Annotated in this window: 110 protein-coding genes and 1 tRNA gene (2 of these 111 only partly in view); 65 read left to right on the top strand and 46 right to left on the bottom strand. The window is 70.0% G+C overall.

Annotated features, from left to right (window positions below; translation table 11 throughout):
• The 7 genes from ABD736_RS06835 to ABD736_RS06805 form a co-directional block, all read right to left on the bottom strand.
• Positions 1–159, bottom strand: the 5' end (the start) of a protein-coding gene (locus tag ABD736_RS06835) for an efflux RND transporter periplasmic adaptor subunit (protein WP_344790990.1). It extends 1,791 nt beyond the left edge of the window; only the first 159 of its 1,950 coding nucleotides appear in the window; its start codon is at positions 157–159; its stop codon lies off the left edge, out of view.
• Positions 152–1,102 (bottom strand): DUF5666 domain-containing protein, encoded by a 951-nt coding sequence (locus ABD736_RS06830; protein WP_344790989.1) that lies wholly within the window; start codon positions 1,100–1,102, stop codon positions 152–154. The genes ABD736_RS06835 and ABD736_RS06830 overlap by 8 nt, the downstream gene beginning before the upstream one ends.
• Before the next feature lie 36 nt (positions 1,103–1,138).
• Entirely contained in the window at positions 1,139–2,371 is a 1,233-nt protein-coding gene (locus ABD736_RS06825) for an ABC transporter permease (RefSeq protein ID WP_344790988.1), read from the bottom strand.
• A complete protein-coding gene (locus ABD736_RS06820) occupies positions 2,368–3,099 on the bottom strand; it encodes an ABC transporter ATP-binding protein (RefSeq protein ID WP_344790987.1) in 732 nt (243 codons plus the stop codon). The genes ABD736_RS06825 and ABD736_RS06820 overlap by 4 nt, the downstream gene beginning before the upstream one ends.
• Complete coding sequence (locus ABD736_RS06815) at positions 3,099–4,475, bottom strand: efflux RND transporter periplasmic adaptor subunit (RefSeq protein ID WP_344790986.1); 1,377 nt, start codon at positions 4,473–4,475, stop codon at positions 3,099–3,101. Before ABD736_RS06815 ends, ABD736_RS06820 begins: the two co-directional genes overlap by 1 nt.
• A gap of 238 nt (positions 4,476–4,713) precedes the next feature.
• Complete coding sequence (locus tag ABD736_RS06810; protein WP_344790985.1) at positions 4,714–5,247, bottom strand: hypothetical protein; 534 nt, start codon at positions 5,245–5,247, stop codon at positions 4,714–4,716.
• A gap of 270 nt (positions 5,248–5,517) precedes the next feature.
• Positions 5,518–5,868: a hypothetical protein gene (locus ABD736_RS06805; RefSeq protein ID WP_344790984.1), complete on the bottom strand. Its 351-nt coding sequence runs from the start codon at positions 5,866–5,868 to the stop codon at positions 5,518–5,520.
• Positions 5,869–6,020: 152 nt separating this feature from the next.
• Here ABD736_RS06805 and ABD736_RS06800 point away from each other — a divergent pair, with 152 nt between their 5' ends.
• On the top strand, positions 6,021–6,476 hold the full coding sequence (locus tag ABD736_RS06800; protein WP_344790983.1) for a VOC family protein: 456 nt from the start codon (positions 6,021–6,023) through the stop codon (positions 6,474–6,476).
• On the opposite strand, the gene ABD736_RS06795 is transcribed toward ABD736_RS06800, so the two are convergent.
• Together ABD736_RS06795 and ABD736_RS06790 are read right to left on the bottom strand one after the other, a co-directional pair.
• A complete protein-coding gene (locus ABD736_RS06795; RefSeq protein WP_344792226.1) occupies positions 6,473–7,207 on the bottom strand; it encodes a putative protein N(5)-glutamine methyltransferase in 735 nt (244 codons plus the stop codon). The genes ABD736_RS06800 and ABD736_RS06795 overlap by 4 nt on opposite strands.
• 37 nt (positions 7,208–7,244) lie before the next feature.
• Entirely contained in the window at positions 7,245–7,532 is a 288-nt protein-coding gene (locus ABD736_RS06790) for a GNAT family N-acetyltransferase (RefSeq protein WP_344790982.1), read from the bottom strand.
• A gap of 117 nt (positions 7,533–7,649) precedes the next feature.
• Here ABD736_RS06790 and ABD736_RS06785 point away from each other — a divergent pair, with 117 nt between their 5' ends.
• Positions 7,650–7,919, top strand: coding sequence for a hypothetical protein (locus tag ABD736_RS06785; RefSeq protein WP_344790981.1), 270 nt, complete (start codon positions 7,650–7,652; stop codon positions 7,917–7,919).
• Positions 7,920–7,923: 4 nt separating this feature from the next.
• On the opposite strand, the gene ABD736_RS06780 is transcribed toward ABD736_RS06785, so the two are convergent.
• A complete protein-coding gene (locus ABD736_RS06780; protein WP_344790980.1) occupies positions 7,924–10,542 on the bottom strand; it encodes an MGH1-like glycoside hydrolase domain-containing protein in 2,619 nt (872 codons plus the stop codon).
• A gap of 35 nt (positions 10,543–10,577) precedes the next feature.
• Here ABD736_RS06780 and ABD736_RS06775 point away from each other — a divergent pair, with 35 nt between their 5' ends.
• A complete protein-coding gene (locus tag ABD736_RS06775; RefSeq protein WP_344790979.1) occupies positions 10,578–11,063 on the top strand; it encodes a GyrI-like domain-containing protein in 486 nt (161 codons plus the stop codon).
• A 42-nt stretch (positions 11,064–11,105) separates the two neighbouring features.
• Here ABD736_RS06775 and ABD736_RS06770 read toward each other — a convergent pair whose 3' ends face one another.
• Together ABD736_RS06770 and ABD736_RS06765 are read right to left on the bottom strand one after the other, a co-directional pair.
• On the bottom strand, positions 11,106–12,368 hold the full coding sequence (locus ABD736_RS06770) for an alpha-amylase family glycosyl hydrolase (RefSeq protein WP_344790978.1): 1,263 nt from the start codon (positions 12,366–12,368) through the stop codon (positions 11,106–11,108).
• On the bottom strand, positions 12,368–12,811 hold the full coding sequence (locus ABD736_RS06765; RefSeq protein ID WP_344790977.1) for a MarR family winged helix-turn-helix transcriptional regulator: 444 nt from the start codon (positions 12,809–12,811) through the stop codon (positions 12,368–12,370). The genes ABD736_RS06770 and ABD736_RS06765 overlap by 1 nt, the downstream gene beginning before the upstream one ends.
• 66 nt (positions 12,812–12,877) lie before the next feature.
• Between ABD736_RS06765 and ABD736_RS06760 the strand changes: the two genes are divergently transcribed.
• The 3 genes from ABD736_RS06760 to ABD736_RS06750 are packed head-to-tail and all read left to right on the top strand — an operon-like array spanning position 12,878 to position 15,631.
• Complete coding sequence (locus ABD736_RS06760; protein WP_344790976.1) at positions 12,878–14,320, top strand: FUSC family protein; 1,443 nt, start codon at positions 12,878–12,880, stop codon at positions 14,318–14,320.
• A complete protein-coding gene (locus ABD736_RS06755; protein WP_344790975.1) occupies positions 14,313–15,233 on the top strand; it encodes a ribokinase in 921 nt (306 codons plus the stop codon). The genes ABD736_RS06760 and ABD736_RS06755 overlap by 8 nt, the downstream gene beginning before the upstream one ends.
• Positions 15,233–15,631, top strand: coding sequence for an RNA-binding S4 domain-containing protein (locus tag ABD736_RS06750; RefSeq protein WP_425554997.1), 399 nt, complete (start codon positions 15,233–15,235; stop codon positions 15,629–15,631). Before ABD736_RS06755 ends, ABD736_RS06750 begins: the two co-directional genes overlap by 1 nt.
• An 85-nt stretch (positions 15,632–15,716) precedes the next feature.
• Here the strand turns inward: ABD736_RS06750 and ABD736_RS06745 are convergent, their stop codons facing one another.
• Positions 15,717–16,889, bottom strand: a complete 1,173-nt coding sequence (locus ABD736_RS06745; protein WP_344790973.1) for an acyl-CoA dehydrogenase family protein — start codon at positions 16,887–16,889, stop codon at positions 15,717–15,719.
• Between the two features lie 57 nt (positions 16,890–16,946).
• On the opposite strand from ABD736_RS06745, the gene ABD736_RS06740 reads away from it, so the two are divergent.
• Positions 16,947–17,963, top strand: a complete 1,017-nt coding sequence (locus ABD736_RS06740; protein WP_344790972.1) for an aldo/keto reductase — start codon at positions 16,947–16,949, stop codon at positions 17,961–17,963.
• A 13-nt stretch (positions 17,964–17,976) separates the two neighbouring features.
• On the opposite strand, the gene ABD736_RS06735 is transcribed toward ABD736_RS06740, so the two are convergent.
• Positions 17,977–18,201: a hypothetical protein gene (locus ABD736_RS06735; protein ID WP_344790971.1), complete on the bottom strand. Its 225-nt coding sequence runs from the start codon at positions 18,199–18,201 to the stop codon at positions 17,977–17,979.
• Between the two features lie 48 nt (positions 18,202–18,249).
• Here ABD736_RS06735 and ABD736_RS06730 point away from each other — a divergent pair, with 48 nt between their 5' ends.
• Positions 18,250–18,723, top strand: coding sequence for a MarR family winged helix-turn-helix transcriptional regulator (locus ABD736_RS06730; protein ID WP_344790970.1), 474 nt, complete (start codon positions 18,250–18,252; stop codon positions 18,721–18,723).
• 227 nt (positions 18,724–18,950) lie between these two features.
• Positions 18,951–19,949, top strand: a complete 999-nt coding sequence (locus ABD736_RS06725) for a type IV toxin-antitoxin system AbiEi family antitoxin domain-containing protein (RefSeq protein WP_344790969.1) — start codon at positions 18,951–18,953, stop codon at positions 19,947–19,949.
• A 152-nt stretch (positions 19,950–20,101) separates the two neighbouring features.
• On the opposite strand, the gene ABD736_RS06720 is transcribed toward ABD736_RS06725, so the two are convergent.
• Positions 20,102–21,331 (bottom strand): MFS transporter, encoded by a 1,230-nt coding sequence (locus ABD736_RS06720; RefSeq protein WP_344790968.1) that lies wholly within the window; start codon positions 21,329–21,331, stop codon positions 20,102–20,104.
• A 220-nt stretch (positions 21,332–21,551) separates the two neighbouring features.
• Between ABD736_RS06720 and ABD736_RS06715 the strand changes: the two genes are divergently transcribed.
• On the top strand, positions 21,552–24,047 hold the full coding sequence (locus ABD736_RS06715) for a ribonucleoside-diphosphate reductase subunit alpha (RefSeq protein ID WP_344790967.1): 2,496 nt from the start codon (positions 21,552–21,554) through the stop codon (positions 24,045–24,047).
• Positions 24,048–24,053: 6 nt separating this feature from the next.
• Positions 24,054–25,037, top strand: a complete 984-nt coding sequence (locus ABD736_RS06710; protein ID WP_344790966.1) for a ribonucleotide-diphosphate reductase subunit beta — start codon at positions 24,054–24,056, stop codon at positions 25,035–25,037.
• 111 nt (positions 25,038–25,148) lie between these two features.
• Here the strand turns inward: ABD736_RS06710 and ABD736_RS06705 are convergent, their stop codons facing one another.
• Positions 25,149–25,493, bottom strand: coding sequence for a DUF4190 domain-containing protein (locus ABD736_RS06705; protein ID WP_344790965.1), 345 nt, complete (start codon positions 25,491–25,493; stop codon positions 25,149–25,151).
• Between the two features lie 125 nt (positions 25,494–25,618).
• Here ABD736_RS06705 and ABD736_RS06700 point away from each other — a divergent pair, with 125 nt between their 5' ends.
• Complete coding sequence (locus tag ABD736_RS06700; protein ID WP_425554996.1) at positions 25,619–26,506, top strand: sulfurtransferase; 888 nt, start codon at positions 25,619–25,621, stop codon at positions 26,504–26,506.
• Between the two features lie 158 nt (positions 26,507–26,664).
• The gene (locus tag ABD736_RS06695; RefSeq protein ID WP_344790964.1) at positions 26,665–27,276 is read left to right on the top strand and encodes a hypothetical protein; all 612 of its coding nucleotides are present in this window, start codon (positions 26,665–26,667) and stop codon (positions 27,274–27,276) included.
• An 87-nt stretch (positions 27,277–27,363) separates the two neighbouring features.
• On the opposite strand, the gene ABD736_RS06690 is transcribed toward ABD736_RS06695, so the two are convergent.
• Positions 27,364–30,033, bottom strand: coding sequence for a phosphoenolpyruvate carboxylase (locus ABD736_RS06690; protein WP_425554995.1), 2,670 nt, complete (start codon positions 30,031–30,033; stop codon positions 27,364–27,366).
• A gap of 71 nt (positions 30,034–30,104) precedes the next feature.
• On the bottom strand, positions 30,105–34,025 hold the full coding sequence (gene hrpA / locus ABD736_RS06685; RefSeq protein WP_344790963.1) for an ATP-dependent RNA helicase HrpA: 3,921 nt from the start codon (positions 34,023–34,025) through the stop codon (positions 30,105–30,107).
• Positions 34,026–34,176: 151 nt separating this feature from the next.
• On the opposite strand from hrpA, the gene ABD736_RS06680 reads away from it, so the two are divergent.
• On the top strand, positions 34,177–35,571 hold the full coding sequence (locus tag ABD736_RS06680) for an HNH endonuclease signature motif containing protein (RefSeq protein WP_344790962.1): 1,395 nt from the start codon (positions 34,177–34,179) through the stop codon (positions 35,569–35,571).
• A 124-nt stretch (positions 35,572–35,695) separates the two neighbouring features.
• Complete coding sequence (locus tag ABD736_RS06675; RefSeq protein ID WP_344790961.1) at positions 35,696–36,193, top strand: SRPBCC domain-containing protein; 498 nt, start codon at positions 35,696–35,698, stop codon at positions 36,191–36,193.
• A gap of 4 nt (positions 36,194–36,197) precedes the next feature.
• Here ABD736_RS06675 and ABD736_RS06670 read toward each other — a convergent pair whose 3' ends face one another.
• The gene (locus ABD736_RS06670) at positions 36,198–37,076 is read right to left on the bottom strand and encodes an alpha/beta hydrolase family protein (RefSeq protein WP_344790960.1); all 879 of its coding nucleotides are present in this window, start codon (positions 37,074–37,076) and stop codon (positions 36,198–36,200) included.
• 93 nt (positions 37,077–37,169) lie between these two features.
• Between ABD736_RS06670 and ABD736_RS06665 the strand changes: the two genes are divergently transcribed.
• Positions 37,170–38,450: an O-acetylhomoserine aminocarboxypropyltransferase/cysteine synthase family protein gene (locus tag ABD736_RS06665; RefSeq protein ID WP_344790959.1), complete on the top strand. Its 1,281-nt coding sequence runs from the start codon at positions 37,170–37,172 to the stop codon at positions 38,448–38,450.
• 93 nt (positions 38,451–38,543) lie between these two features.
• Here the strand turns inward: ABD736_RS06665 and ABD736_RS06660 are convergent, their stop codons facing one another.
• The 4 genes from ABD736_RS06660 to ABD736_RS06645 all read right to left on the bottom strand — a co-directional run bounded on the left by ABD736_RS06660 (position 38,544) and on the right by ABD736_RS06645 (position 42,416).
• Positions 38,544–39,728 (bottom strand): MalY/PatB family protein, encoded by a 1,185-nt coding sequence (locus tag ABD736_RS06660; RefSeq protein ID WP_344790958.1) that lies wholly within the window; start codon positions 39,726–39,728, stop codon positions 38,544–38,546.
• A gap of 40 nt (positions 39,729–39,768) precedes the next feature.
• Entirely contained in the window at positions 39,769–40,617 is an 849-nt protein-coding gene (locus ABD736_RS06655) for a PPK2 family polyphosphate kinase (protein ID WP_344790957.1), read from the bottom strand.
• Positions 40,618–40,700: 83 nt separating this feature from the next.
• Entirely contained in the window at positions 40,701–41,030 is a 330-nt protein-coding gene (locus ABD736_RS06650) for a hypothetical protein (RefSeq protein WP_344790956.1), read from the bottom strand.
• A gap of 75 nt (positions 41,031–41,105) precedes the next feature.
• Positions 41,106–42,416: a citrate/2-methylcitrate synthase gene (locus ABD736_RS06645; protein WP_344790955.1), complete on the bottom strand. Its 1,311-nt coding sequence runs from the start codon at positions 42,414–42,416 to the stop codon at positions 41,106–41,108.
• Between the two features lie 52 nt (positions 42,417–42,468).
• Between ABD736_RS06645 and ABD736_RS06640 the strand changes: the two genes are divergently transcribed.
• The 3 genes from ABD736_RS06640 (at position 42,469) to ABD736_RS06630 (ending at position 45,457) form a co-directional block, all read left to right on the top strand.
• On the top strand, positions 42,469–43,614 hold the full coding sequence (locus ABD736_RS06640; protein ID WP_344790954.1) for a citrate synthase: 1,146 nt from the start codon (positions 42,469–42,471) through the stop codon (positions 43,612–43,614).
• Between the two features lie 102 nt (positions 43,615–43,716).
• On the top strand, positions 43,717–44,148 hold the full coding sequence (locus tag ABD736_RS06635) for a hypothetical protein (protein ID WP_344790953.1): 432 nt from the start codon (positions 43,717–43,719) through the stop codon (positions 44,146–44,148).
• A gap of 10 nt (positions 44,149–44,158) precedes the next feature.
• Positions 44,159–45,457 (top strand): M18 family aminopeptidase, encoded by a 1,299-nt coding sequence (locus ABD736_RS06630; RefSeq protein ID WP_344790952.1) that lies wholly within the window; start codon positions 44,159–44,161, stop codon positions 45,455–45,457.
• Positions 45,458–45,601: 144 nt separating this feature from the next.
• Here the strand turns inward: ABD736_RS06630 and ABD736_RS06625 are convergent, their stop codons facing one another.
• Positions 45,602–45,970, bottom strand: a complete 369-nt coding sequence (locus ABD736_RS06625; RefSeq protein ID WP_344792223.1) for a DUF5997 family protein — start codon at positions 45,968–45,970, stop codon at positions 45,602–45,604.
• 80 nt (positions 45,971–46,050) lie between these two features.
• Here ABD736_RS06625 and ABD736_RS06620 point away from each other — a divergent pair, with 80 nt between their 5' ends.
• A complete protein-coding gene (locus tag ABD736_RS06620; protein WP_344790951.1) occupies positions 46,051–46,782 on the top strand; it encodes a LysR family transcriptional regulator substrate-binding protein in 732 nt (243 codons plus the stop codon).
• Here ABD736_RS06620 and ABD736_RS06615 read toward each other — a convergent pair.
• Complete coding sequence (locus tag ABD736_RS06615) at positions 46,685–47,620, bottom strand: sulfurtransferase (protein ID WP_344790950.1); 936 nt, start codon at positions 47,618–47,620, stop codon at positions 46,685–46,687. The two genes, ABD736_RS06620 and ABD736_RS06615, sit on opposite strands and share 98 nt — an antisense overlap.
• A 123-nt stretch (positions 47,621–47,743) precedes the next feature.
• Between ABD736_RS06615 and ABD736_RS06610 the strand changes: the two genes are divergently transcribed.
• The 4 genes from ABD736_RS06610 (at position 47,744) to ABD736_RS06595 (ending at position 50,417) form a co-directional block, all read left to right on the top strand.
• Positions 47,744–47,992, top strand: coding sequence for a helix-turn-helix domain-containing protein (locus ABD736_RS06610; protein WP_344790949.1), 249 nt, complete (start codon positions 47,744–47,746; stop codon positions 47,990–47,992).
• Complete coding sequence (locus ABD736_RS06605) at positions 47,973–48,509, top strand: Clp protease N-terminal domain-containing protein (protein ID WP_344790948.1); 537 nt, start codon at positions 47,973–47,975, stop codon at positions 48,507–48,509. Before ABD736_RS06610 ends, ABD736_RS06605 begins: the two co-directional genes overlap by 20 nt.
• Before the next feature lie 79 nt (positions 48,510–48,588).
• A complete protein-coding gene (locus ABD736_RS06600) occupies positions 48,589–49,587 on the top strand; it encodes an ATP-binding cassette domain-containing protein (protein WP_344790947.1) in 999 nt (332 codons plus the stop codon).
• Positions 49,584–50,417 (top strand): ABC transporter permease, encoded by an 834-nt coding sequence (locus ABD736_RS06595; protein WP_344790946.1) that lies wholly within the window; start codon positions 49,584–49,586, stop codon positions 50,415–50,417. The genes ABD736_RS06600 and ABD736_RS06595 overlap by 4 nt, the downstream gene beginning before the upstream one ends.
• 67 nt (positions 50,418–50,484) lie before the next feature.
• Here ABD736_RS06595 and ABD736_RS06590 read toward each other — a convergent pair whose 3' ends face one another.
• Positions 50,485–53,883, bottom strand: coding sequence for an AfsR/SARP family transcriptional regulator (locus tag ABD736_RS06590; RefSeq protein WP_344790945.1), 3,399 nt, complete (start codon positions 53,881–53,883; stop codon positions 50,485–50,487).
• Positions 53,884–53,892: 9 nt separating this feature from the next.
• A complete protein-coding gene (locus ABD736_RS06585; RefSeq protein ID WP_344790944.1) occupies positions 53,893–54,852 on the bottom strand; it encodes a nucleoside hydrolase in 960 nt (319 codons plus the stop codon).
• Positions 54,853–54,985: 133 nt separating this feature from the next.
• Here ABD736_RS06585 and ABD736_RS06580 point away from each other — a divergent pair, with 133 nt between their 5' ends.
• From ABD736_RS06580 to ABD736_RS06570, 3 genes are all read left to right on the top strand, one after another.
• Positions 54,986–55,729, top strand: a complete 744-nt coding sequence (locus tag ABD736_RS06580) for a hypothetical protein (RefSeq protein ID WP_344790943.1) — start codon at positions 54,986–54,988, stop codon at positions 55,727–55,729.
• A 10-nt stretch (positions 55,730–55,739) separates the two neighbouring features.
• The gene (locus ABD736_RS06575) at positions 55,740–56,600 is read left to right on the top strand and encodes an MBL fold metallo-hydrolase (RefSeq protein WP_344790942.1); all 861 of its coding nucleotides are present in this window, start codon (positions 55,740–55,742) and stop codon (positions 56,598–56,600) included.
• Between the two features lie 68 nt (positions 56,601–56,668).
• Positions 56,669–57,529, top strand: a complete 861-nt coding sequence (locus ABD736_RS06570) for a fructosamine kinase family protein (RefSeq protein ID WP_344790941.1) — start codon at positions 56,669–56,671, stop codon at positions 57,527–57,529.
• Here the strand turns inward: ABD736_RS06570 and ABD736_RS06565 are convergent.
• Positions 57,510–58,043, bottom strand: coding sequence for a helix-turn-helix domain-containing protein (locus tag ABD736_RS06565; protein WP_344790940.1), 534 nt, complete (start codon positions 58,041–58,043; stop codon positions 57,510–57,512). The two genes, ABD736_RS06570 and ABD736_RS06565, sit on opposite strands and share 20 nt — an antisense overlap.
• Before the next feature lie 70 nt (positions 58,044–58,113).
• A complete protein-coding gene (locus ABD736_RS06560; protein WP_344790939.1) occupies positions 58,114–58,899 on the bottom strand; it encodes a nucleotidyltransferase domain-containing protein in 786 nt (261 codons plus the stop codon).
• 41 nt (positions 58,900–58,940) lie between these two features.
• On the opposite strand from ABD736_RS06560, the gene ABD736_RS06555 reads away from it, so the two are divergent.
• From ABD736_RS06555 to ABD736_RS06535, 5 genes are all read left to right on the top strand, one after another.
• Complete coding sequence (locus tag ABD736_RS06555) at positions 58,941–59,183, top strand: ribbon-helix-helix protein (RefSeq protein WP_344790938.1); 243 nt, start codon at positions 58,941–58,943, stop codon at positions 59,181–59,183.
• On the top strand, positions 59,180–59,524 hold the full coding sequence (locus ABD736_RS06550) for a type II toxin-antitoxin system PemK/MazF family toxin (RefSeq protein ID WP_344790937.1): 345 nt from the start codon (positions 59,180–59,182) through the stop codon (positions 59,522–59,524). Before ABD736_RS06555 ends, ABD736_RS06550 begins: the two co-directional genes overlap by 4 nt.
• Positions 59,525–59,592: 68 nt before the next feature.
• The gene (locus ABD736_RS06545; protein WP_344790936.1) at positions 59,593–59,919 is read left to right on the top strand and encodes a nucleoside triphosphate pyrophosphohydrolase family protein; all 327 of its coding nucleotides are present in this window, start codon (positions 59,593–59,595) and stop codon (positions 59,917–59,919) included.
• A 71-nt stretch (positions 59,920–59,990) separates the two neighbouring features.
• Entirely contained in the window at positions 59,991–60,560 is a 570-nt protein-coding gene (locus ABD736_RS06540) for an RNA polymerase sigma factor (protein ID WP_344792222.1), read from the top strand.
• Positions 60,557–61,384 (top strand): hypothetical protein, encoded by an 828-nt coding sequence (locus tag ABD736_RS06535; RefSeq protein ID WP_344790935.1) that lies wholly within the window; start codon positions 60,557–60,559, stop codon positions 61,382–61,384. The genes ABD736_RS06540 and ABD736_RS06535 overlap by 4 nt, the downstream gene beginning before the upstream one ends.
• Before the next feature lie 170 nt (positions 61,385–61,554).
• Here the strand turns inward: ABD736_RS06535 and ABD736_RS06530 are convergent, their stop codons facing one another.
• Complete coding sequence (locus tag ABD736_RS06530; RefSeq protein ID WP_344790934.1) at positions 61,555–62,091, bottom strand: GNAT family N-acetyltransferase; 537 nt, start codon at positions 62,089–62,091, stop codon at positions 61,555–61,557.
• Between the two features lie 14 nt (positions 62,092–62,105).
• Positions 62,106–63,737: a dolichyl-phosphate-mannose--protein mannosyltransferase gene (locus ABD736_RS06525; protein WP_425554994.1), complete on the bottom strand. Its 1,632-nt coding sequence runs from the start codon at positions 63,735–63,737 to the stop codon at positions 62,106–62,108.
• Between the two features lie 50 nt (positions 63,738–63,787).
• Here ABD736_RS06525 and rsmI point away from each other — a divergent pair, with 50 nt between their 5' ends.
• A complete protein-coding gene (gene rsmI / locus ABD736_RS06520) occupies positions 63,788–64,603 on the top strand; it encodes a 16S rRNA (cytidine(1402)-2'-O)-methyltransferase (RefSeq protein ID WP_344790932.1) in 816 nt (271 codons plus the stop codon).
• Here the strand turns inward: rsmI and ABD736_RS06515 are convergent.
• Positions 64,600–65,145 (bottom strand): DUF4190 domain-containing protein, encoded by a 546-nt coding sequence (locus tag ABD736_RS06515; RefSeq protein ID WP_344790931.1) that lies wholly within the window; start codon positions 65,143–65,145, stop codon positions 64,600–64,602. The two genes, rsmI and ABD736_RS06515, sit on opposite strands and share 4 nt — an antisense overlap.
• A gap of 89 nt (positions 65,146–65,234) precedes the next feature.
• On the opposite strand from ABD736_RS06515, the gene metG reads away from it, so the two are divergent.
• The 4 genes from metG (at position 65,235) to ABD736_RS06495 (ending at position 69,686) form a co-directional block, all read left to right on the top strand.
• Positions 65,235–66,809, top strand: a complete 1,575-nt coding sequence (metG, locus tag ABD736_RS06510) for a methionine--tRNA ligase (protein WP_344790930.1) — start codon at positions 65,235–65,237, stop codon at positions 66,807–66,809.
• A 185-nt stretch (positions 66,810–66,994) separates the two neighbouring features.
• Positions 66,995–67,870 carry a TatD family hydrolase gene (locus tag ABD736_RS06505; protein WP_344790929.1) on the top strand — a complete coding sequence of 292 codons (876 nt, stop codon included), beginning with the start codon at positions 66,995–66,997 and terminating at the stop codon, positions 67,868–67,870.
• On the top strand, positions 67,867–68,751 hold the full coding sequence (gene rsmA / locus ABD736_RS06500; RefSeq protein WP_344790928.1) for a 16S rRNA (adenine(1518)-N(6)/adenine(1519)-N(6))-dimethyltransferase RsmA: 885 nt from the start codon (positions 67,867–67,869) through the stop codon (positions 68,749–68,751). Before ABD736_RS06505 ends, rsmA begins: the two co-directional genes overlap by 4 nt.
• A complete protein-coding gene (locus ABD736_RS06495) occupies positions 68,748–69,686 on the top strand; it encodes a 4-(cytidine 5'-diphospho)-2-C-methyl-D-erythritol kinase (RefSeq protein ID WP_344790927.1) in 939 nt (312 codons plus the stop codon). The genes rsmA and ABD736_RS06495 overlap by 4 nt, the downstream gene beginning before the upstream one ends.
• 187 nt (positions 69,687–69,873) lie before the next feature.
• Here ABD736_RS06495 and ABD736_RS06490 read toward each other — a convergent pair whose 3' ends face one another.
• A complete protein-coding gene (locus ABD736_RS06490) occupies positions 69,874–72,771 on the bottom strand; it encodes a helix-turn-helix transcriptional regulator (RefSeq protein ID WP_344790926.1) in 2,898 nt (965 codons plus the stop codon).
• A gap of 148 nt (positions 72,772–72,919) precedes the next feature.
• Here ABD736_RS06490 and ABD736_RS06485 point away from each other — a divergent pair, with 148 nt between their 5' ends.
• Positions 72,920–74,770 carry an ABC-F family ATP-binding cassette domain-containing protein gene (locus ABD736_RS06485; RefSeq protein ID WP_344790925.1) on the top strand — a complete coding sequence of 617 codons (1,851 nt, stop codon included), beginning with the start codon at positions 72,920–72,922 and terminating at the stop codon, positions 74,768–74,770.
• On the opposite strand, the gene ABD736_RS06480 is transcribed toward ABD736_RS06485, so the two are convergent.
• The 3 genes from ABD736_RS06480 to ABD736_RS06470 are packed head-to-tail and all read right to left on the bottom strand — an operon-like array spanning position 74,767 to position 77,747.
• Positions 74,767–75,516, bottom strand: a complete 750-nt coding sequence (locus ABD736_RS06480) for a GNAT family N-acetyltransferase (protein WP_344790924.1) — start codon at positions 75,514–75,516, stop codon at positions 74,767–74,769. The genes ABD736_RS06485 and ABD736_RS06480 overlap by 4 nt on opposite strands.
• Positions 75,513–76,895: an MFS transporter gene (locus ABD736_RS06475; protein WP_344790923.1), complete on the bottom strand. Its 1,383-nt coding sequence runs from the start codon at positions 76,893–76,895 to the stop codon at positions 75,513–75,515. Before ABD736_RS06475 ends, ABD736_RS06480 begins: the two co-directional genes overlap by 4 nt.
• Positions 76,896–77,747 (bottom strand): class I SAM-dependent methyltransferase, encoded by an 852-nt coding sequence (locus tag ABD736_RS06470; protein ID WP_344790922.1) that lies wholly within the window; start codon positions 77,745–77,747, stop codon positions 76,896–76,898.
• Positions 77,748–77,995: 248 nt separating this feature from the next.
• On the opposite strand from ABD736_RS06470, the gene ABD736_RS06465 reads away from it, so the two are divergent.
• The gene (locus ABD736_RS06465) at positions 77,996–79,063 is read left to right on the top strand and encodes a 3-deoxy-7-phosphoheptulonate synthase (protein ID WP_344790921.1); all 1,068 of its coding nucleotides are present in this window, start codon (positions 77,996–77,998) and stop codon (positions 79,061–79,063) included.
• A 98-nt stretch (positions 79,064–79,161) separates the two neighbouring features.
• On the opposite strand, the gene ABD736_RS06460 is transcribed toward ABD736_RS06465, so the two are convergent.
• Both ABD736_RS06460 and ABD736_RS06455 read right to left on the bottom strand, forming a co-directional pair.
• Complete coding sequence (locus tag ABD736_RS06460) at positions 79,162–80,544, bottom strand: HNH endonuclease signature motif containing protein (protein ID WP_344790920.1); 1,383 nt, start codon at positions 80,542–80,544, stop codon at positions 79,162–79,164.
• A gap of 122 nt (positions 80,545–80,666) precedes the next feature.
• Positions 80,667–81,167, bottom strand: a complete 501-nt coding sequence (locus ABD736_RS06455) for a MarR family winged helix-turn-helix transcriptional regulator (RefSeq protein ID WP_344790919.1) — start codon at positions 81,165–81,167, stop codon at positions 80,667–80,669.
• Between the two features lie 43 nt (positions 81,168–81,210).
• Between ABD736_RS06455 and ABD736_RS06450 the strand changes: the two genes are divergently transcribed.
• Positions 81,211–81,285 (top strand) — tRNA-Gln (locus ABD736_RS06450).
• 68 nt (positions 81,286–81,353) lie between these two features.
• Here ABD736_RS06450 and ABD736_RS06445 read toward each other — a convergent pair.
• Positions 81,354–82,697: a PP2C family protein-serine/threonine phosphatase gene (locus ABD736_RS06445; protein WP_344790918.1), complete on the bottom strand. Its 1,344-nt coding sequence runs from the start codon at positions 82,695–82,697 to the stop codon at positions 81,354–81,356.
• Between the two features lie 206 nt (positions 82,698–82,903).
• On the opposite strand from ABD736_RS06445, the gene ABD736_RS06440 reads away from it, so the two are divergent.
• Positions 82,904–83,110, top strand: coding sequence for a hypothetical protein (locus ABD736_RS06440; RefSeq protein WP_344790917.1), 207 nt, complete (start codon positions 82,904–82,906; stop codon positions 83,108–83,110).
• A gap of 25 nt (positions 83,111–83,135) precedes the next feature.
• On the opposite strand, the gene ABD736_RS06435 is transcribed toward ABD736_RS06440, so the two are convergent.
• Positions 83,136–83,546: an ATP-binding protein gene (locus ABD736_RS06435; protein WP_344790916.1), complete on the bottom strand. Its 411-nt coding sequence runs from the start codon at positions 83,544–83,546 to the stop codon at positions 83,136–83,138.
• A gap of 4 nt (positions 83,547–83,550) precedes the next feature.
• Positions 83,551–83,883: an STAS domain-containing protein gene (locus ABD736_RS06430; RefSeq protein ID WP_344790915.1), complete on the bottom strand. Its 333-nt coding sequence runs from the start codon at positions 83,881–83,883 to the stop codon at positions 83,551–83,553.
• A 103-nt stretch (positions 83,884–83,986) separates the two neighbouring features.
• Between ABD736_RS06430 and ABD736_RS06425 the strand changes: the two genes are divergently transcribed.
• The 11 genes from ABD736_RS06425 (at position 83,987) to ABD736_RS06375 (ending at position 94,641) form a co-directional block, all read left to right on the top strand.
• Positions 83,987–85,246 (top strand): PP2C family protein-serine/threonine phosphatase, encoded by a 1,260-nt coding sequence (locus ABD736_RS06425; protein WP_344790914.1) that lies wholly within the window; start codon positions 83,987–83,989, stop codon positions 85,244–85,246.
• 79 nt (positions 85,247–85,325) lie between these two features.
• Entirely contained in the window at positions 85,326–86,789 is a 1,464-nt protein-coding gene (locus ABD736_RS06420; protein WP_344790913.1) for an MFS transporter, read from the top strand.
• 49 nt (positions 86,790–86,838) lie between these two features.
• Positions 86,839–87,309, top strand: a complete 471-nt coding sequence (locus tag ABD736_RS06415) for an S-ribosylhomocysteine lyase (protein WP_344790912.1) — start codon at positions 86,839–86,841, stop codon at positions 87,307–87,309.
• Positions 87,306–88,004, top strand: coding sequence for a 5'-methylthioadenosine/S-adenosylhomocysteine nucleosidase (mtnN, locus tag ABD736_RS06410; protein ID WP_344790911.1), 699 nt, complete (start codon positions 87,306–87,308; stop codon positions 88,002–88,004). Before ABD736_RS06415 ends, mtnN begins: the two co-directional genes overlap by 4 nt.
• 91 nt (positions 88,005–88,095) lie before the next feature.
• On the top strand, positions 88,096–88,599 hold the full coding sequence (locus ABD736_RS06405; RefSeq protein WP_344790910.1) for a hypothetical protein: 504 nt from the start codon (positions 88,096–88,098) through the stop codon (positions 88,597–88,599).
• A 22-nt stretch (positions 88,600–88,621) separates the two neighbouring features.
• On the top strand, positions 88,622–90,082 hold the full coding sequence (glmU, locus tag ABD736_RS06400; RefSeq protein WP_344790909.1) for a bifunctional UDP-N-acetylglucosamine diphosphorylase/glucosamine-1-phosphate N-acetyltransferase GlmU: 1,461 nt from the start codon (positions 88,622–88,624) through the stop codon (positions 90,080–90,082).
• Complete coding sequence (locus ABD736_RS06395) at positions 90,079–91,074, top strand: ribose-phosphate diphosphokinase (RefSeq protein ID WP_344790908.1); 996 nt, start codon at positions 90,079–90,081, stop codon at positions 91,072–91,074. Before glmU ends, ABD736_RS06395 begins: the two co-directional genes overlap by 4 nt.
• A 4-nt stretch (positions 91,075–91,078) precedes the next feature.
• Positions 91,079–92,401: a methyltransferase domain-containing protein gene (locus ABD736_RS06390; RefSeq protein ID WP_344790906.1), complete on the top strand. Its 1,323-nt coding sequence runs from the start codon at positions 91,079–91,081 to the stop codon at positions 92,399–92,401.
• 12 nt (positions 92,402–92,413) lie between these two features.
• Positions 92,414–92,776: a hypothetical protein gene (locus tag ABD736_RS06385; protein ID WP_344790904.1), complete on the top strand. Its 363-nt coding sequence runs from the start codon at positions 92,414–92,416 to the stop codon at positions 92,774–92,776.
• Between the two features lie 76 nt (positions 92,777–92,852).
• Positions 92,853–93,374 carry a hypothetical protein gene (locus tag ABD736_RS06380; RefSeq protein WP_344790903.1) on the top strand — a complete coding sequence of 174 codons (522 nt, stop codon included), beginning with the start codon at positions 92,853–92,855 and terminating at the stop codon, positions 93,372–93,374.
• 10 nt (positions 93,375–93,384) lie between these two features.
• Positions 93,385–94,641 (top strand): chloride channel protein, encoded by a 1,257-nt coding sequence (locus ABD736_RS06375; protein WP_344790902.1) that lies wholly within the window; start codon positions 93,385–93,387, stop codon positions 94,639–94,641.
• Between the two features lie 76 nt (positions 94,642–94,717).
• On the opposite strand, the gene gndA is transcribed toward ABD736_RS06375, so the two are convergent.
• Complete coding sequence (gene gndA / locus ABD736_RS06370) at positions 94,718–96,181, bottom strand: NADP-dependent phosphogluconate dehydrogenase (protein ID WP_344790901.1); 1,464 nt, start codon at positions 96,179–96,181, stop codon at positions 94,718–94,720.
• A 27-nt stretch (positions 96,182–96,208) separates the two neighbouring features.
• Here gndA and ABD736_RS06365 point away from each other — a divergent pair, with 27 nt between their 5' ends.
• From ABD736_RS06365 to ABD736_RS06350, 4 genes are all read left to right on the top strand, one after another.
• A complete protein-coding gene (locus ABD736_RS06365; protein ID WP_344790900.1) occupies positions 96,209–96,769 on the top strand; it encodes a gluconokinase in 561 nt (186 codons plus the stop codon).
• A gap of 65 nt (positions 96,770–96,834) precedes the next feature.
• Positions 96,835–97,440, top strand: coding sequence for a TetR/AcrR family transcriptional regulator (locus ABD736_RS06360; RefSeq protein ID WP_344790899.1), 606 nt, complete (start codon positions 96,835–96,837; stop codon positions 97,438–97,440).
• A 274-nt stretch (positions 97,441–97,714) separates the two neighbouring features.
• A complete protein-coding gene (locus ABD736_RS06355) occupies positions 97,715–98,320 on the top strand; it encodes a DUF6230 family protein (protein WP_344790898.1) in 606 nt (201 codons plus the stop codon).
• A gap of 12 nt (positions 98,321–98,332) precedes the next feature.
• Positions 98,333–99,679 carry a DUF6114 domain-containing protein gene (locus tag ABD736_RS06350; protein WP_344790896.1) on the top strand — a complete coding sequence of 449 codons (1,347 nt, stop codon included), beginning with the start codon at positions 98,333–98,335 and terminating at the stop codon, positions 99,677–99,679.
• Positions 99,680–99,709: 30 nt separating this feature from the next.
• On the opposite strand, the gene uxaC is transcribed toward ABD736_RS06350, so the two are convergent.
• Positions 99,710–101,116, bottom strand: a complete 1,407-nt coding sequence (uxaC, locus tag ABD736_RS06345) for a glucuronate isomerase (RefSeq protein ID WP_344790895.1) — start codon at positions 101,114–101,116, stop codon at positions 99,710–99,712.
• Positions 101,117–101,212: 96 nt separating this feature from the next.
• Between uxaC and ABD736_RS06340 the strand changes: the two genes are divergently transcribed.
• The 7 genes from ABD736_RS06340 (at position 101,213) to ABD736_RS06310 (ending at position 108,071) form a co-directional block, all read left to right on the top strand.
• Positions 101,213–101,626 (top strand): DUF3054 domain-containing protein, encoded by a 414-nt coding sequence (locus ABD736_RS06340; protein ID WP_344790894.1) that lies wholly within the window; start codon positions 101,213–101,215, stop codon positions 101,624–101,626.
• Between the two features lie 139 nt (positions 101,627–101,765).
• A complete protein-coding gene (locus ABD736_RS06335; RefSeq protein ID WP_344790893.1) occupies positions 101,766–102,608 on the top strand; it encodes a sugar phosphate isomerase/epimerase family protein in 843 nt (280 codons plus the stop codon).
• A complete protein-coding gene (locus ABD736_RS06330) occupies positions 102,605–103,798 on the top strand; it encodes a Gfo/Idh/MocA family protein (RefSeq protein WP_344790892.1) in 1,194 nt (397 codons plus the stop codon). Before ABD736_RS06335 ends, ABD736_RS06330 begins: the two co-directional genes overlap by 4 nt.
• On the top strand, positions 103,798–104,736 hold the full coding sequence (locus ABD736_RS06325; RefSeq protein ID WP_344790891.1) for a sugar phosphate isomerase/epimerase family protein: 939 nt from the start codon (positions 103,798–103,800) through the stop codon (positions 104,734–104,736). Before ABD736_RS06330 ends, ABD736_RS06325 begins: the two co-directional genes overlap by 1 nt.
• Positions 104,733–105,818, top strand: a complete 1,086-nt coding sequence (locus ABD736_RS06320; protein WP_344790890.1) for a mannitol dehydrogenase family protein — start codon at positions 104,733–104,735, stop codon at positions 105,816–105,818. Before ABD736_RS06325 ends, ABD736_RS06320 begins: the two co-directional genes overlap by 4 nt.
• Before the next feature lie 15 nt (positions 105,819–105,833).
• Positions 105,834–107,084, top strand: a complete 1,251-nt coding sequence (manD, locus tag ABD736_RS06315; protein WP_344790889.1) for a D-mannonate dehydratase ManD — start codon at positions 105,834–105,836, stop codon at positions 107,082–107,084.
• Positions 107,085–107,222: 138 nt separating this feature from the next.
• Positions 107,223–108,071, top strand: coding sequence for a serine protein kinase RIO (locus ABD736_RS06310; RefSeq protein ID WP_344790888.1), 849 nt, complete (start codon positions 107,223–107,225; stop codon positions 108,069–108,071).
• A 360-nt stretch (positions 108,072–108,431) separates the two neighbouring features.
• On the opposite strand, the gene ABD736_RS06305 is transcribed toward ABD736_RS06310, so the two are convergent.
• From ABD736_RS06305 to ABD736_RS06295, 3 genes are all read right to left on the bottom strand, one after another.
• Positions 108,432–108,734, bottom strand: coding sequence for an SHOCT domain-containing protein (locus tag ABD736_RS06305; RefSeq protein WP_344790887.1), 303 nt, complete (start codon positions 108,732–108,734; stop codon positions 108,432–108,434).
• Positions 108,735–108,859: 125 nt separating this feature from the next.
• On the bottom strand, positions 108,860–109,507 hold the full coding sequence (locus ABD736_RS06300; protein WP_344790886.1) for a response regulator: 648 nt from the start codon (positions 109,505–109,507) through the stop codon (positions 108,860–108,862).
• Positions 109,504–110,715, bottom strand: coding sequence for a sensor histidine kinase (locus ABD736_RS06295; RefSeq protein WP_344790885.1), 1,212 nt, complete (start codon positions 110,713–110,715; stop codon positions 109,504–109,506). Before ABD736_RS06295 ends, ABD736_RS06300 begins: the two co-directional genes overlap by 4 nt.
• A 265-nt stretch (positions 110,716–110,980) precedes the next feature.
• On the opposite strand from ABD736_RS06295, the gene ABD736_RS06290 reads away from it, so the two are divergent.
• Positions 110,981–111,601, top strand: a complete 621-nt coding sequence (locus ABD736_RS06290; protein ID WP_344790884.1) for a 50S ribosomal protein L25/general stress protein Ctc — start codon at positions 110,981–110,983, stop codon at positions 111,599–111,601.
• Between the two features lie 65 nt (positions 111,602–111,666).
• Positions 111,667–112,105 carry the 5' portion of an aminoacyl-tRNA hydrolase gene (pth, locus tag ABD736_RS06285; protein WP_344790883.1) on the top strand. 155 nt of this gene lie beyond the right edge of the window, so the window shows 439 of its 594 coding nt (coding positions 1–439); the start codon lies at positions 111,667–111,669; the stop codon falls past the right edge of the window.

The following is a 112,105-nucleotide window of genomic DNA, read 5'->3' as shown; positions in this document are numbered from 1 at the left end:
GACGTCCGCCTTGGTCGCCTTCGCGAGTCGATAGCTCGGCTGGTGGGGAGCGAGAGATGCCCACGCCACGCCCGCGCCGCCGACCACGACGACGGCCCCGATGGCGATTCCGAGGATCACCCGGCCCCGGCGCCGGCTCCTGCGACGAGCCTCAGCCATTGGTGGTTCCGCTCTGCGATCCGCTGCCGCTTCCGTTGCCGCCGCGCTGTCCGCCGCCGAAGCCGCGCCCGCCGAAGCCGGTGGTGCAGCTGCCGTTCACGGGCGCGGAGACCGTCAGCGAGGTGGCGGCGACGGTGCCGGAGTCGTCCGCCTTGCCACGTGCCAGCACGCACTGGCCGACGACGAGATCGGATGCCGCACCCTTCTGCGTCTCGGAGTACTTGGTCGACCCGTCGACGGTCACCTTCTTCGACGTCGTCTTCTGGGTCTGGAAGTCCAGTGCGTCGACCGTGATGGTCGAGCCGCTGACGGCCGTCACCTTGCCGCTCGTCGGCATCGCGAAGCCGCCGCCGCCGAAGCCGCCGGTCGGCGCGCCGGAGGGGCGGTTGCTCGGTCGGTTGGTCGGCCGGTCGGTCGGCCGGGTGCCCCCCTGGCCGGTGCGGCCGGCGCCACCCTGGCCGCCGAACCCGGCCGTGCAGCTGCCATTGGTCGGCTGCGAGATCGAGACGCTGGTGACCGCAGCGCTCGCCGAGGTCGACGACGAAGAGGACGACGAGCCCGACGAGCCCGAGCCGGCCCCGCTCGCCGGCAGCGTCGACGCGGTGATGCACTCGCCGACCTTGACCGCCGCGAGGCTCACGCTCACGGTCTTCGTGATCGCCGTCGACGACGAATACGTCACTGCGGTCTGCGACGACGAATCCTGCACCTGCAGCGTCGTGCCCTCGATGTCGGCGATCTGACCGGAGGTGCCGCCGCCACCGAATCCGCCCTGGCCGCCCTGACCTGGCTGGCCCGAGCCGCCCTGGCCGCTCTGCGACTGGCCGCTGCCCGACGACGTCGACGACGCCTTGGCAGAGTGCGACGCGCAGCCGGTCAGCACCAGCGCGGCGCCGACCACGAGGGCCGCCGAGGCAGTGACGATGTGGAGCTTGCTGTTCATGTTCTGATTCCTCATAAGTCCGTGCGGAAGCCGCGCCTACTCCGTGCGCAGCGCGTCGATGGGGGCGAGCCGTGCGGCTCGCGTCGCGGGGTAGACGCCGAAGACGAGCCCGATGCCGATCGCGACCACGAGTGACAGCCCGATCGCGAGACCGGAGACCTCGATCGACGAGCCGATCACGCCGGGCAGGGTGAGCGCCGCCACGATGCCGAGCGCCGCACCGATGATGCCGCCGGTGAGCCCCAGCGTTCCGGCCTCGACCAGGAACTGATTCCGAATCGCCCCTGGGGGCGCGCCGAGCGCCTTGCGCAGGCCGATCTCGCGGGTTCGCTCGGTGACCGAGACGAGCATGATGTTCATCACCCCGATGCCGCCGACCAGCAGCGACAGCGCGGCGATGCCCGTGAGCAGGATCGTCAGCGTGCGCGCCACCGAGGTCGCGGTCGACACCAGCGAGTCCTGACTCGAGACCGTGAAGTCGGCCGTGCCGCCCGTGGCGATGTTGTGGCGGTTCAGCAGCACGGACTTCGCCTCTTGATAGGCCGCAGGCAGGGCATCCGCCGACTTCGCCTTCAGATAGACGGTCGAGACGGAATTCGCCTGCGATCCGCCGACCAGGTTCCCGGCCATCGTCGACAGCGGCACGATCGCCGTGTCGTCGAGGTTGCTGGTCGAGTTCGAGCCTGAGGAAGCCAGCACGCCGACCACCTGGAAGTCCTGCGAGTCGATCGTCACCGTCTGCCCGACCACATTGGTGAAGCCGAACAGCTCGGTCGCAGTCTCAGAGCCGAGCACCACGACGGATGCCTGATCCGAATCCTGCTTCGCCGTGATGAAGGTGCCGCTCTGCAGCGACCGCCCGCGCACGCTGAGATAGGAGGGCGTCGCGCCCACGACGGTCGTCGTCCAGTTCGTCGACCCGGCGGTGAGCTCCTGCGACGAAGACTTCTCGGCGTCGACGCCCGCGATGTCGGGCGCGTTCACCTTCGAGCCGAGCGCCTCGGCATCCGCCTGCGTCAGGGTCGACCCCGTGCCGAAGCCGCCGCGCACCCCGCTCGACGAGGTCGACGAGCCGGGGGAGACGATCAGCAGGTTCGAGCCGAGGGCCGAGATCTGGCTCGAGACGTCTTTCTGCGTGCCGAGGCCGAGCCCGACGGTGAGGATCACCGCGGCGATGCCGATCAGGATGCCGAGCACCGTGAGGGCCGAGCGCATCTTGTGGCTGGCGATCGCGAACCACGAGGTGCGCAGCGTCTCGATCCAGTTCATGCGCGCACCTCTTCCGACTGGATGAGCCCGTCGCGCACGTGCACGATCCGGCGCGCTCGCGCCGCCACCTCGTGCTCGTGGGTGATCAGCACGATGGTGCGACCACTCGTGTGCAGCTCGTCGAAGAGACCGAGCACCTCTTCCGTCGAGTGGGAGTCGAGGTTTCCCGTCGGCTCGTCGGCCAGGATCATCGTCGGCTCGGTGACGAGCGCGCGCGCCACGGCGACGCGCTGCTGCTGGCCGCCCGAGAGCTGCCCCGGCTTGTTGTCGAGCCGGTCGCCGAGGCCGACGCGCTCGAGCGCGGCCACGGCCCGCTCGCGCCGCTCGTCGCGGGGGACCCCGGCGTACATCATCGGCAGTTCGACGTTCCGCCACGCCGAGAGGCTCGCCAGCAGGTGGAACTGCTGGAACACGAACCCGATGCGGCGGTTGCGCACCGCGGCCAGATCTGCTTCGTCGAGCTCTTCGACGTTCTCGCCGGCGAGCAGGTACGACCCGCTGGTGAGGGTGTCGAGGCAGCCCAGGATGTTCATGATCGTCGACTTGCCGCTGCCGGACGGGCCGACGACGGCCACGTACTCGCCGTCGTCGATGTCGAGGTCGACGCCGCGCAGCGCCTCGAACTCGATCGACCCGGTCTTGTAGGTCTTTCGCGCCTCGGCGAGGCGGATGACGGGCTCGCCGTTTCCGGGCGCGCGAAAGACGGGCAGAACGGATGCCTGAGCCATCAGTTCCCCGCCCCCGAGCCGCGCTGGAAGCTGCCGGTCGTTCCGGAGTTGCCGCCGGTGGTGCCGCCGAAGCCGCCACGGCCGCCGAACCCGGTGCCCCCGCCGAAGCCCGACCCGCCGCCGGGGAATCCGCCGCCGCCGAACCCGCCGGTGCCGCCCGTGCCGCTGTTGCGGCCCGTACCCGTGCCGCCAGTGCTGCCGGTACCGGGCGTGCGCCGGGCGATCTTCAGCACGATCTGGTCGCCTGACTTCAGCCCGTCGGTGATCTGGATGTACTGGCCCTCTTCGATGCCGGTCGTCACCTTCTGCTGCACCTGCTTGCCGTCCACGAGCTTGGTCACGGTCGATGCGCCGTTCGACTGCGTCACGGCGAGGCTCGGCACGGCGACGGCATCCGTCACCTTCTTGTAGATCACGGCGGCGGTCACCGACACGCCGTCGTACAGGTTCTGCGGGGTGCCCGTCACCTTCACGCTGACCGGGTAGGTCGCAGCGCCAGAGGTGGTCGACGGCAGCAGCCCGATCGAGCTCACGGTGCCGAAGAACGAGGGGTTCTCGGTGGTCGACAGCGTCACCTGGTCGCCGACCTTGAGGTTCTTCACCTGCGCTGCGGCGACGCTGATCTGCGTCGTCCACGAGTCGGTGCCGGTGATCTCGAACGCGCCGCTCGAGCTCGTCGAGCTGCTCGACGATCCGCTCGAACCGGAGGACGACGAGGCAGAGGGCGTCGACCCGGAGCCGGTGCGCGAGCTGCCGGAAGCGCCAGAGCCGCTTGAGCTGCCGCCTGAACCGCTCGACGAGCCCGACGAGCTCGACCCGGTGACGGCATCCCCCACGGCGACGTTCACCGCGGTCACGAGACCCGCGACGGGCGCGGTGAGCGTCGTGCCCTTGAGCGCGTTCTGAGCAGAGGTGACGGATGCCTGCGCGACCGTCACCGCCGCCTGGTCGGCGCTGATCTGGGCGGTCGCCGAGCTCGACCCGTCGCTGCTCGCCTCGTCAGAGGCCAGCTTCGCCTGGTCGCTCGCGAGCGTCGCCTTCGCTTCGGCGAGATCTGCGTTCGCCTGCGCCGTCGTGATGGTGCCGAGCACGTCGCCGGCCTTCACGGTCTGCCCCTCTTTCACCTTGACTGCGGTGACAGTGCCGGAGGCGGCGAACGACACCTGCTGATCGACGGTGGGCGTGAGGGTCCCGGTTCCAGAAACCGACTGCTGCAGAGTGCGCGTCGACACGGTCAGGGTCGTCGAGGTCGCGGTCGCCGCGTTGGCGTCGGTCTTGTGCGCGAATCCGAACCACCAGACGGAGGCCCCCGCGACGACGACAACGACGACGGCCGTAATGATCCACGTTCGTGGACGCGTGAGGAGGGCCATCATGTCGCTCACCCTGCTCGAGTCGGCTAGGGCGACGTCATCTCCTGCCTATGCGCAGGATAAGAAGCCGATGCACGCCGCGTCGGTCGCCGCACCTTACGCCGCATAGGCTTCACAGCATGCTGATCATCCGCGTGGCCGAGCTGATCGCGATCGCCGCGCTTGCCGCCGCGGTCTGGGCGGTCGTCCGCGCGACGCGCGAGACCCTGCGTGGCCGGCGCCGCCGCCGCTGACCCCCGGCTCAGGCCGTGGGTTGACGCTCGACGATCTCGCGCAGCGCCGCGATGAACTGCTCGCGGTAGCGCCCCCGGGGGAACGGCACCGGCGCATCGTGCAGCACCCGAAGCCCGGCCTGCTCGAGCCCCGGGCCGAGTGCGCGGTACCCCGAGTTGAACGCGATCACGACACCCTCCGGCTCGAGGGCAGCGGCCCGCTCGATCGTGGCGCGCGCGAACCGCGCCGTCAGATGTGGGCGCTCGCCCCGGCTGTACCCGTCGACAGGGAATGGGATCGTCTCGATCACATAGACGCCTTGGTCTCGCAGCTTCTCGAGGTAGGGACTCTTGTCGGCGCCGGCGGGCGGGAACTCGCCGTCGAAGTACACGTCGACGACGGCACGGAACAGCGGATCCCAGCTGACGACTGTCGGCGAATAGAAGAACTCATGCTTCGAGTCGGCAGCCAGCTCAGGCGCAGCCTCGTCGATGATCAGAAGCCGCACCCGCTCGGGGCGCCACTGCTCGCGCAGCCGCTCGTACCAGGGTTCCTCACTCATGCAAGAACCGTATCGAGCGCCGCCGACATTGGGGCGCGTTCCCTCGAAGATGTGTACAACAGGCTGAACGGATGCCTGTGCAGGCCAAGACGCGCGCACTCCCAAGCGCGAAGCGCCTGGGCATGAAAGAACCCCGCTGGTCCGACCACCAGCGGGGCACTGCAATAAGCCTCCCACTTCGGGGGCCAGGTGAGCGCCAGATGGTGGGGTCTTTACCGAACTGTAAGGGAACGCCGGGTGACCGCATGGGGCCACAGGAGCCGGCGGCCGCTACACGATGGTCCAGTCCGAATCCGCGGAGTCCGCGAGGGCGGCCGACGGCTCAGTGTGCGCCAGTCGCACGGCCACGAGCTCCTCGTCCAGAGCGAACCGCCTGGCCCGCTCATCGGCGCGAGCGGCCTCGCCGGCGCACCGATCCGCCTCGGCCTCCAGCCGCCGGGCATCCGCCTCGCGCATCTTCGCGATCTGCGCCGAGCGTGCGGACGCCGCCTGCGCACGCATCCTGCCCGCCTCGTCGCGCTTGTCACGCTCGGTGGCGCGGAAATCCGCCGCCTTGCGCTCTTCGGCGAGGCGGTTCTTCCGCTTCAGCATCAGTTCGACTTCGGTGGTCGGGGCAGCCATCAGGCCGACGGTACCGAGGGATGCCGCGAACCGCGTGACCCTCGCGGGTGCGTCCTGAAAATGCGCTATTGCCGCCGTGCATCGCGAGCGGGATCATGACCGCGACAGCACGTCATCAGGTCACGCAAATCACGAATTTCAGGAGGCCACCGATGTCCGTCAGCTTCACTCCCTACCTTCAGTTCCGCGGTCAGGCCAAAGAGGCCATGACCTTCTATCAGTCCGTCTTCGGCGGCGAGCTCAGCGTCATGACGTTCGGTGACAGCGGCATGACCGAGGGCGTCGACCCCAGTCAGGTCATGCACTCGCAGCTCGACGGGCCCGTCAACCTGATGGGCTCCGACGTGCCAGAGAGCATGCCGCTCAGCTCGGGCTCGAGCATCTCGCTGTGCTTCTCGGGCGACGCCGAGGGACTCGACACCGGCCGCAGCTACTACGAGAAGCTCGGCGAGGGCGGCAGCAACGTCATGCCGCTCGACCTGGCGCCGTGGGGCGACTACTACGGCTCGGTCACCGACAAGTACGGGTTCAGCTGGATGTTCGACTTCAGCTCGCCCGAGGTGCCGAGCGACGCGAGCTCGCTCGGCTCGCACGAGCAGTCGGTCTAGGCCGGCAGCACCGCACGCACGGCCGTCGCGTCGAGCTCGTCGTCGGGGACGAGCTCGACGCGCCAGCCGCGCGCCTCGAAGATCTCGCGGTCGAGGGGCGCCTGCCGCCTGCTCGTCTCGACCAGCACGGTGCCGCCCGGGGCCAGCCAGCGGGCCGCTTCTGCCGCGATCCGCCGATGCAGGGCGAGGCCGTCATCGCCGCCGTCGAGGGCGAGCGGGTGCTCGAACTCCCGCGCTTCGCGTGGCATGTTCACCAGCTCCGCACTCGGCACGTACGGCGCATTCGCCGCGATCACGTCGAAGCGCGCGGTCGCCGGCAGCGACGCGAACAGGTCGCCCTCGACGACGCTGCCGTCGAGCGGCTCGAGATTCGCGCGCGCGACGGCGACCGCGGCCGGGTCGAGATCAGAGGCGATGACGGATGCCTCGGGCCGCCGTGCCTTGACGGCGGTCGCGACCGGCGCGACCCCGCAGCAGAGCTCGAGCAGAGAGGGCCTGGAGATCGCGTCCAGCGCAAGGCGCAGCAGCAGCTCGGTGCGGCGCCTCGGCACGAACACTCCCGGCGCGACCGCGAGCCGCAGGCCGGCGAATTCCGCCCAGCCGAGCACGTACTCGAGGGGCTCGCCCGCGACCCGTCTCGCGACGAGGGACTCGAGCTGCGAGGCATCCCTCGCTTCATCGAGAAGAAGGCGCGCCTCGTCCTCCGCGAACACGCAGCCGGCCGCGCGCAGCCGCGCGACCAGCGCGCGCGAAGTCGGTGACGAGGTCTCAGCCAGCGAGCAGCCCCGACTTCTCGGGGTGCTCGTCGAACCACTTGGCGGCGTACCAGCACATCGGCACGATCTTGAGCTGTGGTGAGTTCTTCTCGATGTCGTCGACGGCGAACGTCACGACCTGGCCGGCGTAGCCGTGGCCGCGCTGCATCGGGTCGGTGAAGGTGTGGGTGATCGCGAGGCGGTCGGCGTTGACGGTGTAGTCCGCGGCGCTCACGAGCTTCCCGTCGACCTTCATCACGTAGCGGTGCGCTTCGGTGTCATGAATGAACTCGGTGCTCACCCGTCGAGCCTAAGCCCGGTGCCGCGCACACGGTTTGGCGCAATTCGCACGATTCGGCACGCGCTCGAGGCTGATCAGCGTGCCGAATCGTGCGTTCTGCGCCGCTAACCTGAGCGCGTGCACACTCCGGCCCGACGTCGCCTCGCGCTCGTCGCGATCGCCGTCGCGGCGGTCTTTCTCGGCATCGAGGCCGTCGAGGCGGTGCTGGCAGACCAGACGCTGCCCGCCGCGCTGCGGTTCGCCGCGCTGCACTCGGTGGGGGCGGTGGTGTTCGGCGCCCTGTCGATCCTGTCCGTCATCGCGGCGGTGGTGCTCTCGCCCCGCTGGCTGATGGTGCTGATCGCCGCGGTCGTCGCGGCGGCTGCGGTCGCGCTGCTGCTGGTGTGAGCCGTCAGCTCCGCTTGCGCAGCAGCAGGTGCGCGACCAGCGCGGTCCAGCCGGTCTGGTGCGAGGCGCCGAGGCCCTGGCCCGTGTCGCCGTGGAAGTACTCGTAGAAGAACAGCTGGTCGCGCCACTTCGGGTCAGTCGACAGCAGCGGGTAACGCGCGTCAGACGGTCGCGGTGCGCCCCCAGGCCCCGGCGTGAACAGAGACACGAGCCGGTCGGCGAGGTCGTCGGCGATCTCACCGAGCCCGAGGCGCGTGCCCGACCCGGCCGGGTACTCGACGGTGTGCGACTCGCCGAGGTTCTCTTCGTAGTCACGAAGCGCGTCGATGATCAGCACGTTCAGCGGGAACCACACCGGCCCGCGCCAGTTCGAATTGCCGCCGAACAGGTGGCTCGTCGACTCGCCGGGCTCGTAGTCCACCACCTGCTCCACGCCGCCGACCGAGATCGCGAACGGGTGGTCTCGGTGCCAGGCCGAGATCGAGCGGATGCCGTGCGGCGACAGCATCCCCTGCTCATCGAAAACCTGCGCGAGCACGCGCGTGAGCCGCTCGGGGCTCACCAGCGCGAGCAGCGTCGCGCCGCCGCCGCGCGGGTGCAGGTGCAGGTTGTCGGCGGCCTCGGGCTGGTGCCGGAGAAAACTGCGAACGGATGCCTGGAACTCCGGCAACCCGTCGGCGAGACCCCGCATCGCGAGCGACGCGGTGACGGGTACGAGCCCGACCAGCGAGCGCACTTTGAGCGGGTGCTTCGAGCCGTCGGGCAGAGTCAGCACGTCGTAATAGAACGAGTCCTCGTCGCTCCACAGCCCCTCGTCGTTCGCGGCGTCGGCGATGCGGGCGAAGTGTTCGAAGAACTTGACGGCGACGTCTTCATAGGCGGGGTCGTGCTGGGCGAGGGTGAGTGCCATCTCGAGCAGGTCGAGGGCGTAGACGGCCATCCACGCGGTCGAATCGGCCTGCTCGATGCGGCCCTCGCCGACCGGCAGCGTCGAGCGGTTCACCGGCGCGATGTTGTCGAGGCCCATGAAGCCGCCCTCGAACAGGTCGTTCTGCCCGGCATCCTTGGTGTTGGTCCACCAGGTGAAGTTCATGAGCAGCTTGTGGAACACGCGCGCCAGGAATCGGAAGTCGGTGCCGCCGTCGAGGGCGAAGACCTCGAGCGCGGCACGCGCCTGCGTCGGCGGGTTCACGTCGCCGAAGTCCCACTCGTAGGCGGGCAGCTGGCCGCTCGCGTGGGTGTACCACTCGCGCAGCAGCAGGATCAGCTGGCTCTTCGCGAACTCCGGGTCGAGGTGCGCGTAGGTGATGCAGTGGAAGGCGAGGTCCCAGGCGGCGAACCACGGGTACTCCCAGGCGTCTGGCATCAGGATGACGTCTTTCGCCGCGAGGTGCTGCCAGGCGCCGTTGCGAATGGCGCCTCGTCCCGGCGGGGGCGGCGGATACGCCGGGTCGCCCTCGAGCCAGCGCCGCACGTCGTAGTGGAAGAACTGCTTCGACCAGGTGAGCCCCGCGAGCGCCTGGCGCAGCACGCGCTTTCGGTCGTCGTCGAGCCCCGCCGGCGCGAGCTCGTCGTGGAACCGGTCGGCTTCGGCTTCGCGAGCGCGCATCACCTCGTCGAAGTCGGCGAACGTCGCGCTTCCTTCAGTGAGACGCAGCCGGATGACCTTGGACTCGCCAGGGCCGAGCGTCACCGTATAGCGAACGGATGCCTTGGTGCCGGTGCCTTCGGGGTTGACCGTCTCGGCCCCGTGCACCACGTGGTCGTTGATGCCGTCCTTCGGGAAGGGGGATCGGTTCTCAGCGCCGTCGCCGAAGAGCTTCGTGGCGTTGGTCTCGTTGTCGCAGAAGAGCACAGCCGAGGCACCTGTGTTGAGCTCCGTCGAAGCATCCGCCTGCTCATAGAAAAGGGAGAGCGGGCCGGCGACCAGCGCGCCCTCACCGTGCGTGATGACGGGCTTCTCGCCCTCTGGGACGTCCCAGCTCCAGGTGTTGCGGAACCAGAAGGTGGGCAGCACGTCGAGGGTCGCGGGCTCGGGACCCGCGTTCTCGATGGTCAGGCGCAGCAGCAGGTCGTGCGGGCCGGCCTTCGCGTAGTCCGCGGTGACGACCCAGTAGCGGCCGTCGTCGAAGACGCCGGTGTCGACGAGCTCGTACTCCGGGTCCGCAGGGCCTCGGCGGGCGTTCTCGGCGCGCAACTCGTCGTAGGGGAATGCGCGCTGCGGGTAGTGGTAGCGCCAGCGCTGCCAGCTGTGGCTCGGGGTGCCGTCGAGGTACCACCAGTAGTCCTTGGCGTCCTCGCCGTGGTTGCCCTCCGGCCCAGCGAGGCCGAACATGCGCTCTTTGAGGTGCGTGTCGTGCCCGTTCCAGAGGGACAGCGCGAGCACCCACGTCTGGTCGAGATCGCAGAAGCCGGCCATGCCGTCTTCGTTCCAGCGGTAGGCACGGCTGCGGGCGTGCTCATAGGGGAAGAACCGCCAGGCGTCGCCGTCGGCGCTGTAGTCCTCACGCACGGTTCCCCAGGCCCGCTCGGCGACATACGGGCCCCAATCGCGCCATGCCTCTTGCCCCGAATCGGCCGCTTCGACACGCTGGTGTTCAGGGGAGCGCTCGTCAGCCGCCATAGCTGCCGATGATAGGCGCAGGAAGAAGGCGGCAGATGGACATCAGGGAGTCGCGAGTCGAGGCGCTGCACGTCTATGCCATCTCGTCGGGGCCGGCGCCGATTCCGCGCGATGAGGTGCCCCCGGTCGTCTATCGGCTGTTCGAGCAGCTGCGCGAGCGGCTGGCCGACATCGAGATCGAGGTGTCCGGGCGCGCGATCGCCTGGTACGAGCGGGTCACCGGCGAGTTCGGTGAGAGCAGCCAGCGCGCCTGGGTCGGATACGTCGCCTCCGTCGGGGAGGCCGGCGGCGAGATCTCACCCGTGGTGCTCGACGGCGCCGAGCACGTCGCGATCGGCATCCACTACGGGCCGATGTCGACGATCCGCCAGTCCTGGAACGAGCTCTTCGACTGGGTGCACGCGCACGGCGGCCACTCGGCCGGCTACGCGCGCGAGGTGCACCTGACGGCGTGGCCCGAGCCTGAGGAGAAGTGGGTGACGCGCCTCGAGCTGCCGTTTGATACCGACCAGGCGCCCTGACACAGGCAGGAGCCCCTCGCGCCGGTCACTTCGCTTCGCCGATCAGCCGAGCACGGCCCAGCCGTGCGGTGGGACGGTGGCGCGCTCGGCGTCGTAAATGGCCGCCCCGTCGAGCAGTCTCGTGCGGCCGCCGGTGGGCAGTTCGGCCGTGGCGTCGCTGAGATTCAGCAGCACGCTGAGCCCCTGCGCGGAGTCGGCCGCACTGACCGACTCATAGGCGAGCGCCGTCGTCGCGACGCTGAGTGGTTCGGTGCGCGCGTCGTGCAGCCAGGGATTCCGCCGCCGCAGACCGATGAGCCGCTGATGCAGCCGATACGGCTCGGTACCTGCCGGGTCGAGCTCGGCGGGGTGGTCGGGATAGGCCGGCCGCACCGCGTCATCGCCGCCCTCGCGGTTCTCCTTGACGCCGAGCAGACCGCGTTCGTCGCCGTAGTACACCGCCGGCGTACCCGCCACCGTGAACAGCACGACGATCGCGTGCGCGAGATGTCGCGGGTCCCCGATGCGGGTCGCAACGCGGCTCACGTCGTGGTTGCCGAGGAACGTGAAAGGCACGAAGTCGGCGAGGAACTGCTGGTGACGTTTGAGGCTCCACGCGAGTTCGAAGAAGTTGCGATCGTGGATGCTGCTGCCGATCGCCTTCCACAGCTCGTACTGCGTCACGGAGTCGATGCCGCCGCCCTGCACGAGACCCGCGTAGTCGCCGGCGATCTGCTCGCCCCAGATGTACGTCTCGGGGTGGCTCGCCCGTACCCGGGGGAGCACCCGCGCCCAGAACTCGCGCGGCACCGAGTACGCGGCGTCCAGCCGCCAGGCCGAGGCGCCCCGGTCGAGCCAGTGGGTCATGACCCCGGCCACATAATCGGCGACCGCCGGCGAATCGTGGTTGAGGGTGACGAGTCGTCGGTGTCCCTCCCAGACGTGGAAGTCGCCGCCCGCAGGCCGGAACCACTCGTTCGCGACGGCGGTGTCTTCGAGCGCTTGCAGAAAGAGGGGGTGCGAGCGGCCGACGTGATTGAAGACGCCGTCGAGCGCGACGCGCAGGCCGCGTTCATGCGCGGCGGTGACAAGAGCGTCGAAATCGGATTCCTGACCGAGTCGAGGATCGATGCGGAAGTGGTCGACCGTGTCGTAGCCGTGGGTCTCCGACGCGAACACCGGGCCGAGGGCCACGCCCGACGCTCCGAGCTCACGGGCGTAGTCGAGGTAACGCTCGATACGGCGCAAGCCACCGCCGAAGCCGAGTGGATAGACGTGCCACCAGATAGCGCTGCGCACCCAGGCCGGTGCTGCGACCTCGGCCATCAGCGCGACTCCGCGAGCCGGGTCATGAGATCGGCGGCGACGCGCAGCACCGCGAGCTCCGCCGGCGTCAGGTCCGCAAGTGCGCCGGCAAGCCAGGCATCGCGCCGGGCGGCGTCCGAGCCGACTGCAGTGGTGCCGGCATCGGTCACCTCGAGCAGCGACTGGCGCGCGTCATCGGGGTCGGGCCGACGGGCGATCAGACCGGCGGCCTCGAGCTCGGCGAACACTCGGCTGAGGGCCTGGGGGCTCACGCGCTCCGCGGCTGCGATGCGGCTGGGCGTGCTCGGCCCATCACGCACGAGGCGGCTCAGCACCAGCAGCTTGTTACCGGAGAGGCCGCTCTCTTCACCTCGCTCAATGCGCAGCCGATGCCCGAGATGCACCGTGCCGAAGCGCAGCCGACCGGCGAGATCGCGCAGTTCGGGCGAGAACGAAGAGGTCACGGTACTACGATACCGCGTAACAAACAGGCACAAGACACCCGGAACAAGACCGATGGTATTCAACGGATGCTTAGTAAATTAGGACGGCTGTCGCTCGTGCGGCTTCGCGGCGGCGCGCGCTTCGCTGTGGCATCCGTCATCGCTGCGCTGCTGTCGTTCTGGACGATCGCGTACTTCGCGCGCCACCAGCCGCTCGTCGTGCAGTTGTGCATCTCGGGCGTGATCATCGCGCTGTCGATCGTGCGGTCGGACGAGCGGCAGGCGGGTGCTGCCGGCGGTGCGCCCCTTCCCACCTGGGTGAGTTGGGTGGCGCGCTTCGTGCTGATTCCGCTCGTGGCTCTGCTCGGCTCGGCGATCGGGCGGGTCGTGCATGCCCACGCCGCTCTCGGCTTCGCGCTCATCGCGGTGCCTCTCGTCGCCGCGATCTGGGTGCGCCGCTTCGGGCCGGTGTGGGCGCGGCTCGGCTCGCTGTGGTCGTTCCCCTTCGTCGCCTCACTCGTGACGCCGGCCGCCGCGCTCGCCGCGGGAGCCGGCGTCTGGTGGGGCGCCCTGGCTGCCGTGATCGCGGTCGCGTGGGGCTCAGTGCTCGGGTGGCTGGCCGGTTCCGCCGCTGCCGCCGGTCGGCTGGGCGAAGCCGAATGGAGGCCGAGGGATGCCTCGCAGGGTTCCCCTGCTGCGGCGACCCCACCGACTGCGACGGGCGAACGGAAGCTCGCGGCATCCTCACGCATGGCCGTGCACCTCGCCCTCTCGTTCGCCGCCGCGATCCTGCTCGGCTGGTGGCTGCTTCCCGATCATCTGGGCTGGTTTGTGCTGACCGCCTTCGTGGTCAACAGCGGCAACCGCGGCCGCGGCGACGTGGTCTACAAGGGAATCCAGCGGCTGGTCGGGGCGGCCGCGGGCACGGTCGTCGCGACGCTGCTCGGCACGGCGTTCGCCCCGGGCGACTCGAGCGCCCTGGTCGCGCTCTTCGTGATCCTCGGGCTGGGCGCCGTGCTGCGCACGATCAGCTACGCCTGGTGGGCGGCGGCGATGACCGGCGGTCTCGCGCTGCTCTATGACTTCCTCGGCCAGGGCGGCACGGACGTGCTGGGTCAGCGCCTGCTCGCCATCCTGCTCGGTGGTCTCATCGCCATCGCCGCGAGCTGCTTCGTCGCACCGGTGCGCTCGATCGACGTCGTGCGCCGCCGCACCGCGGATCTGCTCGGCCTCGGGCGCGAGGCGCTGACCGGCGACCGGGGCGCGCCCGAATACGCCAGGCTCGCCCCGCAGTTGCACGAGGCGACCGCGCGCATCGAGCAACTCGCGCCGCCGTTCCACGCGCTGCGCATGGTCACGCTGGGGCGGGTCGGGCCTGCGCGCCGCACCGCCGATCTCATCGACCGTGCCGGAGCCCTCGGCGCCGGTCTCGAGAGCTTTGTGACCAGGCACTCGCGCGAGCGGGGCGCACAGCTCGGCGCCGAGCTGCGCGCGGTGCGCGAAGTTTTGGTTGCATTGAGACGTGACTGAGCACATCGTCATGGTCGGAGCGCTGAATGCCGACCTCGGCATCCGCGTCGACCGACTGCCCGCGCCCGGCGAGACCGTGGCGGGGCGGGACGTGCACGTACTGCCCGGGGGCAAGGCATCGAACCAGGCGGTCGCCGCCGCCCGCCTGGGCGGCAGCGTGCGGCTGGTCGGCGCGGTGGGTGACGACGAGAACGGGCGGATGCTTCGCGAGCACTCCGCGGCCGCAGGGGTCGACGTCTCGTTCGTCGCCGTGCTTCCGGAAGTGCCCACCGGTCAGGCGATCATCCCCGTCGATGACGACGGTGAGAACGCCATCATCCTCGTGCCGGGGGCGAACGGCGCGATCACGCCTGCCGGCATTCCCGCAGAGGCATATGTCGACGCGGCGGTCGTCTGCCTGTCGCTCGAGGTCCCCATGGCCGTGGTGCAGCGCGCGGCGGCACGAGCGCTGATGGCGGGTGCACGCGTGGTGCTCAACCCCTCGCCCTTCCAGCCGCTGCCGCCGTCGCTGCTCGACGCCACCGATGTCCTGATCGTGAACGAGCTCGAGGCCGGCCAGCTGCTCGGCGTTCCCGTCGACCTCGACAGCGGGGGCGTAGAGGCACTTTGCTCAGCGCTCGCCCCGCACGGCATCACCCGGCTCGTCGTGACCCGCGGGGCGGCGGGCGCGGTCGTCATCGACGGCGATGAGGTCACGCAGCTCGCGGCGACTCGCGTCGACGCGGTCGACACCACAGGCGCCGGGGATGCCTTCACCGGCGCCGTCGCCGTGGGGCTGGCCGAGGGCCGATCTCTGGCCGAGGCCGCCGCCGAGGCATCCGTCGTCGCCGCGTTCAGCGCCACGCGCCGCGGTGCCCAGCCGTCCTACCCGACGGCCGCCGAGCTCGCGGAGTTCCGCGCGGAGCGCGCCTGATGGCAGCGGGCGCCGTGACGAGGACCCCGGTGAACGCCCCGACGAGCGTGCGGGTCGATGTGTGGGCGTGGTCGGTGCGGCTCTACAAGACACGATCGGCGGCGACCGAGGCGGCGAAGGCGGGGCACATCCGCGTCAACGGCGATCGGGCCAAACCGGCCCAGCCGGTCAAGATCGGCGACGAGGTGCGTGCCTTCACCGATCGCGAGCACATCGTCATCGTCACGCAGCTGCTCGTGAAGCGCGTGGGCGCCGCCGTCGCCGCGGCGGCGTTCGAAGACCGCACGCCCGCGCTGCCGCCGAAGGAGGAGCGCGCCGCTCCGGTCGTCCGCGAGCGCGGCTCCGGCCGCCCGACGAAGCGCGACCGCCGCGCCCTCGAGCGCCTGCGCGGGCACTAGTTCCCGTTCGGCGCACTGATGTGCCCAGTTGGCGCAGTTGCGTCCGCCACAGCGGGCGCGCGTGCGCCGCATGGCGACAGTCGCGCTAGTCGACGGGCCCGAGCAGCGCGTTCGCCACGGTGTTGTGCGCCGACTCGTCGTCGGAGGGGTGGAAGATGCCGGCGAGCACGTCGCGGTACAGCCGCCCGAGCTCAGACGAGCTGAAATACGACGAGCCGCCCGAGACGCGGATCGCCTTGTCGACCACTTCGCGCGCCGTCTCCGTCGCTCGGATCTTCACGCCGACGAGCTTCGGGAACCACTGCCCGCCGTGGTTCACGAGGTTGTCGACATCGCTCGCGACGGCCTGGATCTGCGGCGCGAGCCCCTCTTGCGCGATCGCCGCCGAGGCGAGGCGGAAGCGGATGTCGGGGTCCTGCGCGTACGGCTTCCCCGTCTTGAGCGAAGTGCGCTTCTTCACCGTCTCGACCGCGAGCTCGAGGGCCCGCGCCCCGATGCCGGTGTAGACCGAGGCGAGCAGCACCTCGAAGTTCGCGAAGATGCCGAACACCAGGCTGTCGGGGTTCGGCCCCGGCGCGAGCCGCCGCACGATGCGATCGGCTGGGGCGACGGCGCCCTTCAGCACCGTGGTGCGCGACTGAGAGGCGCGCATTCCCACGGTGTCCCAGTCGTCTTTGATCTCGACGGTTCCCTCGTCGACGGCGCTGCGGTCGATGAATCCGTAAACCACACGCGGCCCGTCTTCGCTCACCGAGTCGAGCCCGGTCACCCCGAGCCGCGTCCACGCGGGCGAGAGCGAGGTGAAGATCTTGGTTCCCGTGAAGCGGTAGCCGCCGTCTTCCTGCGGCGCGGCCTCGGTCGTCGAGCCGAACAGCACGAGGTCGTTTCCGGCCTCGCTGATGCCGAAGCCGAAGATCTCGTCGGCGCCGGCCTCGCGCAGCACGAAGTCGAGCGAGTCGTCGCCGCGGTCGCGCAGCACCTTCGCCACGCCCGTCCACACGAGGTGCATGTTCACGGCCAGCGCCGTGGCCGGCGCGGCGCCCGCGAGCCGCTGCTGCTCTCTGGCCACCTCGGCGAGAGTCATGCCGAGGCCGCCGTAGCCCGCGGGCACGAAGGCCTTCAGATAGCCGGCGGCCTTCAGCTCAGCCAGATCTTCCGTGAAGAATCCGTTCTCACGGTCGTAATCGGCCGCGCGCGAGCGGATGCGCGCCAGCAGCTCATCGGAAAGAACGGACACACCCGGGATCGACTCAGCCACAGCGCGAGCCTATTCCGAGCCCCCGACATCGCGGGTGACCCACTTAGAGTGGAACGCATGCAGCAACGGACGCTCGGCAGGACGGGACGGGAAGTCTCGGTCATCGGACTCGGAACGTGGCAGCTCGGGGGCGACTGGGGGAGCGTGAGCGAAGTCGACGCGCTGGCGGTGCTCGAGGCATCCGCCGAGGCGGGCGTCACGTTCTTCGACACGGCCGACGTCTACGGCGACGGGCGCAGCGAGTCTCTCGTCGGGCGATTCAAGGCGGCGCATCCGGATGCCGGGATCACGGTGGCGACGAAGATGGGCCGTCGCGTCGACCAGGTCCCCGAGAACTACAACCTGCAGAACTTCCGCGCGTGGCTCGACCGCTCGCGCACCAATCTGCGCGTCGACACCATCGACCTGGTGCAGCTGCACTGCCCGCCGACGCCGGTGTACTCGAACGACGAGGTGTTCGACGCCCTCGACCAGCTCGTCGACGAGGGCGCGATCGCGAACTACGGCGTCAGCGTCGAGACGGCGGCAGAGGCGCTGACGGCCATCGCGCGGCCCAACGTGGCGACGGTGCAGATCATCCTCAACGCCTTCCGCCTCAAGCCGCTCGACGAGGTGCTGCCCGCCGCCCGTGAGGCTGGGGTCGGCATCATCGCGCGCGTCCCGCTCGCCTCTGGCCTGCTCACGGGGCGCTACACGAAGGACACGACCTTCCCCGAGAACGACCACCGCAACTACAACCGCCACGGCGAGGCGTTCGACGTCGGCGAGACGTTCTCAGGCGTCGACTTCGAGACCGGCATCGCCGCCGCTCAGGAGTTCGCCGACGCCGTCGCCCAGCTGCGCGAGGAGTGGAAGATCGAGAACCACGCCCTGCTGACGCCAGCCAAGGCCGCACTCGCCTGGGTCACGCAGCAGCAGGCGGTGTCGACCGTGATCCCCGGCGCGCGCAACGCCGATCAGGCGCTCGGCAACGCCGCCGCGTCGTCCGTGCCCGAGCTCGGGCCGGAGTTCAACGCCCGCGTGCGCGACATCTACGACCGCTACCTGCGGGCGCAGATCCACGACAAGTGGTGAGGTCGCCCGCCGCCTACGCCGCGACCGGGCACACGAGCCGCGTCGGCTCGCGCTGATCGTCGGCGCGCAGCACGGTGTGCGCCGACATCGGGTTCCCGCAGATCGGGCATTTGGCCGCCGCACTGCGCACCTCGGGGGCCTCCGGATGCCCCGCGCCGATATCGGCCGGCCCCGTGAAGGTGCGCACGATGCGGTTCGCCTTCTGATAGAAGCCCCAGAACCCCTTGCGCTCGGCCACGCCGTGTCTCGCTTTCGTTAGTGCACTAATCGTTTGTACACTGATCATATGCCGGATGCCTCGACGAGTGCCAACCCCGACGCCGATCTGCTCGCCCTCGAAAATCAGGTGTGCTTCGCCCTGGCGGTCGCCTCGCGCAGCGTCATCGGCATGTACCGGCCCCTGCTCGAGCCGATGGGGCTCACGCATCCGCAATACCTTGTGATGCTCGCGCTGTGGGAACGCGGGCCGCATTCGGTGCGCGCGCTCGGCGACGCCCTGCGCCTCGAGCCGGCGACGCTGTCGCCGCTGCTGAAGCGCCTTGAGGCGCTCGGCTACGTCCGGCGCGGGCGCTCGCCTGAGGACGAGCGCGCGTTGCGCGTCGAGCTGACGGATGCCGGGCGAGAGCTGCGTGCGGAAGCGCTGAAGGTGCCCCCGGCCGTGATGCGTCTGCTCGGTATGGACGTCGCGGAGCTCGCCGCCCTGCGAGACACCCTGCACACACTGATCGCGGCGGTCGAGGCGGCCCCCGCCCGCGCGTAGTCGTGCCGCCCGGCCCACCTCGCGTCCCGCCCGCCAAGTGTGCCCGATTGGCGCAATGGTGGCCGCTCTGGCGGCCACAATCGCGCCGTCTGGCCGCGGACCCACGCCGTTTGGGCGCACTCGGGCGAACCACCGGTTGCGCGGCACTTGCCCAGCACGGGTTGCGATGGCCCTGAGTTTTGAAGCATCGCGGGATGCCTGCCCGATGAGCCTCTAGAACGGAGTGCATGCATGCGCCTCAGCCGGATTTGACGAGACTGATTCGAGCAAGCCGCGATCCGGCCGCCCTCGTCTCGCATCAAGAGTTCTCCCGTCGGGTGCGTTCGGGTGACTACGAGCGACTCCGCCGCGGGGTCGCGCGCGAGGCGCCCGTTCCGCTCAGCTCCGTCGATCGATTCGATCGCGTGGCGCATGCGCGGTTGCGCTACCTCGATGTCGTCGCGGCCGTGGGAGAGACTCGCCGCGGCCAGGTCGTATTCGCCGGACAGGCCGCGCTGGCGATCTGGGATCTGGCGACCATCGGGTCTCGACCCACGTCTGTCGAGATCCTGGAGCCGCCGGGCTCGGCTCGACGAAGCAAGCGCGGCGTCATCGTTCACCGCATGCCTTTCATGGACGACGAGATTCTGCCGTGGGGGGATCACTTCGTGACATCGCCCGCGCGTACGATCGCCGATCTGGCTCGTTCCGGCGACTTCACGGCGACCGTGGTGGCGCTCGACCATGCTCTTTCGCGTCGGGCGACGAGCGAGCAACGTGTCAGCAAAGATGAGGTTTACGAGTTGCTTGACCGGTATGCGAGCACTCGCGGACTGGCCCGTGCCCGGGCTGCGGTCGAGTTCGCCGACGGGCGTTCGGGCAGCGGGGGCGAGTCGTTGAGCCGCGTGGACATCTACCAGCTCGGTTTCGAGCTGCCCGAACTTCAGGTCAGGCACTCGCATCCGGGTGGGTACTACGACGCAGACTTCGAGTGGCCGGCCACTGCGCAGCGACCACCGACCATTGGCGAGTTCGACGGCCTCATGAAGTACCTGGACGCACGGCTACGCAACGGCGCCGACGCGGCACAGGTGGTTGTGGCTGAGAAAGTCCGTGAGGACTTCCTTCGCGCTGAAGGCAATGGATTCCTGCGTTGGGGCTGGGAAGAGGCGCGGAAGCCGGTCCTGCTCCTGCGTCCCAGACTGCTTCGGGCTGGCATCCGTATCGTTCGACGCCCGATGATCTGAACGTGATGGGCCCATTCGGCCACGACGAGTGCCCGCTTGGCGCAATAGTGCCCGCTGTAGCGGCCACTATTGCGCCAGACGGGCACAGTTCCGGATGGCGCCCGGCACGGGGCGCCGGGCGGGAGCGTAGCGCGCGGGGGCCGGGCGGGCCGTCAGCTCGGCTGGACCGTGATCGGCTCGGTGTCGGGAATGGGGGAGGAGTCCCGGCCGCGCAGATCGGGAAGGTAGCGCACCCCGACCGCGGCCACCACGGTGCCCAGCAGCGCGAAGCCCGCCGAGATGAAGAACGCCGCCTGCGCTCCGTGCGCGTCGATGACGACACCCGCGACCGCCGAGCCGAAGCCGGCGCCGATGAGCTGGCCCGTGCCGATCCACCCGAAGGCCTCTGCCGTGTCGCTGAACTTCACCGACGACGAGGTCATGGCGAACATCGCGGCCAGTGCGGGCGCGATGCCGGCACCTGACACGAGCAGCGCCGGCACCATCCACCACACGTTCAGCCAGATGCTCGCGAGCGCGACGCCGGCGAACATCAGGAGCATGCGCCGCGCGAGCGACCACGGTGACAGCGGCAGGTGCCCGAACGCGAAGCCGCCGACGAGCGAGCCCATCGACCAGATGGCGAGCACCACGCCCGACTCGTAGCCGTGGGCTGAGGCATCCGTACCGGTCCCCTGGAAATTCGCGACGACGGCCGCCTCGACGGCCGAGCACGCGCCGATCAGCAGCAGTCCCACGATCGTCGACAGCAGCACGGTGGGGCGCGTCAGCACCACGCCGAAGCGGCGCTTCGAGCGCGGGATGCGCACGCGGCCGAGCTCGGGCGACAGGATGAACCACAGGCCGCCGAAAACCATGAACGCCGCGCACAGCAGCAGCCCCAGCACAGTCGAGACCTGCGTCGACACGAAGGTGACGACGACCGGGCCCGCGACCCAGATGATCTCTTGCGCCGACGCATCGAGTGAGAACAGGGGCGTCAGCAGCTGGCTCGTCACGAGCTTCGGGTAGATCGTGCGCACGGCCGGCTGGATCGGCGGCGTGGCGAGCCCTGCGACGAACGTCACGAGGACGGTGAGCGGGATCGAGAGGGTGAAGAACGCGATGATCAGGATGCCTGCCGCGCACACCGCGGTCGTCGCGGCGAGCACCGGGCGGATGCCCAGCCGGCCCATCAGCCGACTGGTCAGCGGCCCGGCAACGGCCTGCCCCGCGGCCCCGCCCGCGAGCACCAGCCCGGCGGCCGCGTAGCTGTGATGCACCTGCTCTATGTGCAGGAGCATGCCGAGCGAGAGCATGCCGGAGGGGAAGCGGGCGGTGAGCTGCGCGGCGATGATCCGGGCGACGCCCGGCGTCTTCAGGACACTCGAATACGCGCTCACGGTCTCGCCAGTCTAGCCAGCGGATTCGGCCGCTTTCGGCCTCGCACGCCAATGTCGGGGGTGGCGTCTAGCCTGTGGAGAACGGGCGGAAGTTATGCACAGTTGTGGACGACACGCCCACTAGATGTGGGGGCGAAGGAGATGGGCGGCCCCGCTATATAGTGATCAAGCTGTTTCGGGGAAGTGCAGCGAATCCAAGGGGATAGAAGGAGAAATTGCCGTGGCAATCACCGTTGTCAAGCGTGATGGAACGCGCGAGCCGTACGACGCGAACAAGATCAACCTCGCCATCGAGAAGGCCGCTGAGGGCCTCGACGAGAACATCACGTGGGTGACTCAGATCGCGAGCGAGCTCGAGCTCACTCTCTTCGACGGAATCACCACGCAGCAGCTCGATGAGGCGGTCATCCAGGTCGCGCTGCAGAACGTCAAGGACGACCCTGCCTTCGACACCGTCGCCGCCCGCCTGTTGCTCAAGACCATCTACAAGCGCGTCCTCGGCGACTACGCGACGGACGCCGAGCTGAAGCAGAAGCACCAGGACCAGTTCCGCGCATACGTCGAGCGCGGTGTCGCCGAGCAGCTGCTCGACCCCCGCTTCCCCCAGCTCTTCGACCTGGACCGCCTCGCCCAGGCGATCGAGCCGGTGAACGACCAGCTGCTGCGCTACATCGGCCTGGTCACGCTCAACAACCGCTACAGCATCAAGGCGCGCAACGGTGAGCCGCTCGAGACCCCGCAGTACTTCTGGATGCGCATCGCGATGGGCCTCTCTCTCAACGAGACAGACCCGACCGCCATCGCGCTGGAGTTCTACGAGACGATGTCGCGCCTCGACTACCTCGCCGCGGGCTCGACGCTGGTGAACGCCGGCACCAAGTTCCCGCAGCTCTCCAACTGCTTCGTGATGGAGATGCACGACGACATCGAGCACATCGCGAAGTCGGTGCGCGACGTGATGTGGATCACGAAGGGCACCGGCGGCATCGGCCTCTCGGTGACGAAGCTGCGCTCGCAGGGCTCGCCGATCCGCTCGAACAACACCGTCTCGACCGGCCCGATCCCCTTCATGCACACGATCGACTCGGTGCTGCGCGCGGTCAGCCGCGGCGGCAAGAAGTTCGGCGCCCTCGCCTTCTACATGGAGAACTGGCACCTCGACTTCCCCGACTTCCTCGACCTGCGCCAGAACTCGGGTGACCCGTACCGCCGCACCCGCACCGCCAACACCGCCGTCTGGATCTCCGACGAGTTCATGAAGCGCGTGCAGAACGACGAGCCCTGGTACCTGTTCGACCCGCTCGAGGTGAGCGACCTCAACGAGCTCTACGGCAAGGCGTTCTCCGAGCGCTACGCGTTCTACGCGGCAGAGGCCGAGGCCGGCCACATGCGCATGTTCAAGAAGCTGCCGGCGCGCCAGCAGTTCAAGGACATCCTGATGAGCCTGCAGACCACGGCACACCCGTGGCTGACCTGGAAGGACACGATCAACAACCGTGCCCTCAACAACAACACCGGCACGATCCACCTCTCGAACCTGTGCACCGAGATCTGCCTTCCGCAGGACATCGACAACATCGCGGTCTGCAACCTCGCGTCGATCAACCTGCCGCGCCACCTGCGTGCAGACGGCACCTTCGACTGGGATTCGATCAAGCGCTCGGTGCGTCTCGCGGTTCGCCAGCTCGACAACCTGATCGACATCACCATGTCGTCGGTGCCCGAGGCTGACAACGCGAACCTCAACAACCGCGCCATCGGCCTCGGCATGATGGGCTACACCGACGTCGTCGAGAAGCTCGGCCTGCCCTACGACTCGGAAGAGGCGTACGAGCTCATCGACGAGGTGGCCGAGCGCATCTCCTACTACGCGATCGAGGAGTCCGTCGACCTCGCCGCCGAGCGCGGGGCGTATCCGAACTTCGCCGGGTCGCGGTGGAGCCAGGGCCTCGTGCCGTTCGACACCCTCGACATCACCGAGAAGGACCGCGGTGTGCCGATCGAGGTCAGCCGCCGCACCACGCTCGACTGGGACTCGCTGCGCCAGCGGGTCAAGGGCGGCGTGCGCAACGCGACCCTGATGGCGGTCGCGCCGACCGCGTCGATCGGTCTCGTCGCAGGCACCACCCCCGGTTTCGACCCGCAGTTCTCGCAGATCTTCAGCCGCGCCACCTCGAACGGCAAGTTCCTCGAGGTGAACCGCAACCTGGTCGCCGCTCTGCAGGAGCGCGGGCTGTGGGAGCAGGTGCGCGAGCAGGTGCTGCGCAGCCAGGGCGACATCCAGGGCATCGCCGCGATCCCCGATGAGATCAAGCGCGTCTACAAGACGAGCTTCCAGCTCTCGCCGATCGCGTTCCTCGAGGTCGCGGCGCGCGCCCAGAAGTGGATCGACCAGGCGATCAGCCGCAACATGTACCTCGAGACGCGCGACCTCACCGACATGGTCGACATCTACACCGAGGCGTGGAAGCGCGGCGTGAAGACGACCTACTACCTGCACATGAAGCCGCGTCACCAGGCCGAGCAGTCGACCGTTCGCGTCAACAAGAGCGAAGAGATCGGCGGGGCACGCAAAGGCTTCGGCGCAGCGAGCGCCGGCCAGGCATCCCCGGCATCGCCCGCCGCTGAGCCCGCGGCAGCAGGCGCGCCCGCGCGTCGCGGCTTCGGCTTCGGCGGCCTGACCTCCTCCTCCAACTCCGACTCGGAAGGCAAGTAAGCACCAATGGGAATCCTGGGCACAGGCGTCAAGGACGGACTGCTCCTCAAGCCGATCACCTACAAGTGGGCGATGGACCTCTACGACCAGGCGGTCGCGAACACGTGGTTCCCGAACGAGATCCAGCTCGGTGAGGACCTCGCCGACTTCAAGCGGATGACGGACGAAGAGCGCCACGCCGTCACCTTCCTGATCTCGTACTTCAACCCGAACGAGCTGCTCGTCAACAAGGCCCTGGCCTTCGGCGTCTACCCGTACGTGAACGCGCCTGAGGCGCACCTCTATCTCGCGAAGCAGATGTGGGAAGAGGCCAACCACTGCATGTCGTTCGAGTACGTGCTCGAGACGTTCCCCATCGACCGCGACGAGGCGTACAACGCGCACGTCGACATCCCGTCGATGGCCCGCAAAGAGGAGTTCGAGGTCAAATTCATCCGTCGCATGACGGAGGAGACCCTCGACATCACGACGACGCAGGGGAAGCAGGACTTCATCCGCAACCTCGTCGCCTACAACATCATCCTCGAGGGCATCTGGTTCTACTCGGGCTTCATGGTGGCGCTCTCGTTCCGCCAGCGGAACCTGCTGCGCAACTTCGGCTCGCTCGTCGACTGGATCGTGCGCGACGAGTCGCTGCACCTGAAGTTCGGCATGAACCTGATCCTCACGGTGCTCGACGAGAACCCCGACCTGCAGACGCCCGAGTTCGCGAACGAGATCAAGCAGATGATCCTCGACGCGGTCGAGATGGAAGAGCAGTACAACCGCGACCTGCTGCCCGGCGGCATCCTCGGCCTCAACGCGAACTACATCAACCAGTACGTGCGCTACCTGGCCGACCGCCGCCTCGAAGAGCTCGGCTTCGAGCCCGAGTACAAGGTGAGCAACCCCGCCAAGTGGATGGCCACTGCGAACGACACGCTCGAGCTGGTCAACTTCTTCGAGTCGACCAACACCTCGTACGAGTCGAACGCGAAGGCGTCGAGCTAAGCGCCGAGCGCGCCAGGCGCGCATCGAGTCGCGCGCAACGCGCAACGAGCAATGCGCAAGGGGAAAGCCCCGAGGCTGTGAGGCCTCGGGGCTTCCCGCTGTCGATGCGACTCAGTATGTGGTGCCGCTGTTGACGAGAGCGGCCGCCGCTGCGAACGAGATGATCGCGACGACGACGCTGAGCACGAGGAAGACGATGCCCAGGATCAGTCCCCACAGTGCGAGGCCGTGACCGCGCTCGCCGGTCTTCTTGATCTGGTTGAGCGCAATGGCCGAGACGATGATCCCGGCGATCGAGACGATGAAGGAAAGGATGAAGCCCACGATCGCGAGCGTGTTGTAGCGCGGCTGGGCCGGAGCGTAGCCGCCATACTGCCCGGCGGGCGCCGCGGGTGCGGCAGGTGCGGGCGGCGCGGTCGGTGCGGCGCTCGGGTCTTGCGACTGGAAGTCGGACATGGTCGTTCCTTTCGAAGCGGACACGGGTGGTTCCCCGAGGCTGAGATTAGCCTGTGAATCGCGGCCGGCGGCGCATTGTTTCGTGACGTTTTTGCGAAGCATCCGTTCGTCGTAGCGTCGAGTGCGTGACCCACAGCGAACGCCCGATCCTGACCGACCCAGCCGAGCTCGAAACCGCACTGCGCGACGGGCGCTACCCAGACGGAGGCCCCGTGCGCGTGCTCGATGTGCGCTGGGGCGGCGTCGCGCGGCCGGCTGACAAGCCGGACGGTCGCGAGGCCTTCGAGCTCGGGCACATCCCCGGCGCGGTCTACGTCGACCTCGAGACAGAGCTCGCACTGCCGCCCGAGCGGCGCACCCCGCAGGATGGCAGGCACCCGCTGCCCGAGCTCGACGAGCTGCAGCAGGCCGCGCGCAGCTGGGGCATCGACCCGGGCGACACCGTCGTCGTCTACGACGACCTCAAGAACCTGTCGAGCGCGCGGGCGTGGTGGCTGCTGCGCTACGCGGGCGTTGCCGACGTGCGGCTGCTCGACGGCAGCCTGCGCGCGTGGACGGCCGCCGGGCACCCGCTCGAGACGGGCACCGGAGACGCGCCGATTCCCGGAACGGTGACGCTCGAATACGGCGCGCTGCCGGTGATCCCGCTCGATGAGGTCGCCGCGTTCGCGGCATCCGGTGTTCTGCTCGATGCCCGCGCAGGTGACCGCTTCCGCGGCGAGGTCGAACCGATCGACCCGCGTGCCGGCCACATCCCGGGCGCGGTGAGCGCTCCGACGACCGCGAACGTCGATGCGAACGGCCGGTTCCTGACGCCGGGCGAGCTGCGTGCGCGATTCGAAGAACTGGGGGTGACGGATGCCTCACCCGTCGGTGCCTACTGCGGAAGCGGCGTCACGGCGGCGCACGAGGCGGTGGCGCTGACGCTGGCCGGCTTCGCGCCCGCGGTGTACCCCGGGTCTTTCAGCCAGTGGTCGAACCACCCGGAACTTCCGGTCAAGACCGGCGAATAGCACCAGGCTACCCCCTTGCCGCGCACGAGCCGCAGAGTGATGATCTAGGGATCATCGACACGAGCGAGGTCGCAATGAGTTCACGCATTTCGACACCGGATTACCTTCCGCGGCTCGGCGCGGGGCGGCACCGTACGCCGCGCCGTGGAGCCTGCTTCATGGAATTCGCCTCGTACCTGGCGGGGGAGCGCTGGAGCGACCACCCCGGGTGCACCGATCCTGTGCTGGCGGCGCTGGCGCGGGCCGTCAACGATCTGATCAGCGACGTTCGCCGGCAGGAGCTTCTGCAGGACGTGCCGCGCGTCATCGGCCTCACCGGCTCGACCGTAGGCATGCTGCGGGTCGCCGCGAGCGCCGCGGCGTCGGCACTTCCGGTTTCGAGCATGCACCGGCAGCACGCGCTGGCGGTCGGCCTGCGCGCAGCCCTCGGGGCGCTCGATCAGCTCGGCGTCGAGGCGCCCGAACTGCGGGCGCGCGCTGAGGCGGCGTTCGCGGCGGCGCCGGGTGCGGTGGACTGGGTCGCCCGGCACGCCGAGTTCAACGCGAGCATCCCGATCGGGCGTCAGGAGCGCGCCGGGCTTGAGATCGTGCGCGTCGCCGCGTGCGGTATCGCCGAAGCGTGCGTGTGGGACGCCGACGACCGGCTGATCGACATGCTGCGCACGGCGATCGCCGAGCTAGAGAAGACCAAGAAGCCGACGAAGCGCACGGCGGTGCAGGTCGCGCTTCCTCGCGAAGAAGCGCGGCCTGAGGCATCCGTCATCGCATAGACGACGTTGCGCCACCAGGTTCCGCTTTGCGCTACTCGGATCCGAGTGGCGCAAAGCGGAAGCCGGTGGCGCACGCAGCGCGGTGAATCAGCCCGTGTTCTGCAGGCCCGCGGCCACGCCGTTGACTGCGAGCAGCATGAGCCGGTGCGGCCGGTCCTCGGCGTCAGCCGAGCCGGTCGCGCGGATCTCGCGCAGCGCACGCAGCTGCAGCAGCGACAGCGCGTCGACGTAGGGCGAACGCAGCTGCACGGCGCGCTGCAGCACGGCGCGGCCCTCGAGCAGCTCGGTGTGGCCTGACGTCAGCAGCACCTGCTCGCGCGTCAGCGCCATCTCGTCGAGCACGAGCTGGGCCAGATCCTCACGGCTGTCGAGCGCGAGGTAGCGGCGGGCGAGGCGCTCGTCGGTCTTTGCGAGCGACATCTGCACGTTGTCGATCATGGTGCCGAACAGCGGCCACTCGTTGTACGCCTTGTGCAGCAGCTCTGCGTCGCCGATCGAGGCGAGCGCCGTGCCGAGGCCGAACCAGCCGGTGAGGTTGACGCGGGCCTGTGACCACGCGAACACCCACGGAATGGCGCGCAGGTCCTCGAGCGACTCGAGCGAGAGGCCACGGCGGGCGGGGCGCGAGCCGAGCGAGAGCAGGCCGACCTCTTCCTGCGGCGTCACACGCCCGAACCACTGGGCGAAGCCGTCGGCCTTGACCAGCTCGAAGAACCGCGCGCGGCTCGCCTCGTCGAGGCGTGTCGCGAGAGCCGAGTAGGTGACGGATGCCTGCTCGTTGCGCGCCTGGTTGGAGGGCGCCTCGGCCAGCAGCGTGGCGCTGGCCATCTGCTCGAGGTGGCGGGCGGCGATGGTCTGGTCGCCGTACTGGGCGAAGATGACCTCGCCCTGCTCGGTGAGCTTGAAACGGCCCTCGACCGAGTGCGGCGGCTGCGCCAGCACGGCCTCGTTGGCCGGGCCGCCGCCGCGGCCGAGAGCGCCGCCGCGGCCGTGGAAGAGGGTCAGCTCGATGTCGTTGCGCTTGGCCCACGCGGCGATGCGGCTCTGTGCGTCGTAGAGCGCGAGGGTGGCGGAGACCGGCCCGACGTCCTTCGACGAGTCGGAGTAGCCGAGCATCACCTCGAGGCGGCGGCCGGTCGCGGCCAGGCGTGCCTTGACAGGCTCGAGCTCGATCAGCCCGTCGAGGATGTCGGTCGAGTTGTTGAGGTCGGCGAACGTCTCGAAGAGCGGAATGACGTCGAGCACCGGGGCGGCTTCGGCCGAGCCGAGTGCACGCTTCGCAAGCTCGTAGACGTTCGCCAGGTCTTCGGCGGACTGAGTGAACGACACGATGTAGCGGCGCGCGGCGTCGACGCCGAAGCGCTTCTGCAGTGCGGAGATCGTGTGGAAGACCTCGAGCACCTCGTCGGCGAGCTCCGAGCGCGGGCTTCCGGAACGCAGCTCTTCGAGCACCTGGCGGTGCACCTTCGAGTGCTGCCGTACTTCGAGGTCGGCGAGGTGGAACCCGAAGGTCTCGACCTGCCAGATGAGGTGCTGCAGCTCGCCGGAGGCGGCGCGATCTGCACCGCCCTCGCGCAGTGATGACTGGATGATCCGCAGCTCGCCGAGCAGCTCTTCGGGGCTCTCGTAGGCCAGGTCGGCGTCGCGGGTGCGGGTCGCGATGATGCGGCGCGTCACGAAGAGCAGCGCGCGGCGGTGCGGCTCGGTGTGCGAGCGCTGCTCGAGCTCGTCGGCGGCGAAGCCGGCGAGGGCGCGCTGGCGGGCCCACAGGTCGGTGAGGGCGGCCGACGGCGGCGTGTCCTCAGCGGAGATGGTCAGGGTGCGCCCGATGCGGGTCGCGGCGTGCTCGTAGCCGAGCAGCACGTGCTCGCTCGCGATCTGCGCGGCCTGGCGGGTGACCTTGGCGGTGACGAACGGGTTGCCGTCACGGTCGGCGCCGATCCACGAGCCGTAGCGCACGAACGCCTTGGCAACGGCGGGCGCCTTGCCGGCCTCATCGCCGAGCAGCCAGTCGTCGAGCGCGCGGTAGACGCGCGGCACGACCTGGAACAGCGAGGTGTCGAACACATTCATCGCCGTGCGCACCTCGTCGACCGGGGTCGGCTTCTGGGCGCGCAGCGGGCTCGTGCGCCAGAGCGTGTCGATCTCTTCGAGCAGGCGGCGCTCATTCTCGAGGCCGGCCGCATAGCCGAGGCGCGGGTCGTCGCGCTCGGCCAGCAGCTCGGCGATGCGGCGGATCGCGCCCGAGATCGCGGGGCGACGCGCCTCGGTCGGGTGGGCGGTGAGCACCGGGTGGAAGCGCAGGGCGGCGACGCGACGCGCGGTCTCTTCTGCGCCGACCTCGCTGGTCAGCTGAGTGATCGCGCCGGCGAAGGTATCGGTGCGCGTCTCGGCGCGGCCCGGCACGTCGCGCTCGCGCAGGCGACGGATGCGGTGCTGCTCCTCGGCGAGGTTCACGAGGTGGAAGTAGGCGGTGAAGGCGCGGGCGACCTGCTCGGCGCGCTCAGGGGTGAAGCTCTCGACGAGGGCTTCCGCTTCCTCGAAGCGCTGCTGGTCGTCGTCCTCGTACGCGGCAATGGTCAGCGCGCGAAGGTGCTCGACGTCGTCGAGCAGGCTCGGGTCGACCGCAGAGAGCACACGCCCGAGCAGACCGCCCAGGGTGCGCACGCTGGCGCGGAGGGATTCGTCGACCTCGGCACGGACGGAGTCGCGGCGGCGAGAGGGCGACGGTGCGATGGTTGGCTGAAGGTCGCTCACGTGCGTCAGGTTACGTGACGCGCAGGCGCTCAGGCGAATTGGCCGGTTACACGGGCGTTACGGTATGCGCCTCACTCAGCCAGCACCTTGACGATCCGCTGCAGTGACACGCTCTCTGCCGTGCCCAGCGGCTGGGCGAACAGGCTGATGCGCAGCTCCTCAAGCATCCAGCGAGCATGACGGATGCCTGGGCGCGCACCCGGCTGCAAGGGAAGCGTGCCCCCGGCATCCGTGTACCTCGCTGTCGCGTTCTGCACCTCGGTGAGCCACACGCGGTCGCGCCCCGGGTTGTCGGGCAGCTTCTCGACGCGCCAGGTGATGCCGTTCAGGTAGCGCGGCAAGTGGCGAAGCTGCGCCCGGCCCGTCGCCGAGATGAAGCCGGGGTAGACGAGGTTCGCGAGCTGCTGCTTGGCGTCGGCGAGCGGCGCGAGCAGGGCCATGCTGCTCGTCTGCGACAGCGCCTTCTCTGCCTTGCGGGCCGCCGTGAGCGTCGCGGCGACCTGCTTCACGGTGTCGAACATGGCGTCGAGGACGACGGCGGATGCCTGATCGCGCACGCGCTCGTAGTCGGTGCGCGTGAAGACCATGCCCCGGGTCTCATCCGTCTCGAGCACCTCGTCGACCACTGCCGCGAGGCAGTCGGCGAACAGCGCGGGGGTGCTCGCGTAGGGCCCGGTCGCGAGCGCCAGCTTCTCGGGGGCGGTCAGGTGCTCCTGCACATATGAGGCGGGCGAGGGGATCTCGTTCAGCAGCAGGCGTCGTACTCCGCGCGGGTGCTGCCTGGCCTGCTCGGCCGGGGTCGCGAGGATCCGCAGCGCGACCGTGCCGCGCTCGTCGACGAGGGCCGGGTAGCCACGCACGGTGTTCTGCAGACCGCCGACCTTGGTGTCGACCTGGCGCGGCAGCTCGCGCATGTCCCACTCGGGCACGCTCGCGCGCTCCAGCGCGTCGGGGATGCGCGCGCCCGCGACGGCGGCCACCGAGTCGCGGGCCTTGGTCGCGAAGCGCTGCTGCAGTGCCTTCAGGTCCTTCGAGCGGCCGAGGCGCTTGCCACGCTGGTCGATCACGGCGAAGGTCGGGCGCAGGTGCGAGGGGATGCGCCCCAAGTCGAAGTCGTTCGCGTCGACCGGGGCGTAGGTGAGCTTCTTGATCGCGGCCGCCACCACCTCCGCGAAGGAGCGGCCGTCGGGCTCGCTCGGCAGCTCGGCGACGATCTTCGCCGCCCAGTCGGCCGCGGGAACGACGGAGCGCCGCAGCACCTTCGGCAGCGAGCGGATCATCGCGGTCACGAGCTCGGCGCGCAGCCCGGGCACCTGCCAGTCGAAGCCGGCAGGGGTGAGCCGAGCGAGCAGCGGAAGCGGAACCGTGACCGTGACGCCGTCGTCCTCGGCGCCCGGCTCGAATCGGTACGACAGCGCGAACCGCTGGTCGCCCTGTCGCCAGATGCTCGGGAAGGCGGCCTGGTCGACGAGCTCTTCCGGCGAGTCGTCGCCGAGAAGCATCCGCTCGGTCATCGTCAGGAAATCGGGGTTCTTGGCACGCTCGTCGCGCCACCAGCGCTCGAAGCTGCGGGTGTCGACGACGTCGCGCGGCACGCGCTCGTCGTAGAACGCGAAGACCGCCTCATCGCCGTCCAGGATGTCGCGGCGGCGCGCCTTCTCTTCGAGCTGCGCGATGCGCTTCACCAGCGCGCGGTTGGCGCGGTCGAAGGCGAACAGCTGGCCCTTGCGCTCGCCCGGCCACTCGCCGTCGACGAGCCCGTGGCGCAGGAACAGCGTGCGCGCATAGGCCTGATCGATGCGGGCGAACTGCACGCGGCGGCGCTCGATGATCGGAACGCCGAAGAGCGTGACGCGCTCGTAGGCGACGGCCGCGCCCTGGTTCTTCTCCCAGTGGGGCTCTGAATAGGTGCGCTTGAGCAGGGCGTCGCCCGCGATCGGCTCGGCCCACGCGGGGTCGATCGCGGCGTTGACCCGCGCGAACAGGCGGCTGGTCTCGACGAGCTCGGCGCTCATCAGGGCGGTCGGCTGCTTCTTCGCGAGGGCAGAGCCGGGGAAGATCACGAAGCGCGTGCCCCGTGCACCGGCGTAGTCCTTCTTCTGCAGGTCGCGCAGGCCGAGGTGGCTGAGCAGGCCTGCGAGCAGTGACTTGTGGATGCCGTCGGGGTTCACGGCCGGCTCGCCGACAGTCAGGTGCAGTTCCTTCGCCATGCGGCGCAGCTGGCGATAGACGTCCTGCCACTCGCGCACGCGCAGATAGTTGAGAAACTCGGCCTTGCAGAGTCGCCGGAACGCGCTGGAGCTCAGTTCGCGCTGCTTCTCTTCGAGGTGGTTCCAGAGGTTGAGCAGGGTGAGGAAGTCGCTGGTCGGGTCGACGAAGCGCGCGTGCAACTGATCGGCGGTGCCGCGGCGCTCAACGGGGCGCTCGCGGGGGTCCTGGATCGTGAGGCCGGCGACGATCGCCATGACCTCACGGGTCGTGCCGTGGCGCCGGCTCTCGAGCACCATGCGAGCGAAGCGCGGGTCGATGGGGAGACGCGAGAGTTCGCGGCCGGTGCGGGTGAGCCGCAGCTCGGCGCCTCGGCCCTGTAAGGCGCTTCGCTCTTTGTTCGCGTCCTTCGGCCGCGAGTGCGCTGCCGCGCTGATCGCCCCGAGCTCCGTCAGCAGATCGAGCCCGTCCTTCACGCCGCGCGGATCGGGCATGGTGAGGAACGGGAAGCTCTCGATGGCGCCGAGGCCGAGCGAGATCATCTGCAGGATGACGGCGGCAAGGTTCGTGCGCAGGATCTCGGGCTCGGTGAACGCGGGGCGTTTGCTGAAGTCGTCTTCCGAGTACAGGCGGATCGCGATGCCGTCGCTCGTGCGCCCCGCGCGGCCGCTGCGCTGCGTGGCGGAGGCCTGGCTGATCGCCTCGATCGGCAGGCGCTGCACCTTGGCGCGCGTCGAGTAGCGCGAGATGCGCGCCGTGCCGGTGTCGATCACGTACTTGATCCCCGGCACCGTCAGGCTGGTCTCGGCCACGTTGGTGGCCAGCACGATGCGGCGACGGATTCCTGGCCGGGCGCTCGTCTCGAAGACCTTGTGTTGCTCGGCGGCGCTCAGGCGGCCGTAGAGGGGGAGCACTTCCGTGCTGTCGGCCTTGCCCTGCCGGGTGAGGTGGCCGCGGATCGCGTCTGCGGCATCCTTGATCTCGTTCTCACCGGAGAAGAAGACGAGCACGTCGCCGGGTTTCTCGCGGGCGAGCTCGTCGAGGGCGTCGAGGATGCCCTGGTTCATGTCGCGGTCGACGGCGGGGGAGCCGCTGGCCGCTGGCCGACTCTGCGAAGCCGAATGGAGACCCGGCTCGGCATCCACATCGTCGTCTTCAACGTCCTCAGCCACGAGCGGCCGGTACCTGATCTCGACGGGATAGGTGCGCCCCGAGACCTCGATGATCGGCGCCGGTGTGCCGTCCGGTTTCGCGAAGTGTTTCGCGAACGACTCCGGGTCGATCGTCGCCGAGGTGATGATGACCTTGAGGTCGGGGCGGCGGGGCAGGAGTCGGGCCAGGTAGCCCAGCAGGAAGTCGATGTTGAGGCTGCGTTCGTGGGCCTCGTCGATGATGATCGTGTCGTAGGCCGTGAGGTCGCGATCGCGGTGCATCTCGTTGAGCAGGATGCCGTCGGTCATCAGCTTGATGCGGGTGCTGCTGCTGACCTGGTCGGTGAAGCGCACCTTGTAGCCGACGGTCTGCCCGACGGTCTCGCCGAGCTCGTCGGCGATGCGCTCGGCGATGGTGCGTGCGGCGAGGCGTCGCGGCTGGGTGTGGCCGATGCGCTCACGGCCGATGCTGAGGGCGATCTTCGGCAGCTGCGTCGTCTTCCCGGAGCCGGTCTCGCCCGCCACGATGACGACCTGGTGGTCGCGGATCGCCGCCGCGATCTCATCGCGCTTCGCGCTGACCGGCAGTTCGGCAGGGAAGCGGATTTCGAGAGGGGGAGCGGTGTCGGACATGCCTCGTAGAGTCTCGCATGAGTGCGCACAAGGGCGGGCGGATGTCTTGGCCGGGCGGGCTTGTGGAGAAGTCGGCGCGCTGGGGTCGCATGTGAATAAGTATTCGTAACTACGTCTTCCAATTCGAAGTTGTGTTCGGTAGACTCGGGGCATGTCGAAGGTCGGGTCTGCCGCATGCGGGGCGCTTGCGCGCCTGGCGGGTGTGCTGCCGGTGGACCCTGCGGTTTTGACGGATGGGCAGTTGGTGCGGTTCGTGGAGCAGGTCGAGGAGGCGGGCCGGCAGATCGACGCCTTGCGGCTGGCGGCGGCCGCTGCCGTGCAGGAGCGCTCCGAGGACGGGGCGCCAGATTCTCTGGCCAGGCGGTTGGGATTCAAGACCGCCGCCGGGGCGATTCAGGGTTTGACCAAGAGTTCGGGCAAGGAAGCTCAGAAGCTCGTCGCGCAGGCGACCGAGTTGAAGAAGCTGCCGGCGGTCGAGGCCGCGGTGCTGGACGGGCGGATCGGGCGGGAGGCGGCGGCGGCGATCAGCTCGGAGCTCACGAAGGCCGCCGGGAAGGATCTCGGCCGTGCGGATGCCGTTCAGGTGGCCCAGGTCGAGGCGGAACTCGTCGAACTGGCAGTGACCGCGGGCGCGGATGAGGTGAAGGCCAAGGCGGCGGAGAAAGCCGCCCTGCTGGATGTTCGGGTCGTCGAGGACACGGCGGCGAAGGCGATGGCGGAGCGGTTCTTCGCGGTCGGCCCCACCATCGACGGCGCCGCGAAGGTGTCCGGCCTGCTGCCAGCCGGGCACGCCGCCGTCATCCGCGGGGTCTTCGACGCGTTCATCAACCCGAAAGGGAAGAAGACCGTCACCTTCACTCCCGCCGACGAGCAGCTGCCTTCTGATGGGCGCACGGCCGGGCAGAAGCGGGCGGACCTGTTCCGGGATATCTGCGCCGCCCAGGCGCGCTCGGCCGAGGTGCCGGAGATGGGTGGGGACCACCCCACCGTGTGGATCTCCACCACCGTCAAAGAGCTGCAGTCGGGTGAGGGGTTGGCGTTCTACGCCGGCACCCCCGAACCCGTGCCTGTGGCTGAGGCCGAGCAGGCCGCCTGCGCGGGCGGGATCCAGACGGTGATCTTCGGCGACGACGGGCAGGTGCTGCGCCTGGGCCGCAGCGTGCGCGGGTTCACCCGCCGCCAAAGGCGCGCGATCGCCCTGCGGGACGGGGGCACCTGCCTGATCCCGGGGTGCACGGTGCCCGCGCAGTGGTGCGAGGTGCACCACGTGATCAGCTTCAAGGACGGCGGCAACACCGACCTCGACAACGGCGTCCTGCTGTGCTGGTTCCACCACCACGAAATCGACACCGGACCCTGGCACATCCGCATGATCAACGGCACCCCCGAAGTCCGCTACACGCACGGCGGGCGGGTCATCGACTGGACAACCGCCGGAGATGGCACAGCCGCACGACTCAAACAGCACGCCGGAGCACCACCCGGAGTGCCACCCGGAGCACCACCAGGGACACCGCCCGGAGCACCAGAACCACGCGGCGAATAGCCCGGAGCGGAGCCGCTGGAAAGTGTCGTCCGGGCCATCGAGACGGCGCGCGGCAGGCGAGTACCGCTGTGAAGCTGAGGCGCCCGGACTAGTGCGCCCGCCGCGACCGGCGGAACATGGGGGCATGTCGGTGCCTGAGTACAGCTACGTGACCTACATCCGTGCGACCGCCGAGCAGGTGTGGCGTGCTCTCACCGATGCCGACGTCACGGCCAGGTTCTGGGGCCATGCGCAGGTGTCTGACTGGAACGTCGGCAGCCGAGTCGAGCATGTGCGTGTCGACGGCTCGGGAGTCGTCGATGCCGCAGGCGTCGTGCTCGCCGTCGAAGCGCCTACCCGGCTCTCGTTCACCTTCGGCGAGCCGAGGGAGGTCGATGACCCGACCATCCAGCAGAGCGTGGTCACGTTCGACATCGACGAGTTCCGCGACATCGTCCGCGCCTCGGTCACCCACAGTGGCTTCGCCACCACGGCGGATCGCGACGCCATCAGCGAGGGCTGGCCGACGGTGTTCGCCAACCTCAAGACGCTGCTCGAGACCGGCGAGGTGCTGCCGACACCGCCGTGGGAGTTCCACGCCGTGAGACGTGCCGCCCAGATGGCGCGGCACGATCCGAATTGACGCCCTACGACTGCTCGGTCGCGACCGGGTGCTTTCTCGCCCAGTCCTGCATCACATCGAGCACGGCGTCCGAGTTCTGGCGAGGCCAGCGCACGTGATCCCAGGGGCGGCCGGCATTGGCATCCGTACCCAGATGAACGTGCTCGGGCGTGGCGGGGCCGACCCGCGAACCCAGCATGTCCACCGCACGCGGCGAGACCAGCGTGTCGCCCGCGAACGACAGCTGGAGCACCGGAACGTCGATGTGACGCAGCGCCTCTTCATAGTCCGTGTCGGTGTTCGCGAAGATGAAGCGGCCGGTGCGTGCCTCGCGATGCCAGTCGCGCATCATCGTCTTCGGCTGCCGGTCGCCGAACCCCAGCTTGTCGCCGGGAAAATAGCCCCAGACCTGCGTGATCGTGCGCGCCCACGGGGTCACGAGCCGGCGCTGCGTGCGGGCGACGAAGCCGTCGCGCGTGCTGTGGTGGCCTGCACCGCTCGCGGCCGTCATGATGCGCTCGGGGCGCAGGATGCCGGCCCCCGTCGCCGTCAGCGCGAGCAGCCCGCCCAGGCTGTGCCCGACGACCGTGAGGTGCTCGACCTCGCCGAGGGGCGACTGCCGGAACGCCGCGGGAATGTCCTGCTCGATGAGCGTCGCGTAGCCCCAGTCGTGCTTGCGCATGTCCGTCGTCGAGGTGCGCGGGCGGCCGCGCATCTCCAGGCCGAAGATATGGATGCCTCGGGCGGCAGCCTTTTCGAAGAGCGGCGTGTAGTACCCGATCGGAACGCCGAGCGCCGGCAGGAAGAGGACCGCGGCCGAGGAATCCTCTCGCCCCTGCGCCGCGTACTCGTCGACGACGGTCCGCGTGCCATCGGGCGCGGTGATCGGGTGCTCCGTTGCCATTCGCCCACGCTAACCGCGGGCCGCGGCGCTCTCGTTGCGCCTTGTGAACTGCCCACAATCGACGGCCCGAAGCGAGCCAATACAGTTGTCCGCATGCCCCTCGACTTCGAAACGCGCCAGATTCACGCGGGTGCGGTCATCGACGCCCACGCTCAGGCACGTGTCACGCCGATCTATCAGACGGCCGGCTACGTCTTCGATGATTTCGACGACGGCGAGGCGCGGTTCGCCGGTCGCGGCGGCCGTGCGTATTCGCGCAACGAGAACCCGACCAACTATGTCGCAGGTCAGCGCCTCGCCGACCTCGAGGGCGGCGTCGACGGCATCGTGGTCGCGAGCGGGCAGGCCGCGATCCTGGTCGCGGTGTCTGCGCTTGCCGGTGCGGGCGACCACGTGCTGATCACCAGGTCGCTCTACGAGGGCACCAACGAGATGTTCCGGGGCGTGCTGAAGCGCCAGGGCATCGAGGCCGAGTACGTTCCTGACGAGGCGAGCGATGAGGAGTGGGCTACCCGCTTCCGCCCCAACACGAAGGCGCTGTACACCGAGAGCCTCACCAACCCGCTCGGCCAGGTCACCGACCTCGCGCGGCTCGCCGCGATCGCACACGCGCACGGCGTTCCGCTCGTCGTCGACAACACCGTACCGACGCCGTACCTCGAGCGGCCGATCGAGTTCGGCGCCGACGTCGTGATCCATTCGACCTCGAAGTGGCTCGCCGGCCACGGCGCGGTCATCGGCGGTGCGGTGGTGGACGGCGGCCGCTTCGACTGGGCCGCGAGCGGGCGTTTCCCGCAGCTCACCGAGTCGCCTCGCCGCGGCGTCGGCTCGTTCGTCGAGCGCTTCGGTGCCGGAGCGCTCGGCGCCTATCTGCGCACCGTCGTCGTGCTGGAATACGGCCCGACCGTGCCGCCGACGAGCACCTTCCTGCTGCTGCACGGCATCGAGACGCTGTCGCTGCGCATGGACCGTCACGTCTCCAACGCGCAGGCCGTGGCCGAGTTCCTCGAGGGGCGGCCCGAGGTGGCATCCGTTCTCTACCCCGGGCTCGCCTCGAGCCCGTACCACGCGCTCGCACAGCGCTATCTGCCGCTCGGGCCGGGGTCGGTGGTCTCTGTCGACCTCGGCACGCGCGACGCCGCTCGCCGGTTCATCGACGCGCTCGAGCTGATCACGCCGATGACGCACATCGGCGACGTGCGCACGCTGGCGATCCACCTGGGGTCGACGATCCACCTGAAGCTCAACGAGCAGCAGCAGGCGGATGCCGGCATCACGCCCGGCCTCATCAGGCTGTCGGTCGGCATCGAGAGCCCGCGAGACATCCTCGCCGACCTCGAGCGCGGCCTGCAGGCGGCAGGCCCGCTCGCCTAGCGGGTGCGGTTGCGCCACTAGGTTCCGCCGTGCGCCACTCGGATCCGAGTAGCGCACCGCGGAAGGTGGTGGCGCACGTGGCCCAGGCCAGCGTCAGCGTGCGCTGGCGGCCGCCGCGTTCGCGGTGACCGCGGCCAGCGTGCGGGCGATGCGCTGCACCGCCTCGACGACGGTCGACGCCTCGCACGCCAGGTTCGCCCGGGCGAAACCGCGGCCGATGCTTCCGAAGCTCGGCCCCGAGTTGAAGGCGACGCGACCCACCTCGCGCAGCACGGCGGCCGGGTCATCCCCGAGTTCGGTGTCGCGGAAATCGAGCCAGACGAGATAGCCGGCATTCGGGCGCACGAGCTTAACCGACGGCGCATGCTTGGCCAGCTCGGCTTCGAGCAGCGCGACGTTCGCGACGATGCGGTCGCGCGCGGCATCCCGCCAGTACGTGTTCGCGAACGCCGTGACGTTCGCATTCAGCCCGAGCAGGCTGGTGCGGGCGGCGAGCTCCTCAGGAAGTCCCTCGAGAAGAGCGGCCGTCGCGGCATCGTTCGCGACCGCGACCGCGCACTTGACCGCGGCGAGGTTCCACCCCTTGCTCGCACTCGTCACCGTGACGCTGCGCGCGCCCGTCTCTGCAGCCACGACGGCGAACGGAACGAACTCGGTGCCGGGGTGGGTGAGCGGCGCGTGCACCTCGTCGCTGACGATCAGCACGTCGTGCTCGGCGGCGATGCGCGCGAGCTCGGCGAGCGATTCGCGCGTGTGCACGCGGCCGGTCGGGTTCTGCGGGTGGCACAGGATCATCGCCTGCGCGCCCGAGCGGAAGGCGGCGTCGATGCCGGCCAGGTCGAGGGACCAGTCGGATGCCTCGACCAGCGGCACCTCGACGGCTTCGGAGTTCGTCTCGCCGACCATCTCGTAGAAGGGGTTGTACACCGGCGGCGTGATGACGACGCGACCGCCGACCGGCGGCAGCTCGAGCCGCAGCGTCTCGACGATTCCCACGGTCACGTCGGTGGCCAGGTGCACGCGCGCGGGGTCGACCTGCCACCCCCATGAGGCCAGTGCGAAGTCGGCGAAGGCAGGAGCCAGAGGGCCGGGGTTGTCGAGATATCCGGTATTGCCCTTGGCCAAGACATCCGTCAGCTCAGCGGTGATCTCGGGCGCGATGCCCCAGTCCATCTCGGCGACGAAGAGGGGGAGGACGCCTTCCGGATACCGCCGCCACTTGATGCTCGAACGCGTGCGGCGCAGTTCCGGAAGCGGCAGGGCTGGCTCGAACGTCATGGACCCAGGATGCCGCGCCGCCCGCGCCCGCAGGAAATCCCTATGACTTCTTGAGTCGCTTCCGCTCGGCGGCGAGGTCGAAGCTCGGCAGCGGCCACTTGAGATCGAAGCCCTCGAGCACGCCGTCGAGCAGGCGCTGCACCGCGATGCGGGCGAACCACTTCTTGTCGGCGGGGACGACGTACCACGGTGCGGCGTCGGTCGAGGTGCGCTCGATGGCGATCTGGTAGGCCTCCTGGTACTCCTTCCAGAAGCCGCGCTCGGTGACATCGCCCGGGTTGTACTTCCAGTACTTGTCCGGCCGGTCGAGGCGCTCTTGCAGTCGCTTCTTCTGCTCCTCGGGCGAGATGTGCAGCATCACCTTGAGCACCGAGATGCCGCGGTCAGCGAGACCGGCCTCGAAGTCGTTGATGGCGCCGTAGCGCCGCTCGATCTCCTCGGGCCGCGCCATCTGGTGCACGCGCTGGATCAGGACGTCTTCGTAGTGCGAGCGGTTGAAGACGCCGAGCATGCCGGGCGCCGGCACCTGTCGAGCGACGCGCCAGAGGAAGTCGTGACGCCGCTCCCAGGCGGTCGGCGCCTTGAACGACTTGAGGTGCACGCCCTCGGGGTGCGTCGCGCCGATGACGTGGCGCACGATGCCGTCCTTCCCTGCCGTGTCCATGCCCTGCAGGATGAGCAGCACGCGCCGCTCGTCGCCCTCGACGCCGCGGGCGTAGAGCCGCTGCTGCAGCTCGGCGAGGTCGGCGGCGTCGGCCGCGAGCACCTCTTCTCCGGTCTTCTTGTCGCCCTTGAAGCCGGGCGTTGAAGCCGGGTCGACGTCGGCGAGCGTGAATCCAGGGCCGGCCTTGAGCGACTTCGCGGGGTCGGTCTTCCATGCCTTGTGCATGGGGTGACTCTATTGCGGTGGAGCAGGGGGCGCGCTAGGGGGCACGCGGAGGCGTGCGTCGTCGCGGACCGCGCGGTGCAGGGTCACGCCGCGTCGTGCAGGCGGCCGAGCAGCCCCCACACCGCGCGGGTCAGCGCCGGGTGGTCGAGCGCGATGCCGCGCAGCACGCCGTATTCGAAGCGCTCGGCCGCGTCGTGCGCGGCCGTCGGGTGATAGGCGCGGGCCCGGTCGTCTTCGAGGCCGGATGCTGCGATCCGCTCGAGCCGCATCGTGAGCACGACCTGCTCGTCGACGCTCGGCAGGTCGGGCAGGAACTCCCACGGGTCGTCGCCAAGGCGGCACTTCATCTCGATGATCGCGGAGAGCTCGTCGCGCGCCTCACGGCGCCGCGTCTCGAGGTCTTCGCTGCTCATGCGCGCCACGATACGCCGCCGTCGTCGCCGGATCTTCCTGGTGTTCCGGAGTGCCGCGTGGTAGAACCCGTCCCGCTACGGCCCGACATAGCGGCCTCGCGGCCGCAGGCGCAGCGGCCTCTCCTCGTATTCGGCGAGCGCGTGGGCGATCCAGCCGACGGTGCGGCCGACGGCGAAGATCGCGACGCCGGCGTCAGGGCGCATGCCGGCCGCGAGTGCCAGTGCGGCGAGCGCGAGATCGACGTTGGGGTGCAGCTGCGCGGCACGGGTGTGCACCTCTGCCACGACCGCGTCGACGGCGGCGAGCACCGCCGGGCCGCCGTCGAGTTCCCCGATCAGGGGGAGAAGGGCCGCGGCGCGGGCATCCGTGCCGGAGTACAGGGGCTGGCCGAGACCCGGCACGCCCCCGCCATCGCGGATCGCCGCGGCGAGCGCGGCGGCGGGCGCGGCGCCCGCGACCACCTGCGCCAGCATGGCGGCGGCGGCGCGGCTCGCGTTGCCGTGCAGGGGCGAGTCGAACGCGCCGAGCGCGGCCGTCACGGTCGCGTAGCCCGACGCCCGCGCCGAGGCCGCCACACGAGCCGCCAGGGTCGATACCGCGAGATCGTGGTCGATGAGCAGGACGAGGGCGGCATTGAGGGCACGGATGCCTGCCGCCGACGGCTCGTCGTCGGTGAGCGCCGGCCACAGCAGCTCGGCGGTCGATGCGGTCGCCAGAGCGTCTGGGCGCGCGGGCGACAGCGCCCGGGGGATTCCTGCGAGCAGCCGCGCGCCCACGCGGCGCAGCCCCTCACCCGAGGCGTCGTAGCGCAGCGGGTCGGCCGCCGCGAGGCTGAGCACCGCGACGTGGATGCGGTCGAGCACAGCGGCATCCGCGGGCAGCGTCGCGATCGCCGCGCGAGCCGCGGCCAGCTCGTCGGAGGTGAGCAGTTGGGCGCCGGTCTGAGCCGCATCGCCCAGCGGCCGGCTGCTCGTGGCGCTCGCGGCGCGCGCGGCGCTCGCCTCGGCGGCATCCCCGGCGCTCTGCCAGAGCCATGCGGCGACCTCGCCGAGGGGTCGGTCGAGGAGTTCGGTGACCGGGCGGCCGCGATAGAACAGCTCGTCGTCGGCGATCTCGGCGACGTCGGTGTCGAGAACCATCAGTGGGCTGCCGGCCGGCCGGGCTGCGTGGCCGGCAGCAGGCGCTTCCGTGCGCGGTTCGCTCCTGCGCGTGCGCGCTCGGGCGAACCCTTCGATCTCGAGCGGGTCAAAGCTCGAGCCCGACGCGGTGCGTTCGCGCGCGAGCAGCCCGCGCGAGACATACGCATAGAGCGTCGCCTGCTTGACCCCGAGTCGCGCGGCGGCCTGGGCGGCGGTGAGGCGGGGGAGCGGCTGGGGGTCGGTCATGTTGATCCGATCAAGATTGACTAGTAGTGAATCACGTTCGCACACTGATGGCATGGACGACAAGCTCAGGGCCGGCAGCCTCATCGACGTGCCGCGCGGACTCGCGGGGGTCGCCGTGGCCGAGACCGCGATCAGTCGCGTTGACGGCGACGCGGGGTTCTATCAATACGGGCCGTATTCGGCCGTCGAACTTGCGCGGTCGGCGAGCTTCGAAGAGGTCTGGCACCTGCTCCTGACCGGGCGGCTGCCCTCCGCCGAAGAGCTCGAGGCCTTCCGCGCGCGCGTGCGGGCCGCGCAGGAATCGCCCGAGCTCGGCCGAGTGGTCGCCTCTCTGGTGCGCGGCTCGGGCGAAGCATCCGTATCGCCGCTCGCCGGGCTCAAGGCGGCGTGGCCGCTGCTCTCGTCTGCGCGCGGTCTGCGGCCGGTGTTCGACGGCGCTGAGGGCGAGCGGCTCGCCGACGCGATCGAGCTCGCGGCCGCCGCACCGGTCGTGCTCGCCGCGCTGCATCGAGGTGACGCGACGCCGCTGCCGCCGCTGCCCGGGCGCGGGGTGGTGGCGAACTACCTGCATCAGGTGACGGGCGAGGTGCCGGATGCCGCGCACGAGCGCGCGCTGAGCGCCTACCTCATCGCGGCCATGGACCACGGCTTCAACGCGTCGACGTTCACTGCTCGCGTGATCGCGTCGACGGGGGCGGATGTCGCCTCATGCCTGGCCGGCGCGCTGGGGGCGCTCTCGGGCCCGTTGCACGGGGGCGCTCCCGCCCGCGCGCTCGACAGCCTCGACGAGGTCGGCACGCCCGATCGCATCGAGCCGTGGCTGCGCGATCAGCTGGCCGCTGGCCGCCGGATCATGGGCTTCGGCCACGCGGTGTATCGCACGGTCGACCCGCGATCGGTGCTGCTGCGAAGTGTCGCCGAGAGCTTCGGCGGCCCGCACGTCGAGTTCGCGATGGCGTTCGAGGCCGCCGCCGAGCGGGTGCTCGCCGAGCACAAGCCCGGCCGCCCGCTGCACGCGAACGTCGAGTTCTACGCCGCGATCGTGATGGAGCTGTGCGGGGTGCCGCGCGAGATGCTGACGCCGACCTTCGCCGTCGCGCGCACGGTCGGCTGGACGGCCCACGTGCTCGAGCAGGCGCGCGACGCGAAGATCATCCGTCCGTCGGCGAGATATGTGGGGCCGAAGCTGGCGGCCTGAGGTGCCGATCTTGGACAGCACAGGGGCGGGTTGCGTCCGCCTTCCCACATTTCGACGGTGCAACCGGATACCTCGTCGGCGGTGCCCGGGACGATGGGCCGCATGGACACGATCGACAAAGACGAACCCCTCATCACCGATACCGCCATCAACGACCGCGTGGCGCGGCTCATCGGGCGTGCCTGTCGCGCGCAGCTCTGGCTGCTGTTCCTCGACGAGCGCTCGGTGATGCTGCCGACGCTCATGCCGAATGACGAGCTACCCTCGCCGCTCGACGCCGAGCTCGCCGAGGGCATCGCGTCGATGCTGCGGCAGGCGATCGCCGGCACTCCGATCGAGTCGGTGATCCTCGTGTGGGAGCGCCCGGGCGGCCCGATCGCGACGACCGAGGACAAGCAGTCGGCCGCGGCGCTCGCCTGGGCGTGTGCTGACGAGGGCGTGCCTGTGCGTGCTCAGCTCATCAGCCACGACTTCGGCGTGCGCACCCTCGGCGCCGAGGAGTTCACGGACGTGCTCGACGTTCCTGTCCTCTAGCGTTGGAGGGGTGACCGACAGTGCAATCGACGGGTACATCACCGACCTCGCCGCCTTCATCGAGGCGTCGCCCAGTTCGTATCACGCGGCGGCCGAGGTCGCGCGCCGAGTCGAGAACGCGGGCTTCGCCCGGCTCGCCGAAACCGATGCCTGGCCGGCCGGTCCCGGCCGCTACGTCGTCGTTCGCGACGGGGCGGTCATCGCCTGGGTCGTGCCGGAGGGCGCCGGCGCGACGACGCCGTTCCACATCCTCGGGGCGCACACCGACTCGCCGGCGTTCAAGCTCAAGCCGAAGCCGACCGTCGAGAGCTCCGGCTGGCTGCAGGCCGGCGTCGAGGTCTACGGCGGGCCGCTGCTGAACTCGTGGCTCGACCGCGAACTCGAGCTCGCCGGCCGTCTCGTCACCCGCGACGGGCGCGAGCACCTCGTGCGCACGGGGCCGCTGCTGCGCATTCCGCAGCTTGCGGTGCACCTCGACCGCGGCGTCAACGCCGACGGGCTCGTGCTCGACAAGCAGCGGCACACGCAGCCGGTGTTCGGGCTCGCCTCCGATGCACCGCTCGGGGGCGCGGACGTCATCGGTCTGCTTGCGGATGTGGCCGGCGTGCAGGCATCCGACGTGCTCGGCTACGACGTGCTGACGGCAGACACCCAGCCGCCCGCGCGCTTCGGGCTCGAGAACTCGCTGTTCGCCAGCCGGCGTCTCGACAACCTGAGCTCGGTGCACGCCGGGGTCACCGCGCTGATCGCGGCCGTCGACGCGGCAGCCGAGGCCGGGCAGATCCCGGTGCTCGCGGCGTTCGATCACGAAGAGCTCGGGTCGGAGTCGCGCTCAGGCGCCTCTGGGCCGTTCCTGTCCGACGTGCTGACGCGGATCTCCGAGGGCCTGGGTGCGAGCGACAGCGATCGGCTGCGGGCATACGCGGGAAGCTGGGTGATCTCGGCGGATGCCGGGCACTCGGTGCACCCGAACTACGCAGACCGGCATGACCCGGCGAACCGTCCGCTCGCCGGCGGCGGCCCGCTGCTCAAGATCAACGCGAACCAGCGCTACACGACCGACGCCGCGGGGGCTGCGCTCTGGGCGCGGCTGTGCGAGACGGCCGGCGTCGAGTACCAGGAGTTCGTGTCGCACAACTCGATGCCGTGCGGCTCGACGATCGGGCCGCTGACGGCCACACGCCTCGGCATCGCGACGGTCGACGTCGGGGTGCCGCTGCTGTCGATGCACTCGGCGCGCGAGCTGTGCCACGTGGGCGACCCGGTCGCCCTCGGCGGCGCGCTCGCCGCGTTCTTCGCGCTGGGGTAGAGCGGCGTGCCGCGTGGTTCGGCACCAGACGCACGATTCGTCACCCGCATCGGGCGGCGCGATGTGACACATCGTGCGTCATGTCGCCCGGCGTCGGGCGGACGATCGTTTCGAGACGCGCGCTACGCAAGCTCCGCGCGCTCCTCAACGATCGGAGCGCGCGGCCTTCTCGGCGCGGGCCTGATTGACCCGCGCGTTCTCGGCGCGCACCGCCGCCTGGGTCGCGCGCTCGCGCACGAGCCACTCGGGCGGGCTCCCCAGCAGCGCCGAGATCTCGCCCGTGGTCAGAGCCTCGGTGACGCCGGCGCGGGCGAGCCCGGAGGCAGAGACACCGAGCTTCCGGGCGACGACATCGCGCGGGTGCGGCCCGTTCAGGCGCAGCTCGACGAGCCACTCGGGCGGGTTCGACTGCAGCTCCTGGAACTCGGCGCGCGTCAGCGCGTTCTGCTGGAACGACTCGGGCGCGGCCGGCAGGTAGATGCCGAGCTTCTTCGCGGCCGTGGCCGGCTTCATCGCATCGGGGCCGGCGGGGCGGGGCGCGTTGTCGCTCATATGCCCAGGCTAGCGGGCGGGCACCCGGCTAGCCTGGGCCTGTGCCCGACAGCCTGCGCATCGCCTACGCCCGCGGCGTCACGCCCGGCAAGTGGGCGCGCATCTGGGGCGAGAGATTCCCGAGGCATCCTCTTGAACTCATCCAGCTCACTGCCGTGACGGATGCCTCGGCCGAACTCGCGTCGGTGCGTGATGGCGCGGCCGATGCCGCCTTCATCCGGCTCGCGCCGGGGGAGACACAGCCCGACGACTTCCACCTGATCGCCCTCTATGACGAGCGCCCCTTCGTGGTCGCCCCCAAGGGCCACGTCATCGAGGCGGCGGAGGAAGTGGTGCTCGCCGACCTCGAAGGCGAGGTCAGGCATCCGTTCGACGACACCATCGACACGAGCATCGAGGTAGTCGCCGCGAATGTGGGCGTGGCGGTCGTGCCGCAGTCGATCGCGCGGCTGTACGCCCGCAAAGACGTGGTCGCCCGGCCGGTCGTCGACGCCGACGGCTGGCGCGTCGGACTCGCCTGGGCGAAGGGCGCCCCGCCCGAGCTTCAGCCGCGACTCGACGACTTCATCGGCGTCGTGCGCGGCCGCACCGCGAACTCGTCGCGCGGCGCAGCGGCGCCGGGTGCGCAGGCTCGGGGCGATGCCGACTCGAAGTCGGGCAAGAGGGGGAAGTCTGCTACTCCGGCTTCGTCAGGTGGCGACCGCCGCCGGAAGCCACCAGCGCCGGGGCGCTCGTCTCGAGCGGGGCGGTCGGGTCGGCGACCCACTCGTTGAGCGACCCGTCGTAGACCCGCACCTCGTCATGGCCGAGGAGCGTGAGCGCGAGGGCCGCGCCGCTCGAGGCGATGCCGGCCTGGCAGTACGCGATGACCGGCCGTGGGGAGGTCGCCGCCTCACCCAGCACGTCCCGCAGACGCTCGGGAGGCAGGTAGGTGTTGGTCGCTGGGTCGATGAGCCGGGTCGCGGGGGCGCTCACCGACCCCGGGATGTGGCCGGCGCGCGGCTTGCCCGCGGATTCACCCTCGAACTCGCTCGTCGAGAGCGCGCAGAGCAGAACGTCGTCTGACTGGCCGGCGAGAACGGCTTCGACATCGTCCTTCTCGGCCCAGGCGTCGCTGTGCTCGTAGGCGGAGAACTCGCCGGCGCGCCGGGGGCGAACGTCGCCGGTCGCGATCGGGCGTCCCTCTGCTTTCCACTTCACGAGGCCGCCGTCGAGGACGCGGGCTTCCAGTCCGAAGGAGTGGAACAGCCACCACAGTCGGGCCGCCCAGTAGCCGGTGCCGGTGTCGTACACGACGACGGCGGTGTCGTTGTCGACGCCGTGAGCCTGCGCCGCCCGCTCGAAGTACTTCGCGCTCGGTCTGCTGAAGGCGTATTCGCCTTCCGGATCGCTGAAGTCCTCGAAGAGGTCGGCGAAGACCGCGCCCGGAATATGTCCATTGACCAGGTACTGCTCTTCGCCGCTGACATAGGCGTCGGCGCCGTTGAACCCCTTCACCTGCAGCACGGTCGCGTCGAGCACGACAAGGCCGTCTGCGCCGAGATGATCCGCCAGCCAGGCCGTGGAGACCAATGGACCGTTGCGCAGACCGTCGAAGAGGGGGTGGGACACAAGCGCAATGCTAGGCGGATGTTCAACCGGTGTTAAGGGGGTTGCCCGGCCCCTCGCGCCCGGCATCCGAAATCAAGCAACTCCTGTTGACAATGCCCCAGTAAGCAATCTAAGTTGCTAACCGTGGACACCGTGATTCCAGATCCGCTCGGCGGCCCCGCCGACGAGCTGGCCGCCGTCGTCGCCCTGCGCGAGCTCGCCGACCGCCTCGAAGACGCCGCCGTCGAACGTGCCCTGCGCGCCGGCTGGTCGTGGTCGCAGGTCGCCGAGGCGCTCGGCGTCACGCGCCAGGCGGTGCACAAGAAGCACCTGCGCCGGCTCGCCGGCACCGACATCGATTTGAGGAGGCGCAATGCCCGCGTCGTCAGATAGGAAGAGCACAGCTTCCCACCAGGGCGGCTCGCTGCCCGAGCAGCGGCTGCGCGCCGACGTGCGCGGCCTCGTGCAGCTCGCGATCGTCGAGGCGAGCAATCGAGGTGCAGGCGCCGTCGAGGCCGAGCACCTGCTGCTCGCGCTGCTCTTCGACCGCCGCAACAGGGCGGCGACCGCGCTCGCCGCCGCCGGCCTCGACTACGACGCCTTCGCCGCGGCGCTTCTCACCGAGCGCGAGAACAGCCTGCGCGCCGCCGGCGTCGAGCCGATCGCGGCCGAGCGGCTCGCGAGCGCCGGTCAGCGCAGCCGCACCACCTTCAGCGCCTCGGCCAAGCAGGCACTGGCCGCGGGCCATCGCGTGTCGACCAGCAGGCGCAGTCACACGATGCGGCATACGGATGTCGCGGCCGGCGTCCTCTCGTCGCAGGTCGGCACCGTTCCGCGCGCGCTGGCCTACGCCGGCTTCGACCGCTCGGAACTGCTGAAAGCGGTTGTAAGCGCCACGCAAGAGGGCTGAAAGCGCGGCATCCCATCATCGAAATCACCAGGCACGCAACCCACGCGCCCAACGCTCTCTAGAAAGAAGAGACAGACTCATGACTTCCACCGAACTCGCCGTCGAGGCCGAGGGCCTCGTCAAGGTGTTCGGGTCGAACCGGGCGGTCGACGGCGTCGACCTGCAGGTGAAGGCGGGCACCGTCTACGGTGTGCTCGGCCCGAACGGCGCCGGCAAGACCACGACCATCTCCATGCTCGCGACGCTGCTGAAGCCGGACGGCGGCAGCGCGCGCGTCTTCGGCCACGACGTGATGCGCGAGGCGAACATCGTCCGCCAGCTCATCGGCGTGACCGGCCAGTACGCCTCGGTCGACGAGAAGCTCTCCGCGAACGAGAACCTCTACATCTTCGGCCGCCTGCTCGGGCTGTCGAGCAAGCAGGCCAAAGCCAAGGGCGCAGAGCTTCTCGCGGCCTTCGGGCTCACCGAGGCGGCGAAGCGCCCGCTCGCCAACTTCTCGGGCGGCATGCGCCGACGCCTCGACCTGGCCGCGAGCCTCATCGCCCAGCCGCCGCTCATCTTCCTCGACGAGCCGACCACGGGTCTCGACCCCCGCACCCGCGGGCAGATGTGGGACACGATCCGCAGCCTGGTCGCCACCGGCTCGACGGTGCTGCTCACCACGCAGTATCTCGATGAGGCAGACCAGCTCGCCGACCGCATCGCCGTCATCGACACCGGCAAGGTGGTGGCCGAGGGCACGGCAGATGAGCTCAAGGCATCCGTCGGCACGTCGTCTCTGATCATGCGCCTCGCGGACCGCAACGAGACGGGCGAGGCGCTACGCCTCATCGCCGAGGTCTTCGGCGTGCAGGGCACGCCGAGCCCCGAGGCAGCGCGCATCACCGCGCCGATGTCGAACCCCGACGCGGTCACCGACCTGCTGATCCGGTTCCGCGAGGCCGGCATCCGCCTCGACGAGTTCTCGGTGCAGAAGCCGACGCTCGACGAGGTGTTCCTGACCATCACCGGCCACGGTGTCGCCGCCGACGGCGACACCCCGGATTATGAAGACACCGCGCAGGAGGTGCGCGCATGACCACCATCTCGACGACGCAGATCGTCCCCGCCTCGCAGCGCAACCTGAAGAACCACACGAGCCTGCGCCAGACCGTCGCCAACTCGATCACCATGGCCTACCGCGGCCTGGTCAAGTTCCGCCGCACGCCGGAGCAGTTCTTCGACGTGACGCTGCAGCCGATCCTGTTCACCGTCATGTTCACGTTCCTGTTCGGCGGCGCGATCACCGGCACGCACGGCGACATCTCCGGATACCTGCCCACGATCATCCCCGGGGTGCTCGCCCAGACCGTGATCACGGCCTCGGTCACCACCGGCGTGCAGTTGCGGGAAGACATGGACAAGGGCGTGTTCGACCGCTTCCGCTCACTGCCGATCGCCCGCATCGCGCCGCTCGCAGGCGCGCTCACGGCCGACACGCTGCGCTACGCGATCGCGACGACCATCACCTTCCTCACCGGAATCGTGATCGGCTGGCGGCCTGAGGGCGGCTTCCTCGGGCTCGTGCTCGCCGGCCTGCTGATCGTGGCCGTCGCCTGGGCGATCAGCTGGATCTTCGCCTTCTTCGGCGTGATCGCGCGCACCGCCAGCTCAGTGCAGGGCATCTCGTTCATGGTGCTGTTCCCGCTGACGTTCCTCTCGAACGCCTACGTGCCCACCGGCACCCTGCCGGCCTGGCTGCGTGCATTCGCCGACGTGAACCCGGTCTCGCACGTCATCACCGCCATGCGCAACATCGTCGCCGCCCAGCCCGTCGGCGCCGATGTGTGGTGGACGCTGCTCGGCGCCGCCGTGCTCGTGATCGTGTTCGCGCCGCTCACGGTGCGGGCGTACATGCGGAAGGCGTAACCGCGGCGAACGCACGGTAGGGCGCACGTTCTCTCAGGAAACGTGCGCCCTACCGTCGATTCACCGCTCAGAACCGCGTGACGCGCAGCAGCTCGTCGAGGGCGCTGGTCGCGGCGGCGAGGTTGGCGTGCGCGGCGACGCGAGCACGCGCGGCGGCGACGGCGGATGCCCCGACCACACGCTCTGCGAGGGCGAACGCCCGCGCCCGCACCAGAGTCGGCTGATCCTGCCGAGAGTGCAGGCGCTCGCCGAAGGCGAGCAGCTCGGCGGCGGCGTCTCGTGAAGCATCCGTCGCTCCCGGCCAGCCCAGCAGCCAGATGGCCACGCCGATCGCCGCCGTGGCGAGCACGGGGCGGTCGACCATCGCCGGGCCGCCGCGCCCGCGGCCGCGGGCCGCGACCCGCGCGTACACCCGCAGCCTGCGCGCGATCGCGAGCGCTTCGTCGTCCAGGCGGTCGTAGTAGACGGATGCCGCGAGCGCGCCGGCCTGGCTGATGAGGTACCACGCGCCCAGCGCGAGCGGGCCGGGCTTCGGGCCGTAGAGATTCACGGCGGTGCGCGAGAGCTCGACGGCCCGGTCGACGTCGCCGTCGATGGCGGCGAGCTCGGCGAGACAGGCCCAGCCGATCGCCCGGGCGTCGGGGCCGTCGAAGCCCTCGCGCGGCCCCTCGTCGTCGCTCACGAAGCGCTCGAACGCCTCGGCGACGCCGTCGCGGCGGCCGAGCTTGAGCTTGTTGATCGAGGTGATCCAGTCGTTCTGGCCGATCTCCTCGATGGCTCCGATCCTGGTGAGCTTCTCGCGCGAGAGCTCAGCCCACGTGAGCGTGTCCGCCGGCCGGTCGTCCTGGCTGGCGAGGTTCGCGAGACCCTGCGCGGCCTGGCCGGCGATCCAGTCGAGACCGAGGCGCTCGGCGCCCTCCCACGCGGCCGTCACGTACTCGATCGACCGCTCGAGCTCGCCGGTGTTCTCGGTGAGCAGCCCGCTGAACAGATTCCCGATGACCCTGATCACCTCGTCGTCGGATTCGCGCAGCGACTCGAGCTGCCACAGCCCCCACTTCGACTGGTGCTTCAGGGCTGCCGCCAGAACCTGGGTGATGGCGCCGAGCCAGGGTGAGACCGCGCCGGAGCGCACCAGCCGCCGCAGCTTGACGCCCGCGCGCAGCCCGGCCCGCAGCAGCTCGGTCGGCGGCACGGCCGAGTACTCCTCCAGCTCGGGCGGCAGCTGCGGCCGCTGCTCGTGGCCGCGCTGGCCTGGGCTGGGCGCCTGTGACCCCGCGATGCCCATGACGGCCGTGAATGTCAGGGCGATGGCGGCCGCGTCGGGCGCGTCGGCCGGCAGTTCGGGTCCCGCGACGGCGCGCGCGACGGTCGGGGCGAACGACAGCACCTCGCGGAATTGATTGCGGACCATCCAGTGGAACACCAGCGCCGCGAAGACCGGAATGACGACCTCGGGCTCATCGTCGTGCGCGCGCAGCACCGCGACGAGGTTGTCGCGCTCCGCCTCGATCGCGAGCAGGGTGTCGCTCTGCCGTGACGTTGCGAGCGCCGCGAGCGCCTCGGTGCTGAAGCGCCGCGCCCAGCGCGCCTGCGCCGTCGCCACGATCTCGTCCTCGCCGGCGTCGACGAGCGCCATGTCGCCGAACTCGCGCACCGTCTCGAGCATGCGGTAGCGCAGGCCGGCGGGTGTCTCGGTGACCGAGACGAGCGACTGCAAGACGAGGGCGTCGAGGTCGTCGGATGCCGCGAGCCGCGCCTCTTCCTCGCGGGCAGGGTCTGCGTCGACGATGGCCACGGCCGTCGCGGCGTGCACCGAGAAGCCGTCGGGGAAGCGGGACAGGCGGCGAAGCATCCGTCGCTCGCTCTCACTGAGCAGGTTCCAGCTCCAGTCGATCACCGCGAGCAGCGTGCGGTGCCGTTCGGGGGCGGTGCGGTCGCCGCCGCGCAGCAGCGCGAAGCGGTTCGAGAGCCGGCGCTCGATCTCGTCGACCGACATCGAGCGGATGCGCGCGGCGGCCAGCTCGATCGCCAGCGGCAGTCCGTCGAGGTGCTCGCACAGCCGCGCGACGGCGTCGATCGGCAGCGCGGCGCCCGGGCGGGCGGCACGGGCGCGCTCGAGGAAGAGCTGCACGGCGGGGCCGTGGGCGTCGGCAGGCAGCGACCCGAGCGGGTAGACGCTCTCGGCGCCGAGCTGCAGCGGCGAGCGGCTCGTCGCGAGCACCCGCACGGTCGGGATCTCGGAGAGCACCTGATCGACCAGGTAGGCCGCCCCCTCGATCACGTGCTCGCAGTTGTCGAGCACGAGCAGCGTCTCGCGCTCGGCGAGCGCGGTGCGGATGCGCGTGCGCACCTCGAGCAGCACGATCGGGTCGCGCAGGCTGAGGCGCCCGGCGCCGACTTCGCTGATGCCGAGCGTGGCGGCGATCGCGAGCGGCACGTCGTCGGACTCACGGATGCCGGCGAGCTCGACGACCACGACCCCGGGGGTCGTCCGCGCGGCTCGATTGGCCAGCTCTTGCGCGAGGCGGGTCTTGCCGAGTCCGCCGGGGCCGAGGATCGTCGTCAGCCGCGAGCTGGCCATCAGCTTCTCGAGCGCGGCGATGTCGGCGTCGCGGCCGATGAGCTCGTTCGGCGCCGCGCGCAGGCCGATGGCGAGGCGCTTCGGCCCCGCTTCAGCGCCTGCCCCGCCCTCCGCGTGCGCCACTACCTTCCGCTGTGCGCTACTCGGATCCGAGGCGCGCATGGCGGAAGCCAGTGGCGCAACCGAGGAGTCGTCGGCAGAGGGGGCGCCGTCCCCACGCAGCAGCTGCGCGTTCAGCGCGACCAGCTCCGGCCCGGGCCGTGCGCCCAGCTCGTCGTCGAGGCGCCGCCGGAAGTCCGCGAACGCGCGCAGCGCCTCGCCACGACGGCCGTCGGCGGCCAGAGCCGTCATGAGCGTCAGCTGCGCGCGCTCGTCGTAGGGGGTGGCGTCGGCGAGGGCGCGGGCGGCGGCGACCGCCTCGTGCGTCGCGCCGGAGCTCACGGCATCCGTCACCCGCTCTTCAAGGGCGCGCACGCGCACGCCCTCTGCGGTCTCACGCAACCGCGCGGCCAACTCGGTCTCGCCGAGGTCGGCGCCGGGTTCGCCGCGGCGCGCAGCGTCGGGTGACCACAGGTCGACCGCGTCGGCGGGCGCACCGAGCCGGTAACCGCCCGCCGACGATTCGATCAGCTCGTCGCCGGCGACGGCGCGCACGCGCGAGACCAGGGTCTGCAGGGCGGCGCGGGCGTTGCGGGGCGGGTCGTCCTGCCAGATGTCGTCGACGAGCGACGACACGGAGACCACGGCTCCGCGGGCGAGCACGAGCGAGACGATCAGCGCCTTGCCGTTCACCCCAGGCACGTCGACCCAGCCGTGGGGGCCGGCGACGCGCACGGGCCCGAGCACCTGCACGCGCGGCTCGGTCACGCCCGTCTCTGCCACTCGCCCAGTCTAGGGAGCGGGGGATGCCGCGACGGCGTCGACGACGAGGTCCCAGAACCAGTCGGCGTCCAGCCCGAGCGCCACCGAGGTCGGCACCTCGCGCGACACCCAGGGGCGCAGGTCGACGACGGTCATGCCGGTCGTGTGGCGCCCGGTCGTCTCGATGGCGATCGGCGCGCGCACGAGGTCGAAGTGGCTCGGGGCACCTCCGCTGAGCTCTTCGTCGATGACGATCGCCACGGCCACCGGGTCGTGCACCGGCGGTGCCTCGAACCCCTGCACGTCGGCGTAGCGGCGGCCGTACTCGGCGAGCAGGTCGCGCATGAACTCGGCTTTCGGGCCGCCGGCTGCGGCGATGCGCGCGGCGATGTGCGGCCTCGCGAGCGCCTGGTGCGTCACGTCGAGCCCGGCCATGACGACCGGCCAGCCCGCCTCGAACACCTCAGCGGCAGCCTCGGGGTCGAACGCGATGTTGAACTCGGCGACCGGGGTCAGATTCCCCGAGCGCGCCGAGCCGCCCATCAGCACCACCTCGCGTACGCGGTCGACGATGCGCGGCTCGCGCCGCACGGCGAGCGCGATGTTGGTGAGCGGGCCGGTGGGCACGAGCGTGATCTCGCCCGGCTCATGCGACATGACGAGGTCGATGATCAGGTCGACCGCGCCGCGCGCGTCGAGGGTGACGGATGCCTCGGGCAGCACCACCCCGTCGAGGCCGGAGTCGCCGTGGATGTCCGCCGCGAACTCGGCCGAGCGCACGAGCGGCCCCTCGGCACCCGCGGCGACCGGTGCCGTGATTCCGGCCAGCGTGGCCACGCCGAGCGCGTTGTGCGTGACCTTCGGCAGGCTCTGGTTGCCCGCGACGGTGGTGACGGCCAGCAGTTCGATCGCCGGGTGCGCCTGCGCGAGAAGCAGAGCGACCGCGTCGTCGTGGCCCGGGTCGCAGTCGAGGATGATCTTGCGCGGCATCCCTCAACTCTCGCGTATCTCGCCGTCGCCTCGCCAGCGCTGCCTGCGTGGCGACCGGGGATGCCGCAAATCGTGCCCCCCGAATGGGGTAGTCTCCTGGGCACCCCACCCCCCCCATCGAGGAGCGTGCCCCGTGAGCGACGCCTATCAGTTCAGAACCCTCGACCGCAGCGCTGACACCGACGTCATCGACCGCGCCGAGCCCCGCCCCACCGAGCTCTTCCGCCCGACGCCGCAGTGGATTCCCTCGGGCGCTTCGGGTGCGGAGGCGCGTGAGAAGGCCGAGCCTGCCACCCGTCGCGACACGGTCGCGCGCAGAGAGGCGATCGCACACCGCCAGGCGACCGAGTTCGGCCGCATCAGGTGGGGCTCGGCGTTCTTCGGCTGGGTAGCCGCGAGCGGTGTCGCGGTGCTGCTCGCCGCGGCGGTCGGGGCGGTGGCCGCCGCGATCGGGCTCGCATTCAACGGCGGTAGTGCTGGGGCTGCGTCGCGCGCCGCCTCGGGCGACGCCGCGGTCGTCGGCCTGGCCGGCGCGATCGGCCTCGGAGCCATCCTGTTCGTCGCCTATGTCAGCGGCGGGTACGTGGCCGGCCGCATGGCGCGCTTCGCCGGGGTGAAGCAGGGCTTCGCGGTGTGGCTCTGGGCGGTCGCCTTCGCGATCGTCGGCGCCGCCGTCGCGTATCTCGCAGGCGCCGTCGATCCTCTCGGCTTCGCACAGCAGCTTCCCGGCGTTTCCGACGACCGGAGCGCCGTAGCTCTCGGCGGCGTCATCGGCGCGCTGGCAGTCGCGGCACTCACCGCCCTTGGTGCGCTGCTCGGCGGTCGGCTCGGCATGCGCTACCACCGCAGAGTGGACGTGGCGGGCATCGACGACTAGGCCTGGGCCCATGTCTCTCATCGCTGTCGAACCGGAACTGATCAGCTGCGCCACGTGCGGTGTCGAATACGGCGCCGACCGCGAAGCGCTTCCCGAGGTATGCCCCATCTGCGCCGACGAGCGGCAGTACGTGCCGCAGAGCGGTCAGGCGTGGGTCACGCAGGGCGAACTCGCGGAGCGGGCAGGGCAGGGCGGCGGCGTCAGCGTCGACGTCGTGGAGCTGGGGCCCGACCAGTGGGGAGTGACCGCGCATGGCGTCGGCATCGCCCAGACGATGCAGGTGGTGCGAACCACCGCCGGAGTGCTGCTGTGGGACCCGACCGGACTGGCTGACCAGGGCACGGTCGAGTTCGTGCGCTCGCTCGGCCCGGTGCTGGCGATCGTCGCGAGCCACCCGCACATGTACGGCGCGCAGCTCGCCTGGTCGCGGGCGCTCGGTGACGCGCCGGTGCTCGTCAGCGAGGCCGACCGCGAGTGGCTGCAGCGCGACGGCGCGGCGGTCGAGCTCTGGTCGGGAAGCCGCGGACTCGCCGAAGGTCTCACCCTGCACACCCTCGGCGGCCACTTCCCGGGCAGCGCCGTCGCGCACTGGGCGCGCGGCGCCGGGGGAGCGGGCGTGCTGCTGGCCGGAGACACGATCATGGTCAACAGCGACCACCGCACGGTGAGCTTCCTGCGCAGCTACCCGAACCGGCTGCCGCTGTCCGGTGCGGTCGTCGCGCGCATCGCGGCGAGTGTCGAGCGGATGCCTTTCCAGCAGATCTGGTCCAACTTCAGCAACGCCATCACGGCCGATGCCGATCGCCGCGTGCAGGAGTCGGCCGAGCGCCACATCGGCTGGGTGCGCGGCGACTTCGACGATCTCACTTGACACACGCCGCTTGACCAGGCATCCGCCCCGTTTGTAGTTTCGTACAACAAATACGACAAAGGGGCGGAATGGACGCGGACGGCTGGACGCCGGACTACCTCCCGGCGGGACGCCGGGCTCGGCACATCACTCCGCTGCCCGGCGGCTTCGCAAACCCGGTGTGGCTGTGTGAGCTCGATGACGGACAGCGGGTCGTGGTGAAGGCATCCACCGATGCGGCCCCGGGGATGTTCGCGAGCGAGGCTGCCGGGCTCGAGGTGCTCGCCGAGTGCGGCGGTCTGGCCACCCCGCGGGTGCTCGCGCTCGGCCCGAACTCGATCGTGCTCGAGGCGCTCGACCCGCGGCTGCCCGACACCGAGGCGTTCTGGGAAGAGGCGGGCCGCGCCGCCGCTCGCCTGCACAGCACGACGGCGCACGACCGCTTCGGCTGGGAATCGGACGGGTGGCTCGGGCTCCTCCCGCAGCGCAACGAATGGGACGACGACGGCCATCGCTTCTTCGCCGAGAAGCGCGTGCTGCGCTATCTCGGTGAGCCGTTGGTCGAGGCCGCGCTCGACGCCGCCGACCGTGCAGGCATCGAGCGCATCTGCGCCCGCCTGCCCGAGCTCGTCCCCGACACGGGCGCCTGCCTGACCCACGGCGACATGTGGCGCAACAACGTGATCGCCGACGGCACGGGGCGCCCGGCGTTCCTCGACCCGGCGGTGAGCTATGTGTGGGCCGAGGTCGACGTCGCGCACATGCTCTGCTCGGGCGGGGTGCCAGAGGCCTTCTTCGCGGCCTATGCGGAGGTGCGGCCCCTTCACCCCGAGTGGCGGAAGCACGCAGGCATCCTCAATCTGCGCCAGCTTCTCGCCATGCTCGCGGCAGCCGTGCCGATCCCGACGATCGTGTCGTCGATCCGCGAGCTCATCGGGGCGTACGCGTGACGACGGGTTCCCGGGCCACGGTGCTCGAGCGCCGTGTCGGAAGCGAGAGCGGGTAACGCTCGTCAAGGCGCGGATCGATGACGATGCGGAAGAACGCGCGGAAGAGGTAGCGCCCCGCCGCCCAGTAAGCGGGAATGATCAGCCACACGAGCCAGCCCATGGTGCCGTGGGTGACGTAGGCGAGTGCGAGCGTGCCGAAGACGACGAGGATGCCGATGCCCGTGAAGAGCCTGCTTGCTGCCTCGGTGGTGGCGTCGCGGCGCTCCTGCTGCGCGCGCCGGCGCGCCTCGAGACCGTCGACGGTGGCGCCGAAGTCGTCGGTGCCGACCCGGGCGAAGAGGTCGCCGACCGGAACGTCGAGGGCGTTCGCGATCAGGGTGAGGGTCTCGGCGCTGGCATCCGTGCCGGATTCAAGTCGCTGAATCGTGCGCACCGCCACGCCGCTCGCCGATGACAGCTGCTCCTGCGTCCAGCCGCGCGCCCTGCGCAGTTCGGCGATGCGAGATGCGTTCATGCCGCTCACGCTACGAAGTTCGGGCCGCCAGCACCACGACACGGGCCCGCCAGTTTCCCGCCAGCCGAGTTCAGGGCAGTTGCGCCGCCCGCGCTCTGGCGAGCTCCGCGGCGCAGAACTCGCGCACCCGGTCGACCAGGTCGCCGAGCCTCGCCGGGTCGAGGGTCTCGGTGGCAAGCATCCGATCGACCTCACCCAGGTTCGCGCGCGCGAACAGCTGCTTCTCATTCGTGACCCAGACGCCGCGTGCGGCGACGATCGCGTGAGCCGCGCACGTCGCGGCGCGCGCGACCAACCCGAGGCACTGCGTGACGCGACCGGATGCTGCGTGATAGCGCGCGGCGTAGTCGAACTCGGCCTGCGCCTGCTCCCACCAGATGTCGGGCGCGTGCTCGCGCAGGGCGGCGGGGTAGGTGATGTCGGGCAGTTCGCCGACGAGCACGCGCTTGGACGCGAGCTCGGCCAGCACGAGGTAGGACGGCAGTCCGGCGACGTGGAACCAGAGCGGCTCAGTCGTGAACCGGCCCTCGGCGGTCTCGGCGATCACGCGGTCGACGACGTCGAGGTCGCGGTAGTGCACGTCGCTCGCGCGGCCCTCGATCGTCAGCCAGGCGCCGCCGTTGAACACGGTGTTCGGCACAGAGCTCCAGCTGCCGAGCTCGCCGACGGTGCCCGGCCAGCCGAGGTCGCGCAACGACTGCGGGTTGAAGTGGCCGCGGTAGTAGACCGAGAAGTCCCAGTCGCTGTCGGGCCGGTTCGTGCCCTCGGCGCGCGAGCCCCCGAGCGTCACGGCCTCGACGCCGGGCAGCGACCCGAGGCGTTCGCCGACGTGAGTGAGGAAGGCATCGTCGTCCATGAGCCACAAGCTATCGGTGCGGTGCTCGGTATACTCAAAGTATGACCACGACGATCAAGGTGAGCGATGAGCTGCGTGACCGTCTGAAGGCGCAGGCGGCTCTCGACGGCGTGACGCTCGGCGCCCATCTGGCCCGCCTTGCCGACGCAGAGGACCGTCGGCTGCGGTTGCGCGAGCTGAAGATCGCGGTCTCGCGCACGAGCCTGGCCGACATCCAGTCCCATGCGGCTGAATCCGCCGAGTGGGAGCGCGCTGAACTCGCCGACGCCGACGCCGATTCGTGAGTGGGCCGGATCTCGCCCCCGGAGTCGTGGCGTGGGCCGCTCTCGAGCCGGTGCGCGGCCGAGAGCAGGGCGGCCATCGCCCGGTGCTGATCGTCGCCTCGAGTGGCTACCTCGACGCGGTCACGTCGCTCGTCATCGCGCTTCTGATCACCACAGTCGACCGGGGCTGGCCCAACCACGTGCGCGTTGACGGGCTGAGTGGGCTCGAGCGGCCGTCATGGGTTATGACGGAGCAGCCGCGCACGCTCTCGCGCGACCGGCTGACCGGCGTCGCGGGCCACGTCTCCGACGAGTGCCTCGCCTCGGTCAAGATGTGGCTCGGGGACTTCCTCGATCTGTAGCGCGCGACGACAGTCGATCGTCTGGCTCGTTCGCAGCGCCCATAGATCGCGACTGGGAGACTGCGGTCATGGAGTTGGAGAAGCTGCGCGCCGAGGTCGAATCGGTGTCCGAGTTCTATGCCGAGCGACACGACATCGCCCGCACGGACGACTGGTTCATGTTGAAGCTCAATGAAGAAGTCGGCGAGCTGACCCAGGCTTACCTTGCTCGCGCCGGCCAGGCGCGCGATAAAGGGCGCACCGCGAACCAACTCGATGAGGACTTTCGGGCCGAGCTGGCCGATGTGTTCGCCCAGGTCCTGCTGCTTGCGGAACGCTTCGATGTCGATCTGTCGGCCGAAGTGGAGCGGAAATGGCTCGTCTGGAAGCCGGGGCGCCGACGGAGCGCCGACTGAGGCTGATGTCGCGGGGCGTGGCTTGCGATCCGCTGTAACGAATGGGGCGGGATCGGACACTCTTAGCTGTGATGGATGATCCGGCCGAACTCCAGCTGTGGAACCGAGCGCTTCGCGATGACGGTGAGGCGTTCGGTCGACTGTTCGACCTGCACCGCGCGCGCGTTTATCGGCGCGCCCTCGGGCTCACGGAGGATCGGCACAATGCCGAAGATGTGACGGCCACGGCGTTCTTCGAACTGTGGCGCAAGCGCCGTTCGGTGACGCCCGTGAATGGCTCCGTGCTGCCGTGGCTGCTCGTGACGGTCGTGAACGTGTCACGCAACCTGCGGCGATCAACCTCGCGCTACGAGAAGTTCCTGCGCACCGCGCCACGCCAACCGGCGGGCGGCGAGCCGGATGCCGAGACCGTGGAGACCCGCCAGCGTCTCGCCATGGCGCTCAAGGCGTTGGCACCGATCGACGGCGCACTGCTTGTCCTGGTTGTCCTCGAGGATGTGCCGATCGCCGAGGCGGCCGAGGCAGTCGGGATCAAACCGGTCACCGCACGCGTCCGGCTGCACAGGGCTCGAGCACGGTTGCGCGAGAACCTGCATGACCTCGACCCACGACCCCGCCCTGCGGAAGGAATGAGCTGTTGAGCAGCACTGGAATGGACACCGACTTCGCCGCCGCGGTTCGTGCCGAACTCGTTGCCATCGGCACGAAGGAGAGCCGCCTGCAGCGGCACCAGCGGCGCAGCAGACTCGCACTGGCAGGCATCCTCGCCCTCGGCATCGCCGCCGCCACGACCGGAGCCGCCTTGGTGGCGACGCACTTCCCGGGGTCGACCGTCGTCACCCCGGTCGGCGCGCTTCACTCGGCCACGCACACGGGCACGGGCCTGCTCGACCTCGGACCCGCACCGAAGGGCGCCAAACGTGTGATCGTCACCATTCGATGCCTGAGCCCGCAGGGCTCGGTCTCGGTCACCACTGTGCAATCGAGCCCGATCGATTCGGGCGGTGCCGGAACGCTCTACTGCTCGACGGACTCGATGAACGCGGCGTTGAATGCCCTTGCCCCAGGGTCCGGCACCGCGACGCCGGCGCCCGGCACGACCGGGAGTTCGATCACCAATCACCCATTGCGGGCAGACGACGCGGCTCTGCCCCCCGAAGGCAGTACCGCGATCACCATCACAGCCGGCCCGGACACGAGGTGGGCGGCCACCGCGCAGTACGCGGATTCGTCGGTCACACCATGGGGCAAGAACGAACGCGGGCAGACCTACGGCGTATGCAATGTCAAGGGATGCCCGACGTTGATCAGGGCACAGGCCATGAACGGGAAGATCGGATTCGTCTACAACGCTCAGGAAACCGCCGAACTCGGCAAGCGGCACATCCCGGTGTACGAGTCCGACGGGACAACTGTCATCGGCGCGTACATCAACGGCTTGTCCCAGGACGAAGGCTCGAAGTAGCGAACGACGGATGAACGCCCTGGTATGAAGCGGCGGCGTGAGGCCATAGCGTCAAGTCACCCGGAATCCTTGTGGAGAGTTGTGACCGCACCCAGCCCCGTGATGCGCCGCCGCGCCGCTCTGATCGTCCGCCGGCAGGCAAGCAGTGGGGAGTCGGCGGCTGAGCGCCGCTATGCGCGACGCGAGGCCCACTCCGACCGAAGCAGGCCCATGACGATGTTGTCCTCGTAGTGCCCGCGCACCCACGCGTGCTCGCGCTGACGCCCCTCGACCACGAAGCCCACCTTCTCGTAGGCGCGCAGAGCGCCCGCGTTCGACGCGATGAGCTCGAGGTGCAGCCGGCGCAGGTTGCAGCGCAGAAAGCCGAACTCCACGATCTGCGCGAGAGCCGCCGTGCCGATGCCTTTGCCGCGGGCCTCGGCGATCAATGCGATTCCGACCTCGGCCTGGCGTGCGAGGTCGTCGAAGTCGAACAGTCCGACGGTGCCGACCGCGGCGCCGTCGGCGTCGATCACGAAGTTCACCGCGCGGTCGGCGCTGTCGCCGTCGCGCGCGGCAAGTCGCGCCTCGTAGGCGCTGCGCGTGAGCGGCGCGGGCATCGCCGGGCTGCGCTCCTCCCAGGTCTCGAGATCGGCGGCCAGGTGGTACAGCACCTCGGCGTCATCGTCGGTTCGTGCGCGAAGCGTGACGGTGGGGGAGTCGGACACGCTCAGCACACTAGCTAGATCCAGCTGCGCAACCACATGTGGGCGCGCCAGAACTCATACGAGGTCTGCACCCCTGACCACAGCGGCCAGAAGAACGCCGTCGCCGCGAGCACGACGAAGAGATATGCAGAGACGGCCGCGATTCCGCGGGTGCGGCGGTACGTGGCATCCGTCGCCCGCCCCAGCGTCTTCGCAATGAAATAGACGATCGCGAGCACGAGATACGGCTCGAACGCGATCGAGTAGAACGTGAAGATCGTGCGCCCGTGATACAGGATCACCCACGGCAGCCAGCCCGCACCCACCGCCGTCAGCAGCAGCCCGGCCCGCCAGTCGCGGTTCCTGATCAGCACGTAGACGAGCCCGAGCAGCGCCAGCGTTCCCGCCCACCAGATGAACGGGTTGCCGAGATCCGTGATCGCCCGCGCGCACCCGAACTGCGCCGCGGTGCAGCCGTTCTGCCCCGTAGGCACCGACTGGTAGAACATGCTCGTCGGCCGCAGCATCAGCGTCCAGAACAGCGAGTTCGACTGATACGGATGCGTCGCGTGCAGGTTGATCGAATAGCCGTAGAGCTCTGTGTTGTAGTGCCAGAGGTTCTGCGCCCAATACGGCACCCACGACAGCAGCCCATGCCAGGCGTTCTGGCCTGGGTTCGCCTCGACCCAGTGGCGGTCCCACCCGCCGCTCGTGAACAGCCACCCTGACCACGCGGCGACGTACGCCGCGAGCGCGATCGGCACCATCGTGACGAAGCTCACGAACGCCTGCGCGATGCCCTCGGTAGGCGCGAGGAACCCGGCCTTCCGATAGGCGACGAAGTCCGCGAGCACCGCGTAGACGCCGAACACCGCGAGGAAGTAGAACCCCGACCACTTCACGCCGGCGCAGAGCCCGAAGGCGAGCCCGGCGGCCAGCAGCCAGGGGCGCCACAGCACGGGTCCCTTGAGGCGGGGGATCCGTAGGTCGCGATACGAGCGATCCATCAGCACCGCGCCCACGCCGAGCAGGGCGAAGAACATGACGAAGTTGTCGAGCAGCGCGACGCGGCTCATCACGATCGCGCTGCCGTCGACCGCCAGCAGCAGGCCGGCGATGCAGCCGAGCAGGGTCGAGCCGCCGAATAGGCGCTTGGCGATCACGATGATGAGAACGACGGCCATGATGCCGACCACGGCGGTCGACAGCCTCCAGCCGACCGAGCTCTGGATGCCGGTGAGGTGCTCGCCGAGCGAGATGATCCACTTGCCGAGCGGCGGGTGGGCAACGAACTCGGGCTTCGATGACCAGCCGCTCGCATTGCCCGCGTTGAAGTCCCTGTCGGCGTTCGCGACCCAGGCGCCCTCGTAGCCGAGGTGCGAGAGCGTCCACGCGTCCTTGACGTAGTAGGTCTCGTCGAAGACGAGAGAGTTCGGGAAGCCGAGGTGCCACAGGCGCAGCACGGCGGCGAGCAGCGTGACCGCGATGGGGCCGCCCCAGTCCCACAGCCGGCGATTCAGCGGCGTGGCCAGCCGCGCCGCCCACCACGCATCGAGCCGGGTGCCGGTGGGCTCGGGCTCCGGCTCGTCGGGCAGCCCGCCGTGACCCGGCTCGACGATCTCGTCGAAGGCGGGGTCGACGGGCTTCGGCTGGTTCACCCGCGTCATGGTACCTGGGCCTTCGATGCCGAAACTCGGCGGGTCATAGGCTCGTCCTCATGCTCATCCTCGCCGCGACGCCCATCGGAAACCTCGGCGACGCGACCAGGCGCCTCGTCGACACGCTGAGCACCGTCGAGCTCGTCGCCGCAGAGGACACCCGGGTCGCACAGCGCCTGCTGCAGGGCCTCGGCATCGAGCACCGCCCGCGGCTCATCGCGCTGCACGACCACAATGAGCGCGACCGGTCCGCAGAACTGGCGCAGCTCGCGCGCGAGAGCGACATTCTCTTGGTGTCGGATGCCGGCATGCCGACCGTCAGCGACCCGGGGTACCACCTGGTGCAGGCCGCGATCGCGGCGGGCGTCACCGTGACGGCACTGCCCGGTCCGTCGGCGGTACTCACCGCGCTCGCGCTCTCCGGCCTGCCGACCGACCGCTTCGCCTTCGAGGGCTTCCTGCCGAGGAAGGAGGGCGAGCGCGGCAAGCTGCTCGCCTCGCTCGCCGCCGAGCGCCGCACGCTCGTGTTCTTCGAGTCCCCGAACCGGCTTGCGGCATCCCTCGCCGACATCGCGCGCTACTTCGGCGACGATCGCCGTGTGGCGGTCGCGCGTGAGCTGACCAAGCTGCACGAAGAGGTGCGCCGGGGCACCGCCGCCGAGCTGGTGGCGTGGGCCGAGGGCGGCGTGCGTGGCGAGATCGTCATCGTGACCGAGGGCGCGGCCGAGAAGGTCGTCTCGCTCGAGACGGCGGTCGCGGCGGTTCTCGAGCTGGTCGCGTCTGGCACGAGATTGAAGGATGCCGCGACCGAGGTCGCCGCCGACACGGGCCTCTCGCGCCGAGACCTCTACGAGGCGGCGCTGCGTGCGCGTTAGTTGCCCGTTCCGCCGTTCGGCGTGACGCGCGGCGACGGGATCGGGAAGCCGTGACCGCCCTGGCCGCCGCCGAAGCCGTTGCCGCTGCCGAAGCCGTTGCCGCCACGGCCGCCGACGGGCTGCGCGCTGCCGAAGCCGTGGGTGAAGAGGAAGACGATCCAGAGGATCGCGAGCACGACCCAGATCGCGGTGAAGATGTAGCCGAGAATCAGGCCGGCCTTGGCGTACTCGCGGCCGCGCTCGGGCAGCCCCTTGCGGTACTCGGCGAGCGTGATGTGGCCGCACACGATGCCCACCACCGGAATGATGAAGGCGCCGATGAACGCGATGAGCGCCATGACGTTGAACGGCGGCAGCTGCGTGCGGTCGACGACCGGCTGGTACTCGGGCGCGGGCTCCCAGATGGATCCTGGCGCCGGTCGAGTCGGCTGCGGCTGCGGCTGCGGCTGCGGCTGTTGCTGCGCGTGCTCGCCGGGCTCAGCCGGCTGCTGCGGCGTGGTCACGGGCTCGTTCTGGTTCTCGGGTTCGTTCGTCGTGCTCACGCGGTCGACGATAAGTCGGGGTCCGTCAGCGCCAGGCGCATGACGGCGGTGAATCCGATAAGGATCGGCGCGCCCATAGGATTGAAACCATGCCCGACGGCCGCCCGTTCTACCTGACCACGCCCATCTTCTACGTGAATGACGTGCCGCACATCGGCCATGCCTACACCGAGGTCGCGGCCGACGTTCTGACTCGCTGGCACCGCCAGGCGGGCGACGACACCTGGCTGCTGACGGGCACCGACGAGCACGGGCAGAAGATCCTGCGGACCGCGACGGCGAACGGCGCGAGCCCTAAGGAATGGACCGACCGCCTCGTCGAGTCGGCGTGGAAGCCGCTGCTCGAGACGATCGACATCGCGAACGACGACTTCATCCGCACCACCGACGACCGTCATGAGCGCCGCGTGAAGCTCTTCATCGAGAAGCTGCGCGAGGCGGGGCACATCTACGAGGCCGAGTACGAGGGCCTGTACTGCGTCGGCTGCGAGGAGTTCAAGCCGGAATCCGAGATCGTCGACGGAACGGGCGAGTACGCCGGCCAGAAGGTCTGCGCGATCCACGGCCGCCCGCTCGAGCTGCTGCAAGAGAAGAACTACTTCTTCCGCATGAGCGCGTTCCAGCAGCAGCTGCTCGACCTCTACAAGTCACAGCCCGACTTCGTGCAGCCCGAGAGTGCCCGCAACGAGGTCGTCGCCTTCGTCTCGCAGGGCCTCAACGACCTGTCGATCTCGCGGTCGACCTTCGACTGGGGCATCCCGATCCCGTGGGACGAGAAGCACGTTCTCTACGTGTGGGTCGACGCGCTGCTCAACTACGCGACCGCGGTCGGCTACGGCGAAGACGACGAGCAGTTCGCGCGCCGCTGGCCGGCACGCCACATCGTCGGCAAGGACATCCTGCGCTTCCACGCGGTGATCTGGCCCGCCATGCTGCTCGCGGCCGGGCTGCCCGTCCCCGCGGGCGTGTTCGGCCACGGCTGGCTGCTCGTGGGCGGCGAGAAGATGTCGAAGTCGAAGCTGACCGGTATCGCGCCGAACGAGATCACGGACACGTTCGGGTCGGATGCCTTCCGCTACTACTTCATGCGCGCGATCTCCTTCGGGCAGGACGGCTCGTTCTCGTGGGAAGACCTGTCGGCGCGCTACCAGGCCGAGCTCGCGAACGGATTCGGCAACCTCGCCTCGCGCGTGATCGCGATGGTGAAGCGCTACTTCGACGGCGTGGTGCCGCAGGCGGTCGTCGACGAGGCGGCCGATCTGGCGGTGCAGACGACGGTCGCAGCGGCCGCGCTCGAGGCGGATGCCGCGATCGAGCGCTTCGCGATCCACGACGCACTCGCCGCGATCTGGAAGATCGTCGACGCACTGAACGGCTACATCACCGAGCAGGAGCCGTGGAGCCTCGCCAAGGACGAGGCGAACCGCGACCGCCTCGCGACGGTGCTGTACACGGCGTCCGAGGGCCTGCGCGCGCTCGCCGTGCTGCTGTCGCCGGTGCTGACGAAGGCGGCACCCAAGCTGTGGGCGGCGCTCGGCGTCGAGGATTCCCTCGGCGCGCTCGCGGACCAGCCGCTGCGCTCGGCAGGGGAGTGGGGCCAGCTGAAGGCGGGCACCGTCGTCGGCGACCTCGAGCCGCTCTTCCCCCGCATCGAGGCTGTCTAGCTGTCGCATCGAGACGTGCCGAAATGCGTGTTGCGCCGGGTCGAGAGCCCCTTTCGGAACGTCTCGGTGCGTGGCGTTCGGTGCAGGCAGAGGCACGCCGCGAACAGCGCGCACCTGCCCGAATGGATGTCTGACGGAGAGTGTCCCGGGAAGAACGCCAGACGCCTCCCGATACGCTGATTCCGATGGCCTCCGACCGCTCTTACCCGCCGCTTCCCGACGCGCTCGCCGTGCCGGTGTACGACGACCACACCCACCTCGACCCGGCGATCCACCGCGATGAGCCGGGCCTCGAGCCGATCGGGTGGCGCGAGCAGCTCGATCGGGCCGAAGCCGTGGGTGTGCGCGGGGTCGTGCAGGTGGGCGTCGATGTCGAGACGTCGATCTGGAGCGCGGAGCACGCCATGAAGGACCGGCGGATGCTTGCCGCCGTGGCGCTTCACCCGAACGAGGCGCCTGAGCTCGCGGCATCCGGCACCCTCGAATCGGCCATCGAGACGATCGCCGAGCTCGCGACCCGGCCACGCGTGCGCGCGATCGGCGAAACCGGCCTCGATTTCTTCCGCACTGACGAGTCGGGTCGCGCCGCGCAGTTCCAGAGCTTCGAGGCGCACATCGACATCGCGAAGCGCAACGGACTGGCGCTGCAGATCCACGACCGCGATGCGCACAACGAGGTCGTCGAGACGCTGCTGCGCGTCGGGGCTCCCGAGCGCACGGTCTTCCACTGCTTCTCGGGCGACGCGGCGCTCGCGCGCCTCGCCGCTGAGCACGGCTGGTACCTCTCGTTCGCGGGCACGGTCACGTTCAAGAACGCGCCCGCGCTGCGCGAGGCGCTCGCCGTCGTGCCGCGCCACCTGATCACGGTCGAGACGGATGCCCCGTACCTGACGCCGATGCCACACCGCGGCCGCCCCAATGCGCCCTACCTGGTGCCTCACACGGTGCGCTTCATGGCTGAGACGCTCGACGTGCCGCTCGACGAGCTCGCGGCGCAGATGGCCGCGAACACCGAGGCCGTCTACGGCTCGTGGGACTCCGAGCTCGAGGGGCTGCAGTGAGCGCCGGCCTGCTCGGCCCGGCCGAGGTGCGCGACCTCGCCGAGCTGCTCGACGTCACGCCGACGAAGAAGCTCGGCCAGAACTTCGTGCACGACGCGAACACGGTGCGGCGCATCGTGCGAGTCGGCGAGGTGCGGCCCGGCGACACCGTCGTCGAGGTCGGCCCGGGCCTCGGCTCACTGACGCTGGGGCTGCTTGAGGCCGGCGCGCGGGTTGTCGCCATCGAGATCGACGGCCGGCTGGCGGCGCAGCTGCCCGTGACGGTCGAGGCGCAGCTCGGGGCGGAGGCCGCTGCGCGGCTCACGGTCCTTCACCAGGACGCACTGACCGTCGAGGCACTGCCCGGCGAACCGACCCGGCTCGTCGCGAACCTGCCGTACAACGTCTCGGTGCCGGTGCTGCTGCACCTGCTCGAGCGAGTGCCGTCGCTGCGCTCGGGCGTCGTGATGGTGCAGGCCGAGGTCGGCGAGCGCATCGCGGCCGCCCCCGGCTCGAAGGTCTACGGCGCGCCGAGTGTGAAGGCCACCTGGTACGGGCACTTCCGCACCGCGGGCAGCGTCAGCCGCCAGGTGTTCTGGCCGGTGCCGAACGTCGACTCGATCCTGGTCGGGTTCGAGAAGGGCGAGGCGCCGGGCGATGAGGCGCTGCGCCGCAGCACCTTCGCCGTCGTCGATGCCGCGTTCCAGCAGCGGCGGAAGATGCTGCGGCAGTCGCTCTCCGGCTTGTTCGGCGGTTCAGCCGAGGCATCCGCGGCCCTGGAATCTGCGGGTGCGGCGCCGACCGCGCGCGGCGAGGAGCTCGACGTCGCCGCCTTCGTCGCGGTCGCCAGACAGCTGGGCATCCGACAGCCGGCCACCCGGCAGTCGGGGGAGCGCGCATGACCGAGGCGACGGAGACCGGCCGCGACAGCCGCGTTCACGTGCGGGCGCCCGGGAAGATCAACGTCTACCTCGGCGTCGGCGAGGTGATGGCCGACGGCTACCACGAGGTCGCGACGGCCTATCAGGCGGTCAGCCTCTATGAAGAGGTCTACGCGAGCGAGTCCTCCGACTTCAGCGTCTCGTTCCGCGGCCCGATTGACTGCTCGGGCCTGCCGACCGGCGAGACCAACCTCGCCGTGCGCGCGGCCCGGCTGCTCGCGACCCACACGGGCTATGCGGGCGGCGTGCGACTCGAGATCGAGAAGCACGTTCCGATCGCGGGCGGCATGGGCGGTGGGTCGGCGGATGCCGCGGCCGCACTCGTGGCCTGCGACGCGCTCTGGGGCACCGGTGTCGCACGCGACGAGCTGCACGAGCTCGCCGCGCTGCTCGGGGCCGACGTTCCGTTCGCCCTCGCCGGCGGCACCGCGATCGGCACGGGCCGGGGCGAAGAGCTCTCACCCGCGCTCGCGCGCGGCACCTTCCACTGGGTGCTCGCGCTTCCCGACGCGCAGCTCTCGACGCCCGCCGTCTACGGCGAGCTCGACCGGCATCGCGAGCGACACCGCGCCGAGCTCGCCACGAAGGCCGCCCCCGTCGTCGAACCGGCGGTGCTGCAGGCGCTGCGCGCGGGGGACCCGCGGCAGCTCGCTGAGGTGCTGGCCAACGATCTGCAGGCGGCGGCGATCCACCTCGCCCCCGAGCTCGCCGGGGTGCTCGAGACAGGGGAGCGCGCGGGCGCGCTCGCCGGCATCGTCTCGGGCTCGGGCCCGACCGTCGCGTTCCTCGCTGAAGACGGCGACCAGGCGCTCGAACTGCAGGTCGAGCTCTCGGCGGCGGGGCTCATGGCCGTCCGTGTGACGGGGCCGGTGCACGGCGCTCGCGTCGTTGGCTGACGGTGCCCGGCCGCCGGGTCGCTGAACCGGTTCAGGCCTGCGCCGGCGGGGGACCGTTCGGATCTCGAAAGTCCACGGGGTTGGGAGATTGGGGGAGGGTGGGGTTCTCTCTCGAGACGACCCCCCGCCTGGCTAGCCCCAGAGTATCGAGCACCTCGGCCGCGTGAGCTCGGTGCTCGTCAAACCGTCAAGACCTGACTGGCCCTTCACCTGCGTGAACGATCGAGCGCAGCTCGCGGCGTGACCGCAGTGCCAATTTGGCGAGGATGTTGCGCACGTGGAAGTTCACGGTCGTCACCGAGACGAACAGCCGCTCGGCCACTTCGCGGTTCGTGAGGCCGCTGGCAACCGCCACGGCGACCTCGCGCTCGCGCGTCGTCAGCTCGGCCAGCGCCGCGCTGTCCGCGTCAGCTGCCGTGACGGGGATCATCGGCGCCGACGGCTGCGCGCCCCCGGTCGACAGCTCTTCGATGCGCTCGAGAACCCGCATGAGGTACGTGCCGGCCTTGAGGCCGCGGAACGTCGCCGCCGCGAGCTCGAGCTGTTCAAGGGCGCTCGCGGTCTGGCCGTCGGCGTGCAGTGCCTCGGCGTAGTCGAGGCGGTCGCGCGCGAGGGTGAACGGCAGGCCCGCGGCGGTCTGGCTGTGCACGACGCCCGCGTACAGCGCGCCCGCCGTTTCGAGATCGCCGGATGCCAGCGCGATGCGCGCCCGCAGGCGGCTGACGGCCAGCGGCGAGCGGTTCCACGGTGTCGTCCCCGAGAGTGCCTCGTTCGCGATCGCCATGGCCTCGGCGGTGCGCCGCAGCCGCAGCAGAGCGTCGACGTGCAGCGGCAGCCAGCTCCACGGCGAGCCGCGACGGCTCGCGATGCGGGCGGTTTCGGTGGCCCGCAGCTGTGCGAGGTGGTCGCCGATCGCGGCGGCGAGCTCGGCCCGCATCAGGTCGGGCAGGTCGGGGTCGTAAGGAATGGCTCCACCGGCCGACGGCGGCAGCATGCTGAGCAGCTGGTCGATGCGGTGCACCTCTTCGGTGTCGCCGCGGGCGGCCGCCACCATGCCCGAGGCGGCATATGCCGTCGGCAGCGCGTCACGGTACGGGTCGTCGAACGCGCTGTCGAGCGCGATCCGCCCCGCGAGCACCGCCTTCTCCCACTCGCCGGTGAGGAACAGCACGTGCGCCTGCATGGTCAGTGCGGTGTGCCGCATCCAGGAATCCAGGAAGCCGCCGGCCACTCGGGTGACGCGGTGCAATCTGCTGGCGGCATCCGTCACCCGACCCGCGTAGACGAGCGTGCGCGCCTGGTAGACGAGGGCATCGACGGCGGCGGGCGAGTCGGGCGTTCCGCGCAGCAGCTGGTCGATGCGGTTCATGCGGTCGGCGAGCCGCTCCGAGTCGCGCAGCCGCGCGGCGGCGACGAGCTCCCAGGCGGTGAGCCAGAGCTCGTACTCCGTCGGCCGCACGAGCCAGCGCAGTTCGGGGGCGACGTCGCGCGGGTTGGTGGGAGCATTCGCGACCACGCGGCGCGCCTCGGCGACGTTGCGCGCCATCGCCTCGTGACGCTCGTTGATCGCGTCGTAGAGCGGAACCATGACGGCCGCGTGCGCGGCGAGGGCGCGCGCCGTCGGCGAGCGGTCGGCATGGTGCACGACACTCTGGGCACGCTCGGTGCCTGCGTCGCGGCTGCCCGTGAGGACCTCGAGGTCGGCGAGAATCGCGTCGCGCAGCTGGGATGCCGGCAGCGCGGCGAGCTCGCCCGTGAGCTGGAAGATGCGCTGGTGCTCGTGCAGGCGCAGTGCGAGCGTGCCCGTGACGAGCACGGCTCGCTCGTACTCGGCGCCGGGCGCCGCCAGCTGCACGGCCCACAGCGCGAGCGACATCGCGTTCTCCGCATCGCCCACGGCGGCACGCGTGTTCGCGGCCTCCAGCAGGTCGGCGACCAGCGTGACGTCTTCGACGTCCATCGCGCCGATGCGGTGGCGCAGCACGGCGATGCCCGTCAGCACGTCGGCCGCGGCCGAGTGGATCTGTCGCCGCCGCTCGATGGCGATCCCCGCGGCGATGCGGTCGCCCGCGACGCGGGTCGGGGGAGCGACGGTCGGAATCGCTGCATCGTCGACGAAACGGACCAGGCCGGCGCGTTCGGCCGCGTCCAGATCGAAGGCGCCGAACGTCTCGGTGATGCCGAGCCAGGTGGCGACGCGGTTGACCGTGGCGATGGCGGTCGGCTCGCGCAGCACCGCCACCACCTCGGCGGCGGCGCGCGCGCCGAGGGACGCCGCCTCGAGCGCCTGCTGCTGGCGGGGAAGAAGTGGGACGAGCCGCCCCCTGTCCAGGTCGATCGCCGCCGGGTGCAGAGCGCTCGCGATGTCGTCGCGGTAGGCCTCGAGCAGTGCGGCGATCAGGGTGGGGTTGCCGTCGGTGTCGGAGACGAAGCGCCGCGCGACGCGACCCGCGAGCGGGCGGCCGAGTACCTCGACCGCGATCTCCTGCACGTCGGTCGCCGACAGTGGCGGCACGCGCAGGGTCGCCTTGTGCTCGGGCCGCACCTGCCCTGAGCCGTCGAGCGGCTGGCCGCCCGGGAGGGTCTGCGCCTCGGTCGACATCAGCAGGAGCTGCGGCTGGTCGCCGTGACGACGCATGCCGTGACGCAGCGCATCGACCGACTTGTCGTCGGCGAAGTGCACGTTCTCGACCATGACGCACACGGGGCCTTCGATCGCGGCCAGCGCCCGTGCGACGCTGCGCCCCACGACGGCGACGTCGTCCGCGGTCCCCGGCGCAGATCGCGGTGTGTCGACCCGCACCTCGAAGCGCGCGAGCGACGCGTTCAGCACGTCGAGGAGCGCCCAGTCAGACATCCGATCGCGTGCATCGGCGACGCCCGCGACGAGCGTCCAGTTCTCGAGATACGGAATCGCCTCGCGCAGCAGCGCGGCCGACTGGTAGCCCTCCGGTCCGTGCACGACGAGCAAGCCGGGCCGTGCGTGCGGCTCGAGGCTCAGCGCCGAGACGTGGGCGACCGCGGCCCGCAGCCGCTCGCGCGTTTCGGCAGTCGCCACCGCGCGCGGCATCGGGTATGCGCTCATGCCGTCCCCCCGGGCTGAAAACAGCGACCAGGCACTGAGATCGGGTTCAGAGCAGGTCGAGTGACAGGTTGCCACAATATGGCGCACCGGTACCCGGCTGCGCTCCCCCCAATTCAGAGGTAGGACGCGCTCGCCTAAGCTGGAAGGAATGGCCCATCTGCTCGGCGCCGAGTCGCTGCACCTCGAGTTTCCGACCCGCGTCGTCTTCGATTCCGTGACCCTCGGCTTGCAAGAGGGTGACCGCGTCGGCATCGTCGGCCGGAACGGCGACGGCAAGTCGACGCTGCTGCGGCTGCTCGCCGGCCGCATGGATCCGGACTCGGGCCGCGTCACGCGACGCCGCGATCTGCGCCTCGGTGTGCTCGACCAGGCGGACACGCTCGACCCGGAGCGCACGGTCGCCGAGACCATCGTCGGTGACGCGGCACACCACGAGTGGGCCGGTGACGCGCGCACGCGCGACGTGATCGCGGGGCTGGTCGGCGATATCGCGTGGGATGCCGCGATCTCGACGCTCTCGGGTGGGCAGCGCCGCCGCGTGGCGCTCGCCGCCCTGCTCGTCGGCGACTGGGACGTCATCTTCCTCGACGAGCCCACCAACCACCTCGATGTCGAGGGCATCGCCTGGCTCGCCGGCCACCTCAAGACGCGCTGGGCGGCCGGCGCAGGGGCTCTCGTCGTCGTGACGCACGACCGCTGGTTCCTCGACGAGGTGTGCACGATGACGTGGGAGGTGCACGACCGCATCGTCGAGCCCTTCGAGGGCGGCTACGCGGCCTACATCCTGCAGCGGGTCGAGCGCGACCGCATGGCTGCGGCCACCGAGGCGCGGCGCCAGAACCTCGCCCGCAAGGAGCTCGCCTGGCTGCGTCGCGGAGCACCGGCTCGCACGTCGAAGCCGAAGTTCCGCATCGACGCGGCGAACGCGCTCATCGCCGACGTGCCCGAGGTGCGCGACCCCGTCTCGCTGCAGCGGCTCGCGGTGTCGCGTCTCGGGAAGGACGTCGTCGACCTGCTCGACGTGTCGGTCGAATTCGACCGGCCCGTCCTGCGCGACATCACCTGGCGCATCGCCCCGGGCGAGCGCACCGGGATCCTCGGTGTCAACGGCGCGGGTAAGTCGACGCTGCTCGGGCTCGTCGCCGGCACCGTCGCCCCGACGTCGGGCCGCGTCAAGCGCGGCAAGACGGTCAAGGTGGCGACGCTCACGCAGCGCCTCGACGAGCTCGACGAGGTGCTCGACCAGCCGGTGCGTACGGTGATCGCGGGCCTGCGCACCAGCTACACCATCGGCTCGGGGTCGAAGGCGCAGGAGCTGACTCCCGGTCAGCTGCTCGAGCGCCTCGGCTTCTCGAGCGCGCAGCTGTCGACGCCTGTCAAAGATCTCTCGGGTGGCCAGAAGCGCCGCCTGCAGCTGCTGCTGATCCTGCTCGACGAGCCGAACGTGCTGATCCTCGACGAGCCGACGAACGATCTCGACACCGACATGCTCGCCGCGATCGAGGACCTGCTCGACTCGTGGCCGGGCACCCTGATCGTCGTCTCGCACGACCGCTATCTGCTCGAGCGGGTGACCGACCAGCAGTTCGCGATCCTGAACGGTCACCTGCGCCAGCTGCCCCGTGGCGTGGACGAGTACCTCGAACTGCGCAGGGCACAGCAGGCGACGGATGCCTCGGCCGCGGCGCGGGGCAGCACGCCGGTCGCCGCTTCCGTGGGTCGACTCGAGCGCGGCGAGAATGGAGACCGCGCCCCGCAGGCGGCTCCCGGCCTCACCGGCGCCGAGCGCCGCAACGCCGAGAAAGAGGTCGCCTCGATCGACCGTCGCATCGGGCGACTGCAGGGCGAGATCGCCGCGGCGCACGATCGGCTCGCGGCGCACGACCAGTCCGACTACGTGGGTCTCGGCGCCCTGACCGACGAGCTGCGCGCGCTCGAGACCGAGCTCGCCGACCTCGAGACCCGCTGGCTCGAGCTCTCAGAGCAGCTCGAGGGCTAGGCGCCCACGAGGTACTCGTAGCGATCGACCTCGGCGAAGCCGAGCCGCGAGTACAGGGCGAGAGCGCCGTCGTTGCGGGCGACGACCTGCAGCCAGGCATCCGTCACGCCTCGCTCGGCGCCGGCCGCGAGCAGCGCGCGCGTGACCCGCTCGCCGTAGCCGCGGCGCCGGAACTCGGGCAGCGTCGCGACGCAGTACAGGCCGCCCCAGGTGTCGACCAGCGCGAGTCGCGCGACTGACGCGACGGCCCCGTCGACGCGCAGCGACGCGTAGAGGGCGGGAACGCCGGTGACGATCTGCCGCGCGATCTCGAGCTCGGCGGCACCACCGCGCCCGTCGACCGCCCACCATGCGCCGAGCCAGTCGTCGTCGGGCGCTCTCGTGATCGCGATGTCGATGTCGCGTGGCTGATCGGCGAGCGATGCGAGGGATGCCGCGAGCACCAGCGTCTCGTCGACGAGGCGGTACCCGCGCCCGACCAGCGCGGCCCTCACGGCGGCCTCGGCCCCGGCGAGCTGGAAGATCGGCGGCAGAGCACGCTCGCGATAGGCACGCTCGACGGCCGCGAGGGCGTCGGGTGAGGCATCCGCTGCGCACCCCGCCGACCATGCGGAGTTCGCGCGCTTCGTCACACCGCCGGCCGTGCGCACCTGCCAACCCGCGACGCCCGCGCGCTCGAGCGTGGGCCACCCCGTGTCGGCGAGCGCGGCGAAGTCGATGGCGGAGAGTTCGGTGACCGGGTTCACGACTCCACTCTTCCAGGCCGCAGCGAGCCCACGGTGAGCCAGGTGACGACCACGGCGAGGCCGGCGAGCACCGCGAAGCCGACGGCGAGCGTCGGGACGGCGTGCGCGCCCGACGAGGTGGCGAGCGAGTAACTGCCGCCGGTGAGCAGTGACCCGACGGTGACCGACCCGGTCTCGGCGAACGCTACGGCGCTGGCGATGACGGCGACGCGCGTCGGCTCCAAGGCGTTGAAGTTCGCGGCCGACTGCACGGTGTAGGCCATGCCCATGCCGATACCGACCAGTGCGCCCGCGCCGAGGGCGAGCGGCACCCCGACGCGCGCCGACCCCGACAGCACCGCGGCCGCCATCGCGACCATTCCAAGCCCGACCAGCACGACGCCGATCGGCGCCCGCCCGAACACCCGCGAGCTCTCGCGCACCGGAACCAGCCCGAGCAGCGACCAGCAGACGCCCGCGACCCCGACGACCAGGCCGCCCGCGAGCACCGAGCCGCCGAGCCCGGTCACGACCGACAGCGGCATGACCGACTCCGCGGCGAAGTAGATGACGCACGACCCGAAGAAGGCCGCGATCGTCACGACCCGGCGCCGAGAGCCGCCCGACGCGTGCACGATCAGCACGAACGAGAGCGCGATCGCGCCGCCCAGGCCGATGGCGTAGCCCGCCCACGCGAGTGCGCCGTGCCCCGACGATGCCCACGAGGCGAGCGCGAAGGCGACGACCGCGCCGAAGCCGATCAGCGGACTGAGCCGTGCGCCCCCCTCCTGCCGCGGGATGATCGCGACCGAGCGCCACATCAGCAGCCGGCCGCCGATCACGAGCGCGGCCGGCCAGACCATCGCCCAGCGCCACCCCGCCGCAGACGCGATGCCGGCGTTCACCAGCGGCCCGACGAGCGACGGCACGAGCCACATGAAGGCGAACAGCCCGAACACGCGCGGCCGCAGCGCGTCTTCGTACAGCGAGCCGAGAGCGGCGTACCCCAGTCCGGCGATGATGCCGGTGCTGAGACCCCTGATGACGTTCGCGACGAGCACCCACACCATCGCGGGTGCCAGCGCGGACAGCGCCGCTCCGATCACGAACAGCACCGTGGCGACGCCGATGGCGTTCGAGAAGCCGAGGCGCACCGTGAGGCCCGGGCCGAGCGCGAGAACGAAGAGCGATGAGAGCGTGGCGGCCGCGAGCGTTGCGCCATAGAGTGCGGAGCCGCCCAGATCGGATGCCGCGAGCGGCAGCACCGTCGAATAGGCGATGCCCTGCACCGCGCCGCCGAACTCGCTGATCAGCAGGGCGATGAGCAGCCGCCCACGCGGCCCGGCGAACACGGTGCGCAGCGTCGCGGTGGGCGGCTGTGCGGCCGAGGTATCACTCACTCAGTCGAGGCTACTGGCAGCCGGGTCAGGCGCTGCGGCGCGCGTCGGTGCCGGGCTCGACCGTCGGGACCTCGCGCGTCTGGTCGAAGAGGTGTGAGAGCTCGTCGATGTCGTCGCGGTCGAGCACAGGGGCGTCGTCCGCGTGCTCGAAGGATGCCCGGCTGCCGTCGCCCTCCCCGAAGTCGCCGCCGTCATCGCGGCGAGGTCGACCTCGCCGGCGGCGACCTCGACCGGCTTCGACCACCTGAGGCGGTACCGCCGGAGCAGCCCGCGATGCAGTTCCGCCCCTGGCAGCAGCTCGGCGGCGGCATCCATCACGTCTGCGTACGAATAGGTGGGTGCGACGGATTGCTCCGAGACGAACTCGGGGCGATACATGCCGCGCCAGGTATAGAAAGTCTGGAGTGCCCAGGCGTACGGCACCGAGATCAGCTCGAGCGCGCGGTCGATCAGCGTGGTCGGCTCGGCCTCGCCGACGACGATCAGGGTGCCGCCTGGCTTCAGCAGCTCGACCACGCGTTCGAGGGTGGGAAGGAGCGGCAGCTCGTGCAGCACCGACACCATCGTGATGACGTCGTAACTGTCGGGCGTGAGGCCCCACTCGGTGCCGAACTCTGACACCGCGACATCCGTATTAGCGACCATGCGCAGCCGTTTGTGCGCCTCCGCGATCGCGGCGGCATCGCGGTCGATGCCGACCACCGAACGGGAGACCGCCGCGAGGCGCAGTGCGAGCAGCCCGTCACCACAGCCGACGTCGAGCACATCGCCGGCGTGTTCGGCGGCGATGCGTTGGATCCAGGGATGGTAGGCGGCGTCGCGGTTCCATTCGCCACCGACGTCAGCGGGCATGACCCCCATAGTGGTCACCCCGGCATGCAGAAACCAGGGGACACGCCGCAGACTCTGCGCGCGCCCTGCGTGATACTCTCAGCGGCATGAACCGTTTCTGGTACGTCTATGAGACCCCGGCTGAGGTGCCGGCGCTCTGACGAGACCAGAACCCCACCTTCAGCCAGGCAGAGACTTCGTTCTCTGCCATTCGTCTTTCTAGGCGTCGGGCTGAGGGCCTTCCGCCCGGAAGGAGAAGAGGAACGAGTATGTCGAACGACCTCGGTGCAGCCACCTTCGAGCCGCTGCCCACCCCCAACGAGCTCAAGGCAGAGCTGCCGATCAGTGCGGAGGCCTCCGCGCGCATCGCTCGGCACCGCGCCGAGATCGACGCGATCATGCAGGAGCAGGACGACCGCCTGCTCGTGGTCGTCGGCCCGTGCAGCGTGCACGACCCGGCGGCAGCGCTCGACTACGCGCGCAGACTGGCCCCGATCGCCGAGAAGCTCAAGGACGACATCCTCGTCGTCATGCGCGTGTACTTCGAGAAGCCGCGCTCGACCGGCGGGTGGAAGGGCCTCATCAACGACCCGCATCTGAACGGTACTCACGACATCGCGACGGGCTTGCGCATCGCGCGCAAGCTGCTGCTCGACATCGTCGAGCTGGGGATGCCTGTCGGCACCGAGTTCTTGGAGCCGGTCAGCCCCTCGTACATCTCCGACCTCGTCAGCTGGGGTGCGATCGGCGCGCGCACGACCGAGAGCCAGATCCATCGCCAGATGGCCTCTGGTCTCGGCATGCCGATCGGATTCAAGAATGCGACCGATGGCGACGTTCAGGTCGCGATCGACGGCGTGACTGTCGCTGCTCAGCAGCACACGACCTTCGGTATCGACGACGAGGGCCGCGCCGCCATCGTCACGACCCGTGGCAACAACGCGGGCCACATCATCCTGCGCGGTGGCCGGTTCGGGCCGAACTACGGAACGCACAACGTCATCTACTCGGCAAGGCTGCTCGCGCGTGCGGGTCTCAGTCCGCGCATCATCGTGGATGCGAGCCACGCGAACAGCGGCAAGAGCCACATCCGGCAGCTGGAAGTGGCGCACGAGCTCGCGGCGCAGATCGCGGATGGCGAGCCGATCGCGGGTGTCATGATCGAGAGCTTCATCGAGCCGGGTGCGCAGAAGCTGACCGATGCGGGTCTCGAGGGTCTCGAATACGGCAAGTCCATTACGGATGCCTGCATCGGGTGGGATGACACCGCGACGCTCCTCGGCGACCTGGCCGAGGCTGCGCGTCGTGCCGCTCGCCTCGAGCCGGTCGACGTGTAGCGGTCAGCCGCCGTCGCCACGGGCATCGCAGCTGACGTCACACCTGACCTCGGGCGGCGCCACCGGCCCGATTGTCCAGCTGTCGTCTCGGGGTGGGGCTAAGCGCCCGGTGCTGCCCCGGGTGGCGCCCCGGGTGATGCCGCGGCCCCGGGTGGCGCTCCCGCCTGGGCTCTGAGTCGTGCGGCGGTTCCGTTTCCGGCTGATGCCCAGTCGATGACCCGCCCGCCGTGGGCGTAACGCACCTCGGGGGTGCCGGTGATGATCCGGATGTGCCAGGGTCCGTGGTCGATTTCGTGGTGGTGGAACCAGCACAGGAGCACCCCGTTGTCGAGGTCGGTGTTGCCGCCGTCTTTGTAGCTGACGACGTGGTGGACCTCGCACCACTGCGCCGGGACCGTGCACCCCGGGATCAGGCACGTGCCCCCGTCCCGCAGGGCGATCGCGCGCCTTTGGCGGCGGGTGAACCCGCGCACGCTGCGCCCGAGCCGCAGGACTTCGCCGTCGTCGTCGAAGATCACCGTCTGGATCCCGCCCGCGCAGGCAGCCAGCTCGGCCTCAGCCACAGGCACGGGTTCGGGGGTGCCGGCGTAGAACGCCAACCCCTCACCCGAATGAAGCTCCTTCACCGTGGTGGAGATCCACACGGTGGGGTGGTCCCCGCCCATGTCCGGCGCCTCGGCCGAGCGGGCCTGGGCGGCGCAGATGTCCCGGAACAGGTCCGCCCGCTTCTGCCCGGCCGTGCGCGAGTCCTCTGGTGTGACCTCGTCGGCGGGGGTGAAGGTGACGGTCTTCTTCCCTTTCGGGTTGACGAACGCGTCGAAGACCCCGCGGATGACGGCGGCGTGCCCGGCTGGCAGCAGGCCGGACACCTTCGCCACCCCATCCACCGTGGGGCTGATCCAGAAGAACCGCTCCGCCATCGCCTTCGCCGCCTGGTCTTCGACGACCCGAACGTCCAACAGCGCGGCCTTCTCCGCCGCCTTGGCCTTCACCTCGTCGGCACCGGCCGTGGTGGCCAGCTCGACGAGCTCGGCCTCGACCTGGGCCACCTGAACGGCGTCGGCACGGCCGAGATCCTTCCCGGCGGCCTTCTGCAGCTCCGAGCTGATCGCCGCCGCCGCCTCCCGGCCGATCCGCCCGTCTAGAACCGCCTGCTCGACCGTGGGCAGCTTCTTGAGCTCGGTCGCCTGGGCGACCAGCTTCTGAGCCTCTTTGCCCGAGCTCTTCGTCAGACCCTGGATCGCCCCGGCGGCGGTCTTGAACCCCAACCGCCGCGCCAGAGAATCCGGCGACTCGGGGTCCGAGCGGTGCTGCACCTCCCCGGCCACAGCCAGCTCCACCGCATCAAGGTGACGGTGCACCGCGGCAAGATCCTCCGCCAGCCGCACCAGCTGCCCATCCGTCAAAGCCGAAGGGTCCACAGGCAGCACACCCGCCAGGCGCGCAAGCGCCCCGCACGCGGCAGACCCGACCTTCGACATAGAACAAGACTACGCCAAGCATCCGAAAATGGCTAGGAAACAATAGAATACTTATTCACAAGTGCAGGAAGCCCAGCGACTTCTCCACACCCAGCCGCACAGCCCCGGCATCCGTGCCCAGCTCACGGCCCGTCGAAATCGACCGTCAGCTTCCGCAACAGCGTGCCGAGCCGCGTCTGATCGTTCGCGCTGAGCCCCTTGAGGATGCCGGCCTCGGCGTCGACGAGACGCGTGATCGCGGCATCCACGTGGGTCAATCCCGATCGCGTCATCCGCACGAGAACGCCTCGGCCGTCGGCCGGGTCGCTCGAACGCTGCACGAAGCCGCGCTCGACGAGCCGGTCGATGCGGTTCGTCATCGTGCCGGACGAGACCAGGGTCTGCTGCAGCAGCGCCTTGGGGGAGAGCTGATAGGGGGCGCCTGCGCGGCGCAAGGCGGCGAGCACGTCGAACTCCCACGACTGCAGGCCGGAGCGGCTGAACGCCGCGCGCCGAGCCGTCTCGAGGTGGCGCGACAGCCGGTCGACGCGCGAGAGCACCTGCAGAGGTGTGAAGTCGAGATCGGGGCGCTCGCGCAGCCAGGCGTCGACGATGCGGTCGACTTCATCCTGGGGTGCGGGCATGCGGTCAGCCTACCCAGCCCGGGAATGCCAGACTGGTAACCGATCCGCGATGGTGTAACGGCAGCACGACGGCCTTTGGAGCCGTTAAGTCCTGGTTCGAATCCAGGTCGCGGAGCCACTCAGCGCTCACGCCGCCGACCGCGCCGCCCGCCGCCCCGGCGCCGCCGCTCGCGCGGCCCCCGCCGCCTACGCCGCGACGGCTGCCGCCCCGGCATCCCCGGCTGCCGCAGCCGGCTCGCGCTCGGCATCCAGCGGCTTGCGCTCGGCATCCAGCGGCTCGCGGTCGGCATCCAGCGGCTCGCGCCGCACGGCGACGACCGTGATGTCGTCATCGTGCGGAATCTGCGCGGCGAGCGCTGAGAACTTCGCCACGATCGCGTTCGGGTCCGAGTCCTCACGGCTGATCGCGTTCATTCCCTCGATCGCCTCGTCGACGCCGCTCCACAGGTCGAGCACGCCGTCGCTGACCGACACGAGTACGTCGCCGGGGTCGAGCCGGGTTGTCTTGGTGTGCCAGCGCTCGACCACCTGCAATCCGAGCGGAAGGTTCTGCGACGCGAGTCGGTCGACGGTGCCGTCCGCACGGAAGATGGCGCTCAGCCCGTGCCCCGCGTCGGCCCAGTGCAGCACCCCGTCGGTCGACAGCCGCGCATGGAAAAGCGTCGTGAACGTGATGTCGGAGACATCGCTGGCCACCTCGAGCCCGTCCGACGCGCGCTGCAGCGCCTCGGCAGGGTCGTCAACGGAATACGCGCTGCGCACCGACGCCCGCACGGCCGCGGCGATCAGGCCGGCACCGACGCCCTTGCCCATCACGTCGCCCAGCGTGATCGCGACGCCGCTTCCCGTGTCGTACCAGTCGAAGAAGTCGCCGCCGACGCTCGTGGCCGGCTGGCAGGTGCCGGCGACCGAGATGTCGTCGCCGATGGTCAGGTTCGCATCGGGCAGCAGCGAACGCTGCACGGCGGCCGCTCGCCCGATCTCTTCGAGCACCTGTCCCTCGTTCTGCTGCGCCAAGCGCACCCTGAGTCGCGAGCGAGCGGTGAGCGCGTTGACGGCCCCGCTCACGGTGCTGAACACGATCAGATACACGACAACCCGGGTGAGATCGGCGCTCGACAGGCCGCTGCCCGGGTCGAGCGCAAGCGGGGCGAGAATCACGAACATGCTGCCGACGACGCCGAAAACGACGTAGCGGCGCCCTTCTGAACCTGACACCCAGAACACCGGCAGCACGACGAGCGCGGTGAACACCGAGGCGGAGTCGCCGGTCGTCGTCCGCAGCAGAGCGATCGCGATGAAGTCGATGCCCGGCACGATGGTGAACAGCGCCGTCCCGAGGCGCGAGTGCACGGGGACGAACGCGAGTCCCGTCGCCACGGCCGCGATGGCCATGCCCACGACGAACGTCGGCATGCTCGTCACCGGGATCTCGGGGATCACCAGCCCGAATACCGCCGCGAGGGCGAAGATCACCGCGATCGGAGTCTGCCGCACGAGCGTGTTGCCGAGGAACGATGCGCGGTTCATATTGCATCGACAATACGGGCGCAGAGAGCGGGATGTCTGCCCCTTGCAGCACCGACGGGGGTGGCGCCCCCGCCGACCTCAGCGAAGGTTGAGCCGGTCTTGAGGATGCGTTGCGGACTCGGCGCGGATTGATGCCCGAAGCTGATGTCAGGCGAAGAAGAACCCCACCGCCTGATCGCTCAACGGGACCCGACCCCAGGAGAGACATGTGTTACCCGGTTAAGTGCGCCGAGTGCGCCAAGACGACGTGGGCCGGTGACGGCCAGCACATCGAGATGGTCCGTTCCAACGTCGAGGCTGGCCAGTGGTGCCCCGGCCACGCAAAGACCGAGAAGCCGCAGACCCGCCTGTTCGCACGCTTCTTCTCATCGTCGAAGCAGGCAGAGGCCCGCGCGGGCGAGCGCGTCGCGTAAGCGGGGGAGGGCCGCCCGGTGACGCTCAGGCGGCGGCGCGTGCCTTGCGGATCGTCCACAGGTTCGACGACCCCACGCGCTGATAGCCGAGCTCGTCCACTACGAGCTGCACGAGGGCGAGGCCCCGGCCGCTCTCGCTGAGCTCGTCCGGCATCTCGCACGCGGCCAGGTCGATGTCGCCGGCGCGGCCCGTGTCGCTGAGCAGAGCGCTGACGGATGCCTCGTCGACGATCATGCGCAGGCGGCAGGCGACGCCGGCCCCGGTGTCGGCGTGTTGCATGACGTTCGCGGCGAGTTCGACGAGCGCAAGTTCGAAGGCCAGACGCTCGTCGGCGGTGAGCGACGCGTCCCTGCTCCAGACGCCGTCGAGGAACTCGTGGACGATGTTCACGTCGGCCGGCGGCGCGGCGAAGTCGATGTGGTGCTCGGTCGTCATGCGCTCACGCCTCCAGCGCGGCGTGCGCCGAGGGGTACGGGCGCAGCAGCTGGATGAGGTTCGACACCTCGAGCACGGCGAGGATGTGCTTCGTCGGGCGCGAGATGCGCAGGTCTCCGTTCGCCCGGCGCGCGGCATTGAGGCATCCGATCAGCGAACCCAAGGCCGACGAGTCGATGAACTCGACCGCGTCGAGATCGACGGCGATGCGCACGCGGCCGGCCGAGATGATGCCCGTGATGAGCTCGCGCACGGCCGGCGCCGTCACCATGTTCACGCGACCCGCGAGCGTGATGACCGCCGCATCGTCGCCCACTTCTTCGACCGTGTGATCCACCCGCTGCTGCTCCTTCTGGCGCGCATCAGGCGCCCAACTGCCTATCGGCAGGCGTGGCGGAAGCGTCAGTGCCCGCGCAGAATCGCTCTATTCTCGCTGTGAGATGAAACTCAGCGTGGGCCTCCTCAACAACGCGGTCGTCAGGCAGCTGCCGATCGCCGTGATCTTCCTGATCGCCGCGTTCGTGGGCCTCGGGTTGCACGGGGTTCCGGTCACGAGCATGCCGCTGTTCGGGTGGAGCATGGTGCTGATGGCGGCCGCCACGGCACTCGCGGTGGTCGCGGCGCTGCGGCAGTCGATCAGGCCGCTGTTCGCGATCGTGCCGGCTATCGACTTCGTCGCGATCGCCTTCCTGCGCTCGGCGACGGGGCAGGGTGCGTCGGCGTTCACCGCGCTCATGGTGCTCGCGGTTCTCTGGCTGGGCAGCCTTTCCGGTCGGCGGCACATCTACTACGCCGTCATCGGCATCGTCATCATCCTTCTCGCGCCGCTGGTGCTCGTGCCCGGCACCACGCTGGACGCCCCCGCGCTCGTCCGGCTCGCGGTCACGATGATCGTCTACAGCGCGGCCGCCGTGGTGGTCAACGTCCTCGCCGAAGACGCCCGCCTCAGCGTGCAGCTCGCGCGCCGCGAGGAAGACGTCGTCCAGAGCGAGCTCGATCGTGCCGCCGACGTGCAGCGCTCGCTGCTGCCGACGAACACTGCCGTCGCCGATGGGGTCGACGTGGCCGGCGCGTGCCTGCCCGCGAAATCGGTCGGCGGTGATTTCTTCGACTGGTACGCCACCGACGACGGCATGGCGCTCACCCTGGGCGACGTCATGGGCAAGGGCGTCGGTGCCGGACTCATCGCCGCGGCCGTGCGGGCCGCGGTGCGCAGCGCGCACTCCGTCGACGACCCGTCCGAGGCGCTGCTGCGCGCGGCCGACGGCCTCGAGGTCGCCCGCGCCGCGAGCGATGTCACGTTCACGACGCTGTTCCACGCGCGGCTGTCGAACGACGGCGTGCTGCGCTGGGCCGACGCGGGGCACGGGCTGACGGCGATTCTGCGCGTCGACGGCACGGTCGAACGACTCGTCTCGCAGGACCTTCCGCTCGGCATCCAGGTCACCGACACGTGGAAGACGCGCACGACCCGGCTCGAGCCCTCAGAAGTGCTGGTGACGGTGAGCGACGGGGTGCTCGATCTGTTCGACGACACCGAGTCGACCATCGAGCGCGTGAGCGAGATCGCCCGCGGGAACACCGAGCCGGCGGCGATCGTCGCGGCGCTCACGGCGCTCGCGGAGCAGGTTCCGCACGACGATGACGTCACCATCGTCGCGGTGCGCCGCGAGCCGGTGCGCGAGCCGATTCCCGCCTGACCACCCACCGCGACGAGCGGATGCCCCGGCATCCGTCAACCCGGTTTAGGCCGTGCGCGCCGCAACCTAGCCTCGTTGCGTGGCTCTTCCCAAGAGAAATCCCGCGACGGAGTCCGAGCCCGACGAGCTGCCGAACAACCTGCGGTGGCGCGCGTTCTGGGTGTGCATCGCGGCCGGCGCGCTGACGATCCTCGACCTGTCCGGCGTGAACGTGGCGCTGCCCTCGATTCAGAAAGGCTTGAGCGCGTCATCCGCTCAGCTTCAGCTGGTCGTCGCCGGGTACGCGCTCGCGTTCGGGCTCGCGCTCGTGCCCGCGGGCCGCCTCGGTGACATGCGCTCGCGGCGCACCATGTTCCTGATCGGCCTGTCGGCCTTCGCGCTCGCCAGCGCGGCCTGCGCGCTCGTGCAGAGCGACGTGTGGCTGACCGTCACGCGGCTGCTGCAGGGAGCGGCGGCGGGGATGCTGATGCCGCAGGTGCTCGGACTGATCCAGCAGCTCTTCGGACCGCAGGATCGCCCGAAGGCCTTCGGTCTCTTCGGTGCGATGGTCGGCGTCGCGACGGCCCTCGGCCCGACGCTGTGCGGGTTGCTGATCGCCGCGGGCGGCGAGAGCGACGGCTGGCGCCTGCTCTTCTGGTTCAACGTGCCGTGCGGCGCGGCGGCGCTGATCTTCGCATGGCGCCTGCTGCCGGCGCGTCAGGGCGGCTCACCGGACACCGAGCTCGATTTCGTCGGCATCGGGCTGCTGGGCGCGGCCGTGTTCTGCCTGATGCTGCCGTTCCTGCTCACCTCGGGCGGTGAGGGCGACGATCCGCTGCGTTGGCTGTGGCTCATCGGCGGCGCTGTGTTCGCGACGGCGTTCCTGTGGTGGGAGCGCCGGTATGCCGCACGTGGCAAGTCACCCGTCGTGCACCTCGACCTGTTCCGCATGGCGTCGTACCGCAACGGGGCCGCGATCGCCGCGGTGTACTTCGCGGGAATGCCCGCGACCTTCCTCGTCACGACGCTGTACCTGCAGGAAGGGCTCGGGGCGGCACCGCTGCTCGCCGCGCTTGCGACGGTGCCCTTCGCCCTGAGCTCTGCAGTCGCGGCGTGGTACGGCGGCAAGCTCGTCGAGCGTTTCGGGCGCTCGCTCGTCGTCGTGGGCCTCGGGATCGTCGCGCTCGCGATCGCCGGGCTCGCGGCCGCGGCGACGCTGACGCCGCCGCACCTCAGCGAAGGGCCGATGGCCGGAGCGATGCTCGTGGGTGGCATCGGGGGAGGGCTCGTGATCTCGCCCAACCAGACGCTCACGCTCGCCGACGTGCCTCGGGAGGAGGGCTCGGTGGCGGGCTCGATCCAGCAGCTCGGACAGCGCCTCGGCACGGCCGTCGGCCTCGCGGCGATCAGCGCCGTGTTCTTCCGCGATGTGCGCTCCGGGCAGCACGCGCCGATCGCGGAGTACCACGAGGGCGTGCTTGCCGGCTTCGCGATCGCCTTCGGCCTGGTGCTGCTGACCCTCGTCATCGGCTTCGTCGACCTGCGTCAGCGGGTGAAGTCCTAGCTCACGTAACTCGCCAGCGCCACGGCGACCCGGCTGGAAGAATCGAGCCATGACCGATCCCCAGCGCATGAACGTCGAGTCGTTCAACCTCGACCACCGCACCGTCAAGGCGCCCTACGTCCGCCTCGCCGACCGCAAGGTGCTGCCCAAGGGCGACGTCATCGTGAAGTACGACGTCCGCTTCGCCCAGCCGAACGTCGGCCATCTCGACATGAAGACCGTGCACTCGGTCGAGCACCTGTTCGCCGAGAAGAGCCGCAACCACAGCGACGCCGTCGTCGACTTCTCGCCGATGGGCTGCCAGACCGGCTTCTACCTGATCCTCTCGGGCGAGCCCGCCTACGACGACGTGCTCGCGCTCATCGAGCAGACCCTCACCGACATCACGACGGCGACCGAGGTCCCCGCCGCGAACGAGGTGCAGTGCGGCTGGGGCGCGAACCACTCGCTCGAGGGCGCCCAGGCCGCCGCGCGCGAGTTCCTCTCCAAGCGCGCGGAGTGGAGCGAGGTCACCGCGTGACGGAAGCCCTCGCGCCGGCATCCGTCATCATCGTCGCTATGGAGGAAGAGGCCGCGCCCTTCCTCGACCGCGCCGATCGGGTCACAGAGGTCGCGACGAACGCGCACGCGGTGCGCCGTGATCTGCAGCTTGGCGACCGCACCGCGGTGCTGCTGCGCAGCGGCATCGGGTTCGCGAACGCGACCGCCGCGGCGGCCTACGCCTTCTACACGCTCGGCGCTGACGTGCCCGTCATCAGCGCGGGAACGGCGGGCGGGCTCGCGGCCGGCGTCGAGGTCGGCCATGTGATCGTCGGGTCGCGCTATGTGAATCTGAACGCGGATGCCACAGCCTTCGGCTACGTGCTTGGGCAGGTGCCCGGCATGCCGGCCGACTACGCGGCCGACGCGGTGCTCGCCGAGCGCGCGCTCGCCGCGGGCGGCGACCTGGCGGTGCAGCCGGGCGCCATCGGGTCGAGCGAGACCTTTGTCACGGCCACGCGCGCCCTCGGCCTGCGCGAGAGTTTTCCCGACATCGTCGCCGTCGACATGGAGACGGCGGCCCTCGCGCAGTTCGCGCACACCCACGGGCAGCGCTTCGTCTCGGTTCGCGCGATCAGCGACCTGTGCGCCCCTGACGGCACCGAGTTCCTGACGCACGTCGACGACGCGGCCGCGCGCTCCGCCGAGGTCGTGCTGGGGGTCGTCGCGGCCTGAAGTCGTCGCACAGCGATGGCCGCCGACATCGGCGTGGCCGGCGTGCGCAAGGGGCTGACGCGTATCGCATGCACGCGTACGGTGCACGACCATGAACACCATCGGATGGATCATCCTGATCGTCGTCATCGTGCTCGTCATCGCGGCGATCGTCATCATCGCCGCGACCGCGGGCCGACGCCGCAAGCGCGAGGTCGACCGTCGCCACGCCGAAGAGCTGCGAGAGGATGCCTCGCGCGCAGAGCTCGCGGCGCGCGAACGCGAAGCGAACTCGGCCCGTGCCGCCGCCGACGCGAAGCAGGCCGAAGTCGAGGCCGAGCGCCTGCGCCGCGAGGCAGACGAGCGCGAGCGTGCCGCAGCGGCCGCCCGTGACGAGCAGCAGGCGAAGCTCAGCCGCGCCGACGACGTCGACCCGGACGTGCGCACCGATCGCGACGGGAACCGGGTGGGCGACGCGCCCGCCGGTGAAGACCGCGGAGCGCACGCCGCACCGGTCATCGACGACGGGCGCGCGAACGACGGGGGCGTCGGCGACGGGAGCGTCGGCGACGGCCGGCTGGGTGACGGCCGCCCCGGCGACGGAGGCATCCGCTGACATCCGCCGGTAGCATCGAGGGGTGACCGACAGCCGCCTCGCCATCGTCGTCCTGGCAGCCGGGCAGGGTACGCGGATGAAGTCCGCGACCCCGAAGGTGCTCCACCAGCTCGCGGGGGTCACCCTGCTGGGCCATGTGCTGAACAGCGCGAAAGCGCTCGACGCAGAGCATCTGCTGGTCGTGGTCCGGCACGAACGCGACCGCGTCGCCGCCGAGGCGACCGGTGTGGCGGCATCCGCCCGCATCATCGACCAGGACGAGATTCCGGGCACCGGCCGCGCGGTTGAGCAGGCGGTAGCGGCGCTGCCGGAGGACTTCGACGGCGACGTTCTGATTCTCTCGGGCGACGTTCCGCTGCTCGACGCGGACACCCTGCGTCAACTCGTGGACGCGCACCGCGCCGCAGGCGACAGCGGAACGCTGCTGTCCACGATCGTCGACGACCCGACCGGTTACGGCCGCATCGTCCGCGACGCAGATGGCGCGCTCGCCCGCATCGTCGAGCACAAGGACGCGAGCCGGGTCGAGCGGGCGATCGACGAAATCAACGCGGGCGTCTATGTCTTCGGCGCCGCCGCGCTGCGCGACAAGCTGGCCGGCCTGAGCACCGCGAACGCGCAGGGCGAGAAGTATCTGACCGACGTGATCGCCGCGTTGCGCGCCGCGGGCATGGATGTCTCGGCGGTGCCGACCCCCGACAGCTGGAAGGTCGAGGGCATCAACGACCGCGCACAGCTCTCCGAGGCCGCCGCACGGCTGAACGCGCTGATTGTGCGCGGCTGGCAGCTCGCGGGCGTGACCGTCCAAGACCCCGCAACTACGTGGATCGACCTCGCGGTGAAGATCGAGCGTGACGCCACGATCCTGCCCGGCACTCACCTGAAGGGCGCAACCGCGATCGCCGAAGGCGCGACGGTCGGCCCCGACACGACCCTGGTCGACACCGAGGTGGGCGCGGGCGCCCACGTCAGGCGAACGGATGCCACGCTCGCCGTCATCGGAGCGGGAGCCGACGTCGGCCCGTTCTCGTTCCTACGGCCCGGCACCGTGATCGGGGCAGACGGCAAGGTCGGCGCCTTCGTCGAGGTCAAGAACTCGCAAATCGGCGACGGCGCGAAGGTGCCGCACCTGAGCTACATCGGCGACGCCGAGATCGGCGCAGGCACCAACATCGGCGCAGGCGGCATCACCGCCAACTACGACGGTGAGCACAAGCACCGCACCGTGATCGGTCCCGGTGTCAAGAGCGGCGCGCATACCGTCTTCGTCGCGCCGGTTAGAATCGGGGCCGGAGCCTATACAGGCGCCGGAACGACCATCCGTAGCGACGTTCCGGCGGGCGCACTCGCCTTGAACGTCTCTCCGCAGCGGAACCGAGAAGGTTGGGTTCACGCCAACCGCCCCGGTAGCGCGGCCGATCAGGCCGCGAGCGAAGCGCAGGCAGCAGCCGACGCGCAGAACGAAGAAGGGCTGGCCCGGTGACGGAATCTGTGACGCAATGGGGCATCAAGTCGGACGCGCGGCGTCGGCTGGTTCTGGTCTCGGGCCGGGCGCACCCCGAGCTCGCACAAGACGTCGCCGACGAGCTCGGCATCGAGCTGCTTCCCACAGACATCCGCACCTTCGCCGGCAGTGAGATCTACACGCGCTTCGAAGAGAGCGTGCGCGGCGCCGACATCTTCGTGATGCAGTCGCACACGCGGCCGATCAACGAGTGGCTCATGGAGCAGCTCATCATGGTCGACGCCGCCAAGCGGGCATCCGCCAAGCGCATCACCGTCGTCGCGCCCTACTACCCCTACGCCCGGCAGGACAAGAAGGGCCGCGGCCGCGAGCCGATCTCGGCCCGTCTCGTCGCCGACATGTTCAAGGTGGCCGGTGCCGACCGCATCATGTCGGTCGACCTGCACGCCGCGCAGATCCAGGGATTCTTCGACGGGCCCGTCGACCACCTGTTCGCGATGCCCGTGCTGCTCAAGCACTTCAAGGAGTCGCTCGACCCGGAGACCCTCACCGTCGTCTCGCCCGACATGGGGCGCGTGAAGGTGGCGGATGCCTGGAGCGACAAGCTCGGCGTGCCCCTCGCGATCATCCACAAGCGCCGCGACCCGAAGGTCCACAACGACGTCACCGTGCACGAGATCGTGGGCGATGTCCGCGGCCGCGTGTGTCTGCTCGTGGACGACCTCATCGACACCGGCCGCACGATCGTCAAGGCCGCAGAGGCGCTGAAGGAGAACGGCGCCATCGGCGTCGTCGTCGCCTCGACGCACGCCGTGTTCTCGGACCCGGCCGTCGACATCCTGCAGAGCGACTTCATCGACCAGGTCGTCGTCACCGACACGCTGCCGCTGCCGGTCGAGAAGCGCTGGGATCGCCTCACGGTCCTCTCGATCGCGCCGCTGCTCGCCCGCGCGATCCACGAGGTCTTCGACGACGGCTCGGTGACGAGCATGTTCGATGGGGCGGCATAGGCCCGTGGCCAACTCGACGGCGAAGCCGTCGAAGACAAGCACAGCGCCGCATAACCAGCTTCCGCTGGTCGACTCGCACGGCGGCTCGGTGGTCGACTCGCCGAGGGCGAATGGAGACCACCGCGTCTCGATCGCCCTTCCCTGCGGCTACTTCGACGCCGGCATCTGCCGCTCGTGCTCGCTGCTCGACGTCGCCTACGCAGACCAGCTGGCGGCGAAGCAGGCCCGCGCTCGCGAGCTGATCGACCCGTTCGCCGCTCCCCACAGGCAGAGCATCGACTGGCTCGCGCCTGCGGCGAGCGAGGTGGGCGGCTTCCGCACGAAGGCGAAGCTGGTGATCGGCGGTACGACGGATGCCCCCACCCTCGGCATCCTCGACACTGATCAGCACGGCGTCGATCTCGAAGGCTGCCCGATCGTGGCCCCGTCGATCCGCGGGGTGCTGCCGTCCCTCGCCGCTTTCATCACGACCGCACGGCTCGTTCCCTATGACATCCCTGCGCGCCGCGGAGAGCTGAAGTACCTGATCGTCACCGCGAACGCGCGCGGCGAGCTGATGCTGCGGTTCGTGCTGCGCTCGACGGAATCCATTGCGCGGATCCGCAAGCATCTGCCCACGCTGCGCGCCGAGCTGCCTCAGCTGCGCGTCGTCACCGTGAACCTGCTGCCTGAGCACAAGGCCGTGCTCGAGGGCGAGGAAGAGGTCGCCCTGACCGACGAGAACGCCCTCGAGCTGCCGTTCGACGACGTGACCCTGCGCCTGTTGCCGCGCAGCTTCGTGCAGACGAACAACGACATCGCCGCGCGTCTCTACGCGACGGGTGCCGCCTGGGCCGCCGAGTTCGAACCTGACACCGTGTGGGACCTCTACTGCGGTGTCGGCGGATTCGCCCTCCATCTCGCCCGCGCACTCGCCCCCCGCTGGTCGAGTAGCTCGCGCGAAGCCGAGCGTATCGAGACCCCTTCCCAGCGCGTGACCGGCGTCGAGCTCAGCGAAGACGCCGTCGCATCCGCGGCGATGGCCGCGGCATCCCTCGATCTCGATGCGATTTTCATTGCGGCGGATGCCACGCAGTGGGCGCGGCAACGGGAATCCGCGCCCGGTCTGGTCGTCGTGAACCCGCCCCGTCGCGGAATCGGCCCCGACCTCGCAGCCTGGCTCGAATCCAGCGGCGTGAACCACGTGCTCTACTCGAGCTGCAACGCGGAATCACTCGCGCGCGACCTCGCGGCGATGCCCACCCTCACACCGGTGCGTGCCCAGGTCTTCGACATGTTCCCGCACACCTCCCACTTCGAGACGCTGGTTCTGCTCGAGCGCGCCTGACAAGCTGGTGCGATGACCGTCCCTGCCGACTGGCTCGAGTTCCGTCGCTCCGACCGCGAGCTCGTCGGCTGGCTGCGGCCGGAGGGCGAGGGATGGGTGCCGGTGGATCTGCTCGGTCGCGATGCTGCAGCCGCGCCCCTCGATCTGGACCGCGCCGAGGCGGCGCTCGACGAGCTCGGCATCGGGTTCCTCGCCGATCGTTGGGAGATCGATCGCGATGGCGGCTGGGCGGCAGTGCGGATCTCCGAGGTGTCCGCCGACGGAATCGTGGTGGAGGACGACGAGTACGGATCGGCGAGTGCGGTCATGCCAGGTCGCCGTCGTGCCGTCTGGCACCTGCCATGGCCCGCACCGCCAACGCTCCGCCGTCGGTGACGCAGTCCCACTTCGAGGTACTGGCTCTGCGCCGGGTCAGCCAGTAACGTGAATCAGCTCACGAGGAAGGGCCGCTATGACGGATGCGACGGTGGCTCTCCACTACGAGTTCACCGCAGATGAGAACACCGCACGCGGCGCAGCGACCAGCTTGTTGAGAGTTCAGATCTTTCGACCGTTCGTGATCGTGGTGCTCGCCATTCTCGAACTCGCGGCGCTGTTCCCTCTTATCGGGTCGATCCTCGCTGAAGACGGTTTTGGTATCGCGGTCGGCGCATTCATGTTCTGCATACCGATTTTCGTCGTGTTATTGACCCGCGTGCTGCTGCTGCGCGCGACGAAGAAGCTATTCCCGAGCGGTGCCCGTTACGCGATGGGGTTCACGCCCGGAACCGCACGCATTGTGACGCCCCTCGGCGACTCGACGGTGCTCTTCGCCGCGTTCCGCACGCTTCGGCGTGTCGGCGACTTCGTCGTGGCACGTCAGGTCACTGGCGCATTCGTCATCCTTCCCGGACAGCTCATCCCCAACGACTGGTTCGAATACATCTCGTCGCGTCTGCAGGGCGGCCCCTGGCGGAGCGCTTTCACCCGCTAACGTCGAAGGCATGCCCGCCGCCGCCCGACGCATTGTGCGCCTCGCGCTCGTCATCCTGATCGTCGGGGTGCTCGTCGGTGTCATGGCGGGGCTCGTCACGCTGTTCTTTCGCGGCGTCGAGACGCTCGCGTTCGGCTTCTTCGAAGACCCGAGTCGCCCGGGGGCGGTCGGCGCGCCGGTCTGGCGCCGGTTCGTCTCGGTCATCGTCGCCTGCTGCATCGCCGCAGTCGTGTGGTGGCTGCTGCGCACGCGGGCACGCGCGGTTCCGAGTGTGCAGAAGGCGGTCACGGGGTCGCAGATGCCGTGGTGGCAGACGATCGTGCACGCCGCGCTGCAGGTCTTCATCGTCGGCGCCGGCGCGCCGGTCGGCCGCGAGGTCGCCCCGCGCGAGCTCGGTGCCCTGATCGGCCAGAGTTTCAGCCGCCTCTTCGGCCTCGACCCGCGCGAGCGCACCCTCATCGTCGCCGCGGCGGCCGGGGCCGGCCTCGCCGGGGTCTACGACGTGCCGTTGGCCGGAGCGCTGTTCACCGTCGAGATCCTGCTGGCCGAGCTGTCGCTCGAGGCGATCGGCCTCGCGCTCGGCGCTTCTGCGCTCGCCGCCGCCGTCGCGAGCATCGTCGAAGGCGGCCACGCCTTCTACGCGGTGCACGGCGCGGAAAGCTCCTGGTCGCTCGCCGCCTTCGCCCTGATCTTCGGCCCGCTGTTCGGCTTCCTCGGATACTGGTTCGCGCACTGGACGGCGTGGGCCGAGCGCCGCAAGCCGGCCGGTCTTCCCATCCTGTGGCTGCTGCCTGCGGCATCCGTCGTCGTCGCCATCGTCAGCATCTGGGTGCCGCAGATCATGGGCAACGGGCGCGCGCTCGGCCAGTTCGCGTTCAACACGACGGACTGGACGGCTCTCGGTGTGCTGGTGATCGGATTCGCCGCCAAGTCGGTCCTGACGCTGCTGACCATCCGCTCGGGCGCGGCAGGCGGCGTGCTGCAGCCGGCGATCGCGCTGGGCGCGGCTGCAGGTGCTGCGATCGGCATCGGCTGGGCGCTCCTCTGGCCCGGGTCGTCGGTCGCGGCGTTCGCGATCATCGGGGGAGCGGCGCTGCTCGCCTCGAGTCAGAAGGCGCCCCTCATGGCGCTCGCGATCGTGTTCGAGCTGACCGATGCCTCACCCGAGTTCCTCGCCCCTCTGGGCATCGCGGTCGCAGGCTCGGTACTGATGCGCCGCCTGCTTGAGCACCGCGAGGACCGGAACCAGAAGGTCCTCGACCTCTAACCGCGAGTACGCAGTACTCGCGCGGAACCCGAAGGTTTAGGCGCGAGTACTGCGTACTCGATGCGTTAGCCGCAGGTCAGTGCCAGCTCGGCTCGGTCTCGATCTCGCTGCGGTCGCCCGACCACAGGGTGTGGAAGATGCCGTCCTTGTCGACGCGCTTGTAGGTGTGCGCGCCGAAGAAGTCGCGCTGGCCTTGCACGAGGGCGGCCGGCAGGCGCTCGGCGCGCAGGCCGTCGTAGTACGCGAGCGAGGACGAGAACGCAGGGCTGGGGATGCCTGCCTCGGCGGCCGACACGACGACGCGGCGCCAGGCCCCCTGCGCGTTCGTGACCGCGTCGCGGAAGTACGGCGCGAGCACGAGCGCGACGAGGTTGTCGTCTTCGGCGTATGCCTCGGTGATGCGGCCGAGGAAGCGCGCGCGGATGATGCAGCCCGCGCGCCAGATCTTCGCGATCTCGCCCTTCTTGATGTCCCACCCGAACTGCTCGGCGCCGGCGATGATCTCGTCGAAGCCCTGCGAGTAGGCGATGATCTTCGAGGCGTAGAGCGCCTGGCGCACGTCTTCGATGAAGGCGTCGGGGTCGCTCGGCTTCCAGTCCTCGCTGTCGGGGCCGGGCAGCACGCCGGCGGCCGCCGCGCGCTGCGCCGCCTTCGACGACAGCGAGCGGGCGAACACGGCCTCGGCGATGCCGGAGACGGGGACGCCCAGGTCGAGCGCGTTCTGCACGGTCCACGCGCCGGTTCCCTTGGCGCCCGCCGCGTCGAGGATGACGTCGACCAGCGGCTTGCCGGTCTCTGCGTCGGTCTGGCGCAGCACCTCTGCGGTGATCTCGATCAGGTACGACTCGAGGTCGCCCTTGTTCCACTCGTCGAAGATGTCGGCGATCTCGGCGGGGGTCTTGCCCGTGCCGCGGCGGATCAGGTCGTAGGCCTCGGCGATGAGCTGCATGTCGGCGTACTCGATGCCGTTGTGGACCATCTTGACGAAGTGGCCGGCGCCGTCGGTGCCGACGTGGGTCACGCACGGCTCGCCGTCTTCGGCGCGCGCTGCGATCGACGCGAGGATCGGGCCGAGCGTCTCGTAGGACTCGACCGAGCCGCCGGGCATGATCGACGGGCCGTTGAGCGCGCCCTCTTCGCCGCCCGAGATGCCGGTGCCGACGAAGTGGATGCCGGTCTCGCGGATGGCCTGCTCGCGGCGGATCGTGTCGTGGAAGTTCGCGTTGCCGCCGTCGACGATGATGTCGCCGGGCTCGAACACCTTCGTCAGCTCTTCGATGACGGCATCCGTGCCCTTGCCGGCCTGCACCATGATGATCGCGGTGCGCGGCTTCGAGAGCGACGCCGCGAACTCCTCGTAGTCGTGGGCGGCGACGAAGCCGGCCTCGGGGTGCTCGGTGATCAGCGTCTCGGTGCGCTCCCACGAACGGTTGAACACCGCGACGGTGTTCCCCTCACGAGAGGCCAGGTTGCGCGCGAGGTTCGATCCCATCACCGCAAGGCCGACGACACCGATATTTGCCACGGACTGCTCTGTCATGGCGCTAACACTAGCCAAGATAGACGTATGGAAAACGCGGCGCCCGTAACACTTCAACCCGTAGTCCTCATGGGCGTGAGCGGCTCCGGCAAGAGCACCGTGGGCGACCGCCTCGCTGCGGCATCCGGTCGCATCTTCATCGACGGCGACGACCTTCACCCCGCAGCCAACAAAGAGAAGATGGCCGCGGGAATCCCGCTCACCGACGACGACCGCTGGCCCTGGCTGCGCCGCGTGGGCGAGCGGCTGGCCGTCGGCGACGGCGTCATCATCGCGTGCTCGTCGCTCAAGCGGGCCTATCGCGACCTGCTGCGCGAGTACGCGCCAGACGCCTATTTCGCGCTGCTGAACGGCACGCATGAGCTGCTCGCCGCGCGGCTTGCGGGGCGCCACCACGAGTACATGCCGACGACGCTGCTCGACTCGCAGCTCGCGACCCTCGAGCCGCTGGGCGCCGACGAGCGCGGCGGCGTCTTCGACATCGCGAACCCGGTCGACGAGCTGGTCGCCGAGATCCGCGCTGCGCTCGCCGCGGGCCAGCCCGTCGACATCAGCGCGCCTGCGCCCGGCGACATCATCTGCGAGTGACCCGGGTTCGGCGGGTGACGGATGCGTCACGCGTCCGCTCACCCGCCTCTCGGTAGTCTCAAGGGATGCCAGGCACCGACCGTCGCACGCGGATGACGCCAGAGGAGCGGCGCAAACAGCTGATCGCCCTCGGAGTGAACGCGCTCGCAGATCGCCCGCTGGAAGACGTGACGATCGAGTTCCTCGCGGCGGAGGCCGGTGTCTCGCGCGGCCTGGTCTTCTACTACTTCAGCTCGAAGACGGGCCTGCACCACGAACTCGTGCGCGCGGCCCGCGACAGCTTGATGCGCGCCACTGAGCCGCACCCCGAGTTCGCTCCGTCCGAGCGCCTGCACGACACGCTTGAGCGCTTCGTCACCTTCGCCCGCGATCACCGGCAGACCTTCTACTCGCTCGTGCGGGGTGCGGCCTCGGGCGACGAGACTGTGCGCGAGATCGTCGACGAGGTGCGCTCGGCGCAGGCCGAGCGGCTGTCGATCATGTTCGGCGAGCTCGGCGTCGAGACGAACGAGCGCCTGCACATCGCGCTGCGCGCCTGGGTGTCGCTCGCCGAGCAGGCGCTCATCGACGGCGCCGTCAACGAAGGGCTCGGCCGCGACGAGCTCGTGGGCTTCCTCGAGAAGAGCTGCCTCGCCGTCGTCGAGCTCGTCTCGCCGCGGTCGCGCGTCTGACCGCGTCGCGTTGCTGCGCCGGCTGACCGCGTCGCGTTGCTGCGCCGGCTGACCGCGTCGCGTTGCTGAGTCGATACGCAGATTTGGGTCGATAGAACGGATGCTTTCGCGACATCGGTCTGCTTATCGACCCATTCCCGCGTTGCGGCACGAGCACACCGACGGCATTCGGCGACACGCGCTGAGGTTCTTATTTGACCGTTTGTCAATAGGCTTGTAACCTCATTGGGGCAGGACAGAGTGGTCTTGTCACCAGTTCCATTTAGGGGGAGCAATGAACTTCAAGAGCATCGTGAAGTCGCGCGGGGGGCGCATCGCGATGGTCGCCGTTCCGGTGGGCATCGCAGCGGCGGTCGTCATGGGCGGTGTCGCGCAGGGTGCCGTGCCGGTCTCGTTCTCGATCTCCGGCCAGTCCTTCACGATGGGCGGCAGTGAGCTCGACGGCAGCTCGTTCTCGCAGTACGGCGGCGTCGCCAAGCTGCAGGACGGCAAAGAGGTGCCGGTCGCGATCGCCAACATCGGCACCGCGACGATCGCGAACCTGTGCCAGTCGGTCGTCACTGACACGCCCGCGGGCAAGGTCGGCCTCGTCATCACGGCGGGCGACAAGGAAGGCGCGCCGGTGAAGGCGCAGAACCTGCAGATCGGCATGACCGACCTCAAGGGTGATGCGGTCTTCAGCAACATCCGCATCGGCACCGACGCGGCCTCGGTCGTGACGAACGCCAAGGGCTCCGCAGGCGACTTCGCCCAGGACTCCGAGGGCATCACGCTGAAGAACTTCTCGCAGGTCGCCTACAGCACCACGGCGGGCACGCTGGCGCTGTCCGACATGCACCTCAAGGTCGTCACCGACGGCAGCGGCTGCTCTGCCAAGTAAGCGGAGCGCATCGTGACGACGCGACGCGCCGCCTTCCGTGAATGGCGCCGTGAACGCCCCTTCGTGGGCGCGGTGCTGATAGCCATCGGCGGCATCGAGGAGTTCTTCTCCGGGCAGCTGGACATCGGAAAGATCCACGTCCAGCTCGGGCTCGAGGGGCTGCAGGCCGCCGTGATCCCGGCGGTCCTGGTGCTGCTGGCCGTGCTGATCGCCCTGATGCCGGTGCACCGCATCTTCTACGGCATCATCGCGTTGCTGCTGTCGCTGTACTCGCTGATCGGCGTGAACCTCGGCGGCTTCATCATCGGCATGCTGCTCTCGTCGATCGGCGGCGTCCTCGTCGTCGCCTGGATGCCCAAGAAGCGCGCAGAGCACGCGGCTGTGGCCGAGCCGGATGCCTCGAGCGAGCCGCCTGAGGGACTCGCCGAGCTGCTGTCGTCCGAGACGGATGACACGGGTCAGGCATCCGATCAGCCCGCGCCCGGCCGTGCGGCCAAGTCGCGCGTCCAGCACGGCAACGGGCACGCAGAGCCCGTGATTCCGCCGGGCCTGCGCCGCGGCGGCGCCGCAGCAGCGGCGATCGTGCTGGCGCTGGTCGCAGCGGGCGTCGCGCCGCAGAGTGCGCGCGCCGCAGAGCCGGCCGCCGTCCAGTCGGGCTGCGTCCTGTTCGTCATCTGCTCGCCGTCGTCGAGTCCGTCGCCGACGCCAACGACCCCCGCCTCGAGTCCCACCCCATCCACGGGCTCGGGCGGGTCCCCTGTTGAGACCGACCCCGGTGGCACGATCATCCAGGTCCCCGGGCAAGACGGCGGGTCGGTGCCGGCCCCCGGTCAGACGCCGACCACCACGGCGCCCGCCACCAGTGACCCGACGACGCAGACCCCGCTCGTGTCGCTCGGCGCCGACAACGACCACGGCATCTTCACGACGCCCTCGGCCAACACGTGGGGTGACTCGCTGAAGATCTCCGGCCCGAGCAACGTCGGCATCGTGACGGTGCCGCTCGCCAACGGCAGCCGTGCGACCGCGATCCGCATCGAGTGCGACGAGCTCACCATCGGGAACTTCCACCTCGACTCGTCGAACCGTCAGGAACTGGTCAACCTCGACACGGCCGGCATGACGCTCAAGGGCCACGCGGTGCTGTACATCGACCGCATCGGCACGAAGTACGGCAACGGTGAGGGGCTGGACAAGAGCCTCGCCGCCAACCCCCTGACCCTCGAGGCGCTCATGACGCTGCTCGGCCAGGGGCACACGGTGCTCGGGCTCATCGGGGCGCAGGCCGACAGCCTGAGCTACGACAACTTCCACGAGACCGCCGCACTGCAGAGCTCGGGGGTGCCGTCGGGCAACTGAGCCGACCGGCCGCGCCGCTCGCAGGGCTTCTCAGAGCTTGAAGACGCGCCGGGGCTGCTCGTCGACCAGACGACGAGCGACTCCGAGCGCGTCGTCCTCTGTGAGCTGGTGCGTCACGACGAGGTTCGCGAGGAATGCGGCATCCGCCCGCCTCGACATGTCGTGCCTGGCCGGGATCGAGCAGAACGCGCGGGTGTCGTCGATGAAGCCGCTCGTCTTCGCGAAGCCGGCGGAGTCGGTGACGGCCGCGCGATAGCGCGCGATGGCGGCGGGGGAGTCGAGGAACCACCACGGCGCCCCCGCGAACACGCTGGGGTAGAAGCCCGCGAGCGGCGCGATTTCGCGGCTGAACAGCGTCTCATCGACCGTGAAGAGCACGAGGTGGAAGCCGGGCGCCGTGCCGAAGTCCCTGAGCAGCGGCGCGAGTGGCTGCGTGTAGCCGCCGACGGCGGGAAGGTCGTGCCCGGTGTCGGGCCCGAAGCGCTCGAGGGTCGGCCGGTGCGTGTTGCGGTGGACGCCCGCGTGCAGCTGCATCACGAGGCCGTCGTCGACGGACATCTCGGCGAAGCGATAGAGCAGGTTGGCGCGATAGGCGGATGCCTCGGCTTCGCTCACCTCGCCGGCGAGCCCGGCGAGGTGGATGCGCTCGGACGCGGTGTCGCTGAGCGGCGTCGCGTCGGCCGCGAGCACGCCCGTGTCGGTGGCGGTGCCGCCCGCCGCCTGGAAGAACGCGCGCCGGCTGCGCAGGGCATCGAGCAGGCCGGCGTAGGTGCCCGTGTCGATGCCGGATGCCTCGGCCAGCGCCGCGAGCGCGGGGGCCCACGCCGGCGTGCCGGGCGTCAGGTAGCGGTCGGCGCGGAAGGTCGGCACGACCCGGCCGCGGAACGTCGGGTCCTCGCGCAGCGCGAGGTGCGCCGCGAGGTCGTCGGCCGGGTCATCGGTCGTCGCGAGCACCTCGATGCCGAAGCGGTCGAACAGGGCGCGCGGCCGGAACCCGGGCTCTGACAGTCGCGCCTCGAGCTCGTCGTAGAGGCGGTCGGCTGACGCCTCGCTCGGCTGCTCGTCGATGCCGAACACCTCGGCGAGCTCGCTCTCGAGCCAGAACCGCACGGGGGTGCCGAGGAACGCGTCCCAGTGGCGGCAGAAAGTGCGCCAGATCTTCCGCCCATCGCGCTCCCGCGCGTCCTTCCCCAGCTCCAGCTCTTCGTACGTCACCCCCAGCGCGTGCAGCAGCCGGGTCACGTAGTGGTCGGGGGTGATGAACAGCGCAGCCGGGTCGGGGAAGCGCTCGTCGTCGAGCAGCACCCGCGCGTCGACGTGCCCGTGCGGCGACAGGATCGGCGCGCCCGCCACCTCGCCGTAGAGCCTGCGCGCGACGTCACGCGTGCCGGGGTCGGCCGGAAGCAGACGGTCGGGGTGCGGGGACAGCGCAGTCATACCCGCGAGTCAAGCAGGGGCATCCGCTCGCCTCAATCTGCAACGCGCCTCGCCCGCTCTCGGCATTCTTCAAGTCTTGTACGCAATCATGCATCTATGACCGTATACAAGATCACTTCCGCCCGCCGCGTCGGCCCGAGCCCGTGGCTCGTGCCCGCGATCTTCCTCGACCTCGCCCTGGTCACCGGCTTCACGATGGTCGGCCGCATGATCCACGGCTATGACCTCGGCTTCCTCGGCGTCGCGCACACGGCGTGGCCCTTCCTCGTCGGCACGTTGCTCGGCTGGGCCGTCAGCCTCGCCTGGCGACGCCCGCTCGCGATCCGCTCGTCCGCGATCCCGATCTGGCTCGTCACCGTCGGGGTCGGCATGCTGCTGCGCTTCGTCAGCGGCCAGGGCATCGCGCTGCCGTTCGTGATCGTCGCCCTGATCTTCACCGGCGTCGTGCTGCGCGGCTGGCGGGCGATCGCGAAGCCGTTCGCTCGCCGCTCGGCGATCCTGCAGAGCTAGCGTCCCCTCGCGCGATTCGTCACCCGTTTCCTTTCGGTTCCGGGTGACGAATCGTGCGTTCTGTGCCGGAATGCTGACATTCGCAAACGTGATGGGCCGCCCCTAGAGACCGGCACCCGCCGTGCCATAGCGTGAAAGCGTGAGCGACGCTGCGGTCTGGAAACTGTCCGGCTTCGGCGACGAGATCTCGCCCGACCCTGCGATCCAGCTCGCGGTGCTCGAAGCGCTCGGCGCACGGCACGTCGAGGTGCGCAGTGCGTGGGGCGTCAACGTCGCCGACTTCGATGATGAGCGAACGGATGCCTTAGCCGAACGCATCTCGCAGGCCGGCTTCGGCGTCTCGGCCATCGCCTCGCCCATCGGCAAGGTCGACGTGTCGCTGCCCGTCGAGCACGAGGTCGAGCGGCTGCGTGCGGTCATCAGGGTCGCGCACCGGCTCGAGTCCCGCTTCGTGCGGATCTTCTCGTTCTACCGGGCTGAGGAGCGCACGGCCGAGGACATCCGCGACGACGTGCTGGTCAGGATGCGCGCGCTCGCCGACCTCGCCGAGGTTGAAGACATCGTGCTGCTGCACGAGAACGAGAAAGGCATCTACGGCGACGTACCCGCGCGGGTGCTCGACATCGTCGAATCCGTCGGCAGTGGAAACCTGCGACTCGCGTGGGACAACGCGAACTACGTGCAGTGCGGCGTGAAGCCGTTCTCGGAAGGGTGGAGGAGCCTCGCGCCCTACGTCGACTACCTGCAGGTGAAGGACGCGCTCTTTGAAACCGGTGAGGTCGTGCCCGCGGGCGAGGGCGACGGCGAGCTGCTCGAGACCGTGACCGCACTGCGCGACGCGGGCTATGCGGGGTTCGCGAGCCTCGAGCCGCACCTCGCTGAGGGCTTCTCGCTCGGCGGCTTCAGCGGGCCGGCGGCGTTCGGCCGAGCTGCGCGCGCCTTCGACCGGCTCATCGCGCAGATCGGCGTGACCACCGCATGAACGGCGGTGCAGACCAGACACTGAGCGCCGCACTGGTCGGCAACGGCGTGATCGCCGGCAACCACGTGCGTGCGATGGCCGCGAACGGGGTGCTGCGGGTTGCGGCGCTCGTCGACCCCGACCCCGCCGCCCGCGCGAGAATCGCCGAGCTGATCGCCGCGGAGACGTCGTGGCCGCCGCCCGCGCAGTTCGAGACGCTTACCGAGGCGCTGAGGGCTGGTGCGCCTGACGTCGTCGTCATCGCGACGCCCAGCGGTACCCACGTCGAGCTCGCGCTCGAGGCGGTCGCCGCGGGCGCCCACGTCGTGATCGAGAAGCCGCTCGACACCAGGGTCGGGAAGGCGCTCCCGCTGCGCGACGCCGCCCGCGAGGCGTCCGGTCGCGGTCAGATCGTGAGCGTCATCAGCCAGCACCGCTTCGACCCGGCATCCGTCGTCGTCGCCGAGGCCGCGCACAGCGGGCGCCTCGGCCGCCTGACCAGCGCCGTCGCGACGGTTCCGTGGTGGCGCAGCCAGCAGTACTACGACTCGGGCGAGTGGCGCGGCACGTGGCAGCTCGACGGCGGCGGCTCGACCATGAACCAGGGCGTGCACACGGTCGACCTGCTTGTGTGGCTGCTCGGCCGCCCCCGGTCGGTGTTCGCCTACGCCGCTGTGCTCGCGCACGACGGCCTCGCCGTCGAAGACACGGCGGCGGCCGCCGTGCGGTTCGAGAGCGGGGCCATCGCGGTGCTGCACACGACGACCGCGGCGTACCCGGGGCTCGGCGTGCGGCTCAACGTGCACGGCTCTCTCGGCTCAGCGCTCATCGAGGGCGATCGGCTCGAGTACTTCTACGCGGCGCCCGCGGCCGACGCAGACGCGGCTCGGGACAGCAACGCAGACCCGACCAGGGGCGGCCCGCGCAATCTGGCCCCCGACCTCGTCGCCGCCGATCAGCTCGCGGGTGGGGAACCCGCCCCCGATGCGTTCACGCAGGGTCATCGCCGGCAGTACGACGACATCGTCGCGGCCATCAGAGAGCGCCGCCCGCCCACGGTGGGCGTCGAGGACGCGCTACTCTCGCTGGCAGTAGTGCGTGCGCTCTACGTCTCGGCCGCCCTCGGAGCAGAGGTCGGCGTCGACGAGATCCTCTCGGGCGCCCACGACGACGTCACCTTCGACCCGAACTCTCAAGAGGAACCGTCCTGATGCGCTTCTCCGTCACCACCGTCTCGACCCCTGAATGGACGCCTGAAGAGGCCGCCGCCGCCATCGCCGCCCAAGGGTGGGACGGCATCGAGTGGCGCGTCACCGACCAGGAGCCGGCCGACGAGCCCGGCTACTGGGCCGGCAACCGCGCGACCTGGCCGCTGACCGGGCTCGAGGAGTCGGTGCCCGAGATCCTGCGCATCACCAACGAGGCGGGGCTCGACTTCTCTGCGATCGGCGCCTACGTGCAGGCATCCGATCACGACAACATCGAGCGACTGCTGGCCGCGACCGCCGCGCTCGGCGCCGGCAGCGTGCGCATCGGCGTTCCCCACGTTCCCGTCGCCGACTACCGCGCGGTCTTCGCCGCCACGCGTGCCGACCTCGAGTGGGTCGTCGAGCGTGCCGCCGTGCATGGTGTGAAGGTGCTGGTCGAGCTGCACCACGGCACGATCATCTCGAGCGCCTCGGCCGCCTACCGCCTCGTCGAGGGGCTGGACCCGGAGCGCATCGGCGTCATCCACGACATCGGCAACCAGGTGATCGAGGGCTTCGAAGACATCGGCACGGCTTTCCAGATCCTCGGCGAGTACCTGGCGCACATCCACGTGAAGAACGCCGTGTGGTGGCCGAACGGCCAGCAGGGGCCCGACGCCCAGGTGATGTGGGAGCACAACTGGTCGACCCTGCGCGACGGGCAGATCGACATCGACTGGCTGTTCCGCGCGCTCGTGTCGATCGGCTACGACGGCTGGGTCGCGCTCGAGGACTTCACCGACCTGAGCACCCCGCGCGACGAGCGGCTGCTCGACAGCCTGCAGTTCCTGCACGGCTCGTACCAGCGGGCGCTGATGTGGGCCGAGTGGGTCGCCGCAGAGGCTGCGGAGGCCGACGCCGTCGAAGAGGTGCAGACCGAGGGGCCCGACGTCGAGGCATGACGCGACTCGCCCACCTCGGCCTCGGCGCGTTCTTCCGCGCCCATCAGGCGTGGTACACCGAGCGGGCGAACGCGCTCGCGCCGGGTGACCCCGCGCCGGCTGAGCAGTGGCGCTACACCGCGTTCACCGGGCGCTCGCCCGAGTTGGCCGCGGCGCTGACCGCGGCCGGCAACCGCTACACGCTGGTCGAGCGCGGCGCGGAGGGCGACGAGTCGACGCAGGTCACGTCGATCGCGGCGTCCTTTGCCGGCGACGATACGGATGCCTGGACGGCGGCCTTCTGCGACCCAGAACTCGCCGTCGTGACCGTCACCGTGACCGAGGCGGGGTACGACGCCGCGACCTCGCCGGCGCCCGGCCGGCTGCTCTCCGGCCTCGCCGCACGGCGCGCCGCGGGTGGCGGCCCGCTCGCCCTCGTCAGCTGCGACAACCTCGCGGGCAACGGCGAGGTGCTCCACGGGGCGGTGGTGCGGCTGGCCGAGGCATCCGATCTCGATCTCGCGCGCTGGATCGAGCGCAAAGTGACGTTCCCGTCGACCATGGTCGACCGGATCACTCCGCACTCGAGCGACCCGCTGACGGTGATCACCGAGCCGTTCTCGGAGTGGGTGATCGCGGGCGACTTCCCTGCCGGGCGCCCCGCGTGGGATGCCGTCGGCGCGCGCTTCGTCGACGACGTCGCGCCGTTCGAGCGCCGCAAGCTGTGGCTGCTGAATGCCGCGCACTCGACGATGACCTACCTCGGCCTGCTGCGCGGGTTCGAGACCATCGATCAGGCGTGGGGCGACGACGAGATCCGCGCGACGGTCGAGCAGCTCTGGAACGAGGTGCGGCCCGTCCTGGGATTCGAGGATGCTGAGACGGATGCCGCGCTCGCGGCTCTTCGCCCCCGCTTCGCGAACCCCCGCATCGCTCACCGGCTCGAGCAGATCGCACGGCAGGGCCGCGAGAAGCTCGCGCAGCGGCAACGGGCCATCATGGCGGCGCGGCTCGAGGCCGGGCTGCCGGCGGGTGACGCGTGCCGGGCGACCATCGAGGCATTCGACGAGATCGTGAAGAAGGGAATCGCGCGTGTTGATTGAGAAGGGCGACTTTCCGTGGTGATTGAAAAGGTCGAAGTCCTGGTCTCGAGCCCGGGGCGCAACTTCGTCACGCTGCGCATCACGACCGACGACGGCGTGACGGGCCTCGGCGACGCGACGCTGAACGGCCGCGAGCTGGCCGTCGCCGCCTACCTGCGCGAGCACGTCGCGCCGCTGCTCATCGGCCGTGACGCGCACCGCATCGAGGACACGTGGCAGTACCTCTACCGCGGCGCGTACTGGCGCCGTGGCCCCGTCACGATGGCCTCGATCGCCGCCGTCGACACCGCCCTGTGGGACATCAAGGCAAAGGTCGCCGGGCTGCCGCTCTATCAGCTTCTAGGCGGTCGCTCGCGCAACGGGCTGCTGGTCTACGGCCACGCCTCGGGGGCAGAGCTGCCCGAGCTGTTCGACTCGATCCGCGAGCACCAGGAAGAGGGGTATCGTGCGATCCGCATCCAGACCGGCATCCCCGGCCTGCCGTCTGTCTACGGTGTCGCGTCGTCCGCCAACGCGCGGGCTGGCGCGGAGGCCGGCACCGACGAGCGCTACGACTACGAGCCGGCGCGCCGCAGCGCCGTTCCCGTCGAAGAGACCTGGGACACGCGGGCGTATCTGCGACACATCCCCGGAGTGTTCGAGGCGGTGCGGAACGAATTCGGGCCGGAGCTGCCGCTGCTGCACGACGGCCACCACCGGCTCACTCCCATCCAGGCGGCGAAGCTCGGGAAATCCCTCGAGCCCTACGACCTGTTCTGGCTCGAAGACGTGACGCCCGCCGAGAACCAGGACGCGCTGCGCCTCGTGCGCCAGCACACCACCACGCCGCTCGCCATCGGCGAGGTGTTCAACACGATCTGGGACTACAAGACGCTGATCGAAGAGCAGCTCATCGACTACGTGCGCAGCCCCGTCACTCACGCGGGCGGCATTACCGGGCTGCGTCGCATTTTCGACTACGCGAGCGTCTATCAGATCAAGTCGGGCGTGCACGGGCCGACGGATGTCTCGCCCGTCGGCCTCGCCGCCGCTATCCACCTGGGGCTCGCCATTCCGAACTTCGGAATCCAGGAGTACATGCGGCACGCACCCACGACGCACGACGTGTTCCACGCGACGTACACCTTCGCGAACGGGCTGCTGGATGCCTCGGACGAGCCGGGTCTCGGTGTCACCTACGACGACGAGGCGGCCGCGGCGCACCCCTACGAGGCGGCCTATCTGCCGGTCAACCGCCTGCTCGACGGCTCGATGCACGACTGGTAGCGTGAGCGAACCTGTTCGCGACCGATGACGGAAGGAGTGATGAGCATGACTGAGATCTTCAGCGCCTGCATGTCCACGTCCTTCCCGGGGGCCGCGCTCTAAGCAATCGCCGCGGCCTCCTGCTCATTGGAGACCGCAGTGTCCGTTTTCGGCGACGACTTCGTCGTTCCCACCTTCGCCTTCGCCGACGTCGAGCCGGGCGAAGGCCAGCGCTGGTCCACCTGGCCGGCCACCCAGCCTCTCGAACGCGGCCCGGAGCCGCGGCCCGACTGGGTCGTCACCTCTGCCGCAGCCCTCGACACCGAGCTCGGCCTGGTGAAGACCGGCAAAGAGGCCGACCTGTTCCTGATCGAGAGGGCGATACCGGATGCCTCGCCGGGAGCTCCGGGTCAGGCATCCGTTCTCGCCGCCAAGCGCTACCGCTCAGCCGAGCAGAGCGACTTCCACCGCTCGAGCGCCTACACCGCGGGGCGGCGCGAGCGGCGCAGTCGCGACCAGAGGGCGATCGAGCGCAAATCTTCATACGGCCGCACGGTTGCAGCCGGCCAGTGGGCGAGTGCCGAGTTCGCCGCACTCTGCGAGTTCTGGCGGCGCGGGCTCCCCGTGCCGTACCCGGTGCAGATCTCGTACACCGAGATCCTCATGGAGTTCATCGGCGATGACGGTGTCGCGGCGCCCCGGCTGGCGAATGCGCCGCTCTCGCCGGCCGAACTGAGCGAGGCTTTCGATCAGGCGATCGAGATCTTGCACGGATTCGCGGCCGCGCAGAGCGCGCACGGCGACCTCTCGCCGTACAACCTTCTCTGGCACCGCGGTCGGGTGATCGTGATCGACCTGCCGCAGATCGTCGACGTCATCACGAACCCCAATGGATTCGAGCTGCTCGAGCGTGATGTACGCAACGTCTGCACCTGGTTCGAGCGGCGCGGAGTGCCGAACGACCCTGATGCGCTCTTCGCAGAGGTGTGTGCCGACGTCCTCGCCTGAGACGCGTCGCCTGACACGCGCTGCCTCGCGAGGAGTCTTCCGTCCTCGCCTGACGCGTCGCCCGAAAAGCGCTGCCTCGCGAGGCGTCTTCCGTCCTCGCCTGACGCGTCGCCCGAAAAGCGCTGCCTCGCGAGGCGTCTTCCGTCCTCGCCCGAGACGCACTGCATCGCGAAGAGTCTCCGTAGGCAAGAGATCCGGGCGCCCGTGGAGCGTCTGCCCGGATCTCTTGCCGACGGAGAGTGTTTCGACGGCCCGTCGTCGGCCGCAGCGCCGGCTGCCGCACCGGAGGCTGGGGCTCAGCGGCTCAGCGGCTCAGCGGCTCAGCGGCTCAGTGGCTCAGGGGCTCAGTGGCTCAGGGGCTCAGGGGCGCGGGCCGCCGGGGCCGAACTGGGGGCGGTTGGCGCGCAGCACCTCGAGGCGCGCGCGGTACTCCTGCTCGTCGATGTCGCCGTTGGCGTAGCGCTGGGCGAGTGTCTGCTCGGCCGAGCTCGAGCTCTGCTCGTGCCAGTAACCCCACATGGCACGGCGCCGGCGGCTGAACACGATGGCCAGCGCGACGATGACCGCGATCCAGAACAGCGGAATGACGAAGAAGAACGGGAAGAACGGACCGGGGCCGGCCCAGTGAGCGGCGGCCGCGGCGGTGGCGAGTGCGGTGTTCATGAGCGATTCCTTTCGAGCGTTTGCGCTGACGGCTCTGCCCGCCAACACCACCAGCGTCTCGAGCGGCGCGCCCGACCGAATCTGCCCGGGGGAGTGATCGCGCGTACTCCGGAAGGAGCAGTGCCCTACGGCACGAGCCCGGTCTCATAGGCGATCACCACGAGCTGCACCCGATCCCGCGCGGCGAGCTTCGTCATGATGCGCGACACGTGGGTCTTCGCGGTCAGGGGGCTGAGGAACAGCTCGGCCCCGATCTCCTGGTTCGTCAGCCCGCGGCCGACGAGCCGCAGCACCTCGCGCTCGCGGTCGGTGAGCACGGCGAGGTGCGAGTCGTCGACCGGCGCTCGCCCGGCCACCACCTGGTCGAGCAGCCGCTTCGTCACGCCGGGGGACAGCAGGGCCTCGCCGGCCACCGCGACGCGCACCGCGCGCAGCAGATCGACGGGCTCGGTGTCTTTGACGAGGAATCCGCTCGCCCCCGCTTTCAACGCGCGCGCGACGTACTCGTCGAGTTCAAAGGTGGTGACGATCACGACGTGAACGGATGCCAGCCCCGGATCGGCCGCGATCTGCTCGGTCGCCCACAGGCCGTCGCCGTCGGGCATGCGGATGTCCATCAACACCACATCGGGCCGCTTCGCCCGCACGACGTCGAGCGCCTCGCGCCCCGTGCCGGCCTCGCCGACGACCTCGAGGTCGGGCTCCGAGTCGATCAGGCTGCGGAAACCGGCTCGGATCAGGCCCTGGTCATCGGCGACGACGACGCGGATCATCGAGCACCGCCGAGAGGAAGGCGCGCCTCGACCCGGAACCCGCCGCCGGGCGCAGGACTCGCCGTCAACGTCCCGCCGAGCAACTCGGCGCGCTCGCGCATGCCCAGCAGTCCGCGGCCGTCGGGCGAGGCCCCAGCCGCGGCGCCGACGCCGTCGTCGGAGATCCGCACCGAGAGCCACTCGTCGTCGCCGGTCACCTCGACCTCAACCCGATGCGCGGCGGCGTGCTTGGTGACGTTTGTCAGGGCCTCCTGCACGATGCGGTACACCGCCTGCTGCGTCGCGGCGGACACGTCCTCGGCGTTCAGCCCAGCCGCCACCGCCAGGGTGCCGTCGAGGCCGTGCGCCTTCAGCTCATCGACCAGCGCGCCGAGACCCGCGAGCCCCTGCTCCGGGGCGAGAGGCGCGTCGCCGCGAAGCATCCCCAGCACCTGCCGCACCTCGTCGAGCGCGTGCTTGCTCGTGTCCTTCACGTTCGCGAGTGCAGTCGCCGCTTTCTCGGGCTGCGTCTCAAACAGATGAAGGCCGACGGATGCCTGCACGTTGATCTGGCTGAGCGAATGCGCCAGCACGTCATGCAGCTCGCGGGCGATGCGGACGCGCTCGGCCTGCGCCTCCTCTGCGCGCCGCGCCTCGGCGTCGCGCAGCTGCTGCTCGCGCCAGAGACGCCGGTTGCGCGCGGACTGCGGGATCACCAGCACCGCGATCGACACGATCGTCCAGGGCACGAGCAGGAACAGGCTCGCCGGATTGCGGTTCACCAGGTAGAGCCCGATCGGGGTGAGCCAGAGCACGCCGGTCACGATCCACGCCCACAGCCGCGCGTCGTGGAGGACCGCGATCACGACGGCGAAGATCACGGAGATGTAGAAGGCGATCGCGGATGCCGCGAGCAGCATCAGACCTTCGCCGACCACTGCAGAGGCGGCGATGGCGATGAGGATCGGGCCGGGGCGGCGCCTGATCCAGATCAACAGCACGGGCCCGACGAATGCCAGCAGCACGAGGAGGACCGCGACGGCGGGGTTGATCGGGTGGAGCTCGGCGTCGACCAGCGGGTTCGCCGCCGGCCCGAACCGCGGCCCGTGCTGCGCGCGCCATTGAAACGACCGCGCGCCGAGAATGCCGGCGGTCGTCCCGACCTGGATGAGGGCGGAGAGCACGACCGGCGCCCACACGCGCAGCGCTGAGCGTTCGGAGTCCGGCATGGGGTCAGCGTAGGGGCGGCAGCCGACACCGGGCATCCTCCCTGGGGAGTAACGGGCAGCACGGCCAGGAAGCAGCCCGGCGGCGCTGGTAGACTTTCAGCAACTTCGGCGAGGGATGCCTCACCATCGCGCAAGCGACAGGGCAGGCATCCGTAATCGACGCGGTGGAACCGGCTTCACGTCATTCCTCACGCGCGCAACGCGTTCGAGTTGAAATCACACACCAGACGTGGGCGGGAAGCCCACCGACAGCAAAGGCATTCACATGGCTGACAAGCTCACTGCCGAGGTCCGCGAGTCCTTCGGCAAGGGTGCTGCGCGCAAGATCCGCGCAGCCGACAAGATCCCCGCCGTCATCTACGGTCACGGCACCGAGCCGCGCCACATCACGCTGCCCGGCCACGAGACCATGCTTCTCGTCCGCAAGGCGAACGCGGTCATCGAGCTCGACATCGCCGGCGCGTCCGAGCTCGCGCTCGTGAAGGACGTCCAGAAGGACCCGGTGCGTCAGATCATCGAGCACATCGACCTCATCGTCGTCAAGCGCGGCGAGAAGGTCACCGTCGACGTTCCGGTGCACCTCGAGGGCGAGCCCTTCGGCTCGGCCATTGCCGAGCAGGACGCCTCGACGGTGTCGCTCGAGGTCGAGGCGACCAACATCCCCGAGCGCGTCGTCGTCGACGTCGAGGGCAAGGAGGCCGGCACGCACATCACCGCAGGCGACCTCGAGCTGCCCGCCGGTGCGACCCTGGTGACCGACCCCGAGACGCTGGTCGTCGGCATCGTGAACCCGCCGGCACCCGAGGCGGAGGAGACCGAGGCTGCTGAGGAAGCCGCCGAGGCCGAGACCGCTGCCGGTGAGTCCGCCGGCGAGTCCGCCGAGTAGGCACCGCTTCACCGAAGGCGGGCGCTCCCATTGGGGCGCCCGCCTTTCGCGTACCGTTAGGAGCTATGGCTCAACCCACCGACACCTGGCTCGTCGTCGGCCTCGGCAACCCCGGGCCCGCGTATGCGAATACCAGGCACAACGTGGGGCAGATGGTCGTCGACGAGCTGGCAGCACGGGCATCCGCCACCTTCAAATCGCACAAGACCAACTCGCACGTGGCCGAGGGACGGCTGCGCGTCGGCGGCCCGAAGCTGATCCTCGCGAAATCGAACGGCTACATGAACACCTCGGGCGGCCCGGTATCGCAGCTGCTCAAGTTCTATTCGCTCGAGCCGTCGCAGCTCATCGTCGTGCAGGACGAGCTCGACATCCCGTTCGACACCCTGAAGCTCAAGTTCGGCGGCGGCCACGGCGGTCACAACGGCGTGCGCGACATCATCAAGGCGACGGGGACCGGTGATTTCACGCGCGTGCGCGTGGGTGTCGGGCGTCCGCCCGGGT

The organism is Gryllotalpicola daejeonensis, from assembly GCF_039538145.1.
In the GTDB taxonomy this organism is placed as follows: Bacteria; Actinomycetota; Actinomycetes; order Actinomycetales; family Microbacteriaceae; genus Gryllotalpicola; species Gryllotalpicola daejeonensis.
The sequence above is the reverse complement of the archived record's forward strand: the minus strand, read 5'-3'. Positions and strand labels throughout refer to the sequence as shown.

Coding starts and splice junctions, on each gene's coding strand:
- ABD736_RS06830 (WP_344790989.1), bottom strand. CDS start 1,102: ATGAACAGCAAGCTCCACATCGTCACTGCCTCGGCGGCCCTCGTGGTC.
- ABD736_RS06825 (WP_344790988.1), bottom strand. CDS start 2,371: ATGAACTGGATCGAGACGCTGCGCACCTCGTGGTTCGCGATCGCCAGC.
- ABD736_RS06820 (WP_344790987.1), bottom strand. CDS start 3,099: ATGGCTCAGGCATCCGTTCTGCCCGTCTTTCGCGCGCCCGGAAACGGC.
- ABD736_RS06815 (WP_344790986.1), bottom strand. CDS start 4,475: ATGATGGCCCTCCTCACGCGTCCACGAACGTGGATCATTACGGCCGTC.
- ABD736_RS06810 (WP_344790985.1), bottom strand. CDS start 5,247: ATGAGTGAGGAACCCTGGTACGAGCGGCTGCGCGAGCAGTGGCGCCCC.
- ABD736_RS06805 (WP_344790984.1), bottom strand. CDS start 5,868: ATGGCTGCCCCGACCACCGAAGTCGAACTGATGCTGAAGCGGAAGAAC.
- ABD736_RS06800 (WP_344790983.1), top strand. CDS start 6,021: ATGTCCGTCAGCTTCACTCCCTACCTTCAGTTCCGCGGTCAGGCCAAA.
- ABD736_RS06780 (WP_344790980.1), bottom strand. CDS start 10,542: ATGGCGGCTGACGAGCGCTCCCCTGAACACCAGCGTGTCGAAGCGGCC.
- ABD736_RS06775 (WP_344790979.1), top strand. CDS start 10,578: ATGGACATCAGGGAGTCGCGAGTCGAGGCGCTGCACGTCTATGCCATC.
- ABD736_RS06770 (WP_344790978.1), bottom strand. CDS start 12,368: ATGGCCGAGGTCGCAGCACCGGCCTGGGTGCGCAGCGCTATCTGGTGG.
- ABD736_RS06760 (WP_344790976.1), top strand. CDS start 12,878: ATGCTTAGTAAATTAGGACGGCTGTCGCTCGTGCGGCTTCGCGGCGGC.
- ABD736_RS06750 (WP_425554997.1), top strand. CDS start 15,233: ATGGCAGCGGGCGCCGTGACGAGGACCCCGGTGAACGCCCCGACGAGC.
- ABD736_RS06740 (WP_344790972.1), top strand. CDS start 16,947: ATGCAGCAACGGACGCTCGGCAGGACGGGACGGGAAGTCTCGGTCATC.
- ABD736_RS06730 (WP_344790970.1), top strand. CDS start 18,250: ATGCCGGATGCCTCGACGAGTGCCAACCCCGACGCCGATCTGCTCGCC.
- ABD736_RS06725 (WP_344790969.1), top strand. CDS start 18,951: ATGCATGCGCCTCAGCCGGATTTGACGAGACTGATTCGAGCAAGCCGC.
- ABD736_RS06710 (WP_344790966.1), top strand. CDS start 24,054: ATGGGAATCCTGGGCACAGGCGTCAAGGACGGACTGCTCCTCAAGCCG.
- ABD736_RS06705 (WP_344790965.1), bottom strand. CDS start 25,493: ATGTCCGACTTCCAGTCGCAAGACCCGAGCGCCGCACCGACCGCGCCG.
- ABD736_RS06695 (WP_344790964.1), top strand. CDS start 26,665: ATGGAATTCGCCTCGTACCTGGCGGGGGAGCGCTGGAGCGACCACCCC.
- hrpA (WP_344790963.1), bottom strand. CDS start 34,025: ATGTCCGACACCGCTCCCCCTCTCGAAATCCGCTTCCCTGCCGAACTG.
- ABD736_RS06680 (WP_344790962.1), top strand. CDS start 34,177: ATGTCGAAGGTCGGGTCTGCCGCATGCGGGGCGCTTGCGCGCCTGGCG.
- ABD736_RS06675 (WP_344790961.1), top strand. CDS start 35,696: ATGTCGGTGCCTGAGTACAGCTACGTGACCTACATCCGTGCGACCGCC.
- ABD736_RS06670 (WP_344790960.1), bottom strand. CDS start 37,076: ATGGCAACGGAGCACCCGATCACCGCGCCCGATGGCACGCGGACCGTC.
- ABD736_RS06665 (WP_344790959.1), top strand. CDS start 37,170: ATGCCCCTCGACTTCGAAACGCGCCAGATTCACGCGGGTGCGGTCATC.
- ABD736_RS06660 (WP_344790958.1), bottom strand. CDS start 39,728: ATGACGTTCGAGCCAGCCCTGCCGCTTCCGGAACTGCGCCGCACGCGT.
- ABD736_RS06655 (WP_344790957.1), bottom strand. CDS start 40,617: ATGCACAAGGCATGGAAGACCGACCCCGCGAAGTCGCTCAAGGCCGGC.
- ABD736_RS06650 (WP_344790956.1), bottom strand. CDS start 41,030: ATGAGCAGCGAAGACCTCGAGACGCGGCGCCGTGAGGCGCGCGACGAG.
- ABD736_RS06645 (WP_344790955.1), bottom strand. CDS start 42,416: ATGACCGACCCCCAGCCGCTCCCCCGCCTCACCGCCGCCCAGGCCGCC.
- ABD736_RS06640 (WP_344790954.1), top strand. CDS start 42,469: ATGGACGACAAGCTCAGGGCCGGCAGCCTCATCGACGTGCCGCGCGGA.
- ABD736_RS06635 (WP_344790953.1), top strand. CDS start 43,717: ATGGACACGATCGACAAAGACGAACCCCTCATCACCGATACCGCCATC.
- ABD736_RS06625 (WP_344792223.1), bottom strand. CDS start 45,970: ATGAAGCCGGCCACGGCCGCGAAGAAGCTCGGCATCTACCTGCCGGCC.
- ABD736_RS06605 (WP_344790948.1), top strand. CDS start 47,973: ATGCCCGCGTCGTCAGATAGGAAGAGCACAGCTTCCCACCAGGGCGGC.
- ABD736_RS06600 (WP_344790947.1), top strand. CDS start 48,589: ATGACTTCCACCGAACTCGCCGTCGAGGCCGAGGGCCTCGTCAAGGTG.
- ABD736_RS06595 (WP_344790946.1), top strand. CDS start 49,584: ATGACCACCATCTCGACGACGCAGATCGTCCCCGCCTCGCAGCGCAAC.
- ABD736_RS06585 (WP_344790944.1), bottom strand. CDS start 54,852: ATGCCGCGCAAGATCATCCTCGACTGCGACCCGGGCCACGACGACGCG.
- ABD736_RS06575 (WP_344790942.1), top strand. CDS start 55,740: ATGTCTCTCATCGCTGTCGAACCGGAACTGATCAGCTGCGCCACGTGC.
- ABD736_RS06570 (WP_344790941.1), top strand. CDS start 56,669: ATGGACGCGGACGGCTGGACGCCGGACTACCTCCCGGCGGGACGCCGG.
- ABD736_RS06565 (WP_344790940.1), bottom strand. CDS start 58,043: ATGAACGCATCTCGCATCGCCGAACTGCGCAGGGCGCGCGGCTGGACG.
- ABD736_RS06560 (WP_344790939.1), bottom strand. CDS start 58,899: ATGGACGACGATGCCTTCCTCACTCACGTCGGCGAACGCCTCGGGTCG.
- ABD736_RS06555 (WP_344790938.1), top strand. CDS start 58,941: ATGACCACGACGATCAAGGTGAGCGATGAGCTGCGTGACCGTCTGAAG.
- ABD736_RS06545 (WP_344790936.1), top strand. CDS start 59,593: ATGGAGTTGGAGAAGCTGCGCGCCGAGGTCGAATCGGTGTCCGAGTTC.
- ABD736_RS06540 (WP_344792222.1), top strand. CDS start 59,991: ATGGATGATCCGGCCGAACTCCAGCTGTGGAACCGAGCGCTTCGCGAT.
- ABD736_RS06525 (WP_425554994.1), bottom strand. CDS start 63,737: ATGACGCGGGTGAACCAGCCGAAGCCCGTCGACCCCGCCTTCGACGAG.
- rsmI (WP_344790932.1), top strand. CDS start 63,788: ATGCTCATCCTCGCCGCGACGCCCATCGGAAACCTCGGCGACGCGACC.
- metG (WP_344790930.1), top strand. CDS start 65,235: ATGCCCGACGGCCGCCCGTTCTACCTGACCACGCCCATCTTCTACGTG.
- ABD736_RS06505 (WP_344790929.1), top strand. CDS start 66,995: ATGGCCTCCGACCGCTCTTACCCGCCGCTTCCCGACGCGCTCGCCGTG.
- ABD736_RS06495 (WP_344790927.1), top strand. CDS start 68,748: ATGACCGAGGCGACGGAGACCGGCCGCGACAGCCGCGTTCACGTGCGG.
- ABD736_RS06490 (WP_344790926.1), bottom strand. CDS start 72,771: ATGAGCGCATACCCGATGCCGCGCGCGGTGGCGACTGCCGAAACGCGC.
- ABD736_RS06485 (WP_344790925.1), top strand. CDS start 72,920: ATGGCCCATCTGCTCGGCGCCGAGTCGCTGCACCTCGAGTTTCCGACC.
- ABD736_RS06470 (WP_344790922.1), bottom strand. CDS start 77,747: ATGCCCGCTGACGTCGGTGGCGAATGGAACCGCGACGCCGCCTACCAT.
- ABD736_RS06465 (WP_344790921.1), top strand. CDS start 77,996: ATGTCGAACGACCTCGGTGCAGCCACCTTCGAGCCGCTGCCCACCCCC.
- ABD736_RS06460 (WP_344790920.1), bottom strand. CDS start 80,544: ATGTCGAAGGTCGGGTCTGCCGCGTGCGGGGCGCTTGCGCGCCTGGCG.
- ABD736_RS06455 (WP_344790919.1), bottom strand. CDS start 81,167: ATGCCCGCACCCCAGGATGAAGTCGACCGCATCGTCGACGCCTGGCTG.
- ABD736_RS06445 (WP_344790918.1), bottom strand. CDS start 82,697: ATGAACCGCGCATCGTTCCTCGGCAACACGCTCGTGCGGCAGACTCCG.
- ABD736_RS06440 (WP_344790917.1), top strand. CDS start 82,904: ATGTGTTACCCGGTTAAGTGCGCCGAGTGCGCCAAGACGACGTGGGCC.
- ABD736_RS06435 (WP_344790916.1), bottom strand. CDS start 83,546: ATGACGACCGAGCACCACATCGACTTCGCCGCGCCGCCGGCCGACGTG.
- ABD736_RS06425 (WP_344790914.1), top strand. CDS start 83,987: ATGAAACTCAGCGTGGGCCTCCTCAACAACGCGGTCGTCAGGCAGCTG.
- ABD736_RS06415 (WP_344790912.1), top strand. CDS start 86,839: ATGACCGATCCCCAGCGCATGAACGTCGAGTCGTTCAACCTCGACCAC.
- ABD736_RS06405 (WP_344790910.1), top strand. CDS start 88,096: ATGAACACCATCGGATGGATCATCCTGATCGTCGTCATCGTGCTCGTC.
- ABD736_RS06385 (WP_344790904.1), top strand. CDS start 92,414: ATGACCGTCCCTGCCGACTGGCTCGAGTTCCGTCGCTCCGACCGCGAG.
- ABD736_RS06380 (WP_344790903.1), top strand. CDS start 92,853: ATGACGGATGCGACGGTGGCTCTCCACTACGAGTTCACCGCAGATGAG.
- ABD736_RS06375 (WP_344790902.1), top strand. CDS start 93,385: ATGCCCGCCGCCGCCCGACGCATTGTGCGCCTCGCGCTCGTCATCCTG.
- gndA (WP_344790901.1), bottom strand. CDS start 96,181: ATGACAGAGCAGTCCGTGGCAAATATCGGTGTCGTCGGCCTTGCGGTG.
- ABD736_RS06365 (WP_344790900.1), top strand. CDS start 96,209: ATGGAAAACGCGGCGCCCGTAACACTTCAACCCGTAGTCCTCATGGGC.
- ABD736_RS06360 (WP_344790899.1), top strand. CDS start 96,835: ATGCCAGGCACCGACCGTCGCACGCGGATGACGCCAGAGGAGCGGCGC.
- ABD736_RS06355 (WP_344790898.1), top strand. CDS start 97,715: ATGAACTTCAAGAGCATCGTGAAGTCGCGCGGGGGGCGCATCGCGATG.
- uxaC (WP_344790895.1), bottom strand. CDS start 101,116: ATGACTGCGCTGTCCCCGCACCCCGACCGTCTGCTTCCGGCCGACCCC.
- ABD736_RS06340 (WP_344790894.1), top strand. CDS start 101,213: ATGACCGTATACAAGATCACTTCCGCCCGCCGCGTCGGCCCGAGCCCG.
- ABD736_RS06330 (WP_344790892.1), top strand. CDS start 102,605: ATGAACGGCGGTGCAGACCAGACACTGAGCGCCGCACTGGTCGGCAAC.
- ABD736_RS06325 (WP_344790891.1), top strand. CDS start 103,798: ATGCGCTTCTCCGTCACCACCGTCTCGACCCCTGAATGGACGCCTGAA.
- ABD736_RS06320 (WP_344790890.1), top strand. CDS start 104,733: ATGACGCGACTCGCCCACCTCGGCCTCGGCGCGTTCTTCCGCGCCCAT.
- ABD736_RS06305 (WP_344790887.1), bottom strand. CDS start 108,734: ATGAACACCGCACTCGCCACCGCCGCGGCCGCCGCTCACTGGGCCGGC.
- ABD736_RS06300 (WP_344790886.1), bottom strand. CDS start 109,507: ATGATCCGCGTCGTCGTCGCCGATGACCAGGGCCTGATCCGAGCCGGT.
- ABD736_RS06295 (WP_344790885.1), bottom strand. CDS start 110,715: ATGCCGGACTCCGAACGCTCAGCGCTGCGCGTGTGGGCGCCGGTCGTG.
- ABD736_RS06290 (WP_344790884.1), top strand. CDS start 110,981: ATGGCTGACAAGCTCACTGCCGAGGTCCGCGAGTCCTTCGGCAAGGGT.